Source organism: Streptomyces aureoversilis (assembly GCF_042657885.1).
Lineage (GTDB): Bacteria > Actinomycetota > Actinomycetes > Streptomycetales > Streptomycetaceae > Streptomyces > Streptomyces aureoversilis.
In genome coordinates, this window is sequence record NZ_JBHSKJ010000024.1 from 1 (window position 1) to 112022 (window position 112022).

General features: G+C 72.0%; 103 protein-coding genes, 5 tRNA genes and 1 riboswitch (1 of these 109 running past the window's edge). Of the genes, 24 read left to right on the forward strand and 84 right to left on the reverse strand.

Annotated features, from left to right (window positions below):
* From ACFPP6_RS31255 to ACFPP6_RS31290, 8 genes are all read right to left on the reverse strand, one after another.
* Positions 1-492, reverse strand: a 492-nt coding sequence (locus tag ACFPP6_RS31255; RefSeq protein ID WP_382049555.1) for a flavodoxin-dependent (E)-4-hydroxy-3-methylbut-2-enyl-diphosphate synthase, incomplete at its 3' end; no start/stop codon positions are given.
* A 174-nt stretch (positions 493-666) separates the two neighbouring features.
* Positions 667-1968, reverse strand: a complete 1302-nt coding sequence (locus tag ACFPP6_RS31260; RefSeq protein WP_382049557.1) for a M50 family metallopeptidase — start codon at positions 1966-1968, stop codon at positions 667-669.
* Positions 1965-3242: a 1-deoxy-D-xylulose-5-phosphate reductoisomerase gene (dxr, locus tag ACFPP6_RS31265; RefSeq protein WP_336012660.1), complete on the reverse strand. Its 1278-nt coding sequence runs from the start codon at positions 3240-3242 to the stop codon at positions 1965-1967. The genes ACFPP6_RS31260 and dxr overlap by 4 nt, the downstream gene beginning before the upstream one ends.
* A 212-nt stretch (positions 3243-3454) precedes the next feature.
* Positions 3455-5389: an acyl-CoA dehydrogenase family protein gene (locus tag ACFPP6_RS31270; protein ID WP_382049559.1), complete on the reverse strand. Its 1935-nt coding sequence runs from the start codon at positions 5387-5389 to the stop codon at positions 3455-3457.
* Between the two features lie 369 nt (positions 5390-5758).
* Positions 5759-6718 carry an NADP-dependent oxidoreductase gene (locus tag ACFPP6_RS31275; RefSeq protein WP_382049561.1) on the reverse strand — a complete coding sequence of 320 codons (960 nt, stop codon included), beginning with the start codon at positions 6716-6718 and terminating at the stop codon, positions 5759-5761.
* A gap of 336 nt (positions 6719-7054) precedes the next feature.
* On the reverse strand, positions 7055-8500 hold the full coding sequence (locus ACFPP6_RS31280) for an aldehyde dehydrogenase family protein (protein WP_382049563.1): 1446 nt from the start codon (positions 8498-8500) through the stop codon (positions 7055-7057).
* A gap of 378 nt (positions 8501-8878) precedes the next feature.
* The gene (locus ACFPP6_RS31285) at positions 8879-10534 is read right to left on the reverse strand and encodes a PucR family transcriptional regulator (protein ID WP_382049565.1); all 1656 of its coding nucleotides are present in this window, start codon (positions 10532-10534) and stop codon (positions 8879-8881) included.
* A gap of 100 nt (positions 10535-10634) precedes the next feature.
* Positions 10635-12758, reverse strand: a complete 2124-nt coding sequence (locus ACFPP6_RS31290; RefSeq protein WP_382049721.1) for an ATP-binding protein — start codon at positions 12756-12758, stop codon at positions 10635-10637.
* A 418-nt stretch (positions 12759-13176) separates the two neighbouring features.
* Between ACFPP6_RS31290 and gabT the strand changes: the two genes are divergently transcribed.
* Together gabT and ACFPP6_RS31300 are read left to right on the forward strand one after the other, a co-directional pair.
* Complete coding sequence (gene gabT, locus ACFPP6_RS31295; RefSeq protein WP_382049567.1) at positions 13177-14526, forward strand: 4-aminobutyrate--2-oxoglutarate transaminase; 1350 nt, start codon at positions 13177-13179, stop codon at positions 14524-14526.
* Positions 14527-14858: 332 nt separating this feature from the next.
* Positions 14859-15671 (forward strand): phosphatase PAP2 family protein, encoded by an 813-nt coding sequence (locus tag ACFPP6_RS31300; RefSeq protein WP_382049569.1) that lies wholly within the window; start codon positions 14859-14861, stop codon positions 15669-15671.
* Here ACFPP6_RS31300 and ACFPP6_RS31305 read toward each other — a convergent pair.
* From ACFPP6_RS31305 to ACFPP6_RS31330, 6 genes are all read right to left on the reverse strand, one after another.
* Positions 15598-16059: a bifunctional DNA primase/polymerase gene (locus ACFPP6_RS31305; protein ID WP_382049571.1), complete on the reverse strand. Its 462-nt coding sequence runs from the start codon at positions 16057-16059 to the stop codon at positions 15598-15600. The two genes, ACFPP6_RS31300 and ACFPP6_RS31305, sit on opposite strands and share 74 nt — an antisense overlap.
* A 251-nt stretch (positions 16060-16310) precedes the next feature.
* Positions 16311-17723: an NAD(P)/FAD-dependent oxidoreductase gene (locus tag ACFPP6_RS31310; protein ID WP_382049573.1), complete on the reverse strand. Its 1413-nt coding sequence runs from the start codon at positions 17721-17723 to the stop codon at positions 16311-16313.
* Positions 17724-17727: 4 nt separating this feature from the next.
* Entirely contained in the window at positions 17728-18558 is an 831-nt protein-coding gene (locus ACFPP6_RS31315) for an ABC transporter permease (RefSeq protein WP_382049575.1), read from the reverse strand.
* Positions 18558-19481, reverse strand: coding sequence for an ABC transporter permease (locus ACFPP6_RS31320; RefSeq protein WP_382049577.1), 924 nt, complete (start codon positions 19479-19481; stop codon positions 18558-18560). Before ACFPP6_RS31320 ends, ACFPP6_RS31315 begins: the two co-directional genes overlap by 1 nt.
* Entirely contained in the window at positions 19481-20644 is a 1164-nt protein-coding gene (locus ACFPP6_RS31325; protein WP_382049579.1) for an ABC transporter ATP-binding protein, read from the reverse strand. The genes ACFPP6_RS31320 and ACFPP6_RS31325 overlap by 1 nt, the downstream gene beginning before the upstream one ends.
* 110 nt (positions 20645-20754) lie before the next feature.
* A complete protein-coding gene (locus ACFPP6_RS31330; RefSeq protein WP_382049581.1) occupies positions 20755-21951 on the reverse strand; it encodes a polyamine ABC transporter substrate-binding protein in 1197 nt (398 codons plus the stop codon).
* 243 nt (positions 21952-22194) lie between these two features.
* Between ACFPP6_RS31330 and ACFPP6_RS31335 the strand changes: the two genes are divergently transcribed.
* A complete protein-coding gene (locus ACFPP6_RS31335) occupies positions 22195-22650 on the forward strand; it encodes a phospholipase (RefSeq protein ID WP_382049583.1) in 456 nt (151 codons plus the stop codon).
* Positions 22651-22769: 119 nt separating this feature from the next.
* Here the strand turns inward: ACFPP6_RS31335 and ACFPP6_RS31340 are convergent, their stop codons facing one another.
* Together ACFPP6_RS31340 and ACFPP6_RS31345 are read right to left on the reverse strand one after the other, a co-directional pair.
* Positions 22770-24293 (reverse strand): gamma-aminobutyraldehyde dehydrogenase, encoded by a 1524-nt coding sequence (locus tag ACFPP6_RS31340; RefSeq protein ID WP_382049585.1) that lies wholly within the window; start codon positions 24291-24293, stop codon positions 22770-22772.
* A gap of 211 nt (positions 24294-24504) precedes the next feature.
* Complete coding sequence (locus ACFPP6_RS31345; RefSeq protein WP_382049587.1) at positions 24505-24993, reverse strand: DUF4190 domain-containing protein; 489 nt, start codon at positions 24991-24993, stop codon at positions 24505-24507.
* Between the two features lie 104 nt (positions 24994-25097).
* Between ACFPP6_RS31345 and ACFPP6_RS31350 the strand changes: the two genes are divergently transcribed.
* On the forward strand, positions 25098-25730 hold the full coding sequence (locus ACFPP6_RS31350) for an NADAR family protein (protein ID WP_382049589.1): 633 nt from the start codon (positions 25098-25100) through the stop codon (positions 25728-25730).
* Here ACFPP6_RS31350 and ACFPP6_RS31355 read toward each other — a convergent pair.
* On the reverse strand, positions 25682-26263 hold the full coding sequence (locus tag ACFPP6_RS31355) for a DUF4190 domain-containing protein (RefSeq protein WP_382049591.1): 582 nt from the start codon (positions 26261-26263) through the stop codon (positions 25682-25684). The two genes, ACFPP6_RS31350 and ACFPP6_RS31355, sit on opposite strands and share 49 nt — an antisense overlap.
* A gap of 427 nt (positions 26264-26690) precedes the next feature.
* On the opposite strand from ACFPP6_RS31355, the gene ACFPP6_RS31360 reads away from it, so the two are divergent.
* On the forward strand, positions 26691-27713 hold the full coding sequence (locus ACFPP6_RS31360; protein WP_382049593.1) for an adenosine deaminase: 1023 nt from the start codon (positions 26691-26693) through the stop codon (positions 27711-27713).
* Between the two features lie 35 nt (positions 27714-27748).
* On the forward strand, positions 27749-28462 hold the full coding sequence (locus ACFPP6_RS31365; protein ID WP_382049595.1) for a glycerophosphodiester phosphodiesterase: 714 nt from the start codon (positions 27749-27751) through the stop codon (positions 28460-28462).
* 135 nt (positions 28463-28597) lie between these two features.
* On the opposite strand, the gene ACFPP6_RS31370 is transcribed toward ACFPP6_RS31365, so the two are convergent.
* Together ACFPP6_RS31370 and ACFPP6_RS31375 are read right to left on the reverse strand one after the other, a co-directional pair.
* Positions 28598-29785, reverse strand: a complete 1188-nt coding sequence (locus tag ACFPP6_RS31370; protein WP_382049597.1) for a polyamine ABC transporter substrate-binding protein — start codon at positions 29783-29785, stop codon at positions 28598-28600.
* 357 nt (positions 29786-30142) lie between these two features.
* Positions 30143-31594: a gamma-aminobutyraldehyde dehydrogenase gene (locus ACFPP6_RS31375; protein WP_382049599.1), complete on the reverse strand. Its 1452-nt coding sequence runs from the start codon at positions 31592-31594 to the stop codon at positions 30143-30145.
* Positions 31595-31758: 164 nt separating this feature from the next.
* Between ACFPP6_RS31375 and ACFPP6_RS31380 the strand changes: the two genes are divergently transcribed.
* From ACFPP6_RS31380 to ACFPP6_RS31400, 5 genes are all read left to right on the forward strand, one after another.
* A complete protein-coding gene (locus tag ACFPP6_RS31380) occupies positions 31759-32262 on the forward strand; it encodes an Lrp/AsnC family transcriptional regulator (protein ID WP_382049601.1) in 504 nt (167 codons plus the stop codon).
* On the forward strand, positions 32247-33626 hold the full coding sequence (locus tag ACFPP6_RS31385; RefSeq protein ID WP_382049603.1) for an aspartate aminotransferase family protein: 1380 nt from the start codon (positions 32247-32249) through the stop codon (positions 33624-33626). The genes ACFPP6_RS31380 and ACFPP6_RS31385 overlap by 16 nt, the downstream gene beginning before the upstream one ends.
* Before the next feature lie 425 nt (positions 33627-34051).
* Entirely contained in the window at positions 34052-34789 is a 738-nt protein-coding gene (locus ACFPP6_RS31390; protein WP_382049605.1) for an ABC transporter ATP-binding protein, read from the forward strand.
* Positions 34771-36042: a hypothetical protein gene (locus ACFPP6_RS31395; protein ID WP_382049607.1), complete on the forward strand. Its 1272-nt coding sequence runs from the start codon at positions 34771-34773 to the stop codon at positions 36040-36042. The genes ACFPP6_RS31390 and ACFPP6_RS31395 overlap by 19 nt, the downstream gene beginning before the upstream one ends.
* A gap of 145 nt (positions 36043-36187) precedes the next feature.
* On the forward strand, positions 36188-37111 hold the full coding sequence (locus ACFPP6_RS31400; protein WP_382049609.1) for a DMT family protein: 924 nt from the start codon (positions 36188-36190) through the stop codon (positions 37109-37111).
* A gap of 93 nt (positions 37112-37204) precedes the next feature.
* Here the strand turns inward: ACFPP6_RS31400 and ACFPP6_RS31405 are convergent, their stop codons facing one another.
* The 9 genes from ACFPP6_RS31405 to rpsB all read right to left on the reverse strand — a co-directional run bounded on the left by ACFPP6_RS31405 (position 37205) and on the right by rpsB (position 47046).
* Entirely contained in the window at positions 37205-38248 is a 1044-nt protein-coding gene (locus ACFPP6_RS31405; protein WP_382049611.1) for an ABC transporter ATP-binding protein, read from the reverse strand.
* Complete coding sequence (locus ACFPP6_RS31410; RefSeq protein WP_382049613.1) at positions 38248-39963, reverse strand: ABC transporter permease; 1716 nt, start codon at positions 39961-39963, stop codon at positions 38248-38250. Before ACFPP6_RS31410 ends, ACFPP6_RS31405 begins: the two co-directional genes overlap by 1 nt.
* On the reverse strand, positions 39939-41039 hold the full coding sequence (locus ACFPP6_RS31415) for a thiamine ABC transporter substrate-binding protein (protein WP_382049615.1): 1101 nt from the start codon (positions 41037-41039) through the stop codon (positions 39939-39941). Before ACFPP6_RS31415 ends, ACFPP6_RS31410 begins: the two co-directional genes overlap by 25 nt.
* Positions 41035-41142, reverse strand: a riboswitch (TPP riboswitch). (Overlaps the previous gene by 5 nt.)
* 66 nt (positions 41143-41208) lie before the next feature.
* A complete protein-coding gene (rlmN, locus tag ACFPP6_RS31420; RefSeq protein ID WP_382049617.1) occupies positions 41209-42318 on the reverse strand; it encodes a dual-specificity RNA methyltransferase RlmN in 1110 nt (369 codons plus the stop codon).
* Positions 42319-42482: 164 nt separating this feature from the next.
* Complete coding sequence (locus ACFPP6_RS31425) at positions 42483-43583, reverse strand: phosphatidate cytidylyltransferase (RefSeq protein ID WP_382049619.1); 1101 nt, start codon at positions 43581-43583, stop codon at positions 42483-42485.
* Complete coding sequence (gene frr, locus ACFPP6_RS31430) at positions 43583-44140, reverse strand: ribosome recycling factor (protein ID WP_168090838.1); 558 nt, start codon at positions 44138-44140, stop codon at positions 43583-43585. Before frr ends, ACFPP6_RS31425 begins: the two co-directional genes overlap by 1 nt.
* A 170-nt stretch (positions 44141-44310) precedes the next feature.
* Positions 44311-45090 carry a UMP kinase gene (gene pyrH, locus ACFPP6_RS31435; RefSeq protein ID WP_168090837.1) on the reverse strand — a complete coding sequence of 260 codons (780 nt, stop codon included), beginning with the start codon at positions 45088-45090 and terminating at the stop codon, positions 44311-44313.
* 163 nt (positions 45091-45253) lie between these two features.
* Entirely contained in the window at positions 45254-46090 is an 837-nt protein-coding gene (tsf, locus tag ACFPP6_RS31440) for a translation elongation factor Ts (RefSeq protein WP_382049622.1), read from the reverse strand.
* A 98-nt stretch (positions 46091-46188) separates the two neighbouring features.
* Positions 46189-47046: a 30S ribosomal protein S2 gene (rpsB, locus tag ACFPP6_RS31445; RefSeq protein ID WP_382049624.1), complete on the reverse strand. Its 858-nt coding sequence runs from the start codon at positions 47044-47046 to the stop codon at positions 46189-46191.
* Between the two features lie 313 nt (positions 47047-47359).
* On the opposite strand from rpsB, the gene ACFPP6_RS31450 reads away from it, so the two are divergent.
* On the forward strand, positions 47360-48115 hold the full coding sequence (locus ACFPP6_RS31450; RefSeq protein ID WP_382049626.1) for a M23 family metallopeptidase: 756 nt from the start codon (positions 47360-47362) through the stop codon (positions 48113-48115).
* Here ACFPP6_RS31450 and ACFPP6_RS31455 read toward each other — a convergent pair.
* The 18 genes from ACFPP6_RS31455 to proS all read right to left on the reverse strand — a co-directional run bounded on the left by ACFPP6_RS31455 (position 48105) and on the right by proS (position 62975).
* Positions 48105-48644: a TetR/AcrR family transcriptional regulator gene (locus ACFPP6_RS31455; protein WP_382049723.1), complete on the reverse strand. Its 540-nt coding sequence runs from the start codon at positions 48642-48644 to the stop codon at positions 48105-48107. The two genes, ACFPP6_RS31450 and ACFPP6_RS31455, sit on opposite strands and share 11 nt — an antisense overlap.
* Before the next feature lie 245 nt (positions 48645-48889).
* Positions 48890-49726 carry an RNA polymerase sigma factor WhiG gene (whiG, locus tag ACFPP6_RS31460; protein WP_058046485.1) on the reverse strand — a complete coding sequence of 279 codons (837 nt, stop codon included), beginning with the start codon at positions 49724-49726 and terminating at the stop codon, positions 48890-48892.
* A gap of 236 nt (positions 49727-49962) precedes the next feature.
* On the reverse strand, positions 49963-51144 hold the full coding sequence (dprA, locus tag ACFPP6_RS31465) for a DNA-processing protein DprA (protein WP_382049628.1): 1182 nt from the start codon (positions 51142-51144) through the stop codon (positions 49963-49965).
* Positions 51141-52745 carry a YifB family Mg chelatase-like AAA ATPase gene (locus ACFPP6_RS31470; protein ID WP_382049630.1) on the reverse strand — a complete coding sequence of 535 codons (1605 nt, stop codon included), beginning with the start codon at positions 52743-52745 and terminating at the stop codon, positions 51141-51143. The genes dprA and ACFPP6_RS31470 overlap by 4 nt, the downstream gene beginning before the upstream one ends.
* Positions 52745-53104, reverse strand: a complete 360-nt coding sequence (locus tag ACFPP6_RS31475) for a YraN family protein (RefSeq protein ID WP_382049632.1) — start codon at positions 53102-53104, stop codon at positions 52745-52747. The genes ACFPP6_RS31470 and ACFPP6_RS31475 overlap by 1 nt, the downstream gene beginning before the upstream one ends.
* An 82-nt stretch (positions 53105-53186) precedes the next feature.
* Complete coding sequence (locus ACFPP6_RS31480; protein WP_009714730.1) at positions 53187-53495, reverse strand: DUF2469 domain-containing protein; 309 nt, start codon at positions 53493-53495, stop codon at positions 53187-53189.
* A 39-nt stretch (positions 53496-53534) separates the two neighbouring features.
* Positions 53535-54068 carry an NUDIX hydrolase gene (locus tag ACFPP6_RS31485; RefSeq protein ID WP_382049634.1) on the reverse strand — a complete coding sequence of 178 codons (534 nt, stop codon included), beginning with the start codon at positions 54066-54068 and terminating at the stop codon, positions 53535-53537.
* Positions 54061-54804 (reverse strand): signal peptidase I, encoded by a 744-nt coding sequence (gene lepB / locus ACFPP6_RS31490; RefSeq protein ID WP_382049636.1) that lies wholly within the window; start codon positions 54802-54804, stop codon positions 54061-54063. The genes ACFPP6_RS31485 and lepB (ACFPP6_RS31490) overlap by 8 nt, the downstream gene beginning before the upstream one ends.
* A 112-nt stretch (positions 54805-54916) precedes the next feature.
* Positions 54917-55921: a signal peptidase I gene (gene lepB, locus ACFPP6_RS31495; protein ID WP_382049725.1), complete on the reverse strand. Its 1005-nt coding sequence runs from the start codon at positions 55919-55921 to the stop codon at positions 54917-54919.
* Positions 55863-56897 carry a signal peptidase I gene (lepB, locus tag ACFPP6_RS31500; RefSeq protein WP_382049638.1) on the reverse strand — a complete coding sequence of 345 codons (1035 nt, stop codon included), beginning with the start codon at positions 56895-56897 and terminating at the stop codon, positions 55863-55865. The genes lepB (ACFPP6_RS31495) and lepB (ACFPP6_RS31500) overlap by 59 nt, the downstream gene beginning before the upstream one ends.
* Positions 56890-57735 (reverse strand): signal peptidase I, encoded by an 846-nt coding sequence (lepB, locus tag ACFPP6_RS31505; protein WP_382049640.1) that lies wholly within the window; start codon positions 57733-57735, stop codon positions 56890-56892. The genes lepB (ACFPP6_RS31500) and lepB (ACFPP6_RS31505) overlap by 8 nt, the downstream gene beginning before the upstream one ends.
* 45 nt (positions 57736-57780) lie before the next feature.
* Positions 57781-58131, reverse strand: a complete 351-nt coding sequence (gene rplS / locus ACFPP6_RS31510) for a 50S ribosomal protein L19 (RefSeq protein ID WP_030369336.1) — start codon at positions 58129-58131, stop codon at positions 57781-57783.
* A gap of 130 nt (positions 58132-58261) precedes the next feature.
* Positions 58262-59071, reverse strand: coding sequence for a tRNA (guanosine(37)-N1)-methyltransferase TrmD (gene trmD, locus ACFPP6_RS31515; RefSeq protein WP_382049642.1), 810 nt, complete (start codon positions 59069-59071; stop codon positions 58262-58264).
* A complete protein-coding gene (rimM, locus tag ACFPP6_RS31520) occupies positions 59071-59748 on the reverse strand; it encodes a ribosome maturation factor RimM (protein ID WP_382049644.1) in 678 nt (225 codons plus the stop codon). Before rimM ends, trmD begins: the two co-directional genes overlap by 1 nt.
* 84 nt (positions 59749-59832) lie before the next feature.
* Positions 59833-60072 carry an RNA-binding protein gene (locus ACFPP6_RS31525; protein WP_020868149.1) on the reverse strand — a complete coding sequence of 80 codons (240 nt, stop codon included), beginning with the start codon at positions 60070-60072 and terminating at the stop codon, positions 59833-59835.
* Between the two features lie 2 nt (positions 60073-60074).
* Positions 60075-60509 carry a 30S ribosomal protein S16 gene (gene rpsP / locus ACFPP6_RS31530; protein WP_030369333.1) on the reverse strand — a complete coding sequence of 145 codons (435 nt, stop codon included), beginning with the start codon at positions 60507-60509 and terminating at the stop codon, positions 60075-60077.
* Between the two features lie 155 nt (positions 60510-60664).
* On the reverse strand, positions 60665-61255 hold the full coding sequence (locus tag ACFPP6_RS31535) for a hypothetical protein (RefSeq protein WP_190021954.1): 591 nt from the start codon (positions 61253-61255) through the stop codon (positions 60665-60667).
* 304 nt (positions 61256-61559) lie between these two features.
* Positions 61560-62975 carry a proline--tRNA ligase gene (gene proS, locus ACFPP6_RS31540; RefSeq protein WP_382049647.1) on the reverse strand — a complete coding sequence of 472 codons (1416 nt, stop codon included), beginning with the start codon at positions 62973-62975 and terminating at the stop codon, positions 61560-61562.
* A 297-nt stretch (positions 62976-63272) separates the two neighbouring features.
* Between proS and ACFPP6_RS31545 the strand changes: the two genes are divergently transcribed.
* Positions 63273-64094: a methyltransferase domain-containing protein gene (locus tag ACFPP6_RS31545; protein WP_382049649.1), complete on the forward strand. Its 822-nt coding sequence runs from the start codon at positions 63273-63275 to the stop codon at positions 64092-64094.
* A gap of 123 nt (positions 64095-64217) precedes the next feature.
* Here the strand turns inward: ACFPP6_RS31545 and ffh are convergent, their stop codons facing one another.
* From ffh to nsdA, 5 genes are all read right to left on the reverse strand, one after another.
* Positions 64218-65762, reverse strand: a complete 1545-nt coding sequence (gene ffh, locus ACFPP6_RS31550; RefSeq protein WP_382049651.1) for a signal recognition particle protein — start codon at positions 65760-65762, stop codon at positions 64218-64220.
* 76 nt (positions 65763-65838) lie between these two features.
* Positions 65839-68268 carry a [protein-PII] uridylyltransferase gene (locus ACFPP6_RS31555; RefSeq protein WP_382049653.1) on the reverse strand — a complete coding sequence of 810 codons (2430 nt, stop codon included), beginning with the start codon at positions 68266-68268 and terminating at the stop codon, positions 65839-65841.
* Between the two features lie 31 nt (positions 68269-68299).
* Positions 68300-68638 (reverse strand): P-II family nitrogen regulator, encoded by a 339-nt coding sequence (locus ACFPP6_RS31560; RefSeq protein ID WP_058046471.1) that lies wholly within the window; start codon positions 68636-68638, stop codon positions 68300-68302.
* Entirely contained in the window at positions 68635-69960 is a 1326-nt protein-coding gene (locus ACFPP6_RS31565; protein WP_382049655.1) for an ammonium transporter, read from the reverse strand. Before ACFPP6_RS31565 ends, ACFPP6_RS31560 begins: the two co-directional genes overlap by 4 nt.
* A gap of 302 nt (positions 69961-70262) precedes the next feature.
* Positions 70263-71753: a transcriptional repressor NsdA gene (gene nsdA / locus ACFPP6_RS31570; RefSeq protein ID WP_382049657.1), complete on the reverse strand. Its 1491-nt coding sequence runs from the start codon at positions 71751-71753 to the stop codon at positions 70263-70265.
* Between the two features lie 474 nt (positions 71754-72227).
* Between nsdA and ACFPP6_RS31575 the strand changes: the two genes are divergently transcribed.
* Positions 72228-72905 (forward strand): bifunctional DNA primase/polymerase, encoded by a 678-nt coding sequence (locus ACFPP6_RS31575; protein ID WP_382049659.1) that lies wholly within the window; start codon positions 72228-72230, stop codon positions 72903-72905.
* 161 nt (positions 72906-73066) lie between these two features.
* On the opposite strand, the gene ftsY is transcribed toward ACFPP6_RS31575, so the two are convergent.
* Positions 73067-74311: a signal recognition particle-docking protein FtsY gene (ftsY, locus tag ACFPP6_RS31580; RefSeq protein ID WP_168092840.1), complete on the reverse strand. Its 1245-nt coding sequence runs from the start codon at positions 74309-74311 to the stop codon at positions 73067-73069.
* A gap of 219 nt (positions 74312-74530) precedes the next feature.
* On the opposite strand from ftsY, the gene ACFPP6_RS31585 reads away from it, so the two are divergent.
* Complete coding sequence (locus ACFPP6_RS31585) at positions 74531-76015, forward strand: purine-cytosine permease family protein (RefSeq protein WP_382049661.1); 1485 nt, start codon at positions 74531-74533, stop codon at positions 76013-76015.
* 758 nt (positions 76016-76773) lie between these two features.
* On the opposite strand, the gene ACFPP6_RS31590 is transcribed toward ACFPP6_RS31585, so the two are convergent.
* The 4 genes from ACFPP6_RS31590 to ACFPP6_RS31605 form a co-directional block, all read right to left on the reverse strand.
* Positions 76774-78192: a sugar porter family MFS transporter gene (locus ACFPP6_RS31590; protein WP_382049663.1), complete on the reverse strand. Its 1419-nt coding sequence runs from the start codon at positions 78190-78192 to the stop codon at positions 76774-76776.
* Between the two features lie 226 nt (positions 78193-78418).
* Positions 78419-82030 carry a chromosome segregation protein SMC gene (smc, locus tag ACFPP6_RS31595; RefSeq protein WP_382049665.1) on the reverse strand — a complete coding sequence of 1204 codons (3612 nt, stop codon included), beginning with the start codon at positions 82028-82030 and terminating at the stop codon, positions 78419-78421.
* Between the two features lie 270 nt (positions 82031-82300).
* Positions 82301-82507: a hypothetical protein gene (locus tag ACFPP6_RS31600; RefSeq protein WP_030369319.1), complete on the reverse strand. Its 207-nt coding sequence runs from the start codon at positions 82505-82507 to the stop codon at positions 82301-82303.
* Between the two features lie 423 nt (positions 82508-82930).
* Positions 82931-83212 (reverse strand): acylphosphatase, encoded by a 282-nt coding sequence (locus tag ACFPP6_RS31605; RefSeq protein ID WP_382049668.1) that lies wholly within the window; start codon positions 83210-83212, stop codon positions 82931-82933.
* Positions 83213-83347: 135 nt separating this feature from the next.
* Between ACFPP6_RS31605 and ACFPP6_RS31610 the strand changes: the two genes are divergently transcribed.
* Positions 83348-84433, forward strand: a complete 1086-nt coding sequence (locus ACFPP6_RS31610) for a CAP domain-containing protein (RefSeq protein WP_382049670.1) — start codon at positions 83348-83350, stop codon at positions 84431-84433.
* A gap of 37 nt (positions 84434-84470) precedes the next feature.
* On the opposite strand, the gene ACFPP6_RS31615 is transcribed toward ACFPP6_RS31610, so the two are convergent.
* A complete protein-coding gene (locus ACFPP6_RS31615; protein WP_179082830.1) occupies positions 84471-85067 on the reverse strand; it encodes a flavodoxin family protein in 597 nt (198 codons plus the stop codon).
* 135 nt (positions 85068-85202) lie between these two features.
* On the opposite strand from ACFPP6_RS31615, the gene ACFPP6_RS31620 reads away from it, so the two are divergent.
* Entirely contained in the window at positions 85203-85577 is a 375-nt protein-coding gene (locus ACFPP6_RS31620) for a winged helix-turn-helix transcriptional regulator (protein WP_382049672.1), read from the forward strand.
* 50 nt (positions 85578-85627) lie between these two features.
* Here the strand turns inward: ACFPP6_RS31620 and mutM are convergent, their stop codons facing one another.
* The 9 genes from mutM to ACFPP6_RS31665 form a co-directional block, all read right to left on the reverse strand.
* A complete protein-coding gene (gene mutM, locus ACFPP6_RS31625) occupies positions 85628-86515 on the reverse strand; it encodes a bifunctional DNA-formamidopyrimidine glycosylase/DNA-(apurinic or apyrimidinic site) lyase (RefSeq protein ID WP_382049674.1) in 888 nt (295 codons plus the stop codon).
* Between the two features lie 187 nt (positions 86516-86702).
* Positions 86703-87563 (reverse strand): ribonuclease III, encoded by an 861-nt coding sequence (gene rnc, locus ACFPP6_RS31630; protein WP_382049676.1) that lies wholly within the window; start codon positions 87561-87563, stop codon positions 86703-86705.
* Between the two features lie 19 nt (positions 87564-87582).
* Positions 87583-87756: a 50S ribosomal protein L32 gene (gene rpmF / locus ACFPP6_RS31635; protein ID WP_015657589.1), complete on the reverse strand. Its 174-nt coding sequence runs from the start codon at positions 87754-87756 to the stop codon at positions 87583-87585.
* Positions 87757-87758: 2 nt separating this feature from the next.
* The gene (locus tag ACFPP6_RS31640; protein ID WP_382049678.1) at positions 87759-88445 is read right to left on the reverse strand and encodes a YceD family protein; all 687 of its coding nucleotides are present in this window, start codon (positions 88443-88445) and stop codon (positions 87759-87761) included.
* A gap of 98 nt (positions 88446-88543) precedes the next feature.
* A complete protein-coding gene (locus ACFPP6_RS31645; protein WP_382049680.1) occupies positions 88544-89710 on the reverse strand; it encodes an ATP synthase F0 subunit B in 1167 nt (388 codons plus the stop codon).
* A 96-nt stretch (positions 89711-89806) separates the two neighbouring features.
* Positions 89807-90286: a pantetheine-phosphate adenylyltransferase gene (coaD, locus tag ACFPP6_RS31650; protein WP_179082824.1), complete on the reverse strand. Its 480-nt coding sequence runs from the start codon at positions 90284-90286 to the stop codon at positions 89807-89809.
* A 26-nt stretch (positions 90287-90312) separates the two neighbouring features.
* On the reverse strand, positions 90313-90912 hold the full coding sequence (gene rsmD / locus ACFPP6_RS31655; protein WP_058046454.1) for a 16S rRNA (guanine(966)-N(2))-methyltransferase RsmD: 600 nt from the start codon (positions 90910-90912) through the stop codon (positions 90313-90315).
* A 183-nt stretch (positions 90913-91095) separates the two neighbouring features.
* Positions 91096-93363, reverse strand: coding sequence for an ATP-dependent DNA helicase RecG (recG, locus tag ACFPP6_RS31660; RefSeq protein ID WP_382049683.1), 2268 nt, complete (start codon positions 93361-93363; stop codon positions 91096-91098).
* Positions 93364-93502: 139 nt separating this feature from the next.
* Entirely contained in the window at positions 93503-95218 is a 1716-nt protein-coding gene (locus ACFPP6_RS31665) for a DAK2 domain-containing protein (protein ID WP_382049685.1), read from the reverse strand.
* 322 nt (positions 95219-95540) lie between these two features.
* On the opposite strand from ACFPP6_RS31665, the gene rpmB reads away from it, so the two are divergent.
* Positions 95541-95726, forward strand: a complete 186-nt coding sequence (rpmB, locus tag ACFPP6_RS31670; RefSeq protein ID WP_078660562.1) for a 50S ribosomal protein L28 — start codon at positions 95541-95543, stop codon at positions 95724-95726.
* 222 nt (positions 95727-95948) lie between these two features.
* Here rpmB and thiD read toward each other — a convergent pair whose 3' ends face one another.
* Entirely contained in the window at positions 95949-96740 is a 792-nt protein-coding gene (thiD, locus tag ACFPP6_RS31675) for a bifunctional hydroxymethylpyrimidine kinase/phosphomethylpyrimidine kinase (RefSeq protein ID WP_382049687.1), read from the reverse strand.
* 10 nt (positions 96741-96750) lie between these two features.
* A complete protein-coding gene (locus ACFPP6_RS31680; RefSeq protein ID WP_168091491.1) occupies positions 96751-97764 on the reverse strand; it encodes a thiamine-phosphate kinase in 1014 nt (337 codons plus the stop codon).
* A 137-nt stretch (positions 97765-97901) separates the two neighbouring features.
* On the opposite strand from ACFPP6_RS31680, the gene ACFPP6_RS31685 reads away from it, so the two are divergent.
* Together ACFPP6_RS31685 and ACFPP6_RS31690 are read left to right on the forward strand one after the other, a co-directional pair.
* Positions 97902-98135, forward strand: coding sequence for an Lrp/AsnC family transcriptional regulator (locus tag ACFPP6_RS31685; RefSeq protein WP_030369306.1), 234 nt, complete (start codon positions 97902-97904; stop codon positions 98133-98135).
* A 20-nt stretch (positions 98136-98155) separates the two neighbouring features.
* Positions 98156-98659: a DUF3515 domain-containing protein gene (locus tag ACFPP6_RS31690; RefSeq protein ID WP_382049690.1), complete on the forward strand. Its 504-nt coding sequence runs from the start codon at positions 98156-98158 to the stop codon at positions 98657-98659.
* On the opposite strand, the gene ACFPP6_RS31695 is transcribed toward ACFPP6_RS31690, so the two are convergent.
* From ACFPP6_RS31695 to ACFPP6_RS31705, 3 genes are read right to left on the reverse strand one after another with little or no spacing between them, the layout of a single operon-like run.
* On the reverse strand, positions 98656-99804 hold the full coding sequence (locus ACFPP6_RS31695) for a D-alanine--D-alanine ligase family protein (protein WP_382049692.1): 1149 nt from the start codon (positions 99802-99804) through the stop codon (positions 98656-98658). The genes ACFPP6_RS31690 and ACFPP6_RS31695 overlap by 4 nt on opposite strands.
* A 34-nt stretch (positions 99805-99838) precedes the next feature.
* Positions 99839-100840 carry an NAD(P)H-dependent glycerol-3-phosphate dehydrogenase gene (locus ACFPP6_RS31700; protein ID WP_382049694.1) on the reverse strand — a complete coding sequence of 334 codons (1002 nt, stop codon included), beginning with the start codon at positions 100838-100840 and terminating at the stop codon, positions 99839-99841.
* A complete protein-coding gene (locus ACFPP6_RS31705; protein ID WP_382049696.1) occupies positions 100837-101586 on the reverse strand; it encodes a lysophospholipid acyltransferase family protein in 750 nt (249 codons plus the stop codon). Before ACFPP6_RS31705 ends, ACFPP6_RS31700 begins: the two co-directional genes overlap by 4 nt.
* Positions 101587-101717: 131 nt before the next feature.
* Between ACFPP6_RS31705 and cofC the strand changes: the two genes are divergently transcribed.
* Together cofC and ACFPP6_RS31715 are read left to right on the forward strand one after the other, a co-directional pair.
* Positions 101718-102482 (forward strand): 2-phospho-L-lactate guanylyltransferase, encoded by a 765-nt coding sequence (cofC, locus tag ACFPP6_RS31710; protein ID WP_382049698.1) that lies wholly within the window; start codon positions 101718-101720, stop codon positions 102480-102482.
* A 9-nt stretch (positions 102483-102491) separates the two neighbouring features.
* Complete coding sequence (locus tag ACFPP6_RS31715; RefSeq protein WP_382049700.1) at positions 102492-102716, forward strand: hypothetical protein; 225 nt, start codon at positions 102492-102494, stop codon at positions 102714-102716.
* 73 nt (positions 102717-102789) lie between these two features.
* On the opposite strand, the gene ACFPP6_RS31720 is transcribed toward ACFPP6_RS31715, so the two are convergent.
* The 4 genes from ACFPP6_RS31720 to leuC form a co-directional block, all read right to left on the reverse strand.
* The gene (locus ACFPP6_RS31720) at positions 102790-103500 is read right to left on the reverse strand and encodes an HU family DNA-binding protein (RefSeq protein WP_382049702.1); all 711 of its coding nucleotides are present in this window, start codon (positions 103498-103500) and stop codon (positions 102790-102792) included.
* Positions 103501-103625: 125 nt separating this feature from the next.
* Positions 103626-103871 (reverse strand): SCO5555 family protein, encoded by a 246-nt coding sequence (locus tag ACFPP6_RS31725; protein WP_058046443.1) that lies wholly within the window; start codon positions 103869-103871, stop codon positions 103626-103628.
* A 169-nt stretch (positions 103872-104040) separates the two neighbouring features.
* A complete protein-coding gene (leuD, locus tag ACFPP6_RS31730) occupies positions 104041-104634 on the reverse strand; it encodes a 3-isopropylmalate dehydratase small subunit (protein ID WP_382049704.1) in 594 nt (197 codons plus the stop codon).
* A gap of 6 nt (positions 104635-104640) precedes the next feature.
* Positions 104641-106083 (reverse strand): 3-isopropylmalate dehydratase large subunit, encoded by a 1443-nt coding sequence (gene leuC, locus ACFPP6_RS31735; protein ID WP_382049706.1) that lies wholly within the window; start codon positions 106081-106083, stop codon positions 104641-104643.
* Positions 106084-106210: 127 nt separating this feature from the next.
* On the opposite strand from leuC, the gene ndgR reads away from it, so the two are divergent.
* The gene (gene ndgR, locus ACFPP6_RS31740; RefSeq protein ID WP_058046440.1) at positions 106211-106939 is read left to right on the forward strand and encodes an IclR family transcriptional regulator NdgR; all 729 of its coding nucleotides are present in this window, start codon (positions 106211-106213) and stop codon (positions 106937-106939) included.
* A 90-nt stretch (positions 106940-107029) separates the two neighbouring features.
* Here the strand turns inward: ndgR and ACFPP6_RS31745 are convergent, their stop codons facing one another.
* Positions 107030-107515 (reverse strand): DUF4188 domain-containing protein, encoded by a 486-nt coding sequence (locus tag ACFPP6_RS31745; RefSeq protein WP_382049708.1) that lies wholly within the window; start codon positions 107513-107515, stop codon positions 107030-107032.
* Between the two features lie 93 nt (positions 107516-107608).
* On the opposite strand from ACFPP6_RS31745, the gene ACFPP6_RS31750 reads away from it, so the two are divergent.
* The gene (locus tag ACFPP6_RS31750; protein ID WP_382049727.1) at positions 107609-108268 is read left to right on the forward strand and encodes a MerR family transcriptional regulator; all 660 of its coding nucleotides are present in this window, start codon (positions 107609-107611) and stop codon (positions 108266-108268) included.
* Positions 108269-108436: 168 nt separating this feature from the next.
* Here ACFPP6_RS31750 and ACFPP6_RS31755 read toward each other — a convergent pair whose 3' ends face one another.
* The 8 genes from ACFPP6_RS31755 to gltX form a co-directional block, all read right to left on the reverse strand.
* Positions 108437-109414: an anti-sigma factor RsbA family regulatory protein gene (locus ACFPP6_RS31755; RefSeq protein WP_382049710.1), complete on the reverse strand. Its 978-nt coding sequence runs from the start codon at positions 109412-109414 to the stop codon at positions 108437-108439.
* Positions 109404-109913 (reverse strand): STAS domain-containing protein, encoded by a 510-nt coding sequence (locus tag ACFPP6_RS31760; protein WP_079110741.1) that lies wholly within the window; start codon positions 109911-109913, stop codon positions 109404-109406. The genes ACFPP6_RS31755 and ACFPP6_RS31760 overlap by 11 nt, the downstream gene beginning before the upstream one ends.
* Positions 109914-109996: 83 nt before the next feature.
* Positions 109997-110072: transfer RNA gene (locus tag ACFPP6_RS31765), tRNA-Glu, on the reverse strand.
* 41 nt (positions 110073-110113) lie between these two features.
* Positions 110114-110185 (reverse strand) — tRNA-Gln (locus ACFPP6_RS31770).
* 18 nt (positions 110186-110203) lie between these two features.
* Positions 110204-110276, reverse strand: a tRNA-Glu gene (locus tag ACFPP6_RS31775).
* 39 nt (positions 110277-110315) lie between these two features.
* A tRNA-Glu gene (locus ACFPP6_RS31780) sits at positions 110316-110388 on the reverse strand.
* Positions 110389-110471: 83 nt separating this feature from the next.
* Positions 110472-110543: transfer RNA gene (locus ACFPP6_RS31785), tRNA-Gln, on the reverse strand.
* 194 nt (positions 110544-110737) lie between these two features.
* Positions 110738-112022 carry the 3' portion of a glutamate--tRNA ligase gene (gene gltX / locus ACFPP6_RS31790; protein WP_382049713.1) on the reverse strand. 188 nt of this gene lie beyond the right edge of the window, so the window shows 1285 of its 1473 coding nt (coding positions 189-1473); the start codon falls outside the window, past its right edge; it ends in the stop codon at positions 110738-110740.

Genomic DNA, 112022 nt, shown 5'->3' on the forward strand with positions numbered 1-112022 from the left:
GGGCGTCGCCTTCCCGTACTTCTGCAGCAGGCGCCGGTCCAGCGATCCGGCGTTCACGCCGATACGGATCGGGGTGCCCGCGTCGGAGGCCGCCTTGGCGATCTCCTTCACCTTGTCGTCGAACTGCTTGATGTTGCCCGGGTTCACACGGACCGCGGCGCAGCCGGCGTCGATCGCGGCGAAGACGTACTTCGGCTGGAAGTGGATGTCCGCGATGACGGGGATCTGCGACTTCTTCGCGATGACCGGGAGCGCGTCCGCGTCGTCCTGCGTGGGGCAGGCCACACGCACGATCTGGCAGCCCGACGCCGTCAGCTCCGCGATCTGCTGGAGCGTGGCGCCGATGTCCGACGTTCTGGTCGTGGTCATCGACTGCACCGAGACGGGTGCGTCGCCTCCGACGGCCACGGAGCCGACCTGGATCTTGCGGCTGACCCGGCGGTCGGCGAGCTTGATCGGAACGGAAGGCATTCCAAGCGAAATCGCAGTCATGTGGCGAGCAACCCCAAGGTGTGAATCAAGGTCCCGAGATCGGCGGGCTCCGCTTCGAGATTACGGCACCCGATCCGTTCGAAGCACATCCCACCGCGGAGACCCCTCAAACGCAGACGACCGGCCACACACTGCGGCCGGTCGCCACAAACGGGCGTTTGTCCACACATCGCGCTAAGTGAGCCGAACCGGATTCACCACGTCCGCGATGAGGACGAGAAGAGTGAAGCAGATGAAGATTCCCGCCACCACATAGGCGACCGGCATCAGCTTCGCCACGTCGAACGGACCGGGGTCGGGGCGGCGGAACACCTTCGCGAAGGCGCGCCGCACGGACTCCCACAGGGCCCCGGCGATGTGCCCGCCGTCCAGCGGCAGCAGGGGCAGCATGTTGAACAGGAACAGCGAGAGGTTGAAGCCCGCGACCAGGAACAGCATGGTGGCGATCTGCTGCGACGGCGGGATGTCGAGGTTGAACACCTCGCCGCCGACCCGCGCCGCGCCGACGACGCCCATCGGGGAGTCCGCCTTGCGCTCGCCGCCGTCGAAGGCGGCGTTCCACAGGTCCGGGACCTTGCTCGGCAGTGCGATCAGCGACTCGACGCCGGACTGCACCATGTCGCCCATACGGTCGACGGACTGGCCGAAGGTCTGCGGCACGACGCCCGTGGCGGGCGCGAAGCCGAGGAAGCCGGCGGTCACGTACTGCCCCTTGATGGGCGCGCCCTTGCCGTCGTACTTCTGGACCTGGTTGGAGATCAGGTTCGCGTTCAGGGTCTTGCGGACGCCGTCCCGCTCGACGGTGACCGTGGCGGGGCCGGTGGTCTTGCGGATCTCCTTCTGGAGCGTGGCCCAGTCGTCCGTACGGTGCCCGTTGAACGCCACGATCTTGTCGCGCGGCTTGAGGCCGGCGGCCTTGGCCGGGGAGTCCGGATTGCCCTTGCCGCACTTGTCCGTCTGGGCGCTGGCCGCGACGACGCAGTCGGAGACGGTGGAGACGGTCGTCGTCTGCGTGTTGATCCCGAAGGACATCATCACGCCGAGGAAGATCACGACGGCCAGGACGAGGTTCATGAACGGCCCGGCGAACATCACGATGACGCGCTTCCACGGCTTGCGCGTGTAGAAGAGCCGGGATTCGTCACCGGGCCGGAGCTCCTCGAAGGCGGCCGAGCGGGCGTCCTCGATCATGCCGCGCCACGGCGAGGTGGAGCGGGCGGAGATCCGTCCGTCCGCGCCGGGCGGGAACATTCCGATCATGCGGATGTAGCCGCCGAGCGGGATGGCCTTGATCCCGTACTCGGTCTCGCCCTTCTTCCGCGAGAAGATCGTCGGCCCGAAGCCGACCATGTACTGCGGCACGCGGATGCCGAAGAGCTTCGCGGTCGACAGGTGGCCGAGCTCGTGCCAGGCGATCGAGAAGAGCAGGCCCACCACGAAGACGACTATCCCGAGGACCGTCATCAGTGTCGTCATGCGCGGGCCTCCGAGGTCGCCTTCGCGGTACGGGCCGCCGGGGCCGTCCGCGCTGCCAGTTCACGGGCCCGGGCGCGTGCCCAGGCCTCCGCTTCCAAGACGTCCGCGACGGTGAGGCGGGTTCCCGTGGTGGGCGTGCCGTGTTCCGCCACCACCTCCGCGACCGTATCGACAATCCCGTTGAACGGCAGCCCGCCCGCGAGGAAGGCGTCGACGCACTCCTCGTTGGCCGCGTTGAAGACGGCGGGCGCGGTGCCCCCGAGCTCGCCGACGTGCCGGGCGAGGGCGACCGACGGGAAGGCCTCCTCGTCGAGCGGGAAGAACTCCCAGGTGGAGGCCGTGGACCAGTCGAAGGCCGGGGCCGCGTCCGGGATCCGCTCCGGCCAGCCCAGGCCGATGGCGATGGGGCCGCGCATGTCCGGCGGGGTGGCCTGGGCCAGCGTGGAGCCGTCCACGAACTCCACCATCGAGTGGACGTAGGACTGCGGGTGGACGACGACCTCGATGCGCTCGAACGGGATGTCGTACAGCAGGTGCGCCTCGATGACCTCCAGGCCCTTGTTGACCAGGGTCGCGGAGTTGATCGTGATCACCGGCCCCATGGACCAGGTCGGGTGCGCGAGGGCGTCCTCGCGGGTCACGGAGGCCAGCTCGGCCTTCGTACGGCCCCGGAAGGGCCCGCCCGAGGCCGTGACGACCAGCTTGCGGACCTCGGCGCGCGTGCCGCCCAGCAGCGCCTGGAAGAGCGCGGCGTGCTCGGAGTCCACGGGGATGATCTGGCCGGGCTTGGCGAGCGCCTTGACCAGCGGGCCGCCGACGATCAGCGACTCCTTGTTGGCCAGCGCGAGCGTCCGGCCGGCCTCCAGGGCCGCCAGGGTCGGCGCCAGGCCGATCGAGCCGGTGATGCCGTTCAGGACGGTGTGGCACTCGCTCCGCGCCAGCTCGGTGGCCGCCTCGGGCCCCGCCAGGATCTCGGGCAGCGGCTCCGCCCCGTACAGCGCCGCCAGCGCCTCGCGCAGCGCGGGCACCGTCTCCGCCCGGGCGACGGCGACGGTGCGCACCCGCAGCTGCCGCGCCTGCTCGGCGAGGAGCCCCACGCGGCCGCCGGCGGCCGACAGACCGGTCACCCGGAACCTGTCGGGGTTGCGGAGCACGAGGTCGATGGCCTGGGTCCCGATCGAGCCGGTGGAACCGAGGATCACGATCTCGCGCGGTTCGCCCGCGGCGGTGGGGGCGGAGTAGCGCAGATGCGGGTCAGCGAGGGAGTCCGTCATGGACTCATTGTTGCGTCTTCCGAGCGGAGAACGGACAGGGAGCCCCTGTCCGCCTCTCGGGGGGCCGGTGGGGGGCAGGGGCGGGGCTTGCCGCATGGGGGCGGGGGCGGGGCCGCATGAGGCGAGGCTTGCCGCATGGGGCAGGGACGTACTCGCATGGGGCGGCGAGCACCCCGCGCGGGGCGGACGGCGCCGCGCGCGGGGCGGCGGGCTCAGCGGATGGGGCGGTGGACGTTGTCCGTCTTGGCGGGGCCGGGGGTGGCGTCCGCGATCCAGGGGCCGTCGCCGCTGGGGTCGAGGATGCCGGCCTCGAGCCACTCGTACGCCCCGGACATCACTCCGGAGACGACCTTGCGGTCGAGGTCGTCGGTGTTCGTCCACAGCCGCCCGAAGAGCTCCTCCGTGCGGATCCTGGCCTGCCGGCAGAAGGCGTCGGCGAGCTCGTACGCCTCCGTACCGTGCTCGCCCTCGGCGCGCAGCCGCTCCGCACGGACGCACGCCGCGCTCATCGCGAAGAGCTCCGCGCCGATGTCGACGATGCGGCCGAGGAAGCCCTGCTTGGTCTCCATGCGGCCCTGCCAGCGCGACATGGCGTAGAAGGTGGAGCGGGCGAGTTTGCGCGAGGAACGCTCGACGTAGCGCAGGTGGGTGGCGAGGTCGCGGTGGCCCGCGGGGTGGAATTCCGCGTAGGTGCGCGGGAGCTGCCCGGGGCCGGTGACCAGCTTGGGCAGCCAGCGGGCGTAGAAGCCCCCTGCGCGGGCCCCTGCGCGGGCTTTGTCGCCCAGGGACTTGTCCGGGTCGATCAGGTCGCCCGCGACCGAGAGGTGGGCGTCCACGGCCTCGCGGGCGATCAGCAGGTGCATGATCTCCGTGGAGCCCTCGAAGATGCGGTTGATGCGCGCATCGCGCAGCATCTGCTCGGCGGGGACGGCGCGCTCGCCCCGTGCGGCGAGCGAGGCGGCGCTCTCGTAGCCCCGTCCGCCGCGGATCTGCACGAGTTCGTCGGTCATCAGCCAGGCCATCTCACTGGCGTACAGCTTGGCGAGGGCGGCCTCGATGCGGATGTCGTTGCGGTTCTCGTCAGCCATCTGGCCGGAGAGGTCGAGGACGGCCTCCAGGGCGAAGGTGGTCGCCGCGATGAAAGCGATCTTCGATCCGACCGCCTCGTGCTTGGCGATGGACTTGCCCCACTGCTCGCGCGCCGTGGACCACTCACGGGCGATCTTCAGCGCCCACTTGCCGCCGGCGACGCACATGGCGGGGATGGACAGCCGTCCGGTGTTGAGCGTCGTCAGAGCGATCTTGAGCCCTGAGCCCTCCGGGCCGATGCGGTTGGCGGCGGGGACGCGCACCTGGTGGAAGCGGGTGACACCGTTCTCGATGCCCCGCAGGCCCATGAAGGCGTTGCGGCGCTCGACGGTGACGCCCTCCGCCGCGGCCTCGACGACGAAGGCCGTGATGCCGCCCTTGTGGCCCTCGCTCCGGGGGACGCGCGCCATGACGACCAGCAGGTCCGCGACGACCCCGTTGGTCGTCCAGAGCTTGACCCCGTCGAGGATGTAGTCGTCGCCGTCGGGGACCGCGGAGGTGGCGAGGCGCGCGGGGTCGGAGCCGACGTCCGGCTCGGTGAGCAGGAACGCCGAAATGTCGGTGCGGGCGCACCGCGGCAGGAAGGTCTCCTTCTGCTGCTGGGTGCCGAAGAGCTTGAGCGGCTGGGGCACCCCGATGGACTGATGGGCGGAGAGCAGCGCTCCGACAGCGGGGCTGACGGAGCCCACGACGGCGAGAGCCTTGTTGTAGTAGACCGACGTGAGCCCGAGGCCCCCGTACTTGGTGTCGATCTTCATGCCGAGGGCGCCGAGCTCCTTGAGCCCGTTCACCGTCTCGTCCGGGATCCTCGCCTCGCACTCGATCCGGGCGGCATCGATGCGCGTCTCGCAGAAGTCGCGGAGTTTCGAAAGAAACTCCTCGCCGCGCCGTACGTCCTCCATGGCGGGCGTCGGATGCGGGTGGATCAGGTCGAGGCGGAACCGGCCGAGGAAGAGTTCCTTGGCAAAGCTCGGCTTCTTCCAGTCCTGCTCCCGGGCCGCTTCGGCGACCTGGCGTGCTTCGCGCTCGGAGACCTGTCGTACGGATGGTGCGGTCATGAGGCACCTCGCCGCTTCAGTCGGGGCCGTCCCGGTCGGCTACCGACCGGTACTACTGGACCGTATGTACCCGATCCTCCCGGCATCTACCAGACCTCGCGCAACGTTCCGGCCCGAGGAGCAGCGGGGGCCCCGTGCGGGGCGCGGGGCGGGCCTCATGCGGGAGGAGGTGGGGTGGGCGAGCACCCCGGGCAGCGCAAGCTCAGTGCGCTCCGCGCTCCGCGGCCCACGCCCGGGGGCGGGGGGCTACGGGGCTACGGAGCTACGGGGCGCACTGTGCAGGCATGAGGCCAGCCTCCAGCAGCCCCGCCCGTGTGCCGTGCGTACCGCATGGGGCCGCGGCATGGGGCTGGTGACGTGGGTGGGCGGTCAGTCGCCGACGGTGAGCACGATCTTCCCGGAGGTGCGGCCCGTCTCGCCGAGCTCGTGGGCCTTGCCGGCCTCGGCGAGCGGCAGGACGGCCGCGATCTCGGTGCGCAGCCGCCCGGTCTCGACGAGCTCACTGATGCTCCGCAGGCCCGCGAGGTCGGGCTCGACCATCATCCGGACGGCCCGGATGCCGCGCTCGCGCGCCTCGGCGAGGACCGGCTCCGTCAAAGGGAGCAGCGAGACGAGGATGCCGCCGGGGCGGAGGGTGCGCAGTGAGCGGGCCGGGTAGTCGCCGCTGATGGACTCCACGACCGCGTCGAGGTCGCCGAGCTCCTCGGCGAAATCCTGCTCGCGGTAGTCGATGAGTTCATCGGCTCCCAGGCCCCGCAGGAAGTCGTGCTTGCCGGCGCTGGCCGTGCCGATGACGTACGCGCCCCGCGCCTTGGCGATCTGGACGGCCAGGTGGCCCACGCCGCCCGCCGCCGCGTGGATCAGCACGCGCTGACCCTCGGTGACGCGGGCCGTGTCCACGACGGCCTGCCACGCGGTGAGCGCGGCGAGGGGCAGGCCGGCGGCCTGTACGTGGTCGAGCCCCTGCGGCTTGGGGGCGAAGTGCCGGGCAGGCGCGGCGACGTACTCGGCGTAGGCACCGGCGGGGTGCGGGAAGCGCGGCATGCCGTACACCTCGTCGCCCGGGGCGTACAGCGTCACGCCGTCACCGACCTCCTCGACCACGCCGGAGACGTCGAAGCCGAGGCCGAAGGGCGGGGTGTCCCCCGTGTAGTACGAGCCGCGCGCCCGGGTCTTCCAGTCCACCGGGTTGACCCCTGCCGCCCGTACCCGCACCAGGATCTCGGTGGCCCCCGGCACGGGGCGGTCGGTCTCGACCAGGCGCAGCACCTCGGGGCCGCCGGCGGACTCCTGGCGGATGGCGTGCATGCGGGCGGGTGCTGCGGTCATGGCGGTGCGCTCCTTGCGGTCGTGCCGTTTCGATGCCCCCAGACTTCCGGAGATCAAGGGTGGCCACGAGTGGCCTGACTGCCACGGTTCGGAAGGATCCGGCCAGCCGGGAGCGCGGGGTGGCGGGAGAGGGGGCGCTGCTGCTCTCTGCGGCCGGCCGCATGGGGCGGCGCACGGAGCCTCCGCATGGGGCCCTGGTCCCGCGCCCCATGCAGGCAGCCGGGCGGGGTGCGGGCAAACTCCGATGGCCGGGGCGCGCTCCGTGCGCGCCCCGGCCGTCGGACGGGACTTCTCTGCCTACGGGCAGGTGCCTGCAGGCGGTTCCGGCAGTTCCTGCTAGAGCGCCAGGCCCGTCAGGACGAGCACTCGCTCGTAGGTGTAGTCGTCCATCGCGTAGCGCACGCCCTCGCGCCCCACGCCGGACTGCTTGGCGCCGCCGTAGGGCATCTGGTCCGCACGGTAGGACGGCACGTCGCCGATGATGACGCCGCCGGTCTCCAGGGCGCGGTGCGCCCGGAACGCCGTCTGCAGGTCGTGCGTGAAGACGCCGGCCTGCAGGCCGTACGGCGAGTCGTTGACGGCGGCGAAAGCGGCCTCCTCGCCCTCGGCCTTGGTGATCGTCAGGACGGGGCCGAAGACCTCCTCGCAGGCGATGGTCACGTCGGCCGGCACGTCCGCGAGCACGGTCGGGGCGTAGGTCGCGCCGTCGCGCTTGCCGCCGGTGAGCAGAGCGGCGCCCTTCTCCACGGCCTCGTCCACCCAGGACTCGACGCGCTTGGCGGCGTCCTCGCTGACCAGCGGGCCGACGTCCGTCGCGGCGTCCGACGGGTCACCGGTGACCTGTGCCTCGACGGCGGCCACGACCTTGGGCACGAGGCGCTCGTACAGCGAGGCGTCGGCGATGACGCGCTGCACCGAGATGCAGGACTGGCCGCCCTGGTAGTTCGAGAACGTCGCGATGCGCTGTGCGGCCCAGTCGAGGTCCTCCTCGGAGGACCAGTCGGCCAGGACGACGGCCGCGCCGTTGCCGCCGAGCTCGAGGGTGACGTGCTTGCGGGGGGCGGAGTCGAGGATCGACCAGCCGACCGGCCCGGAGCCGGTGAAGGAGATGACCGGCAGGCGCTCGTCCTGGACGAGGGCGGGCATGCGGTCGTTCGGGACCGGCAGCACGCTCCAGGAGCCCGCCGGCAGGTCCGTCTCGGCCAGGATCTCGCCCAGCACGAGGGAGGAGATCGGGGTCGCCGGAGCGGGCTTGAGGATGATCGGCGCACCGACGGCGATCGCGGGGGCGACCTTGTGGGCGCTCAGGTTCAGCGGGAAGTTGAACGGGGCGATGCCCAGAACGGTGCCGCGCGGGAAGCGGCGGGTCAGCGCCAGGCGGCCGGTGCCGCCCGCGTCGGTGTCGAGGCGCTGCGCGTCGCCGGCGTTGAAGCGGCGAGCCTCCTCGGCGGCCCAGCGGAAGACGGAGACGGCGCGGCCGACCTCGCCGCGGGCCCACTTGATGGGCTTGCCGTTCTCGGCGGAGATGAGCTGGGCGATCTCCTCGGTGCGCTCGGTCAGCCGCTTCGCGACGTGGTCGAGGGCGGCGGTCCGCACGTGCGCGGGCGTCGCCGCGAACTCCTCTCGGACGGCGTACGCGGCGGCCACGGCCTCCTCGACCTGTGCCTCGGTGGGCACGCTCACGGTGCCGACGAGACGGCCGTCCCAGGAGTTCGTGACGTCGAAGGTCTCCTCGCCGGTGGCCTCGCGGCCGGCCAGCCAGAACGCGTGGGGAGCAGTCACAATCCCGGCCCTTCCCAAGTGGTGTGGATATTGCTCCCCCACGGTAGGTGCGGGGCGGCCGGGCGCCGATTGTCCGCGGTGGAGCAGTACCGGCGCAAGGGGCACCGCAATGGCGGAGTGGCGGCGCCTCGTACGCCTGCAGGGCTCAGGGCCGTGGGCCTTCGCAACGGCATGGGGCCGACGGTGGGGCGCGCCCCATGCGGCGCGCATGGGGCCGAGGGGGGCCACCCGCATGGGGCCGTGCCGCCCGCGCGCTCGCTCCCCGGCACGGCGCCGTGCCGGTCAGGCCGCGCCCCATGCAGCCCCCCATGCCGGACCGCGGCCCCCGAGGCTCCCAGGGCATACGAGCCCCTGCCGCCCCTCCGGCGTTCGAGGGTTCTACTCCTGTCCCGCAGCCGCAGTCGCCTTCAAGGCCAGCCACAGCTCCATACGGACGTCGGGATCGTCGAGGGAGCGGCCCAGGATCTCTTCCACCCGGCGCATGCGGTAGCGCAGCGTGTGGCGGTGGACGCCGAGGTCCGCCGCCGCCGCGTCCCACTGGCCGTGGCGGGAGAGCCAGGCGCGCAGGGAGGCGACGAGGTCGCCGCGGCCGGTCGCGTCGTGCTCGCGGAGGGCCCGCAGCATGCCGTCCGCGAAGGCGCGTACCGCGTCGTCCGCGAGGAGCGGCAGCACCGAGCCGGCGGCGACCTCTTCGTGCTCCACGAGGACCCTGCCGCGACGGCGTGCGACGGACAGGGCCTGCTCCGCCTGGCGGAAGGCGGCCGCGGCGGCGATGGGCCCCGCGGGGGCGGACAGGCCGATGACGAGGTCGCAGGCGGGGGTGGCGGCGCTGCGGTCCCGAGGCCGCGCCTTCGTCCCACGGCGGGCTTCTATGGCACGGGCGTGTTCCCCGCATGCCGCGGCGACCGCCCCGCCGTCGGGCGCAAGCACGACGAGCCGTTCGCCGTCCGGGACGACCAGCAGCGGCTCCGCCACCCGGCCCGCGGCGGTCTCCAGGGTGTCCGCGAGTACAGCCAGCGGCTCCACGGGGGGCTCGCCCTCTCCCTCCTGGCCGATGCTGTCGGCGTCGGCGGGGACCTCCACCGCCTCCGCGACGATCACCCGGAACGGAGCGTCCAGCAGGCTTCCGTAGAGGTCCCCGGCCACGGCCCGCGCATGGTCGGGTTCGCCTGCGAGGAGCATGCGCAGCAGCGCCGCGCCCAGTCGCTGCTCCGCCTCCTGCAGGGCCCGGGAGCGCTCGGTCGTGAGCGTGAGCAGGGCGATGGCGGAGTGCACGGCGTAGCGCTCGGCGGTTCCCAGGGGCGCGCCCGTGCCGACGGCGAGGACCCCCCGTGCGCGCCGCCCGGAGCCGAGGGACTGCAGCTCGACGCGGTCGGCTCCCTCCTCGGCGGGATCCGTGCCCACGACGGCGGTGGCGGGCGCGGGGCGCTCCCGCAGCCGCTCGACGTCCGCTCCGAGGCGCGCGGCCCGGCGCGCAGCCCATTCGGGCGCCGCCGCGACGACGGAGCCCGAGGCGTCGTACAGCGCCGCCCAGCCGTCGAGGTGCACGGCGAGCCGCGCGACGAGGGCCGCCGGCCCCTCCGGGCCCAGGGCGGCGCGGGTCAGTTCGCGCTGGGCCTCGAATCCGGCCGTCACCGCCCGGTACTGGTCGGCCGCGATGGCTGCCGATACCGCCTTCGTGATGGCGATGAAGGGCGTACGGCGGGGCACCTCCAGCAGCGGCAGGCCCTCGTCCCCCGCGGCGTCGACCAGTGCCTCCGGCACCCGCTCGTAATTGACGCCGACCGCGAAGCCGAGGCCGACGACGCCCGCGCGCACGAGGCGGCGGACGTACTGCCGCATGGCCTCGGGGTCCTCCGCGTCGATCTTCAGCGCGGTGATCAGCAGCAGCTCGCCGCCGTCCATCCACGGCACGGGATCGGCCAGCTCGCTGACGTGCGCCCAGCGGACGGGCCTGTCCAGCCGGTCCTCCCCCGCGAGGACGGTGAGTTTCAGCGCGGAGTGGTGGACGAGTGAGGCGAGCGTGAGGGGCATGGCACCTTCGGGAGGGGCGTCGTGGCAAAAGTGCCGTCGCGTATGAACATCTGCGACCGATTCTGCCTCAGTGGAGCAATCACCGGTAACACGAACCGGTTCACCGCTGCAGGTCGACGAGCACCGGCGGCGCGCTGTTCCCCCGCACGGAGGTCACCGACAGCACCGCATGCCCCGCCGGCACCCCGTGGGCCAGCTCGGAGGCGGACCAGCGCTCCCGCTCCACCTTGCGCACCGTCACCGACTGCGCGGTCACCGCCCGCCCCGTGACCAGCCTGCGCACCACATGCGTGACGCGGGTCAGAGGCTCGTGGGCGATGATCTGACGGTCGGTGACGTCGCGGGTCTCCACCCACTCCTTGCCCCACACTTCCGCGAAGCGCGCCCCGTCCCAGGTGGTGACGCCGGAGAACGCCATGCGGCAGCCGACCGAGCCCAGCAGCGCGCTGCGCAGGGAGTCGGGTACGTCGTCGAGCGTACGGAGGGTGAGCAGCGCTCCCGCATTGGCCGAGCGGAGCCGCGCCAGGCCCCGTACGGCCTCGGGGGTGACGGTGTGGGTGGCGTCGTCGAGGACGAGGCACGCGAAGAGGGAACGATCGCCCCGCGCAACAGCGCACTCCGTGAACTGGGCGAGGACGAGCCGGGCCAGCATCCGTGACGCTTCGGCGTGCCCGCGCTCGGGCAGGTCGATCCGGACGCGCAGCGGATGCTCCAGGGCGCGCAGGGAGAAGGTGCGCGAAGGGTCGGTGGTGTCGAAGAAGCGGGCGAAGGCGGGGCGGTCGAGCAGCGCGAGGCGGTCGGCGAGCATGGGGCCGGCGTCGCCGGGACGGTGCGCCTGCCGCTCGCGTGCGTCGAGCTCGCGGATGAGGGCCTCCTGCCCCGCGTCCGTGAGGGCGGCGCGCAGGGAGGCCACGGCGGCGGGCGAGCCGTCCAGGAGCTCGCGCAGTTCGGGGACGGACGGGAAGCGGCCGTGAGCTGCCCGGTAGGGACCGAGGATCTGGGCCAGCACGGTTGCGGCCCGTCGGCCGCCTTCGCCCGGCAGCGTGGCGGTGAGGTCGCCCACGAGGCCCTCGGCGAGGACGGCGGCGGCCTCGTCGGGGTCGTCGGTGCCGCCGTAGAGGTCGAGGTCGTACGCGGAGTCCGGCCGGCCGATGCGCACCACGACGTCGAACGCCTCGTCGGGCGCCAGGCCCGCCCCCGCCGCGCCGACCGCGACGACGGCCGCCCGGCCGGCGAGCGCCTGCAGGCACAGCGACTCCAGCACGGGGCGGATCAGCCGGTCGGTCTTGCCGCTGCCGGGTGGGCCGACGGCGAGCAGGGACGTGCCGAGCAGACGGGGGTCGAGGGCGAACCCGGCGCCCCGGTGCACGTAAGGGTTGCGCTCGTCGTCCACAGCGGTGCCGATGCGTACCTGCCGGGTGACGAGGTCGTGGCGCGCGGCGCGTACGGGCAGATCGCGTGCACCGGACGGGTGCGCGCAGGCGGCCGCCCCGTGCCGCAGAACGGTTTCGGTGAAGGCCGCGAGCCGCCCCGGCTGCACGCGTACGGTCTGCCAGGCCCGCTCGATACGGGCGTGGTCGACGTCGTTCATCAGCCCGGCGCGTGCTTCCGCGGCGAGGCGTTCCGCCGCCTCGTGCGCGCCCGCGCCGCGCAGCTGGGGCCAGTCGGCCGGGTCCTGGCGGTGGCCGCCTCCCACGGCGGCCGGAAGGGCTCCGCCGTCGTCCCACAGCCGCGACAGCAGCGGCGCGAAGTACCGCCGCCAGACCTGGGGCCACCGCCCCAGGCGGCCGAAAACGTAGATGAGCACACCCAGGCAGACGGCGTAATAGGTGTAGATGGTCCACACCGCCGCCATGCCGCTGTGCCACGAGTCGGGGGTCAGAACGGTCAGCGGCCACAGCCAGTAGGAGCCGAGGTAGCCGTTCCACAGCAGGGATCCCAGCAGCCAGCCGCACAGGAGGGCGATGACCGCCCCGCTGAGGAGCTGCCGGCCCGGGATGCGGTCCGGTTCCTCCGGCGGCTTGGGGCGGTAACCGTAAGCCCAGATGCCGGGGCCCGCGGCGACACGGGGCGTACGGAGCCAGGTGAGGAACGGGGACCGGCCCTGCGGAGCCGTTCCGGGCGCCCTGCCGGGCTGCGGCGGCACTGCATGGGGCGGGGGCGGCGCCTCCGCAGGCATGGCGGGGGGCGCCGCATGGGGCGCCACGGGGGCCGCATGGGGCATGGGCGGAGGCGCGGGCGGGCCTGCCGGCTGCCGGGGCCAGGCCTCGGCGCCGGCAGCCCTGGCTTGCGGTGCGTCGGCCGCCCCGGGCAGCCGGCCCCGTGCGCCCGGTGCGTCGTACGTGCCCTCGTGCTCCATCGCTGCCCCTCGCCCCCCGCCGGCCGGCTTCTGGCTGTCTCGTCTGAGTGCGCGCCGCCGCTCAATCTAGTGGTCGGCCGTGGCGAGTTCAGCGTCCCCGGCCATGCCGAGCGCATGATCACCCGGGGAACGCGCTGACGGACCCGTCACGCCCCGCCATGTCCGGTACGGACAACGCGACGCGCCCACTTCTCCCGAACGGAACATGCCCGACCCCCGCTCACACCCCTAGCCTGCGACTAAAAGTCCGATCGAAGCCCGTTCTCTCCCCCTGGAGCACCTCATGACCGAACTGACCGGAGGCCCGGCCCTCCCCCAGGAGCGCCGCATCGTCACCGCGATCCCCGGCCCGAAGTCGCAGGAGCTGCTGGCCCGGAAGAACGCTGCTGTCGCGGGTGGCGTGGGCCTGACGCTGCCGGTCTTCACCAAGCGCGCCGGCGGCGGCGTGATCGAGGACGTGGACGGCAACTCGCTGATCGACTTCGGCTCCGGCATCGCCGTGACCTCGGTCGGCAACTCCGCCGAGGCCGTGGTGCGCCGCGCCGCCGCGCAGCTCGCCGACTTCACCCACACCTGTTTCATGGTGACGCCCTACGAGGGCTACGTGGAGGTCTGCGAGAAGCTCGCCGAGCTGACGCCGGGTGACCACGCCAAGAAGTCCGCGCTGTTCAACTCGGGCGCCGAGGCCGTCGAGAACGCGGTGAAGATCGCCCGCTCGTACACCAAGCGCCAGGCCGTCGTCGTCTTCGACCACGGCTACCACGGCCGTACGAACCTGACGATGGCGCTCACCGCCAAGAACATGCCCTACAAGCACGGCTTCGGCCCGTTCGCCCCCGAGGTCTACCGCGTGCCGGTGGCCTACGGCTACCGGTGGCCCACCGGCCCGGAGAACTGCGCCGAGGAGGCCGCGGCCCAGGCCATCGACGCCATGACCAAGCAGGTCGGCGCCGACAACATCGCCGCGATCATCATCGAGCCGGTGCTGGGCGAGGGCGGCTTCATCGAGCCGGCCAAGGGCTTCCTGCCGCGCATCGCGCAGTTCGCGAAGGACAACGGCATCGTCTTCGTCGCGGACGAGATCCAGTCCGGCTTCTGCCGCACCGGTCAGTGGTTCGCGTGCGAGGACGAGGGCGTCGTCCCCGACCTGATCACCACGGCCAAGGGCATCGCGGGCGGCCTGCCGCTCGCCGCCGTCACCGGCCGCGCCGAGATCATGGACGCGGCGCACGCGGGCGGCCTGGGCGGCACCTACGGCGGCAACCCGGTGGCCTGTGCGGCGGCGCTCGGCGCGATCGAGACCATGCGCGAGCTGGACCTCAACGCGAAGGCCAAGCGCATCGAGGAGGTCATGAAGGGCCGCCTCTCCGCCATGCAGGAGAAGTTCGACATCATCGGCGACATCCGCGGCCGCGGCGCCATGATCGCGATCGAGCTGGTGAAGTCCGGCAGCAAGGACCCCAACCCGGAGGCCGCCGGCGCGCTCGCCAAGGCCTGCCACGCGGAGGGCCTGCTCGTGCTCACCTGCGGCACGTACGGCAACGTGCTGCGCTTCCTGCCGCCGCTGGTGATCGGCGAGGACCTGCTCAACGAGGGCCTGGACATCATCGAGGCCGCCTTCGCCCGCCTGTAGCCGCCGGTGAGGGGGATGCGGGTGAAGAACCTGTGCGGAGCGGGTGGTGGACGGGTGATCCGGCTGTCCGGACCGCCCGCCCTGCCGTACGGTTTCTGCAGATGAGAGAAACACCTCGTCCGCAGGGGATTGCGGACGGAGCCGAGCCGGTACTTCCCCAGTGCCGACCCGGCCGTGCCTTCGCGCACACCACTGGAGCCTTGCGCTCCGGACATCCTCACCGATCGGATGGCCGCCCGCCCCATACCCCCCGGGGCGCGCGGCACCCCGGTCCTCACGGCGGCCTCGGAACCTCCCCCCCTGTTCCGGGGCCGCCGGCACGGTCCCGCCTCGTGCGCGGGCTCTTCCCGGCGTTCTGTGCGCTGCTCTTCGCTCTGGTCACCTGGCAGGTCGCGGCGCGCGGCCCCGTGCGGACGCTGGACGAGGACCTCGGCCGTACGGTGGCGGACTCCTCGTTCCCCGGCGCAGTCGCGCAATTCCTCGCCGACCTCGGCAACGCATCGGTCGCGGTGCCCGTGATGGTCGTGGCCATGGCCGTGTCCGCGCTGCTGCGCCGCCGCCCCAGGCCGTGGCTGCCGCCGCTGTGGGCAGCCCTCACCATGGCGGCCGTGCCGGCCGTCGTCGTACCGGTGAAGTCCTGGATCGGCCGCACAGGGCCCCCGGCCATGGCCGCGACCGGGGCGCATGACGGCTTCTTTCCTTCCGGGCATACGGCCACCGCCGCCGTCGCGTACGGGGCGGCTGTGCTGCTGCTTCTGGCGCCCCGTGCCGACTCGTTCCGCACTCCGCCCCATGCCGGTGCCGGTGCCTCCGTGACGCCGCCCCATGCGGAGCCTGCCCGTGCGCTGCCCCATGCCGCCGCCCCTGCCGACGCGCCGCCCCATGCGGACCCTGACGGCATGAGGCCCCGCAGCCGGCACGCGCGCGCACGCGCGTGGGCGGCAGTGGCGTACGTCCTCCTGAACGCAGGCGTCGCGGTCGGCCTGGTGCGGTGCGGCTATCACTGGCCGCTGGACGTGGTGGGCGCGTGGTGCCTTTCCGGCGTGCTGTTGTGGGGGCTGGCACGGGCTCTCACCCGTCCTGTCCGCCGGCCAGGTCCGCGGCGGCCTCGTGCATCGACAGTTCCAGCAGCGCCGGGTCGGTGAGCGTGCCCTTGCCGTCGGGCGGCACCACCCAGCGGACGCCCGAAGCCGCCCGCCCCGGGTGAGGGACGACGACCCAGCTGCCGGCCCCGGCGGCCCGTACACCCGTGGCGAACCACCTCGCGGCAGTGCCCGGGGGGACGAAGAAGCCCATGCGGCAGTCACCGAAGTCGGCCAGGACGGGACCGACCCGTGCGGTGCAGCGGGTGAGGACCTCCAGCGTGGGGCGGCCCAGCTCGCTGGGAAGGATGAGAACGTCCCAGAGCCTGCCGGCGGGCAGCAGCGCCACCCCGAGGGGGTTGCGCTCCCACTCCCACCGGCAGGTCCCGGGGTCCGGTGCGGCCGTCGCCAGCCACTCCACGGCCCTCCGTTGCCCCGCGTCGTCACTCATGGCAGTGCCTCCGTTCCGTGTTCGCTCGTCCTGCGTTCACGGATGGAGAGGCCGCGGAGTGCGGATCATTACGCGGTTTTCCGGGTCCGACCGGAGGTGAAGGGTTCACTGTCCGCCGGACGGCGTGCCCCCGTGCGCCCTCGGGGCGCACGGGGCGGGGCCCGGCGCCTGCATGGGGCCAGGGGCGCGGAGCGCGGCATGGGGCCCGGCATGGGGCCGCCCGGCACCAGGCACGAGGCCCCCGCCCACCCTCAGCTGTCGAACCCCAGGCCCACCTTGTCCATGGCCTTCAGCCACAGGTTGCGGCGGCCGCCGTTCTCGTCGGCCTTCGTCATCGACCACTGGGTGATGCCGATGCCCATGGAGCGCACCGGCTCGGGCGGGAACGGCAGCGGTTTGCTGCGCACCATCTCCAGCTCGGTCCGCTCCGTGCGCTCCCCGGAGAGCAGGTCGAGCATGACGTCGGCGCCGAAGCGGGTGGCGCCGACGCCCAGGCCCGTGTAGCCGAGGGCGTAGGCGACCTTGCCGCCGTGCGCCGTGCCGAAGAAGGCGGAGAAGCGCGAGCAGGTGTCGATCGCGCCGCCCCAGGTGTGGGTGAAGCGCACGCCTTCGAGCTGGGGGAAGCAGCGGAAGAAGTGCTCGGCGAGCTTCTGGTACGTGGCCGGGTGGTGGTCGTACTCCGTCCGGACGCCGCCGCCGTAGTGGTAGACGATGTCGTAACCGCCCCACAGGATGCGGTGGTCGGGCGTGATGCGGAAGTAGTGGAAGTGGTTGGCGGCGTCTCCCAGTCCCTGCCGTCCCTTCCAGCCGACGGCGTCGAGCTGTTCGGCGTTCAGGGGCTCCGTCATGAGCGCGTAGTCGTAGACGGGGGCGATGTACGGGCGGACGCGCTTGACGAGCGAGGGGAAGGCGTTGGTGCCGAGCGCGGCGTGCCGGGCGTAGACGCGCCCGTAGGGGGTGCGTACGGCGATGCCGGCGGCGCGGGAGGACAGTTCGGTGCCCGGCGTGTGCTCGTAGATGCGCACGCCGAGCTCCGTGCAGGCGCGCTTGAGGCCCCATGCGAGCCGGGCGGGGTGCAGCATCGCCACCCCGTCGCGGTCCCAGAGTCCGGCGAGGAAGGTCGGGGAGTGGACCTCGGCGCCCAGGGCCTCCCGGCCGAGATACTCGTACCCGGTGATGCCGAGGGCCTCGAGCTCCTCCGCGGCCTCCTGCAACTCGTGCACCTGGTGCGGGGCGGTGGCGATGTCGATCTCGCCGGTGCGCTCGAAGTCGCAGTCGATGCCGTGGCGGGTGAGGGTGGCCTCGATGTCGTCGAGGTTCTGCAGGCCGAGCTTGTGCAGCGTGGTGAGTTCGTCCGGCCAGCGTGCCGCGCCGTTGGCCCAGCCGTGGGTGAGGGAGGCGGAGCAGAAGCCGCCGTTGCGGCCCGAGGCGGCCCAGCCGGTCTCCTGGGCCTCGATGAGGACGACGTCCCGGCCGGGGTCGCGCTCCTTGGCGAGGAGCGCGGTCCACAGTCCGGAGTATCCGCCGCCGACGACGAGCAGGTCGCAGTGCTCGTCGCCGACGAGCGCGGGGAGCGCCTCCGGCCGGGAGGGGTCGTCGAGCCAGTAGGGCCGGGGGGCGGCGTAGGAAAGTGCTTGGACAGGGTTCATGGCACGAGCGGCCATGTTCTCAGCTCCCTTTTCGGCGCCCGCCGATCAGCTGACCGGCGAGGACGCACAGCACGGCGACGGCGAACATCGCCGTTCCGATGACATTGATTTGAACGGGTGTGCCCCGTTGTGCGGATCCCCAGACGAACATGGGGAAGGTCACAGTCGAGCCGGCGTTGAAGTTGGTGATGATGAAGTCGTCGAAGGACAGGGCGAAGGAGAGCAGGGCGCCCGCCACGATGCCCGGGGCGGCGATCGGGAGGGTGACCCGCAGGAAGGTCTGCAGCGGGGTGGCGTAGAGGTCCTGGGCGGCTTGTTCGAGCCGGGGGTCCATGGACATCACCCGGGCCTTGACGGCCGTCACCACGAAGCTCAGGCAGAACGTGATGTGGGCGATCAGGATGGTCCAGAAGCCGAAGGTGACGCCCATGTTGAGGAAGAGGGTGGCCAGCGAGGCGGCCATGACGACCTCGGGCATGGCCATCGGCAGGAAGATCAGGGTGCTGACGGAGGACCGGGCGCGGAAGCGGTAGCGGGCGAGCGCGAAGGCGATCGCCGTGCCCAGGACGGTGGCGCCCACGGTCGCCCAGACGGCGATCTGCAGGCTGAGCGAGAGGGAGCCGCACAGGTCGGCGACGCCGCACGGGTCGGTCCAGGCGTCGGTGGAGAAGCGCTGCCACTCGTAGTTGAAGCGGCCGTTGGGCTTGTTGAACGAGAAGACGGTGACGACGACGTTGGGCAGCACGAGGTAGGCCAGTGTGGCCAGCCCCGCGAGCACGACGAGGTTGCGGCGGAGCCACCGCACGGGGCGGCTGGAGAGGATGGCCTGGCGGGCGGGCGCAGCAGTCATCAGACCAGGTCCTCCGTCCCGGACTTGCGGATGTAGACGGTGACCATGGCGAGGATGGCGGCCATGAGGATGAAGGACAGGGCGGCGGCGGTCGGGTAGTCCAGGACGCGCAGGAACTGGGACTGGATGACGTTGCCGATCATCTTCTGGTCGGTGGAGCCGAGCAGCTCGGCGTTGATGTAGTCGCCCGTGGCGGGGATGAAGGTGAGCAGCGTGCCGGCGACGACGCCGGGCATGGACAGCGGGAAGGTCACCTTGCGGAAGGTCGTCAGCGGGCGCGCGTAGAGGTCGCCGGCCGCCTCGTGCAGCCGCGCGTCGATGCGCTCCAGGGACGTGTACAGCGGCAGGATCATGAACGGCAGGAAGTTGTAGGTCAGGCCGCAGACGACGGCCAGGGGCGTGGCGAGCACGCGGTGCCCCTCGGTGACCCCGAGGGCGTCGGTGACGTCGAGGACGTGCAGGCTCGCGAGGGCGGAGACGACGGGGCCGCCGTCGGAGAGGATCGTCTTCCAGGCGAGGGTGCGGATCAGGAAGCTGGTGAAGAACGGCGCGATGACGAGGATCATCAGGAGGTTGCGCCACCGGCCTGCCTTGAAGGCGATGAGGTAGGCCAGCGGGTAGCCGAGGGCGAGGCAGAGCGCCGTGGCGGTCGCGGCGTAGGCGACGGAGCGCAGGAACTGGGGGTAGTACTCGGTCAGCGCGTCCCAGTACGTGGCGAAGTGCCAGGTGACGTCGAAGCCCTCTTCGAGCGATCCGGTCTGTACAGAGGTGGAGGCCTGGTAGACGAGCGGGGCGGCGAAGAAGACGAGCAGCCACAGGATGCCGGGGAGCAGGAGCCAGTACGGGGTGAGCTTCCTGCCCCGTGCGGCCGTGCGGAGGGGCGGCGTGGGGGCCGCAGGGGGCTGGTCGGTGACGAGTGCCATCAGGTGCCCTCCCCCGTGTCCGTGCCCGCCTCGATGCTCTGTGCGGCGTCCAGGCCGAAGCTGTGCCCGGGGTTCCAGTGCAGGACGACGTCGGCGCCCGGGGCGAGGCGGCTGTCGCGCTCGATGTTCTGCTCGTAGACGGACAGGCCCGTGGCCACGGGGCTGTCGACGAGGTACTGGGTGGAGACTCCGATGAAGCTGGACGCGGTGATGCGGCCGTGGACGCGGTTGCGCCCCTCGGGGACGGTGCCGGCGTCGTCGGCGTGCGTCAGGGTGATCTTCTCCGGCCGTATCCCGACGAGGAGCTTCCCACCCGCGCGGGGGGCGGTGGTACATCGCGCACGGGGCAGGGCGAGTTTGGTGTCCGCGGCGCGCAGGACGAGGGTCTCGCCGGAGGTGTCGAGGACCTCGGCGGTGATGAGGTTCGAGGTGCCGAGGAAGTTGGCGACGAAGGTGGTGCGGGGGGTCTCGTAGAGGTCGGCGGGGGCGCCGAGCTGTTCGACCCGTCCGGCGTTCATGACCGCGACCGTGTCGGCCATGGTCATGGCCTCCTCCTGGTCGTGGGTGACGTGGATGAAGGTGATGCCGACCTCGGTCTGGATGCGCTTGAGCTCCAGCTGCATCTGCCGGCGCAGCTTGAGGTCGAGGGCGCCGAGGGGCTCGTCGAGCAGCAGCACCTGGGGGTGGTTGATCAGGGCGCGGGCGACGGCGACGCGCTGCTGCTGGCCACCGGAGAGCTGGTGGGGCCTGCGGCGGGCGTAGTCGCCGAGCTGGACGAGGTCGAGCATGTCGCCGACCTGCTTCTTGACGGACTTGATGCCGCGGCGGCGCAGGCCGAAGGCGACGTTCTCGTAGATGTCGAGGTGCGGGAAGAGCGCGTAGCTCTGGAAGACGGTGTTGACGGGGCGCTTGTGCGGGGGGAGGGCGGTGACGTCCTGGCCGGCGAGCTCGACGGTGCCGGCGGTGGGCTGCTCCAGGCCGGCGATCATGCGCAGGGTGGTGGTCTTGCCGCAGCCTGAGGCGCCGAGCAGGGCGAAGAAGGAGCCGGCGGGGACGCTCAGGTCGAGCGGGTGGACGGCGGTGAAGGCGCCGTAGCTCTTGCTGATGGCGGTGAGGCGGACGTCCGTGCCGCTGCTGCTGTCGGTCGGGGCGGTTGTTGTCATGGGTCTCGGGTCCAGGGGTCTCGGGGGCGTGAGCACGTGCGGCACGTACAGCCGCGTACGTTCTCATATGTCCGGGGCCGGGCGCCGCGCCGGTGGCCCGTTTCGGCGGATCAGGCGCCGGTGAGCTCGGAGAAGGCGGCCTCGAACGCCTTCTCCTCGGCGGCGGTCAGGGAGCGGAAGGCGTGGGCCTTCGCCAGCATCGCCTCGCTGGGGATGATCAGGCTGTTCTCGGCCAGCTTCTTGTCGATCTTCGCGAGCTCGTCCCGCAGCCCGGCGACCGGGCTGACGTAGTTGATGGCGGCGGCGAGGCGCGCGGCGACCTTGGGCTGGTAGTAGTAATCGATGAGGCGCTCGGCGTTCCTCTGGTGGCGGGCGGTGCTGGGGACCAGAAGATTGTCGCTGGAAAGCATGTAGCCCGCGTCCGGGATCGCGTACTGGATGTCGCTGTTGTCGGCCTGGAGCTGGACCAGGTCTCCCGCCCAGGCGATGCAGGCGGCGATGTCGCCCTTGTTGAGGTCGCCCGTGTAGTCGTTGCCGGTGAAGCGGCGGATCTGTCCGCGGTCGCGGGCCCGGCGCAGGCGGGTGACGGCGGCGTCGTATTCCTCGGTGGTGACCGCTTCGGGCCTCGTGCCCATGTCGAGAAGCGTGAGGCCGACCGTGTCGCGCATTTCGGAGAGGAGCCCGACGCGGCCCTTGAGCCGCGGATCGTCCAGGAGCTGGGACACGGAGTCGACCTTGCGGCCGCCGGTGGCCTTGCGGTTGTAGGCGATGACGGCGGGAATTCCGGTCCACGGATAGGAGTGGACGCGCCCGGGGTCCCAGTCGGGGGCACGGAATCCCGGGGCGAGATTGGCGTACGCGTTGGGCAGGTGAGCCGCGTCGAGCCGCCGGGCCCAGCCGAGCCTGATCATGCGGCCGGCCATCCAGTCGGTGACGCAGATCAGATCCCGGCCTATGTCCTGGCCGGCGGCGAGCTGTTTGCCGACCTTGCCGAAGAATTCGACGTTGTCGTTGATGTCCTCGGTGTACGTCACCGCGACGCCGGTCGAGCGCCTGAAGTCGTCGAGCGTGGGGCGGCTCGTGCCGTCCGCGCCGGTGTCGATGTACTCGGTCCAGCTGGAGAAGGCGAGGGTCCGCTCGTGCGCGGAGCGGTCCTCGGAGGCGCCCAGAGCGCCCTCAGGACGCCCGGCGGGCGGGATGCCGCAGCCGGCCAGGGATGCGAGCGCGCCGAAGGCGAGTGCACCTGCTCCGCCGGCCCGCAGCAGACTCCGCCGGTTCACGGTGGTCCGTGGCTGGTAGCGCTCCATGCAAGGTGCCCTTTCCGTAGCTCCAACGGACTTTGAGCGAGGATCCTGGCAGAGCAACTCGACCTGAACAAGGGATTCCGTTGTTGCCTTTTGGTTACGCAACAGTGCCACGATCCCCATGGACCCCTCAGGCATGAACCTGCCAACCTGATGCCTGCTCACAGGGGAGCGAGCGAGCAGCGCAAATCCGCTCGCGGCACGGAACACGGAAAACGGGGAAAACCGTTGGCTTACAGAAAAAGAGTGACAGCGATCGCGGCACTGGGCGCCGCACTGCTCATGGGGGCCGCAGCCGAACCGGCAATCGCCCAACCGTCACCGAAGCCTCCCCTCCAGACCTACACCGACAAACTGCTCTTCGACTATTCGATGGACCGGTTCCAGTCCGTACGCGACGACTCCGTACGCGACGACAAGAGCCGCAGCGACAAGCTCGACTGGTCGTCGGACGGCTGTTCCCAGGCGCCCAACCGGCCCATGGGCTTCAACTTCCTTCCGTCCTGCCAGCGGCACGACTTCGGCTACCGGAACTACAAGAAGCAAGGCCGGTTCGACCACACCACGCGTCTCGCCGTGGACAAGAATTTCAAGGCGGACATGTACGCCTACTGCCGGACCTTGCCCAAGGCGAAAACCGGCAGTTGCAAATACTGGGCCGGGGTCTACTACGGCGAGGTCCGCAAGCACGGCGGCCCGTGATTCCCGGCCGGCACGAGGACCGGCCTGAAAACGAGGAGGACCGGCCTGAAAACGAGTTCGAGGAGCGGGACAAGAACCGGCAGGAGGCCTGAAGGAGAACCGGCGCGGGAAACAGGACGTCAGCCCAGGGAGAAAACGGTCCGGTGCCAGGGCTTGCGGGCCACCGCGGTGTTGTCGGACATGACGTGTTTGATCTGGGTGTATTCCTCGAAGGAATACGCTGACATGTCCTTTCCGTGGCCTGATGCCCGGTAACCGCCGTGCGGCATCTCGCTGATGATCGGAATGTGGTCGTTGACCCACACGCAGCCCGCCTTGATCTCCCTGGTGGCCCGCCCCGTGCGGTAGACGTCCCGGCTCCACGCGGAGGCCGCCAGCCCGTACGGCGTGTCGTTGGCGAGCGCGATGCCCTCGTCGTCACTGTCGAAGGGCAGTACGACGAGCACGGGGCCGAAGACCTCGTCCTGGACGATCTCGCTGGACTGAGCGGCTCCTGTGACGAGCGTGGGGCGGTAGTACGCGCCCTTGACCAGCTCGCCCGCGGGCGCCGTGCCGCCGGTGACCACGGTGGCGTACGAACGCGCCCGGTCCACGAAGCCGGCGACGCGGTCCCGCTGGGCGTACGAGACGAGCGGGCCGAGGTCGGTGGCGGGGTCGAAGGGGTCGCCGAGGCGCACGGACGCCATCAGGTCGGCGACCCCGGAGACGAACGCGTCGTACAGGGGGCGCTGGACGTAGGCGCGGGTGGCCGCGGTGCAGTCCTGCCCGGTGTTGATGAGGGCGCCGGCGACCGCCCCGTGCACGGCCGCCTCGAGGTCGGCGTCGTCGAAGACGACGAACGGGGCCTTGCCGCCGAGTTCGAGGTGGAGCCGCTTGACCGTCCGCGTGGCGATCTCGGCGACGCGCCTGCCGACCGCCGTCGATCCGGTGAACGACGTCATGGCGACGTCCGGGTGGCCCACGAGGCGCTCCCCCGCGTCCGCGCCGGCCCCGCAGACCACGTTCACGACGCCGTCGGGGATGCCGGCCTCGGTGGCGGCCTGGGCGAACATCAACGACGTCAGGGGCGTCAGCTCGGCGGGTTTGAGCACGATCGTGTTGCCCGCAGCGATCGCCGGGAGGACCTTCCACGCGGCCATCTGCAGGGGGTAGTTCCAGGGCGCAATGGAACCCACCACACCGATCGGCTCGCGGCGCACGTAGGAGGTGTGGTCACCGCTGTACTCGCCGGCGGACCGGCCCTCCAAGTGGCGCGCCGCGCCCGCGAAGAAGGCGGTGTTGTCCACGGTGCCCGGCACGTCGAACTCGGTGGTGAGGCGGATCGGCTTGCCGCACTGGGCGGACTCCGCACGGGCGAACTCCTCCGCGCGGTCCGCAAGCACGCCCGCGAACCGGTGCAGTGCGCCGGAGCGCTCCCCCGGGGTCGCTCCCGCCCACGCGGGAAGGGCCCCCGCAGCGGCCGTGACGGCGGCGTCCACGTCCTCGGGACCGGCCGGCTCGTACCGGAGGATCTCTTCGCCCGTGGCGGGGTCCACGACCCCGTGCGTGCGGCCCGAGGTGCCGGGGCGCAACCGGCCACCGACGTACTGGGCTCCACCGGCGAACCGCCCCGCCGCATCGAACCGTTGATCCGTCGCGCCCATCAACACACTCCTCCGGCCGGCTGCGCCACTTCTGCGCTGCACCGCGCAGGGGGCCGAAGCCGATCCTGGCAGAGGAGGACGCAACCAACAAGGGATTCCGTCGCAGTCCGCATGCCCTGCGACGGAATCAGTTAGAGGCGAGCCTCCGAGTGCCGCACGGGGCCCCGCAAACGGGCGGCCGGGGACCGGGGCCCGTGCGGGCTCGGTACGACTACAAGCCGGCGCCGATGCCGAGGAGGCTCGCGAAGAAGGCGAACCACAGGACGGGGAGCACCAGGGCCACGATGCCGAGGACGATGCCGGTGGTGGCGGCGCCCCGGTTGGTCGCCTCGCCCTTCGTGACCTTGGAGCGGCCGACAGCACCGAAGATGATGCCGAGGATGCCCAGGATCAGCCCGAAGAACCACAGGAAGACCAGGAGGCTGCAGACGGCGCTGATGATGCCGCAGACGAGGCCGGCGGTGCCCATGCCGTTGCTGGGCTGCACGCCGCCCACGTAGCCGGCTACGGGGTAGGGCTGGACCGGCGGTGCGGAGGGGTAGCCGCCCTGCGCCGGGTAGGCACTCTGTGCCGGTGCGGGATACCCGCTCTGCCCGGGGTAGCCGCCCTGCGCCGGCTGGGCCTGGTTCGGGTAGCCGTAACCGGGCTGCTGGGGCGGCGGCTGCGGCGCCCCATAAGGATTCTGGTTGGAGTCAGACATAAAGAATGTCCCCTCCGTTGAACTGCGTCGGGCAATGCTATGGGGAACGGTCATGCCCGGTCAGCCCAGTTCCACTGCCCGGGGCGGGTGCGAGAATGCCCGACATGAAGATCAACGGGGACCAGCACGGATTCGCGCACGCGGGGCAGCATGCGGACGGCCCGCGTTCGGTGGCGGACCTGACGGCCGCCGTCGCCCGCGGCGAGCATTTCAAGTACGTCTATTTCTGGGGCCACCAGGCGCGTCGGGACGGCGCCATCGGGGCGAGCTGCTTCAGCCAGTGGTGGCCTTCGCCGTTCACCGTGGACGGCACCGTCTACGCCACGGCCGAGCACTGGATGATGGCCGGCAAGGCGCGGCTCTTCGCCGACGCGGAGGCCGGGGCGGAGGCGATCGCCGCCTCGCACCCCAAGCAGGCGAAGGACGCGGGCCGCAAGGTGCGCGGCTTCGACGAGGAGACGTGGCGGCAGCACCGCTTCGAGCTGGTGGTGGAGGGCAGCGTCCACAAGTTCGCGCAGGACGCGGCGCTGAGCGCCTACCTGCTGGGCACCGGCGAGCGGGTGCTGGTCGAAGCCAGCCCGCTCGACCGGGTCTGGGGCATCGGCCTGGCGGCCGACGACGAGCGCTGCCAGGACCCCGCTCGCTGGCAGGGCGACAACCTCCTGGGCTTCGCTCTGATGGAGGCGCGTCAGCGGCTGGCGTCGCGGTCCACGAGCAGCACCGGCGCCGACAAGTAGGCGCCGTACGTCGCGCCGGGCTCCTCGTCGGGCACGGGGCCGTCGCTGTCGTCGACATCGATGTTGATGTAGACGATGACCATAAGGACGGTGGCGACGAGCGCCGCGCAACCGAGGATCAGCCCGGCGAGGGCCTGTCCGGGGTTCGTGGCCTCGCCGCCGCGCACCTTGGCGCGGCCCACGGCGCCGAAGATGACGGCGAGGATGCCGAGCACCGCCCCGAGCACGACGGTGGGCGAGAACACGGTGCCGACGATGCCCAGCACCAGGGCCGCCAGCCCCAGGCCGTTGCTGGGTACGGGCTGCTGCGCGTAGAGCAGTGACGCCGGATAGCCGTACGCGCCCGGCTGGTAGGAGCCCGGGCCGTAGGCGCTTTGACCGTAGGGGCCCTGGCCGTACGGCGCCTGCAGGCCGTAGGGGGCGGCCGAGCCCGGGGACACGGCGGAGCCGCCGGGCATGCCGTACGGCGCCTGGTCGTACGGGCTGCTCCGGTACGCGCTGGGCGTGCCGGGGCCGGTCGGCGCGAGGGGCACGGGCGGCACGGTGCCGGGGGCCGGGGCATGGGGCGGGTGCGGAGCCGCATGGGGCGGGGACGCGGCATGGGGCGGCGCCGACAGTGCATGGGGCCCGGAGGACGGCACGGCGGCATGGGGCCCCGGCTGCGCAGGAGGCTGAGGTGGTGTCACGGCGGCGGCATGGGGCGCCGGGGCGGGCTCGGCATGCTGCCCGGGCGCCGGCTGCCGGCCGGGCTTGTCGAGTGCGACCCGCCGCTTCGGCGGAGCCCAGGGATCGGGGTCCCGCGGCTCGGAGTGCCCATCGGCCCCGGCTGCCTTGTCAGACATAGCCCTCCCCAGTCGATACCCGTCATGCTAAGGCCTGAGGACAACCGTCGCGTACGTCCCGCATACGATGAACGGCACCCGTCGACAGGCTCCGGCCGACCGCGCCATGGAGGCATGCATGTCCGTACTCGACTCGTTCATCGCCGGGCTCCCCAAGGCGGAGCTCCATGTGCACCACGTCGGGTCGGCGTCCCCGCGCATCGTGGCCGAGCTGGCCGCCCGCCACCCGGATTCGCCCGTGCCCACCGACCCCGAGGCGCTGGCCGACTTCTTCACCTTCCGCGACTTCGCCCACTTCATCGAGGTCTACCTCTCGGTCGTCGACCTGATCCGCGACGCCGAGGACGTACGGCTGCTGACGTACGAGGTCGCGCGCGACATGGCGCGGCAGAACATCCGCTACGCCGAACTGACCGTCACCCCCTTCAGCTCGACCAGGCGCGGCATCCCGGACGCCGCCTTCGTGGAGGCCATCGAGGACGCCCGCAAGGCGGCCGAGACGGAGCTGGGCGTCGTTCTGCGCTGGTGCTTCGACATCCCGGGCGAGGCGGGGCTGGAAGCCGCGGAGGAGACCGCACGGATCGCCTGCAAGCTCAAGCCCGAGGGGCTGGTCTCCTTCGGGCTGGGCGGACCGGAGATCGGCGTGCCCCGGCCCCAGTTCAAGCCATACTTCGACCGGGCCATCGCCGAGGGGCTGCACAGCGTGCCCCATGCCGGTGAGACGACGGGCCCGCAGACCATCTGGGACGCCCTGGTCGACCTGCGCGCCGAGCGCATCGGTCACGGCACCAGCGCCCCGCAGGACCCGGCCCTGCTGGCCCACCTGGCGGAGCACCGCATCCCGCTGGAGGTCTGCCCGACGTCCAACCTCGCCACCCGCGCCGTGACCGACCTGGACCGCCACCCCATCAAGGAGATGGTGGCCGCGGGCGTCCTGGTGACCGTCAACAGCGACGACCCGCCCATGTTCGGCACGGACCTCAACCGGGAGTACGGCGTCGCCGCGCGCCTCCTGGAGCTCGACGCGGCAGGCGTCGCCGGCCTCGCCAAGAACGCCGTGGACGCGTCGTTCATGGACGAGACGGGCAAGAAGGCGCTCCGGGCGGAGATCGACGCCTACGCCGCGGCCTGGCGGGGCTGAGCCCGGCGGGCGCACGCCGCGGCCACAATGGGTCCATGACCGGCCCGAACTCCCCTGCTGCAAAAGCCCGCACCGTCACCGCCGTCGCCCACCGCGGCGATCCGTACCTGTTCCGGGAGAACACTCTCGCCTCGATCCGTTCGGCCCTGGGTGCCGGGGCCGGGGCGGTGGAGGTCGACGTCCGGCTGACGCGCGACGGCGTGCCCGTGCTGCTGCACGATGCGACGCTCGAGCGCCTGTGGGGTCACACGCGGGTCCTGGACTCACTCACGGCGGACGAACTGCGGGAGCTGACCGGCGGCGGCGTGCCCACCCTGCGCGAGGCCCTGCATCTCGGCGCGGAGCGGTCCGGACCACGGCTGTTCATCGACCTGCCGGACGCGTCGGCTGCCGAGGCCGCCGTCGCCGAGGTGCACGCGAGCGGAGCCGCGGACCGCGTGTACTACTGCGGTGGTGTGACATCGATGCTCGCGGTACGCCGCGCGGACCCGGTCGCGGAGACCGCCCTGACGTGGACGACGCTGATGCCGCCGCGCAGCGCCCTGCTCAGCTCCGTGGCCCCGCGCTGGCTGAACTACCGCTTCGGGCTGGTGAGCCCCGAACTCGTCGCCCGCAACCACTCCGACGGGCTCCTGGTCTCCGCCTGGACGGCGGACACCCGCTTCACGATGCGCCGTCTGCTGGCAGCAGGCGTCGACGCGATCACCACCAACCGGGTCGGCACGTTGCGGTCGCTGCTGCGGGACTGAACGGGGTCCGGGCGACGCGGCGGGCGCAGGCATGAGGCGGCGGGGCGCACGCCGCCGCCTGGAGCGGCCTGAGGCGGCCGCATGGGGCGGCGCACCTGGGGCCGCGTGCATGGGGCGGCACCACGGCGGGCGCGATCAGAGCCCGACGATCTCGTTCCACTCCTTGGTGAAGCCGGGCCGCTCCTTCGCGGTCATGTCGCGTGCCGTCGCGAGGCGTTTGCGCATGTCGTCGCTCGGGAAGATGAGCGGGTTCCCGGCGAGCTCCGCGAGTTCCTTGTCGGAGGACGAGGCGAGAACGTCCCGGGCGGCCGGCACGGGGCAGACGTAGTTGACCGACGCGGCGAGCTCGGCGGCCACCTCCGGCCGGTAGTAGTAGTCGACGAGTGCCTCGGCGTTGCGCTTGTGGCGGGCGAGGTTGGGCACCATGAGGCTCTCGGCCCACAGCTCGGCGCCCTCCTCCGGGACGACGAACTCGATGTCGGGGTTGTCGGCCTGGAGCTGGATGACGTCGCCGGAGTACGCCTGGCAGGCGAGCACGTCGCCGGACGACAGGTCCTTGATGTAGTCGTTGCCGGTGAAGCGGCGGATGTGCCGCTTGCGCACGAGGCCGCGCAGCTGGTCGGTCATGGTGTGGAAGTCGTCGGCGGTCCAGCGGGTGACGTCGGCGCCGTTGCCCTGCATGAGCAGCGAGTACGCCTCGTCCAGGCCGGCCAGCAGCGTGACCCGGCCGCGCAGGTCGTCCTTCCACAGGTCGGAGGTGTGCCGGATCTCCCGGCCGAGCTTCTTGCGGTTGTACGCGATGCCCGTGATGCCGGACTGCCAGGGGACGGTGTGCAGCCGGCCGGGGTCGAAGGAGGGCTTGCGCAGCAGCAGGTCGAGGTTGCGGGCGACGTTCGGCTGGCGGGAGCGGTCCATCTCCTGGACCCAGCCCAGGCGCACGTAGCGGGAGGCCATCCAGTCGCTGACGACGATGAGGTCCCTCCCGGTCTCCTGATGGTTCATCAGGGCGGGGCTGACCTTGCCGAAGAACTCGTCGTTGTCGTTGATCTCTTCGGTGTACTTCACCGATATGCCGCTGCGCTTCTCGAACGCGTCGAGCGTGGGGCGCTTCTGCGGGTCGTCCTCGTCGACGTCGATGTAGAGGGGCCAGTTGGCGAAGACAAGGCTCTTGTCGCGGCTGGAGCGGTCCTCGGCGGCCCGGTCGGCCCGCTCGACGTACGCGGCAGGCACTCCGCACCCGGCGAGCGCGGCGGCCCCGGCGCCGGCGCCCAGCGCGCGCAGCAGGGTCCGGCGGGACAGGGGCTTCACGGGCTTCTCTCGCATTCCGGCAGCATGGCGGGGTCGGATCTTCGCGGACAATGTACGGCCTGTCCGGGAGGCGACCGCACTTCCCGACACCCTGACGGCCCGGGAACGGCCGGCCGTCGATGATACCGGGGCACGACGCGCAGTGGTCCGTGCCGGAAACACCCGGTACGGACCACTGCGGGGCATCTGCGTCCGCCCCATGCCACGGGACGGCATGGGGCACCGCCTCACCGCATGGGGCGGGGGCGGGCCGCCCTCACCGCATGGGGCGGGATTCCCCGCCGCATGGGGCGGCTCCCAGCCCCATCGCACGAGGCGGCCCAAGCCTCACCGCATGAGGCAGGCCCGCCCGCACGAAGCGGCCCGGCTCCGTCAGTCCAGCGACGTCATGACGTGCTTGACGCGCGTGTAGTCCTCGAAGCCGTAGGCGGACAGGTCCTTGCCGTAGCCGGACTTCTTGAAGCCGCCGTGGGGCATCTCGGCGACCAGCGGGATGTGGGTGTTGATCCACACGCAGCCGAAGTCGAGCTTCTTGGACATCCGCATGGCGCGGCCGTGGTCCTTGGTCCACACGGAGGAGGCCAGGGCGTACTCGACGCCGTTGGCGTAGGCGACGGCCTGGTCCTCGTCCGCGAAGGACTGGACCGTGATGACGGGGCCGAAGACCTCGTGCTGGATGATCTCGTCGTCCTGCTCGAGGCCGGAGACGACGGTCGGGGCGAAGAAGTAGCCCTTCTCCCCCACCCGGTGCCCGCCCGCCTCGAGCTTGGCGTGGCCGGGCAGACGCTCGATGAAGCCGGCGACCTGCTTGAGCTGGTTGGCGTTGTTGAGCGGGCCGTAGAGGACGTCCTCGTCGTCCGGCTGCCCGGTCTTCGTCTCGGCGGCGGCCTTGGCGAGCGCGGTGACGAACTCGTCGTGGATCGACTCGTGGACGAGGACGCGGGTGGCGGCCGTACAGTCCTGGCCGGCGTTGAAGTAGCCGGCGACCGAGATGTCCTCGACGGCCTTGGCGATGTCGGCGTCGTCGAAGACGACGACGGGGGCCTTGCCGCCGAGCTCCAGGTGGACGCGCTTGAGGTCCTTGGAGGCGGATTCGGCGACCTGCATACCGGCCCGCACGGAGCCGGTGATCGAGGCCATCGCCGGCACCGGGTGCTCGACCATGAGGCGGCCGGTCTCCCGGTCGCCGCAGATGACGTTGAAGACGCCCTTCGGGTGCCCGAGCTCCTCCAGCACGCCGCCGATGATCTCGGCGATGAGGACGGTGGAGGCGGGGGTGGTGTCGGAGGGCTTGAGGACGACGGTGTTGCCCGCCGCGAGCGCCGGGGCGAACTTCCACACCGCCATCATCATCGGGTAGTTCCACGGGGCGACCTGGGCGCAGACGCCGATCGGCTCGCGCCGGATGATCGAGGTCAGGCCCTCCATGTACTCGCCCGCGGAGCGGCCCTCGAGCATGCGCGCGGCGCCCGCGAAGAAGCGGATCTGGTCCACCATCGGGGGGACCTCTTCGCTGCGGGTGAGAGCGACGGGCTTGCCGGTGTTCTCGGACTCCGCGGCGATCAGTTCCTCGGCGCGCGCCTCGAAGGCGTCGGCGATCTTGAGGAGGACCTTCTGGCGCTCTCCGGGCACGAGGTCGCGCCAGGCCGGGAAGGCGGCCTCGGCCGCGGCCATGGCGGCGTCCACGTCCGCGGCGCCCGACAGCGGGGCGGTGGCGTAGGCCTCGCCTGTGGCCGGATTGACCACCTCGGTGGTACGCCCGTCGGCGGCGTCCCGGAACTCCCCGTCGATGAAATTGCGAAGACGACGCAGCTCGGTGGTCATGGCTGCCACCCCTCCTGTCAGATGTCCACTGGGTGAGACCGTCAGCCTAGTCAGTAGGGCCACGCTTTCGACATACCTCACACCCATGAACGACGGAATCAGTTATTCCTAAGCACCTGGACAACGAATTTCATCGCCTCAGGGTTGCCACACGGGCGAGACGCATGCACAGTGGAACCGTGGCCACTCGTAGTCCAGACCCGAAGAGCGTGCACGGCACGCCACCGATCGACGCTGTCTCCCTGGCGATCATCGAGCAGCTCCAGGAGGACGGCCGCCGCCCCTACGCGGCGATCGGCAAAGCCGTGGGGCTGTCGGAGGCAGCCGTGCGGCAGCGTGTCCAGAAGCTGCTCGACCAGGGCGTCATGCAGATCGTCGCCGTCACCGACCCGCTCACCGTGGGGCTGCGGCGGCAGGCGATGGTCGGGATCAACGTCGAGGGCGACCTCGATCCGGTCGCCGACGCCCTGACCGCGATGGACGAGGTCGAGTACGTCGTCGTGACCGCAGGCTCCTTCGACCTCCTCATCGAGATCGTCTGCGAGGACGACGACCATCTCCTCGAAACGATCAACAAGCGCATCCGGACCCTGCCGGGCGTGCGCTCCACCGAGAGCTTCGTCTACCTGAAGCTGCGCAAGCAGACCTACACATGGGGAACCCGATAGCCGTGAGCAAGGACCTCTCCCAGACTGCATACGACCACCTGTGGATGCACTTCACCCGCATGTCGTCGTACGAGAACGCCCCCGTGCCGACCATCGTGCGCGGCGAGGGCACCTACATCTTCGACGACAAGGGCAAGCGCTACCTGGACGGCCTCGCGGGGCTGTTCGTGGTCCAGGCGGGCCACGGGCGGGCCGAGCTGGCCGAGGCGGCCGCCAAGCAGGCTCAGGAGCTGGCCTTCTTCCCGGTGTGGAGTTACGCGCACCCCAAGGCGATCGAGCTCGCCGAGCGGCTCGCCCACCACGCCCCGGGCGACCTCAACAAGGTCTTCTTCACCACCGGCGGCGGCGAGGCCGTGGAGACCGCCTGGAAGCTCGCGAAGCAGTACCACAAGCTCACCGGCAACCCCACCAAGTACAAGGTGATATCCCGGGCCGTCGCCTACCACGGCACGCCCCAGGGCGCCCTGGCCATCACCGGCCTGCCGGCCCTCAAGGCGCCCTTCGAGCCGCTGGTCCCCGGCGCCTACAAGGTGCCCAACACCAACATCTACCGGGCCCCGATCCACGGCGACGACCCCGAGGCGTTCGGCCGCTGGGCCGCCGACCAGATCGAACAGCAGATCCTCTTCGAAGGCCCCGACACGGTCGCCGCCGTCTTCCTGGAGCCGGTCCAGAACGCGGGCGGCTGCTTCCCGCCCCCGCCCGGCTACTTCCAGCGGGTACGCGAGATCTGTGATACGTACAACGTGCTGCTCGTCTCGGACGAGGTCATCTGCGCCTTCGGCCGCCTCGGCACGATGTTCGCATGCGACAAGTTCGGCTACGTGCCCGACATCATCACCTGCGCCAAGGGCATGACGTCCGGCTACTCCCCCATCGGCGCGGCCGTCATCTCCGACCGGATCGCCGAGCCGTTCTTCAAGGGCAGCAACACCTTCCTGCACGGCTACACCTTCGGCGGCCACCCCGTCTCGGCGGCGGTCGCCCTCACCAATCTCGACATCTTCGAGCGCGAGGGCCTCAACCAGCACGTGCTGGACAACGAGGCCGCGTTCCACGCGACGCTCTCCAAGCTGCACGACCTGCCGATCGTGGGCGACGTGCGCGGCAACGGCTTCTTCTACGGCATCGAGCTGGTCAAGGACAAGGCCACCAAGGAGTCGTTCACGCCGGAGGAGTGCGAGCGGCTGCTCTACGGCTTCGTGTCCAAGAAGCTGTTCGAGAACGGCCTGTACTGCCGGGCCGACGACCGTGGCGACCCGGTCATCCAGGTCGCCCCGCCGCTGATCTCGGACCAGTCGACGTTCGACGAGATCGAGCAGATCGTCCGCGGCGTGCTCACGGAGGCCTGGACCAGGATCTGACCGGACCTCACGACCGGACCAGGGCGAGCCGCCGGCAGCACTCGCGGCTCGCCCCGCCCGCCGTGGCCCCGCGCGACCCCCCACTGGTCACGCGCGCGTGGGCCACGGCTTCGCTGCTTTGCAGCACGCGCGCGTGGGCCCGCCCGCCCGGCGCACGTACCGCGCACCCCTCGCACGCAAGACGCACGCCCGTCGCACGCACACCACGCCCCACCGCACACCCGGTCGCACGTTCCGTCGCATTTGCGCTCCGACTCATATGCGACCCCTGGGGCATGAGGCCGACCGGAGGAAAGTCGGCGGTCCAGCGCCGAGCCTGGGCAAAGGCTAGGATCCCGGTTCCGTACGGTGCCAGTGACCCAATGGCCTCCGGTTCGTTCCCCCGGACAGGGGAACGGACCCTACAGCGACCCGAGGTGCTCGATATGGTGGCCCCGCCGGACAACGACGTGCTCTGGGCACGCGGCTTGCATTACGCCCACAGTGGTTCCCCCGCGCTCGCAGGGGTCTCCATCGGCGTACGCGAGGGAGAGATTCTCGCCATCACCGGGCCACGCGGCTCCGGCAAGTCCACGCTCCTCAAATGCCTGTCCGGACAGCTCCTTCCCGACCCCGGAGAGGTGTGGTTCAACAGCGCCCCCGTCCATACGCTTTCGCGCGCCGCCCGCGAACGGCTGCGGCGGGAGCGCTTCGGCTGGATCGACAGCGAACCGCACCTCGTGCCGGAGCTGAGCGCCTGGGAGAACGCCGCCCTGCCGCTGTTGCTGCGCGGCGTAGGGCACCGGGCCGCCAAGCGCACGGCAAGTGAGTGGCTGGAGCGCCTCGACGTGGGCGACTGCCATCGCAAACGGCCGGCCGCCCTGCTCCAGGCGCAGCGCCAGCGGGTCGCCATCGCGCGGGCGCTCGCCAGCGAGCCCACCGTCCTGTTCGCCGACGAGCCGACGGCGCCGCTGCACAACGCGGACCGCGCGCAGGTGCTGCGCACGCTGACCACGGCCGCCCGCTCGCACCACATCACGGTCGTCATCGCCACGCTGGACGACGAGATCGCCACCCTGGCGGACCGTACGGTCTCCCTGGTCGACGGCCGCCGGGGCACCGCCATCCCGGTACCCGACGCGTCCGAGGGAGAGGGCAGGGCGGCGTGCTCAGTCTCCGCCTAGCGCGCGGCGCGCACCCGCTGGTCCTGCTCCGGAGGCTGCTGGTGGCGGCCGCCGCGGCGGGCGTGGGTTTCCTGCTGCTGTGCACCCTGGGGTACGCGGCGGCCCATCCGAAGTCGACGGGGCAGTCGCTCGTGCGGCTGGTCTGGTGCGCGGTGCCGCTGGCGGCGGTCGTGCAGTTCGCCGTCGCCGTGGCCCGTACGGACCCCGCCACGCGCCCTCGTGACGGCCTGGACGCCGCGGGGCTCGGCCCCGTGCGGCTCTCGGTCCTCGCGGCGGCGTCGACGGCGATCTCGTGCACGCTCGGCAGCGGTTTCGCCCTGCTGCTCTACAAGGTGCTCCGCGGTGACATCGGCGGCCCGCTGAGCGGTTCGGCGAGACGGCTGCTGGACGGGCAGGTGCACCTGCCGTGGGGCGCGGCGCTGACCCTGCTCGGCCTCCTGCCCGCCCTCGCGGCGGGCGCCTGCGTCCTCGCTCTGCACCCGCGGCGGGAGGCCGCTGCCCGGGTGCAGCAGCCCGCCGTGGAGCCTTCGGAAGGCGCAGAGGAGGTGGAGGGCGCCGAGGCGCCGTCGGAGGGGCCCCAGGCGCCGTCGCCCGCCCCTGCTCCGGGCCCCGTGCAGCCCAGACCCGTCTACGCCGGCCTCCCGTGGGGCATCGCGATCATCGCGGTCGGGCTCGCCCTGGAGGCGTACGTGGGGCACGGCCCCGCGCCCGACCCCGACAGGCTGATCTCCTTGCCCGGCGGGACGGACGGCACCTCCCCCGGCGTGCTGGGCGGGTGGCTCCTGGCCTCTCTCGGGCTCGTGCTGGCCGGCCCCGGGCTGACCCACTGGTGCGGCGTCCTGCTCGCCGCCGGGCGGCCCGGCGCGGTGCGGCTGCTGGCCGGCCGGATACTGCAGGACGCCGCCACCCGTATCGGTCGTCCGCTGGGCGTGCTGTGCGCGGTCGCCTCGGGCGCCCTGGCCGCCGCCGAACTCTACGGCGCGGCATGGGACTCCTCCGGGCCGCGCCCCTTCGGCCCCCTCACCGGTCTCGGCGCGGCGCTCGTCATGGCGTGCGTCACGGCCACGGCCATCACCGCGGCCCTGGACAGCCGGCAGAACCGGACCGGCACCACGGCGGCCCTGCAGCGTCTCGGCATTCCCGCCTCCATGCTGCGCGGGGCGGCCATCCTGCGCACCGGCGTGCTGCTGGCCGTTCTGACGCCTCTGACATGGGCGATCGCGGAGCTCGTCACGCTGCCCATGTCGCGGTGAGCACGCCGGGCGGGCCCGGGTCCGGGGCCCGCCGAGCGGCTGCAACACAACAGTTCTTGACCAGTTCTTGACTCAAGGCAACTTCGTCGCCGAATTGCGCGTCTGCTTGAGGAGCACGACGGATATCCGGCGAACGGAGCTATTGGTGATCATCGGCCTTGTTACGGCTGTCGCGGCATCGGCCTGTTATGGCACAGGTTCGGTCCTGCAAGCCGTGGGCTCGCGGAAGTCTGCCCGGCGGGAGGCCGAAAAGGCCTCCTCGACGGGCACCACCCAGCACGGTGGACCGAGCCTGTCCTCCACCGCGAAGGCCGCGGTGACGTGGGAGTTCATGGTCGGTACGTTCCTCGACTTCCTCGGCTTCGGGCTCGGCGCCCTCGCCGCCCGCATGCTGCCGCTCTTCCTCTCCCAGACGGTCATCAGCGCCAACCTCGTCGTGACCGCACTGCTGAGCATCAAGCTCCTGGGCATCCGGCTGACCAAGCCCGAGTGGGCGTCGATCGGTGTCGTCTGTTCGGCGCTGGTGCTGCTGGCGACGGCGGCGGGCCACGAGGGCGGCGGCGATACGCCGATGTCCACCCACTGGTGGCTGCTGATCATCTCCGTGGTGCTGATGGGCGGCGGCACCGTGGCCGTCCGCCTGCTCGGCGGGCGGGCCGCAATCCTGGCCGGTCTGCTGTCCGGTCTGGGCTTCGGTGCGATCGGTGTCGGCGTGCGCATCCTGGACGGCATCGACCCGTTCGACCTGCCGAAGCTGATCGCCGACCCGGCGCTCTACGCGATCCTCATATCGGGTGCAGTCGGCATGTACCTGCACACGGTGGCGCTGCAGATCGGTTCGGTCAACGGTGCCACGGCCGCGCTGGTGGTCGGCGAAACCATTCTCCCGGGCATGATCGGCGTCCTGCTGCTCGGCGACAACTCGCGCCCCGGCTTCGCCTGGGTCGCCGTTCTCGGCTTCGTCCTGGCGGTGGCAGGCGCCGTCGCGGTCGCCTGGTTCGGCGAGCCGGACACCCCCGTGGAGGCCGAACCCGAACCCCAGGAACTCCACCCGTCGGCAGTCCGCTGACCACCGCCTGAGCCCCGGCCGCCGCACCGGCAGCCGGGGCTCAGGCGTGTCCGCCCGGAGGGGTTCGGCGAGGCGGCAGAGGTCCTGCTCAGCTCAGCTGTTCGCGATACCGGCGTCGTCCAGCACGACGACATCCGCGACGTCGAAGGCGACACCTACTCGGTCGCCGACTGCGGGGGCCCCGTGCAGCCCGCACGCCGCCTCCAGCACGGGGCCGTCCGCGGGGCGCAGCATCAGCACGACGTGGTCGCCCCGGAACGTCCGCCCGGTGACCGTGCACGGGAGCCCCTCCGTCTCCGGCACGAGGCGCACTCCGGCAGGCCGCACGAGCAGCCGGCCCGCGCCCTGCCGCGACCCGGGCGGCACCGGGACCTTCCCCCACACGGTGTCCGCGCTCTCGCCGCCGACCGTCGCCTCGACGACGTTGTCGAAGCCGAGGAAGCGGGCCACGAACTCGGAGGCCGGGCGGCGCCAGACCTCCAGCGGCGTGCCGGCCTGAGCGATCCGTCCGTCACGCATCACGACCACGCGGTCGGCGAGGGCGAACGCCTCGCCCTGGTCGTGGGTGACGGCCAGCACCGTGGTGCCCAGCCGGCCGAAGAGGTCGCGCAGTTCGACGACCAGGCGCTCCCGCAGGCCGCGGTCCAGCTGCCCGAGCGGCTCGTCGAGCATCAGCAGCCGGGGCTGCGGCGCGAGGGCCCGCGCGAGGGCCACCCGCTGCTGCTCGCCGCCGGACAGGGCGGCGATGGAGCGGCGCTGCGCACCGGGCAGCCCCACCAGCTCCAGCAGCTCGGCGACCGTCCGTGCCGTCTCGGCCCGCCCCATGCCGCGCATGCGCAGCCCGAAGGCGACGTTGCCCGCCACGTCCCGCTGCGGGAACAGCTGGTGGTCCTGGAACATGAGGCCCACCCCGCGCCTGTGCGTGGGAACGCCGCTCTGGTCGCGCCCCGCCAGGAGCACGTGCCCGGCATCCGCACGCTGAAGGCCGGCCACCACGCGCAGCAGCGTGGACTTGCCGCTGCCGCTGGGGCCCAGCACGCAGACGATCTCGTGCTCGGCGACCTCCAGGTCCACCGCGTCGAGCGCCGCGCGCTCCCCGAAGCGGACGTCGACCTTCTCCAGTCGCAGCAGGGCCATCAGAACTCCCCCGTACGGTCGGTGCGGATACGTTCCAGCACCAGCAGCGCCGCGGCGCACACCAGCATCAGGATCGTGCTCAGGGCCATCGCCTGCCCATAGGTGAGCTCCCCGGGGCGGCCCAGGAGCCGGGCCACCGCCACCGGCAGCGTGGGGCTGTCGGGGCGGGCGATGAAGACCGTGGCCCCGAACTCGCCCAGCGACACGGCGAACGCGAAGCCGGCCGCTACCCCCAGGGCACGGCCGACCAGGGGCAGGTCCACCTCCCGCCACGCCCGCACGGGCGAGGCCCCCAGCACGGCGGCGGCCTCGCGCAGCCGCACGTCCACGGCGCGCAGGACCGGCAGCACGGTCCGTACGACGAACGGCACGCCCACGAGGGCCTGTGCGAGCGGCACCAGGATCCAGGACGCCCTCAGGTCCAGCGGCGGCTCGTCCAGGCTGATGAGGAAGCCGAAACCGACCGTCACGGCGGACGTGCCGAGGGGCAGCATCAGCAGGGCGTCGAAGCCGCGCACGAGCCGCCCCTCGCGCCGGGTCAGCGCCGCAGCCGCGAGCCCGCCGATGACGACCGCGATGGCCGTGGCCGCCAAGCCGTACGCGAGCGAGTTGCCGATTGCCTCGAGCGGGGCGACGACGAACGTGCCGCTGTTGCCGTCCGCCGAGGCCAGGGCGCGGTAGAAGGCCAACCCGAAGCCGTCCGGGCCGTCGAAGGAGCGCAGCACGAGGACCACGAGCGGGGCGAGGATGAGCACGGCGACGACCGCCAGGACGGACGCCAGGAACGCCCACTCGGCCGCGCCCCGCGGGCGCCGCGCCGTGCGCGCCGGGTCGACCAGCTTCAGGGTCGCCTCACGCCGCCGCACCGTCCATGCGTGCACGGCCAGCAGCGCGGCGACGGCCACGAACTGCAGCAGCGTCAGGACGGCTGCCGTCGGCAGGTCGAGCATCTGGGCGGTCTGCTGGTAGATCTCCACTTCCAGCGTGGCGTAGCGGGGACCGCCGAGGATCTGCACGACGCCGAAGGAGGTGAAGGTGAAGAGGAAGACCATGAGGGCCGCGGCGGCCACCGCCGGCGCCAGCGCCGGCAGTGTGACCCGCCTCCAGGCCGTGAAGCGCCCCGCGCCCAGGACTCTGGCCGCCTCCTCCTGGCGCGGGTCGAGCTGGGCCCACAGGCCGCCCACGGTGCGGACGACCACGGCGTAGTTGAAGAACACGTGGGCGAGCAGAATCGCCCAGACGGTCGTGTCGAGGCGCACCCCCCACCACTCGTCCAGCAGCCCCCCGCGCCCGAGCAGCGCCAGGAAGGCCGAGCCGGCGACGACGGTCGGCAGGACGAACGGCACGGTCACCACGGCGCGCAGCGTGCGCTTGCCGGGAAAGTCGAACCGGGCGAAGACGTACGCCCCGGGCAGGGCGAGGGCGAGGGTCAGGGCGGTGGAGGCGGCCGCCTGCCAGGTGGTGAACCACAGCACGTGGCCGATCGCCGGGTCGGTCACGACCTCGCCGATGCGGCCGAACTGCCACTGCCCGCCGTCCTTCAGCCCCCGGGAGACGATCGAGGCGACGGGGTAGGCGAAGAAGACCGCGAAGAAGGCGAGCGGCAGGGCCATGAGGCCGAGCCGCACCGCTGTCCCCCGAACGCCCCGGCCGGGGCCTCGTGCGGGGCCCCGTGCCGGGGCCCCCGGCCCTACTTCAGGACGAGCGAGGACCATGCCTTGACCCACTGGTCGCGGTTCTTGGCGATCTTCTCGGGGGCCATGGTGCCGGGCTCGTTCACCTGCGCGCCGTACTTGGTGAACACCTCGGGCAGCTTGGCGTCCTGGTTGGCGGGCTTCACGAACATCTGCAGCGGCATGTCCTCCTGGAACGTACGGCTCAGCAGGAAGTCGATCAGGGCCTTGCCGCCCTCGGTGTTCTTCGCACCCTTCAGCAGCCCGGCGAACTCCGTCTGCTGGAAGCAGGTGCCCGTGGCGACGCCGGTCGGGCCCTCCGCGGGCTGCGGCTTCACGCCCAGGACCTCGGCGGGCGGGCTGGAGGCGTAGGAGACGACGAGGGGCTTGTCGCCCTTGGCCTTCTTGCCTCCCGCGGAGCCGGAGAAGCGCTCGTTGTAGGCCTGCTCCCAGCCGTCGACGACCTCGACGCCGTTGTCCTTGAGCTTCTTCCAGTAGTCCTGCCACCCGTCGTCGCCGTACTTGGCGACCGTGGCGAGCTGGAAGGCGAGCCCCGGGGAGGACGTGGCGACGTTCTCGGTGACGAGCAGGTTCTTGTACTCGGGCTTGATCAGGTCGTCGAGGGACGTCGGCGGGGCCAGCTTGTGACCGGCGAAGTACGCGCGGTCGTAGTTGACGCAGATGTCGCCGGTGTCGATGGGCGTGACCCGGTGCCGGCCGGCGTCGGCCTGGAGCTTCCTCGGGACGCGGTCCAGGCCCTTGGCCTCGTACGGCGCGAAGATGCCGTTGTCGAGCGCACGGGAGAGCAGGGTGTTGTCGACGCCGAAGAAGACGTCGCCCTGCGGGTGGCTCTTGGACAGGATGGCCTGGTTGACGGCCTGGCCGGCGTCGCCGCCCTTGAGGACCTTCACCTTGTACCCGGTCTGCCGGGTGAACTGCTTGAGCACCTCTTCGGACGCCGCGAAGGAGTTGTGCGAGACCAGGGTGACGGTCTTGTCCTTGCCTTCGGACGTGCCGGAGCCCCCGGAGCCGTCCGAGCCGCCGCACGCGGCCAGGGCCGGAAGGGCGAGCACGCCGACGGCGACTGCGCCGGCGGCACGCCGCAGGTTGGTGTTCATGATCGAGCTGACTCCCTACGCCGGTATGACCCGGATCAGGTCCGAGGGTCTGCGGGCCGTGCCGCACTCTCAGCGCCCCGTGGGCGCTCCCCTGTCGGATTGTTCATTTGTGCGAGGGCACCGTATCAGTGCCCTCCCCATGGAACTGTGTCTGACCTGCGGACCAGGCTCAGCGCTCGGCTGCTGCCAGCTGCCCGCAGGCGCCGTCGATCTCCTGACCGCGGGTGTCGCGGACGGTCACCGGCACCCCGTGCGAGGCGATCGCCGCGACGAAGGCCCGCTCGTCCTCGGGGCGCGAGGCCGTCCACTTCGACCCCGGGGTGGGGTTGAGCGGAATGAGGTTGACGTGCACGCGCTTGCCCTTGAGGAGCCGGCCCAGGAGGTCGCCGCGCCATGCCTGGTCGTTGATGTCACGGATCAGGGCGTACTCGATGGAGACCCGGCGGCCGGACTTCTCCGCGTACTCCCACGCGGCGTCGAGGACCTCGCGGACCTTCCAGCGCGTGTTGACCGGCACCAGGGTGTCGCGCAGCTCGTCGTCCGGTGCGTGCAGGGAGACGGCCAGACGGCACTTGAAGCCCTCGTCGGCGAAGCGCAGCATCGCCGGGACCAGGCCCACCGTGGAGACCGTGATGCCGCGCTGGGAGAGCCCCAGGCCGTCCGGCTCGGGGTCCGTGAGGCGGCGGATGGCGCCGACGACCCGCTTGTAGTTGGCCAGCGGCTCGCCCATGCCCATGAAGACGATGTTGGACAGCCGCGCGGGGCCGCCGGGGACCTCGCCGTCACGCAGCGCGCGCATGCCGTCCACGATCTGGTGGACGATCTCGGCCGTCGACAGGTTCCGGTCCAGACCGGCCTGGCCGGTGGCGCAGAACGGGCAGTTCATGCCGCAGCCGGCCTGCGAGCTGATGCACATGGTGACCCGGTCGGGGTAGCGCATCAGCACGGACTCCACCAGCTTGCCGTCGTGCAGCCGCCAGAGGGTCTTGCGGGTGGTGTCGTCGTCGCACGAGATGTGACGCACGACGCTCATGAGCTCCGGCAGCAGCTCGGCGGCGAGCTTCTCGCGCGCCGCCGCCGGGATGTCGGTCCATGCGGCCGGGTCGTGCGCGTACCGGGCGAAGTAGTGCTGCGAGAGCTGCTTGGCGCGGAACGGCTTCTCACCGATCGCGGAGACGGCCTCGCGGCGCTCGGCGGGCGAGAGGTCGGCAAGGTGCCGCGGGGGCAGCTTGGCCCCACGGGGGGCGACGAACGTCAGTTCTCCAGGCGCGGGGGCCATGAGCAAAAACACCTCATTGACGACGGCGGATGACCTCCGCAATCGCGGAGCCAGCGGCAGGACGAGCCGGAACCCGGAGATCTCACAGGGGCACCCCCGCAGGCGCGGGGCCGGAAAAGGGCCCGCCGCACAGCGGCGAGCCCTTCCAGGGTACCCGGCTCCGCTCAGGAGCCGACGAAGACGACCATGAGGAGCCACACCACGGGCGCGGTCGGCAGGAGCGAGTCCAGCCGGTCCATGATGCCGCCGTGCCCCGGCAGCAGGGCGCCCATGTCCTTGATCCCGAGATCCCTCTTGATCATGGACTCGCCGAGGTCCCCCAGCGTGGCGCTGACGGCCACGGCGAGGCCGAGGAGCAGCCCCTCCCACCACACGCCGCCGTCGATCAGGAACTGCATGCACAGAGCACCGGCGACCATCGCGAAGGCGACCGCCCCGAGCAGCCCCTCGCGCGTCTTGCCGGGGCTGATGCGCGGCGCCAGCTTGCGCTTGCCGAACTTCCAGCCCACCGCATACGCACCCGTGTCGCTGACCACGGTCAGGATCAGGAACGTGAGCACCCGCCACGCGCCGTCCCCGGCGGAGAGCATGAGGGCCACGAAAGTGGCCAGGAACGGCACGTAGAAGGCCGCGAAGATGCCCGCCGTGACGTCCTTGAGGTAGTCGTCCGGCGACTCCGTCATCCGCCACACGAGGACGGCCAGGGCCGTGAAGGCCACGGCCACCCACGCCCCCTCGGCGCCGCTCGCGTAGCCGGCGATGACCATGGCGGCTCCGCCGACCGCGAGCGGCACCAGCGGGGCACGGATCCCCTTGCGCTCGGCGAGGCGGGAGGTCAGCTCCCACAGCCCGACCACGACGGCGATCACGATCACGCCGAGGAAGACCGGCTTGTAGATGAACAGGGAGGCGAGGATGACGGCACCGAGGCCCACGCCGACCCCTATCGCCGCCCGCAGGTCACGGCCGGCGCTCTTCTTTCCTGCCTTCGGCGACTCGGGGGAGGCAGGCACCGGGGCGGGGTCCTGGGGCCTGATGTCGGGCTCCTGTTCATCGCGGAACAGGGGGCCGCGAAGATGAGCGGCCCCCTGGTCACGGTCGTCCTGATCTCCGCCTGAGGGGGGCACGATGGGCATGGGCCGAGTCTGCGCCGCGATGCCCGCCTCGTGCACAGGACCCGCCGAACGGGCCGCAGAGGACGGCCCCCGGTCGGTGGACCCCCGGTATCCGGCGCTCGGCGGGGCCCCCCAGGATGTCTCGTTCATCAGACCTCGAGGAGCTCGGCTTCCTTGTGCTTGAGCAGCTCGTCCACCTGCGCGACGTACTTCGCGGTGGTGTCGTCGAGCTCCTTCTCCGCGCGGCGCACCTCGTCCTCGCCGGACTCCTTGTCCTTGACGAGCTTGTCGAGGGCGTCCTTGGCCTTGCGGCGGATGGAGCGGATCGAGACCTTGGCGTCCTCGCCCTTGGTCTTGGCGACCTTGACGAACTCCTTGCGGCGCTGCTCGGTCAGCTCCGGGAAGGTCACCCGGATGATGTTGCCGTCGTTGCTCGGGTTGACACCGAGGTCGGAGTCGCGGATCGCCTGCTCGATGTTGCGCAGCGCGCTCTTGTCGAACGGGGTGACCACGGCCATGCGCGGCTCGGGCACCGAGAAGGACGCCAGCTGGTTGATGGGCGTCAGCGCACCGTAGTAGTCCGCCACGATCTTGTTGAACATCGCCGGGTGCGCACGCCCGGTGCGGATCGCCGCGAAGTCCTCCTTGGCGACCACAACGGCCTTCTCCATCTTCTCCTCGGCCTCGAGGAGGATCTCTTCGATCACCACTTGCTCCTGGTGTTATCAGTAAGCAGAGCCTCGTCGCCCCTGCGCGCGTCTTCTCCTGCACGGTGTCCGACCGGCAGGCGGTTGTCCATCCCCGTGCCGAGGTCTTCCCACGGCACGGAGTTGCCGTCCGTATCGGGCCAGGCCGCTACGGACGGCTGTGCGGGTCGTCAGTCCCGCGTGCTCCGGTCGCTCACGAGCGTGCCGATCTTCTCACCCTTGACCGCACGGCCGATGTTGCCCTCGGCGAGCAGCTCGAAGACCAGGATCGGCAGCTTGTTGTCCATGCACAGGCTGATGGCGGTGGCGTCGGCGACCTTCAGGCCCCGTGCGAGCACCTCGCTGAACTCGAGGGCGTCGAACTTGACCGCGTCGGGGTTCTTCTTCGGGTCGGAGTCGTAGACCCCGTCGACGCCGTTCTTGCCCATCAGGATCGCCTCGGCGTGGATCTCCAGGGCGCGCTGGGCGGCAGTGGTGTCGGTGGAGAAGTAGGGCATGCCCATACCCGCGCCGAAGATCACGACACGGCCCTTCTCCAGGTGGCGCACGGCGCGCAGCGGGATGAACGGCTCCGCGACCTGCCCCATGGTGATGCCCGTCTGGACGCGGGTCTCAATGCCTTCCTTGACCAGGAAGTCCTGGAGGGCGAGCGAGTTCATCACGGTGCCGAGCATGCCCATGTAGTCCGAGCGGGCCCGGTCCATGCCGCGCTGCTGCAGCTCCGCGCCGCGGAAGAAGTTGCCGCCGCCGATGACGACGGCGATCTCGTGGCCCTCGCGGACGACGGCCGCGATCTCACGGGCGATGGCGTGCACGACATCGGGGTCGACGCCGAGGCCGCCCCCGCCGGCGAACGCCTCGCCGGACAGTTTGAGCAAGAACCGGCGGCGTGGGCCGTGGTCAGCAATGGTGTCGTCGGCGGCCTGCCGGGCGTCCGCACCCTGATTCATTGGAGCTCTCCTCGTGCACATACGAAGAAGGCCATTGCCGGATGGGTCCTTTCGGTTCCCTGTACGGCAATGGCCTCCTCGTCACATCAGCGGCCGACCGGTGAGGGATCGGCTGCGTACGACCCTAGCGGGTCGCAGGTCAATCGCTGCCCTGCTGACGGGCTCAGGCGCCGACGCGGATGCGCGCGAAGCGCTTCAGCGTGACACCGGCCTCGTCCAGGACCTTCTGGACGGTCTTCTTGTTGTCCTTGGCGAACGCCTGCTCGAGAACGGAGTTCTCCTTGACGAAGCCGGTGACGCGACCCTCGATGATCTTCGGCAGGGCGGCCTCGGGCTTGCCCTCCTCGCGGGCGGTGGCCTCGGCGACGCGGCGCTCGTTCTCCAGGACGTCGGCCGGGATGTCCTCACGGGAGAGGAACTTCGGCGCGAACGCGGCGATGTGCTGCGCGATGTCCTTGGCGACCTCGGCGTTGGCCTTGTCCAGCTCGACCAGGACGCCGACCTGCGGGGGCAGGTCCGCGGCGGTGCGGTGCATGTAGGCGTAGACCAGGCCGTCGGCGAAGTACGCGAAGCGGTCCACGACGATCTTCTCGCCGAGGGTGGCGTTGGCCTCGTCCACGAACGCCTGGACGGTCTTGCCGGCCTCGATCTCGGAAGCCATCAGGGCCTCGACGTCGGCCGGGGCGCTCTTGGCGACGTGGGCGGCCAGAGCCTCGGCGACGGCCACGAACTTCTCGCCCTTGGCGACGAAGTCGGTCTCGCACTTCAGCTCGACGATGACACCGGAGGTGTTGTCGTCGGCGATGGCGGAGACGACGGCACCGTTCTCGGTGGTGCGGCTCTCGCGCTTGGCCACGCCCTTGAGGCCCTTGACGCGCACGATCTCGACGGCCTTCTCGAGGTTGCCCTCGGCCTCGTCCAGCGCCTTCTTGCAGTCCATCATGCCGGCGCCGGTGAGCTCACGGAGCTTCTTGACGTCAGCGGCGGTGAAGTTCGCCATGGTCTGTGAATCTCTCTCGAAAGTCGTTGGTGACTACGGGTGCACGACGGGGGCGGCGCGTGTCGCGCCGTCCCCCGCCGTATCTACCGACTGAGTTGTCAGGCCTGCTCGGCGTCCGCGGCCGGAGCCTCGGCAGCGGCCTCGGCCGGCTTCTCGGCCTCGGCGTCGGCGTCAGCCTTCTTCTCGCCCTCGAGCAGGTCGCGCTCCCACTCGGCGAGGGGCTCGCCGGCGGCCTTGTCGGCCTTCGCGTCACCGGTGGCGGCACCGGAGCGGGCGATGAGGCCCTCGGCGACGGCGTCGGCGATCACACGGGTGAGCAGCGTGACGGAGCGGATCGCGTCGTCGTTGCCCGGGATCTTGTAGTCGACCTCGTCGGGGTCGCAGTTGGTGTCGAGGATCGCGACGACCGGGATGCGGAGCTTGCGCGCCTCACCGACGGCGATGTGCTCCTTCTTGGTGTCCACGATCCAGACGGCGCTCGGCACCTTCTGCATCTCGCGGATACCGCCGAGGGTCTTCTCCAGCTTGGCCTTCTCGCGGGAGAGGACCAGGAGCTCCTTCTTGGTGAGGCCGGAGGCGGCCACGTCCTCGAAGTCGATGAGCTCGAGCTCCTTCAGGCGCTGCAGGCGCTTGTAGACGGTCGAGAAGTTGGTGAGCATGCCGCCCAGCCAGCGCTGGTTGACGTACGGCATGCCGACGCGGGTCGCCTGCTCGGCGATGGCCTCCTGGGCCTGCTTCTTCGTACCGACGAACATGATGGAGCCGCCGTGCGCGACGGTCTCCTTGACGAACTCGTAGGCGCGGTCGATGTACGACAGCGACTGGAGCAGGTCGATGATGTAGATGCCGTTGCGCTCCGTGAAGATGAAACGCTTCATCTTCGGGTTCCAACGACGGGTCTGGTGACCGAAGTGGACGCCGCTCTCCAGCAGCTCCCGCATCGTGACGACGGCCATGGCCGCGCTCCTTGAAATACTCGGTTCCACGACGGCCGGGCGGCCGCCGCTCCTGACGCCCCGACGTGCCTGCCGTGGACGATGCCCTTGCGAGAACCGTTCCGCGGACCGAGAGACACGGCCACCGGGCTGCCCGAAAGGGACTGACGCGCCGGTAGCGGGGCGTGCGAAGTCGATCCGGTGACCCGGATCGCCATGAGAAGTGTACGGGACCCGGGAAGGCGCGGGTGACGACGTTGTGCACAACCCGCGAGTAGTCCACAGATCTCCGTCAAGATCCCCGCGAATGCCCGGGGTCCGCCACCGTACGGGCATGACTCTCATCGGATCTTTCACCCGACGCCTGCTCGCCGCGGCCGGCGTGGTCACGCTCTGTGTTCTCGCGGGCGCGGTGGCCAGTGGTACGGCCGCGGGCGCGGGGGCCGCGAGGACGGCCGCTCCCGCCCCCGCCCCTGAAGCCCGGGGTGCCCAAGCCCCGCCGGGGGCGCCCCCGGCATCCACGGCCGCGGGCCCCGAGCCGCCGGAACCGCCCGGGGTCCCTGAGCGGCGCGCACCATCCCAACCGTCCGGGCCGGGCGGCGGCGCGGGGCAGGGCGAGCGGGCCTGGCCCGTCAGCGGGTCGCGAGGGGGCCGGCCCCTGCTCGTACGGGCCTGGCGGCCGCCGCCGGTGCCCTGGGCGGCCGGGCACCGCGGGGTGGATCTCGTCGCCCGTGCGGGTCAGCCGGTACGGGCCGCCGCGCCCGGCACCGTCTCCTTCGCGGGCACCGTCGCGGGACGGGGCGTGGTGTCGGTGCAGCACCCTGGGACGGGCGAGCCGCCGCTGCGGACCACGTACGAGCCGGTACAGGCGGCGGTGAAGGAAGGGGACCAGGTGGCGGCGGGGCAGGTGATCGGCACGCTGCAGGCGGGTCCGTTCCACTGCTCCGGGGGCTGCCTCCACTGGGGGCTGCTCCGCGGACGGGTCTACCTCGATCCCTTGTCCCTGCTGCCGCCGTGGATGCTGCGCAGACCGCCGTCGCGGCTGCTGCCCCTGTCGGGCGGGCCCGGCGCGGCGGTGGTCAGCCCCTGACGCCGCGCAGCGCCATGGACACGGCCGCCTCGATGATGCTGTCGGGCTCCTCCGCCGCGCCCAGCTCGATCCGGCGCACAGCGGCGTCGACCACGCCCTGCAGCAGCATGGCGGCCAGGCGCGGCTGCGCGTGGCCCAGGGCGACGAGCGCCTCCACGACCATGGCGATGAGCCCGCCGTGGGCGGCCCGGATCTTCTCGCGCGCGCCCGCGTCCAGCTCGCCGGCGGAGATCGCGACCACGGCGCGGTGACGGCGGTCGCCGACCAGGGCCAGCTGCCGGCGCACATACGCCTCGATCTTCGCCTCGGGCGTGTCCGCGCCCTGCATGGCGGCTTCGACCTCCGCAGCCCAGACGGGGAAGTCGACCGCGCAGAGCTCCTCGACCACGGCTGCCCGCGAGCGGAAGTACTCGTAGACCGAGGAACGCGCCAGGCCGGTGCGCTCGGCCAGGGCGGGGAACGTCAACGCCTCCGTGCCGCCCTCGGACAGCAGGGAACGGGCGGCATCCAGCAAGGCGCCGCGCTGCATCGTCCGGTGCTCGGCCACCGAGGCCGCTCGAATCCTGGGCACGTCCCCACTTTACGGATTACCGGTGGCCGGGACGACGCCGAGGGAGGATTCGCGCCCCTTGCCGGCCCGCCAGGCCCTACCGGTCCGCCGGCTCCCCGTGCCTCCTCGCGGGACCCCTGCCGACCGTCCGAGCCCTCGCCGACGCTCCGACTTCTCGCCCGCCTCCCGGGACTCGCCGGCCTCACCGGCCCCACGCCGCCCCGTCAGCGGCCGACGTCCGCCAGCTTCGCCCTCAGCTGGAGCACCGACTTCGTGTGGATCTGGCTGACCCTGCTCTCCGTGACGCCGAGCACGTGCCCGATCTCGGCGAGGGTCAGGCCCTCGTAGTAGTAGAGGGTGACCACGGTCTTCTCGCGCTCGGGGAGGGTGTTGATCGCGCGGGCGAGGAGGCGGCGCAGCTCGCGGTCCTCGGCGACCTCGACGGGGTCGTCGGCGGCGGTGTCCTCGAGGGTGTCCATCAGGCTCAGCCGCTCGCCGCCTTCGGCGCCGGCGTGCAGCAGGTCCTCCAGGGCGACCACGTTGGTCAGCGACAACTGGCTGAAAACACCATGCAGTTCCTCGATGGCGATGCCCATCTCGGCGGCGACCTCGGCCTCCGAGGGCGTGCGCCGCAGCTCGGCCTCCAGCGTGGCGTACGCGCGCTCGACCGCGCGCGCCTTCTGCCGGACGGAACGCGGGATCCAGTCGAGCGCACGCAGCTCGTCGATCATCGCGCCGCGGATGCGGGTGATGGCGTACGTCTCGAACTTGATCTCCCGGGCGGGGTCGAACTTCTCGATGGCGTCGATGAGTCCGAAGATCCCCGAGGAGACGAAGTCGGCCTGCTCGACGTTGGGCGGCAGGCCGACACTGACGCGCCCCGCCACGTACTTCACCAGGGGCGAGTAGTGGAGGATCAGCTGCTCCCGCAGCCGGTCGTCGCCCGATGCCTTGTACGACCGCCACAGCTCATCGAGCGTCGAGGGTGCGGGAGGGCGCTCGGGGCCGCGCGCCGCGGGCGGCACCGCCGCGCGGTCCGAACCGGAGGTGTGCTGGGGCATTCGTCGTCTTGAGCCGTTCTGCTGTGACGTGGATCGAGTGGTACGAATGGCTGGAATCCCGTGAGCGTAGCGTGACTGCTGCGTTGCGGTATGCGATGAGTCCTCTTCGTCGGTGTGCGGATACGTTCCCCTGCCGGAGGCGTCGGCATGCGGCGCCGGGGGCCGGCGTCGGTACGGGCCTCGCCGTATCGGCGGCCGCGGTCGTCCCCTTAACCTTTTCACCCGATCGCCCCAGGTCAAGAACCGCCTCGCCGCGCGGACGGGCGCCGTCCGGGGGGCTTGGAGGTGCCGGATGTTGACGGTGGGGCGGCCAACTGCCAGTGATCACCCCGGCGTTCCACGAAGCCGAGGGACTGCAGCTCGTACAGTCTGGCAAGCGTCTGATCCCTGCTCAGGCCCGCGTTTCGCGCGATGAGCTCCCCGCCCCCGCCGTCTCCACCGGGCACGGCCTCCAGCACCACGGCCGCCGCCGGGGCCAGCAGATCGCGCGCTACGACGGGGCCGCGCCGCTCGGGGGCGAGGTCCCCGATCCCGCCGACCAGCTCGGCGATCTCGTCCGCGTCGGTGACCAGGGCGGCGTCCTCGCGGAGGAGTTCGTGCACGCCCGCCGACAGGCCCGACGTCACCGGCCCGGGCACGCCCATCGTCTGGCGGCCCAGCAGCCGCGCGCGACGGGCCGTCACCAGTGAACCGCTGCGGTACTCGGCCTCCACGACCACGGTTCCCCTCGTCAATGCGGCGATGACGCGGTTGCGCAGGACGAAGCGGCTGCGAGTGGGGTGCCCGCCCGGGGGCAACTCGGCGAGCACCAGACCACGTTCCACGATGCGGTCGATCAGGTCCGCATGGCCCCTCGGGTAGGGCACGTCGACCCCGCAGGCGAGCACGGCGACGGTCGCACCGCCCGCTGCGAGCGCTCCCCTGTGCGCGGCACCGTCGACGCCGTACGCGGCGCCGGAGACGACGACCCAGCCGCGGCGCGCCAGCCCGGAGCCGAGGAGGGAGGCGACGTGCGAGCCGTAGTCGGTGCAGGCGCGCGCCCCGACCACGGCGACGGAGCGCAGCGCCCACAGCCGCAGGTCGGCCCCGCCGCGCACCCAGAGGCCGATCGGGCGGGCATCACCGAGGTCGTCCAATTGCCGAGGCCACTCCCGGTCTCCGGGGCAGAGGAAGCGGCCGCCCAGCCGGGCGACGGCGTCGAGGTCGCCGTGGGGGTCGAGGGCGGCGGCGCGCTCCCGGCACCCGGCGAGCCGCTCGCGGCCGGCCCCTTGCGGCGCCGGGCCCGCCCCCGTGAGCCCCCGAACCAGCCCCACGGCGCCCATCTCCCTGATCCACCGGCCCACCCGCTCGTCCCCGGGCTCGGTCAGGCGGGTGAGGGCGGCGCGGGCCAGCCGGTCCTCGGGGGCGGGGGCCGTCACGGATGGCCTCCGGCCGCGACCGTGCCACGGTGGACGCCCGTGCGCAGTTCGAGCGCGCAGTTGACGTCCGAGGCGTCGGGGAGGTCGTGGCCGGCGAGGTCCGCCACCGTCCAGGCGACGCGCAGCACACGGTCGAGGCCACGTGCCGTCAGCATGCCCCGCTCCATGTCGCGTTCGGCCTCGTCGAGGGCGCCGGGGGCGACGCGCCAGCGCGTCCGCAGTTCGTGGCCGGGAACTTCGCTGTTGGTCCGCCAGGGCATGTCCGCGAGGCGGGCCGCGGCACGCTCCCGGGCGGCGCGGACCCTGTCGGCCACCTCGGCGGTCGTCTCCGCCGCCCCGGGGCCCGTCAGCTCGGAACGGGCCACCGCTTCGACCGTCACCCGCAGGTCGACCCGGTCCAGGAGAGGGCCGGACAGGCGCGCGCGGTAGCGCCTGACGGCCTGTGGCGTGCATTCGCATCCCTCCCCCAGCATGCCGTGCCGTCCGCACGGGCAAGGGTTGGCGGCGAGGACGAGGAGGAACCTGGCGGGCAGCCGCAGGACACCGCCGGAGCGGGCCACGATGACGTGACCCGACTCAAGCGGCTGCCTCAGGGCGTCCAGCACCCGTCCGGAGAACTCGGGCGCCTCGTCCATGAAGAGCACGCCTCGATGGGCCAGGGAAACGGCTCCCGGGCGCGGCAGCCCGCTGCCGCCGCCGACGAGCGAGGGCATGGACGCCGAGTGGTGCGGAGCGCAGTACGGGGCCCGGTCGAGGAGGGGCTGGCCCGCGGGAAGAGTGCCCGCTACGGAGTGCACCGCGGTGACCTCGAGGGACTCCTGCGAGGTGAGGGGCGGCAGCAGGCCGGGCAGCCGCTCCGCGAGCATGGTCTTGCCTGCTCCGGGCGGGCCCTGGAGGAGGAGGTGGTGCCGCCCGGCGGCGGCCACTTCGAGGGCCGTCCGGGCCCTGGCCTGCCCCGCGACCTCGGCGAGGTCGGGCCGGCGCTCCCCGTGCACGACCCCCGTACCCAGCCCCGCCCCGGGCACCGAGAGGCCGGCGAGCATCGGATCCGGGCTGCCCTCCTGCAGCGGCTCCTCCTCGGGCACCGGCTCGTCGGTCAGGACGGCGATCAGCTGGCGCAGGCTGCGGATACCGAGGACCGAGACGCCGGGCACGAGGGATGCCTCGGCGGCCGTGCGCTCGGGGACGACCACCTGCCGGTAGCCCGCGTCGGCCGCGGCCAGAACCGCCGGGAGGACGCCCTGCACCGGGCGGACGCGGCCGTCGAGGCCGAGCTCCCCGATGAGCACCAGGTCGGCGATCTCCCGGGGGTCGAGACGCTCGGAGGCGGCCAGGACGGCGCAGGCGACGGCGAGGTCGAAGCCGCTGCCGCCCTTGGGCACGGCCGCAGGGCTCAGGCCCACGGTCAGCTTCTTCTGCGGCCATTCGGCGCCGGAGTTCACGACGGCCGCGCGGACGCGGTCCTTGCTCTCCACGAGGCTCTTGTCGGGCAGGCCGACGAGGGTGAAGGCGGCGACTCCGGGCTCCAGGTCGGCCTGGACCTCGACCACCACTCCCTCGACCCCGACCAGCGCCACCGAGCACGTACGGGCGAAGCCCATCACGCCACCCCCTTGGCGTGCTCCACGGCGGGAGCTCCCCGCTCAGGAACGATCACGCCCACCAGGTCGATCCGCACGCCGCCCGCGGGCGGTCCGCCGTGCCGCGCCAGCCAGCGCTCGGCGAGCCGGCGCAACCGGTCGGCCTTCGCCGGGGTGACGGCGGCCATCGGGTGTTCGTAGGCACCGGTGCGGCGGGTCTTGACCTCGCACACCACCAGGGTGTCGGCCTCCATGGCCACGATGTCGATCTCGCCCTCGCGGCATCTCCAGTTCCGTTCGAGGACGACGATGCCGGCCTGGGCCAGCCGGCGGACGGCAAGATTCTCGCCGTAGCGACCGAGTGCTTCTCGGGCGTTCACGGGCACCACCTCCGGCGCCCACAGTGCAGCCGGCACCCGGAATTGTTGGATCTTGGTGGATTACCCGTCGGTTGTGGAGAACTCAGCCACCCGGAAGGTCGAGGTCGCTCTTGTTCAGCTCCTCGATGTTCACGTCCTTGAACGTGAGGACACGCACCTGTTTCACGAACCGGGCCGGGCGGTACATGTCCCAGACCCAGGCGTCGGCCATCGATACCTCGAAGAAGACCTCGCCCTGGACGGAGTGCACCTGCATCTCGTAGTCGTTGGTGAGGTAGAAACGGCGCTCGGTCTCGATCACGTATTTGAACAGACCGACGACATCGCGGTACTCCCGGTAGAGCTTCAGCTCCATCTCGGTCTCGTACTTCTCGAGGTCCTCGGCGCTCATGGCATGTTCCCCTTCAGCCGTGCGTCCCCCCATTGTGCGTCAGGCGCGCTCCGTCTCCAGGAGCACCGGCGTACGCGGGGGTCCCTCGTCGAGCAGCGTACGCAGCAGCCCGGCGAGCCTGGTCGGATACACCGTCTCACGGGTCGCGAGAAGTTCCTCGCAGGTCCACCAGCGCAGCCCCGTGACGCTGCGCCGCTCCAGTTCCGTCCCGCCGCCGGTCCACTTCCCGGGCTGCGCGGTGCGGGCCAGGAAGTAGCGCTCGTCCTGGTCCCAGCGGCGGCCGTCGAAGGGAAAGGAGCAGGTGCGGCACCACAGGACGGGGCCCAGGTCGACCTCTGTGATCCCGGTCTCCTCGGCCAGCTCCCGGCGCGCCGCCTGCTCCCAGCTCTCGGCGCCCTCCAGGCCACCGCCCGGGGTGAACCACCAGGTCGTCGTGGGGTCACCCGGTTCGAAGCCGTGCATCAGCAGGATGCGGTCGTCCGGGTCGAGCAGGACGACCCGTGACGCCCTGCGCGGTTCGCCCGCTGCGGTGGGCGCCGCCCCCGCCGTGCGGCCGGGGCCTTCCTCAGCCATGGGCGGGCACCTCCTCCCTGCGCCTCGGCGTGACGATGCGCGCCACGGGCCCGTACGCCGCGCCGCCCAGGATGAGCACCGCGCCGACGACCACGGCTGTCAGCACCAGCGGCAGCGGGCCGGGCTGCGAGGTGCCGCCCGGGAGGGCGGCGAAGGACTCGGGTCTGTCCATCATGCCCCAGCCGCCCACGGGCCAGGCAGTGGCGTCCACGCGCGCCTTCACGGCACCGCGCGGCACGGAGCCGTGGGAGGTGTCGGTGAGGTGGCCGCGGGAGTCCACGGAGTCGTTGCGGTGGTCCCCGAGCAGGAAGAGCTGCCCCTCGGGGACGGTGGCGGAGAAGGCGGTGGGCGACGCCGGGCCGGTGGCCTGCAGATACGGTTCCTCGATCGGTTTGCCGTCGACCGTGAGGCGCCCTTTCCCGTCGCAGCAGGCCACGGTGTCGCCGCCCGTGCCGACGACCCGCTTGACCATCGGGGAGTCGCCCCAGACCTTGTCCTTGAAGACGACTATGTCCCCGCGCCGCACGTCGCCGCCGTCGATGCGCTGGGCGAGGACCCGGTCGCCCCGCCCGATGGTCGGCGCCATCGAGTCGGTGGGGACGGTGTAGGGCTGGTAGAGCAGGGCGCCCCAGACGAAGCCGCCGAGGAAGAGCACACAGCCGACGGCCACGGCCAGCCCGGACAGCATCCTGCCCGCGCGGCCGTGGCCGTCGTCCGTACGTCCCGCTCCGCTCATCCCAGTGCTCCCGCCCTGCGTAGAAGATCGGACTCCGCATGCCCAGGGGCACGGGAACCGCACACTACCGGGCGGTATGCAGGCGAGTCAGCCCTTCGGGAGGCTCCGCCGGTCAGTCCCTGGGGGCGCTCCGGAGGGTGAGCCCCTCGGTGCCGCTCCGTGCGGTGAGCTTGCGCCGGCGCCACAGGACGAGCGGCACCGCTCCGGCGAGCCCGAGCGCGGAGGGCGCTGCCGCGGCAGCGGCGTTCAGCCCCCGCTGGTCGAAGGTGCCGGGAACGCCGAGGAAGGACCAGCGGTTGATCGGCCAGGCGACCACGAAGGCGCGGCCCACGACCTCGGACACCGGGACGAAGCCGTGGTCCTGGTTGGGGTGGTAGCGCGAGTCCAGGGAGTTCTGGCGGTGGTCGCCCATCACCCAGAGCTTGCCCTTGGGCACCTTGATCGGGCCGAAGGGCTGGTCGTCGCAGGGGGTGTTGTCGGGGAAGAGGTAGTCCTTCTCCGACAGGGCCTTGCCGTTGACCTTGACCGGGCCGCCCTTCTGGCACTCCACGGTGTCCCCGCCGACCGCGATGACCCGCTTGATGAGGTCCTTCTCCTCGGCCGAGGGCATGAGGCCGATGAAGCTGAGGACCTTCTGCACGCCGCCGCCCAGCGGGCCGGGCTGGGGCGTCTGGGTCTCGTCCCCGAGCCAGTTGTCCGGGTCGTGGAAGACCACCACCTCGCCGCGCTCGGGCTCGGCGCCGAACCACGGGGTGAGCTTGTCCACCAGCACGCGGTCACCGCGCTGGAGGGTGTTCTGCATCGAATCCGACGGGATCGAGAACGCCTGCACCAGGAACGTCTTGATCAGCAGCGCGAGGACCAGGGCGATGCCGATCAGTATCGGCAGCTCTTTCCAGAAGGACCGCTGCTTCTTGGGCGCCGCACTGCGCGGGCCCTCCCCGTCCGCTTCCGCCTCCGGGCTCACGTCTTCACCGTCCGCCCGCGCCGGTCCGCCCGCAGCCTCCTGGGATGCCTGGGACATGGCCTCCGCCGGCACGCCCACCCCTGGCGACCCGTCAGCCTCCCCGGGCCGCTTCTCGGGCTCTTCGTGACCGGACCGTGCGCCGACCGCCAAGTCCCCCACATCCACTCCTCTCGCTCCGCTCTCCACGCTGCGGGCCGCCGTACACACGACGCAGGCCCACCACTCCCATAACGAGCGGGAGTTCCGCAGGGGTCGGGAGTTGGATCAATCCTTGCTGATCCATGAAGGACACACTATGCGCCGGGCCGCGTGCTCGCGCCTCCGCCGGCGGCGCGTCATCGACCGTTGCGAAAGTGTCTCTTTCGGACAGCTGTCGCCAGTGGCCCAGCGGCCACGCGATCACGACCGCACGGCCGACGACCAGCTCCTGCGGCACGGTGCCCTGTCCGGGATCGTCCAGGTGGAAGCGGGAATCAGCCGAGTTGGAGCGGTGGTCGCCCATCACGAAGTAGCGGCCCTGAGGCACCCGCACCGTGAAGTCGAGCTTCGAGGGGGCGTTGTCGGGGTGCAGGTAGGGCTCGTCGACCGGCGTTCCGTTGACCGTGATTTTGCCGTTCGTGTCGCAGCACTTGACCGTGTCACCGCCGATGCCGATCACACGCTTGATCAGATCCTGCTCGTTCGCGGACGGAAGCAGGCCGATGAAAGTCAGCAGTTGTTTGGCCTGTTTGACGCCCACCGGGTCGGGCCCGGTCGTCAGCTGCTCCCCGTCCAGCCAGCCTCCGGGGTCCTTGAAGACGATGACGTCACCGCGCTGGGGCCGGGAGCCGAACCAGGGGGTCAGCTTGTCCACCAGGACGCGGTCGCCGATCCGGATGGTCTGCTCCATGGAGCCGGAGGGGATGACGAACGCCTGCACCAGGAACGTCTTGAACACCAGGGCGATCAGGAGCGCGACCGCTATGAGGATCGGCACCTCTTTGACCGCGGAGCGGCGCCGGCGCCGTTTGACCCGCCGCGCCGCCTTCCGCCGCGCGGCGCGGCCGCCCGTGGCCGCGCCCGCCCCCAGTGCTCCCGCCTCCGCCGGGCCCGCGGGGCCCGGCAGCGTACGCCCCCTGCTACCCACCCGGCCTCCCGCTCCGTCCGGCGGGTTTCCCCGTGTGCCCGGCGGAGGCGTCGGCTTCCGGCACGCGCGCGTAGACGTCGGGACGCTTCAGTTCGGTCATCCGCCCGAACGGCCAGCCGATCCAGTCGGCCCGCCCGACGACCCTGCTCACCGGCACCATGCCGCCACCGGGCTCCCCCAGGTGGTCACGGGAGTCGCGGGAGTCGCTCCGGTGGTCGCCCATCACCCACAGCTTGCCCTCGGGGACCACGACGTCGAAGGGCACGCGTGAGGGCGCGTCGCCCGGGTAGAGGAATCCCTCGTCCACCGCACGACCGTTGATCTGCAGCCGGCCGCGCGCGTCGCAGCAGGTGATCCTGTCACCCCCGACGCCCACCACGCGCTTGATGTAGACGGTCGCCGCGGGCCCCATGAGGCCGACGGACGAGGCTCCCTTGCGGATCAGCGCCGCCACCGGGTTCTCCGTCGGCACGTCGTGGACGAAGGAGTCGGTGCCGTCGAAGACCACCACGTCGCCCCGCTCCGGCTTGCTCCCGAAGCTGTAGGCGAGCTTGTTGACGAGCACGCGGTCGCCCACCCGGAGCGTGTTCTCCATCGACCCGCTGGGGATCAGGAAGGGCTGCACCACGTAGCTGCTGAGGAGCAGCAGGAAGACCAGGCAGAGCGTCAGCAGCACGCCCGCACGGCGCAGCGGGCCACCGCCCCGCAGCCACGCCCGGGCGGCCTTGGCCCAGGCGGCCGGGGAGGCGGGAAAACGCGAGGAGCGCGACCCCTGCTCCGCGCCCTCTGCAGGGCGGGGAGAGCGGTCGCGCTCCGAAAGCTGTACGTCGGTGTCCATCGAGCCGAAAGCCTATCCGGCCAGGCGCGGACGCCGGACGGAAGCTCAGTTGTCGCGCTTCTCCTTGATCTTCGCGGCCTTGCCGCGGAGCTCACGGAGGTAGTACAGCTTGGCGCGACGGACGTCACCGCGGGTGACGAGCTCGACCTTCTCGAAGATCGGGCTGTGCACCGGGAAGGTGCGCTCGACGCCGACGGAGAACGAGACCTTGCGGACCGTGAAGGTCTCGCTGATGCCCGCGCCCTGGCGGCGGATGACGACACCCTTGAACTGCTGGATGCGGGAGCGGTTGCCCTCGATGACGCGGACGTGGACGTTCACGGTGTCGCCGGGGCGGAAGGCCGGGACGTCGGTGCGCAGCGACGCGGCGTTGACGTTGTCGAGCAGGGAGGACATGTTCGTCTGCTTCCTCGCCGATGCCACAGGTCATCAGCGGAATCCGTACTGAAGTGGGAATGGTGCCGGAACACCGGGCGAGCGTCGTTCCCCCTGTGGCAGGGGCGCACGCCGGGCGCAAGGCAACGGCTTATTCTTCCACGTCCGGGGCCACTCGCCCAAATCGGCCGTCGGGGCCGGGGCCCCAGCCCAGGATCGAGAGGATCTCGCGGTCCTTCTTGTCGAAGGCGGCGGGGTCCGCGCGCTCGATCAGATCGGGGCGGTTGCGCACCGTGCGCCGGAACGCCTCGTCGCGGCGCCACCGGGCGATCTTGCCGTGGTGGCCGCTGAGCAGGACGTCGGGGATGCCGCGGCCGCGCCACTCCGGGGGCTTGGTGTAGACGGGGCCCTCGAGGAGGTCGGCCATGGCGCCCGGGGCGAAGGAGTCGTCGCGGTGCGACTCGGCGTTGCCGAGCACGCCGGGAAGCAGCCGGGCGATGGCCTCGACCATGACGAGGACCGGGGCCTCGCCGCCGGCCAGGACGTAGTCGCCGATGGACACCTCGCGGACGTCGAGGCGGTCGCCGTACTCCTCGATGACCCGGCGGTCGATGCCCTCGTAGCGGGCGGGGGTGAAGACCAGCCACGGCTTCTCGGAGAGCTCGACCGCGAGCTCCTGGGTGAAGGGCCGGCCGCTGGGCGTCGGGACGACGATCACGGGCCGCCCCTCGCCCGACTCGATGATCGAGTCGAGGGCCTCGCCCCAGGGCTCAGGCTTCATGACCATGCCGGGGCCGCCGCCGTACGGGGTGTCGTCGACGGTGTTGTGCTTGTCGTGCGCCCACGCGCGCAGGTCGTGCACGCGGACGTCGAGCCTGCCCCGTGCCCGCGCCTTGCCGACGAGCGAGACGTTCAGCGGCTCGAGGTACTCGGGGAAGATCGTGACGACGTCGAGGCGCATCAGGCGTCGCCCCGCTCGGAGCCGCTCTCGCTGCCCTTCTCGCCGCCGTTCACGGAGCCGTCCTCGGAATCGTCTTCGGAACCGGCCGGGGAGCCCTGCCCCGCCTCGTGCTCCGCCTCAGGCCCCGCCCCATGCCCCGCCTCACGCGACGAAGCGATCTCCGCCTCGTCGGTGTCGATCAGGCCACGCGGCGGATCGATGACGGCGCGCTGCTCGTCGAGGTCGATCTCCGTGACGATCTCGGAGACGAAGGGGACCATCACCTCGGTCCCGTCGGGCCGCTCCACGATGAAGAGGTCCTGCGAGGGCAGGTGGGAGATCTCGGTGATCCGGCCGACGACGGTGCCGTCGACCGTGACGACCTCCAGGTCCATCAGCTGGTGGTCGTAGAACTCCTCCGGGTCCTCCGGGGTCTCCTCCGGGTCCACCTCGGCGATGAGGAGGGTGTTGCGGAGCGCCTCCGCGGCAGTGCGGTCGCCCACGCCCGCGAAGCGCAGCAGGAGCCGCCCGCTGTGCACGCGGCCGGACTCGATGGTCAGCGGCCCCGCGGCGGCGGGGTCCGTGGCCAGGACGGCGCCGGGGCCGAGCCGGAGCTCGGGCTCGTCCGTGCGCACCTCAACCGTGACCTCGCCCCGGATGCCGTGGGCGCGGCCGATCCTGCCGACTACGAGCTGCATGTTTCCTTCTCTGCTCTCCGTACGCGACAACGGGCCGGGAAGGGCCCAAGCCCTTCCCGGCCCGTGCCGGTGCTCAACCGCTTCTCAGCGGACCTGATCCACGTCGACGAGGTCGACGCGGATGCCACGGCCGCCGATGGCGCCCACGACGGTGCGCAGGGCACGCGCGGTGCGACCGTTGCGGCCGATCACCTTGCCGAGGTCGTCCGGGTGAACCCGGACCTCCAGCACGCGCCCACGGCGCAGGTTGCGCGAAGCGACCTGCACCTCGTCGGGGTTGTCGACGATGCCCTTCACGAGGTGCTCAAGGGCCTCCTCGAGCATCCTCAGGCCTCGGTCGACTCAGCGGACTCGGCCTCAGCGGCCTCGTCCTTCTTCTCCGACTTCTTCGCCTTCGGGGTGATGGCCTCACCCTTCGCCTCGCCCGCGGCGCTCACGACGGCGTCGAAGAGACCGCTGTGGTCCTTCTTCGGCTCGGCGACGAGCATCGGGGCCGGGGCCGGCAGGCCCTTGAACTTCTGCCAGTCGCCGGTGACCTTGAGGATGGCCATGACGGGCTCGGTCGGCTGCGCGCCGACACCCAGCCAGTACTGGACACGCTCGGAGTCGACCTCGATGCGCGAGGGGTTCTGCACCGGGTGGTACAGACCGATCTCCTCGATGGCCCGGCCGTCACGGCGGGTACGGGAGTCGGCGATGACGATGCGGTAGTGAGGCGAACGGATCTTGCCCAGACGCTTCAGCTTGATCTTGACTGCCACGGGAGTGGTGTCTCCTGGTCTTGACGTGGTTGGGCACAACGAGATGCCACGTGGGGTTGCGGTACTCGGGTGCCCGATGGACGCGCCAGCCGGAGGAGAGAGGGGTCCTATGCGACTGTCGAGTACAGCGTCCCATTGTGCCACACCCCTCCAGGTCAGCCGACCGTGACCGCCTCCGGAATCCGGAAGGGCTGCCCGCAGCCGCCGCACATGATCGGCGCCTGGGCGAGCACGGAGGGCACGACCCGAACGTTCCGGCCGCAGTCGCACACCGCCTTGACCCGTACCCCGCCGCCGGACGAGCCGTGCCGCGCCGCCGGCCCGCGGAACGTCCGCGAGGTGTCGGCGGTGGTGGCGACCGTGTGCGCCTTGAGGGCGCGCTGCAGTCTCTCGATGGTGGGGCGGTAGCGCTTGCGCGCCTCCGGGTTGAGCACGACCAGGGAGAAGCCGCTGCTGGGATGCGGATCCTCGCTGTGGTCGAGTCCGAGCTCCTCGGCGATCGCCAGGAACCGGCGATTGTGGTAGCGGCCCGCACGGGAGGTGTCACGGACACCGCGGGCGGCCGCGATGCCGTGCACTGCCTCGTGCAGCAGCCGTTCGAAGGAGAGCTCGGCGCCGCATGCGGACGACGACTCCCCGATCAGCGATTCGGGCGCGGCTAGATCCGGCAGCTCGGGGTGGTGCCGCTGAATGTCGGCCCACGCCTGCGCCAGCTCTGCGGCGAGAACAGGTGGTGTCGTGCTCACGTCGTGACAACGAGCAGGGACGGCCCGGTGTTCCGATACCGGGCCATCCCAAATAATTTGCACGTACCAGTCAGTTTCACGCTCATGCGTCCCGACGAGGGCGGGTGCGCAGATCTATGGAGAAGCCGCGCACCCGTTCGCAACCCGGGACGTACTGACTCATCAGTAAGCGCGCACCGGGGGGCGTGCGCCCCTACGGACAGCGGGGCGCCCGAAGGCGCCCCGCGGAGCGTGAACGACAGCGGCACCGCGGTGGGGCTCGCCGCCCCCGCGGTGCCGCACGGGGCCGGAGCCCCAAGCACGCCTAGTAGGCGCGCGCCACGATCGCGATCGTGCCCGGGGCGTCGTCCGCCTCCGGCACCGAGCCGTCCTCGGCCACCAGGCAGCGCACGGACACGGCCTGCTCGGCCAGCTTGGCCTCGCCCTCCGGGCCCAGGTCGGCCCAGCGGATCCGCGCCCAGCCGCCGGCCACGGCGGCCTCGGCGGCCTCCTCGATGGTCTTCACGTCGCTCGTACGGGCCTCGCGGCGCTCGCGCGACTGGCTCAGCAGCAGCGCCTGGTCCTCCTCGAGGACCTTCGGCAGCAGCGCGACGAGCTCCTCGAGACGGACCGGCTCCTTGCCGCCGGGGATGCGGCGGGCCAGCATCGCGGTGCCGTTCTCCAGGTCGCGCGGGCCGACCTCGATGCGCACCGGGACGCCCTTGAGCTCCCAGTCCACGGCGCGGCGGCCGAACGGCGTGTCGGTGCGGTCGTCGACCTGCACCCGGATCCCGGCGGCCTTCAGCTGGTCGCCGATCTCGCGCACCTTGGCGATGACGGCGTCGTCGCCCTTGATCGCGAGGACGACGACCTGGACCGGCGCCAGGCGCGGCGGCACGCGCAGGCCGCTGTCGTCGCCGTGCGACATGATCAGACCGCCCACCATGCGGGTGGAGACGCCCCAGGACGTCTGCCACACCAGCTCCTGGTGGCCGTCCTTGGACAGGTACGAGGTGTTGAAGGCTTTGGCGAAGTTCTGGCCCAGCTCGTGGCTGGTGCCCATCTGCAGCGCCTTGCCGTCGCCCATCATGCCCTCGAGGGTGAGGGTGTTGATCGCGCCCGCGAAGCGCTCCTTGGCCGTCTTGCGGCCGAGGACGACGTCGATGCCCAGGACGTTGACCATGAAGTCGTAGTAGACGTCGCGGTGGATGCGGGCGGCGTAGTCGCGCGCGTCCTCGTACGTGGCGTGCGCCGTGTGGCCCTCCTGCCAGAGGAACTCGCTCGTGCGCAGGAAGACGCGCGGGCGCATCTCCCAACGGACCACGTTGGCCCACTGGTTGATCAGCAGGGGCAGGTCGCGGTAGCTCTGCACCCACTTGGAGAAGTACTCGTTGATGATCGTCTCGGAGGTGGGCCGGACGACGACCGGCTCCTCCAGCTCCTTGCCGCCGCCGTGCGTGACGACCGCGAGCTCGGGGGCGAAGCCCTCGACGTGCTCGGCCTCGCGGGTCAGGTACGACTGCGGGATGAAGAGGGGGAAGTACGCGTTGGAGGCGCCCGCGTCCTTGATGCGCGCGTCCATCTCCTGCTGCATGCGCTCCCAGAGCCCGTACCCGTACGGTCGGATGACCATGGTGCCGCGCACCGGGCCGTTGTCGGCCAGCTCGGCCTTGTTGATCAAGTCCTGGTACCAGCGCGGGAAGTCGTCCGCCTGGGGGGTGAGAATGGGAGCCTTTGCCATGGTGCGAATGGTACGGGGCCGATCCGTCGGAGCGTGAATCCGCTCCCCTCGCCCCGCCCCGCGCCCTTCGTACGCCGCCCCCGGCGGGTCCGCGCCCCCTTGCGGCGCCCGTGCGGATGCGCCCGGCACATGCCATCGTGGGCGTACGGGAACGTGCCGGCGCCTTCCACTGGACTCGGGAACCGATGAGCAGTTCCCTGGCACAAGGGGGTGCTTTCTCCAGCAGTGCGCACGGCAGTACACGGGGGGCGGCGGATCGGGCATGCACACGTCTCTCGGCGGATTGGGGCGCTTTCCATGACACCTACGCTCGTACGGCGGCACCGGCCGTCCTCTTCGTCGCCCGAGTCGCGGGCCCGCGACTGGGCGGAAATCCAGGAACGGATGCTGGTGCCGCTCTACGAAGCGGTCTACGAACGCCTGGAGGTCGGCTCCGGCACCAGGCTGCTCAGCCTGGGCTGCGGCTCCGGCCTGGCCCTGCTCATGGCGGCGTCCCGCGGCGCCGCGGTCTCCGGCGTGGACCCGGACGGGCGCCGGCTCGCCCTCGCCCGCGAGCGGCTGCTGCCCGAGGGCGCCGGCGCCGCACGCCTGGGGCACGGGGCCCCCGAGAGCGTCATGGACGCCGGCGCCCCGGCTTTCAACCTCGTCACCGCCTTCGACCCGCTGTACTGCGCGGGCGGCAGCGCTCAGGGCATGACCACGGCGCTGGCCCGGGCCGCCTCGTGCGCGGAGCGGGGCGCCCCCGTGGTGCTGGCCGGCTGGGGCCCCCAGGAGCGCTGCGCGGCGTCGGGGGCGCTTCGAGTCGCGGCCCGGCTCGCGGACCCCATGTGCGCGCCGGCGCGCTGGCGGCCGTGCGGCCGCGACGACCTGGAGAACCTGGCCCAGCAGGCCGGGCTCCGGCCGGACGGCTCCGGGCGCGTGGCGTGCCCCTACGGCTATGCCGACATGGGCAGCGCGGTACGCGGCATGCTCTCCACCGGCGCCTTCGACGCGGCCGTCCGCGCCACCGACGAGGAGCAGGTCGTCAAGGAGCTCTCCGAGGCGCTCCACCCTTACCTGCGCCGTGACGGCACGGTGTGGATGCCCAATGTCTTCCGCTATCTGATAGCCCGCGCCTAGCGCAGCGCGCATGCGACAGCCCCCCGCGGCCTGCTCGGCCGCGGGGGGCTGTGACGTACTGCGGGGCGGGCGCCGCGGGGCACCACGCGGAGGCGCCGTGCGGGGCCTTCCGGGACCGTTGGGTCAGCCCATGAACTTCTTGAACTCGTCCGGCAGTTCGAAGTCCTTCGCGTCCTGGCCCGCGGGCAGGCCCAGGGCGCCGGCCCCCTGCTGCTCGCGGCGCGCGGCCGCGGCCTGCTCCTCGGCCTTGCGCTTCATCGGGTTGCCGCTCTGGCGCTTGCCCTTCGCCTGCTTCTGCTGCTTCTTCTTGCGGCCTGCGCCGCCGCCCATGCCCGGCAGACCCGGCATGCCCGGCATGCCGCCGCCCTGCGCCATGCGCGACATCATCTTGCGGGCGTCGAAGAACCGCTCCACCAGGTTCTTGACGGCGCTGACGTCCACACCCGAACCCTTGGCGATGCGGGCCCGGCGCGAGCCGTTGATGATCGTCGGGTCCTGGCGCTCCGCCGGGGTCATCGACTTGATGATCGCGGCGGTGCGGTCGACGTCGCGCTCGTCCAGGTTGTTGATCTGGTCCTTGATCTGCCCCATGCCCGGCAGCATGCCGAGGAGCTTGCTGATGGAGCCCATCTTGCGGACCTGCTCCATCTGCGACAGGAAGTCGTCGAGCGTGAACTCCTTGGGGCCCTTCGCCAGCTTGGCCGCCATCTTCTCGGCCTCGTCCTGGCTGAAGGTCTGCTCGGCCTTCTCGATCAGGCTGAGCATGTCGCCCATGCCCAGGATGCGGGACGCCATGCGGTCCGGGTGGAACGCGTCGAAGTCGTCCAGCTTCTCGCCGTTGGAGGCGAACATGATCTGCTTGCCGGTCACGTGCGCGACCGACAGGGCGGCACCGCCGCGGGCGTCGCCGTCGAGCTTGGAGAGCACCACGCCGTCGAAGCCGACGCCGTCGCGGAAGGCTTCGGCGGTGTTGACCGCGTCCTGACCGATCATGGCGTCGACGACGAAGAGGGTCTCGTCCGGCGAGACCGCGTCGCGGATGTCGGCGGCCTGCTGCATCATCTCGGCGTCGATGCCGAGGCGGCCGGCGGTGTCGACGATGACGATGTCGTACTGCTTGGTGCGGGCGAACTCGATCGAGTCCTTGGCGACCTGGACGGGGTCGCCCACGCCGTTGCCCGGCTGCGGCGCGTAGACGCCGACGCCGGCGCGCTCGGCGACGACGCTGAGCTGGTTCACGGCGTTGGGGCGCTGGAGGTCACAGGCGACGAGCAGCGGGCTGTGGCCCTGGGCCTTCAGCCAGCGGCCGAGCTTGCCGGCGAGCGTCGTCTTACCGGCACCCTGGAGACCGGCGAGCATGATGACGGTCGGCGCGGTCTTGGCGAAGCGCAGGCGCCGGGTCTCGCCGCCGAGGATGCCGATGAGCTCCTCGTTGACGATCTTGATGACCTGCTGGGCGGGGTTGAGGGCCTGCGAGACCTCGGCGCCGAGCGCCCGCTCCTTGACCTGCTTGATGAACGAACGGACGACGGGCAGGGCCACGTCCGCCTCGAGCAGGGCGATACGGATCTCGCGCGCGGTGGCGTCGATGTCCGCCTCGGAGAGGCGGCCCTTGCCCCGGAGGTTCTTGAAAGTCGCTGCGAGGCGGTCGGAGAGGGTATCGAACACGGTGGTCGCGGATCCTTCTTGTTGAGTGTCAAGTCGGCGGCTGACCCCCAAGGGTATCCGCACCCTCCCGGTCCGGTCAGCCGCCCAGCGCCTCCTCCGTCGCGCGGGCGACCGCGGAGGCCGCACGGGGCGTGAGCGCGGCCCCGTCCGGGGCGGTCACGTAGAACGCATCCACCGCACTCGCCCCGAGCGTGCTCACGCGGGCACTGCGCACCCACACCCCCGCCTCCTCCAGGGCCCGCCCGATGCGGTGCAGGAGGCCGGGCTCGTCCTGGGCGCGCACCTCCAGGACCGTGGCCCCGTGCGAGGCCGCCGCGGCGACGGTCACGCTCGGCGGGGCGTGCACCACGCCCCGCCGGCGCCTGCTGTACGCGGCCTCGCGCTCGGCCAGGCGGCCCGGGACGTCGAGGGAGCCGTCCAGGGCGCGCACGAGGTCGTTGCGCAGGCGGGCGGCCTCGGGCGGGGCACCGTACTCGGCCGCCACCCGCCAGCTCAGCAGCAGCGCCCCGTCCACGGCGCGCAGGTCCGCGGCCCGCACCGTCAGCCGGTGCAGCGCCAGGACGCCGGCGGCCGCGGGCAGCACGCCGGGCTGGTCGGGGACGGCGATCCGCAGCTCCATGCCGACGGAGGGCACGGTGCCGTCGTCCGACGGCACCGTGCCCTCCGGGCGGGGCTCCAGGGTCAGCGCCGGTCCGCCCGTACGGAGGGCCTCGCGGGCCAGCCGGTGCGCCTCCGGGTCGGGCGGGCACGGCGCACGGGGCCCCTCCTCCGCACCGCCCGCGAGGGCCGCCGCGGCACGGCGGACGAGGTCCGCGACGAGCGATGCCCGCCACGCGCTCCATGCGGCGGGCCCCGTCGCGAGGGCGTCGGCCTCGGTGAGGGCGTGCAGGAGCTCCAGTGTGGCCGTGTCCGTCACGGCGTCGGTGACCGTCCGGACAGTGGCCGGGTCGGTGAGGTCGCGCCGGGTGGCGGTGTCGATGAGCAGCAGGTGGTGCCGGACGAGCGTGGCCAGGACGTCGGTGTCGGCGGGGCCGAAGCCGATGCGGCGGGCGATGTCGCGCGCGAGGGCCTCGCCCGTGACGGAGTGGTCGCCGGGCAGGCCCTTGCCGATGTCGTGCAGCAGGGCGGCGACGAGGAGGAGGTCCGGGCGCCCCACGCGGCGCGTGAGGGCGGCGGCCCGTACGGCCGTTTCGACGAGGTGCCGGTCGACGGTCCAGCGGTGGACGGCGTTGCGCTGGGGGCGGCAGCGCACGTGCTCCCATTCGGGCAGCAGCCGGGAGACCAGTCCCTCGGCTTCGAGGGCCTCCCAGACGGGCACGGTGGGCGGCCCCGCGCCCAGGAGGATCACGAGCTGCTCGCGGGCGTCGGCCGGCCAGGGCTGCGGCATGGGGCCCGCGGAGGCCGCGAGGCGGCGCACCGCATGGGGCGACAGCGGCAGGCCGGCCTGGGCCGCCGCCGCGGCCGCGCGCAGCGCCAGCACGGGGTCGCGCTCGGGCCGCGCGGTGCGGGCCAGCACGGCCTCGCCCTCCTGTTCCACGACACCGTCGGCGAGGGAGAGCCGCTCGACCTCGACGAAGCCGCCGCGCCCCCCGCGGCCGCCCAGGATGCGGCGCAGCCGCGGCCGTGCGGAGCGGGCGCGCAGGACCCGGCCGACCTCGCGCCAGGTGACGTCCGCGGCGTAGGAGACCGTACGGGCGGCCTCGTACACCCCGTGCAGGAGGCGGTCGGCGTCGGTGAGGCCGAGGGCCGCGGCGACCTGGTCCTGCTCCTGGAGGGCGAGCCGGTCGGTGGCGCGCCCGGTGGTGAGGTGGAGGGCGTCGCGGACGTCGAGGAGGTGCGTGCGGGCGCGTTCGAGCCCCGCACGGGGCGCGTCGGCGAGCCATGAAGCGGCGACGGCCCGCAGGGCGGTGGCGTCGCGGAGGCCGCCCCGTGCCTCTTTGAGGTCGGGTTCGAGGAGGAAGCGGAGTTCGCCCTGATGCCGGGTGCGCTCCTCGCCGAGTTCGCGCAGTTCGGCGAGGCGGGCGGGGGCCTGGGCGCGCCAGTCGGCGTAGGCGGTGGTGCGCAGTGCGGCGGTGAGCTCTTCGTCGCCGGCGAGGTGGCGGGCGTCGAGGAGGCCGAGATGGACCTTGAGGTCGCCGGCGGCGGTGCGGCGGGCCTCGGCGGGGGTGCGTACGGAGTGGTCGAGGGCCAGCCCCATGTCCCAGACGGGGTACCAGACGCGGTCGGCGATGGCCGCGATCTTGGAGATGTCCGCGGCACCGTCGTGCAGGAGGAGGACGTCGAGGTCGCTGCGGGGCGACAGTTCGCCCCGCCCGTAGCCGCCGACGGCGACGAGGGCGACGCCCCGCGTCTCGCCCAGCAGGGCGCCGAGCCACTGGTCGGTGAGGCGGGCGAGGGCGGCGCGGCGCGGCGGCCCGGTGAGCGCCCCCTGGTGCAGGAGGCGCAGCCGGGCAGCCGCGTAGCCGCTGGGTTCCGAGTCGGCGGGGCAGGTCTGCGGGTCGGTCAACTCGGCTCCCTTCACGACGGGCCGGCGGGGGTCAGAGGGCGTCGGGGCCGCGCTCGCCGGTGCGCACGCGGACGACGGTCTCGACGGGGACGACCCAGACCTTGCCGTCGCCGATCTTGCCGGTGTGGGCCTTCTTGAGGATGACGTCGATGACGTCCTCGGCGTCGTCGTCCTCGACGAGGACCTCGATACGGGCCTTGGGGAGGAGGTCGACGCGGTACTCGGCGCCGCGGTAGACCTCGGTGTGGCCGCGCTGGCGGCCGTAGCCGCTGGCCTCGCTGACGGTCAGGCCCTGGACCCCGAAGGTCTGGAGGGCCTCCCTGATCTCGTCGACGCGGAAGGGCTTGACGATCGCGGTGATGAGCTTCATGCGTCCACCTTCTTGTTCTTCGGAGCGGCGGCCTGCTCCTGGTCGGCCTGCTCCCGGTCATCCTGCTCGGGGGTTGCGGCCGGCCGGTGAAGGGCGGGCGCGGCGGTGCGGGTGACGGCGCCGACGCCGGTGTGGTCGTAGGCGGTCTCGGCGTGGAAGGCCTGGTCGATGCCGCTGATCTCGTCGTCCTCGGCGGCCCGGAAGCCGATGGTCTTGTCCACGAGCTTGGCCAGCAGCCAGGAGACGGTGAACGAGTAGGCCATGACGGAGAAGGCTCCGGCGGCCTGGCGGCCGAGCTGCGTGAGGCCGCCGACGCCGTCGGTGGCGAGGAGGCCGACGAGGAGGGTGCCGATGACGCCGCCCACGAGGTGGACGCCGACGACGTCGAGGGAGTCGTCGAAGCCGAGCTTGAACTTCAGGCCGACGGCCCAGGAGCAGACCGCGCCGGCGACGACGCCGATGAGGAGGGCTCCGAAGGCGTTGACCGCGGCACCGGCGGGCGTGATGGCGACGAGGCCCGCGACGGCGCCGGAGGCGGCGCCCAGGGTGGTGAAGGCGCCGTGCCGGATGCGCTCGTAGGCGAGCCAGCCGAGCATGGCGGCGGCGGTGGCGACCTGGGTGTTCATGGCCATGTTGGCGGCGGTGCCGTTGGCGGCGAGCGCGGAGCCGGCGTTGAAGCCGAACCAGCCGAACCACAGCAGGCCCGTCCCGAGCACCACCAGGGGCAGGCTGTGCGGGCGCATGGGGTCCTTCTTGAAGCCGATGCGCTTGCCGACGACGAGGACCGCGGCGAGGGCGCCGATGCCCGCGTTGATGTGGACGGCGGTGCCGCCCGCGAAGTCGATCACCTTCAGCTTGAACAGCCAGCCGTCGGCCTGCCAGACCCAGTGGGCGACGGGGAAGTAGACGACCGAGACCCAGAGGGTGATGAACAGGGCCCAGGCACTGAACTTCACGCGGTCGGCGAGCGCCCCGCTCATCAGCGCCGGGGTGATCACGGCGAACATCAGCTGGAAGAGGGCGAAGGCGAAGACGGGAATGCCTTCCTTGCCTCCGGTCAGGGTCTCGGGGCCGATGCCCTTGAAGCCGATGTGGCCGAGATCGCCGAGCAGTCCTGCGCCGACGTCGTCGCCGAAGGCGAGCGAATAGCCGAAGAGCACCCACAGGACGGTGACGATGCCGAGGGAGATGAACGACATCATCAGCATGTTCAGGGCGCCCTTGACCCGCACCATGCCGCCGTAGAAGAAGGCCAGCCCCGGTGTCATCAGCATCACGAGTGCGGCACTGATCAATACGAATGCGGTATCCGCGCCATTCATGGTCGGTGTCTCCTCGAAGCGGCGGCCCGAGCGGGCCGGTTTTCGCCATGAGGTTGGCGCAGCGGGATTTCAGCCGATGCCGCTGGTTGTTTCGCCGCAGTGACGAAGACGGCAGGAGTGTTACGCCCGGGTGAATCGGCCGGGGCGGGCGGGTGATCGCCGCTAACCTTCGCCGCCCCTGCGCCGCTCGCGCCGGCGCACGAGGCCGGCCGCGACGTCCGCCCGGTGTGACCTGGCGTGGGGGAGCCGAGTCGGGCTGTTCGGGGGGAGCGCCGCGGCCGGGTACGGGGGCCGGGTGATGGTCAGACCGCTTGGACGGCTTCCACCGATTCCGGCAGGTGGACGGTGATCTGCTCGGTGAGGGCGACGACTTCGGCGACGTCCCCGAAATCCCGCGCGGCATTGTCGACGGTCTTGCGGAGCCGGTTGTTGACCCGCTCCGAACGCACCTGCTTGGCGATCTTGAGGGCCTTGCCGGCGAGGACCGTGGACTGCTCGGGCTCGCCCTCCATCAGGTGGACGGTGGCCATGCCGATGAGGTTGAGCGCATACGAACGGTGGTGCTCGGTGTCCTGCGCGAAGAGCTCGACGGCACGCTCCATCTTGGGGCGGGCGAGGGAGGCGTACGTGGGGCTGCGGCCGGCCACATAGGCGAGGTCGCGGTAGGAGTGGGCGTTCTCCGCGTTGAGCTCGGCCTCGGAGAAGAAGCGGATCCAGTCGGGATCGCCGTCGCCCGAGGAGCAGTCGGAGAAGCAGTCCTCCGCCATGTTGACCGCGCGCTTGCACTTGGAGGGCTGCCCCATGTTGGCGTACGCACGGGCCTCCACGGCGTACAGCATCGCCTGGGTGCGCGCGGTGGCCGTCTCGCGGGAGCCGTACTGGCCGAGGTGGATGAGCTCCAGGGCGTCGTCCGGCCGGCCGAGATGGATCATCTGACGGCCCATGCTGGAGAGGATGTACGCGCCCAGGGGGCGGTCGCCCGCTTCCTTGGCGGCGTGGAGCGCCAGGACGAAGTACTTCTGGGCGGTGGGGTGCAGGCCGATGTCGTAGCTCATCCAGCCTGCGAGCTCCGCCAGTTCGGCAGCGGCCCGGAACAGTCTCTTGGAGGTGGCCTCGGGCTGGGGCTCCTGGAGGAGGTCGGTGACCTCGTGGAGCTGGCCGACGACGGCCTTGCGGCGCAGACCGCCGCCGCACTGGGCGTCCCACTGGCGGAACATCATGGTGGTCGACTCGAGGAGGTCGAGCTCGGGGCCGGAGAGGCGGCCCGCGCGCGGGGAGCGGTCCTGCGCGCCGCCGGAGCCGTCCCTGCCGGCGGGGCCGGGGGCCAGCCAGCGCTGCATGGGCTCGATGAGGGCGGGGCCGGCGGACAGGGCGAGCGAGGCGCCGAGGAAGCCGCGCCGCGCGAGCATCAGGTCGCTGCGGGAGAACTCGCTGATCAGCTCGACGGTCTGCGGGCCCGCCCAGGGCAGGTCGACGCCGGAGACGGACGGGGACTGGTGGGCGGAGCGCAGGCCGATGTCCTCGATGCCGACGACGCAGCCGAAGCGCTCGGAGAACAGCTCGGAGAGGATCTTCGGGATGGGCTCGCGCGGCTGCTCGCCGTCGAGCCAGCGGCGCACGCGCGAGGTGTCCGTGCTGATGTGGTGGGCCCCCAACTGCCGGGCCCTGCGGTTGACCTGCCGCGCGAGCTCGCCCTTGGACCATCCGCTGCGCAGGAACCAGGAGCCCAACTGCTCGTTGGGGCGCTTGTCAGCCTTCTCGGCACCGCCGGTGCCGCTGCCGTTGCCGCCCACTTGGAAGCCCCCATCCCGAACTCTGCTGTCTGTGCGTGAACCGTGTGAACCACGCACAGCTTGCCGCCTTTTGCGGCGGCCCGTGCGGCGATGCGCCCCCGGGCCGCGAGGAATTTCGGCCGGGCGACGAGATGGTTCATGCCTCCGGCATACCCACCGGCGGGGCGCATCTCCCATGGGTTCGTGCACCGAAAGTAATCCTACGATCACGGCTGACGCGAGAGCAGTCCAGTAAACGCCACCATTCGCCACCCCAAGGAATGAACTCAACCGCACCTCCGCGCGATTGACTTGACACGGGACGATCAGGGAGGGCCCAGGGACAGAGTGGATCGATGCACGCCCCGGCGCATGGTCGGCACCGCACCACCCGTTACACACCGTCGCGCCGCCCCCGGAAGGGATTCGGCAACGGTCCGTGTCCGAGACACTCCGACTCGTAACCATCCGCGAGCACGACCCGTTGGAGGGGGCATGGGCTTCACAATCGGCGGCATCCGGGACCTGCGCTCGAGCTCTCGGCGCCGCGGACGCGCGTACGAGTGCGTCACGACGGTGGCGGAGTACACCGGCCTGTGGGGGTGGGATGTGGTGCCCGGTGCCCGCGCCTCCCGCGGCGGTCGCCCGGCCGGCGCGGTCTGCTCGTGCGGTGCCGACGACTGCCCCTCCCCCGGCGCACACCCGCTCTCCTTCGCCCCACGCGTGCCCGCGGGCGCCACGTTGGACGCGGCGGCGGCCGCATGGGCCGAGGTGCCGGGCGCGGCCGTGCTGCTGCCGGTGGGGCGCTCCTTCGACGTCCTGGAGGTCGCCGAGGCGGCCGGGCGGCACGCCCTGGCCCGGCTGGAGCGCATGGGGCTTCCGCTCGGCCCCGTGGCCCTCACGCCGCACGGCCGGGCGCTGTTCTTCGTCGCCCCCGGTGCCGCCGGCGAGCTCCCCCAGCTGCTCTACCGGATGGGCTGGGACGACGCCCGGCTCGACCTGCGCTGCCTGGGTCCCGGGGAGCACGTCACCGCGCCTCCCTCGGACCACGCCGGCCTCGGCCCCATGCGCTGGCTCCGCCCGCCCACGCTGGACACCGCGGGCCGCCCCCCGCACGCCCGGCTGCTCCTCGGCACCCTCGCGTATGTGTGCCACCGGTCGGCGGCGTCCTGAGCCCCGGCGGTCTTCCGGCCGGGCCCCATGCGAAAGGGCCCCTTCCGCAGCTGCACCTGCGGAGGGGGCCCTTTCTCGCGCCCGGACGCCGCGCGCCCGGCCTGCGGAGCGCCCTGGGGCGCTCCGGCGGGGCCGGCCGTTGCGGACGGGCGTACGGCGCGTCAGTCGCCGATGAGTGCGTCGACGAACGCCTCGGGCTCGAACGGCGCGAGGTCGTCCGCCCCCTCGCCCAGGCCGACGAGCTTCACGGGCACGCCCAGCTCGCGCTGGACGGCCACGACGATGCCGCCCTTGGCGGTGCCGTCGAGCTTGGTGAGGACGATGCCGGTGATATTGACGACCTCGGCGAAGACGCGCGCCTGCACGAGGCCGTTCTGACCGGTGGTGGCGTCCAGGACGAGCAGCACCTCGTCGACGGAGCCGTGCTTCTCGACGACCCGCTTGACCTTGCCGAGCTCGTCCATGAGGCCGGTCTTGGTGTGCAGGCGGCCGGCGGTGTCGACCAGGACGACGTCGGCGTTCTCGGCGATGCCCTCCTTGACGGCGTCGAAGGCGATCGACGCCGGGTCGCCGCCCTCGGGCCCGCGGACCGTGCGGGCGCCGACGCGCTCGCCCCAGGTCTGCAGCTGGTCCGCCGCAGCCGCGCGGAAGGTGTCGGCGGCGCCGAGGACGACGGACTTGCCGTCGGCGACGAGCACGCGCGCGAGCTTGCCCGTGGTGGTGGTCTTACCGGTGCCGTTGACGCCGACGACCATGACGACGCCGGGCTTCTCCTCGCCGTTCACGCCCACGCCGGGCTCGGTGTGGACGCTGCGGTCGGCGTCGGTGCCGATCAGGGCCAGCAGCTCCTCGCGGAGCAGGGCGCGCAGCTCTTCGGGGGTGCGGGTGCCGAGCACCTTCACGCGCTCGCGCAGGCGCTCGACGAGCTCCTGCGTGGGGGCGACGCCGACGTCGGCGGTCAGCAGGGTGTCCTCGATCTCCTCCCACGTGTCCTCGTCGAGGTGCTCGCGGGACAGCAGGGTCAGCAGACCCTTGCCGAGGGAGTTCTGGGAACGCGAGAGGCGGGTGCGCAGCCGCACGAGGCGGCCGGCGGTGGGCTCGGGCACCTCGACCGCGGGCGCGGCGGGCGCCTCGGGCTCGGCCGGGGCGGCGGGCGCCTCGGCGGGGGCTTCGGCGGCCGGTGCCTCGGGGGCCGGGAGCTCGACCTCCTCCACGGTCCGGCGCGGCTCGGCGCTGGGGGTCTCGGCCTCCTCGCCGACGTGGGGCTCGGCGGGCGGCGCGGTGACGGACGGGCTGCTCGGCGGGGCCGGGGGCAGCTGCTTCTTCTTACGGCTGCTGACCACGAGCCCGCTGATCGCGCCGAGCGCGACCACAGCGATGACTACAGCAAGGATGACGATTTCCATAACGCCCCCAGTATCGGACACCGCGGCGCCGAGAGGCGGCCTCGCCGGTGACGTCGCCGGTGACGTGCGCCTTTGGAGATTACGACAAGGACCAATGGCACTAAAAGCCTAAACTTGGAGCAAAGTACGATGGCGTGGGGCTGTGCGACGCGCGTAGAGTCCCCAAAGACCTTTTCTGCCCGGCTTCCCGCCCCGCTTCACCCGCACGGAGCCCCCCACATGGACAACGCGTCCAACCTGTCCACCGCCGAATCCGGCGGCGCGATAGAAACCCGCGGCATCGAGCCCGTTCCGGATCACGAGCGACACGGCCGGGTCCGTGAGCTCATCCCGACCTGGGTCGCCGCCAACATCAGCGTGCTGCTGCTCACCATGGGCGCGGCCCTGGTGGTCTTCAACGAACTGAACTTCTGGCAGGTCCTGATCGTCGCCGCCTGCGCCGCGCTCGCGTCGTTCGGCATGGTGGGCGTCCTGTCGGTCTCCGGAAAGTGGGGCGGCGCGCCCGGAGCGATGCTCTCCCGTGCGACGTTCGGCGTCCGCGGCAACCTCTTCCCCGGTGCGATCCTCTGGGTCGCCCGCTTCGGCTGGGAGACGATCAACGCGGTCACCGGCGCCTACGCGGTGCTGACCGTTCTCGACCTGCTCCTCGGCGTCAAGAGCAACACCGCGCTGATCGTCATCACGCTCTTCGCCTTCGTCGCCTGCACGTTCCTCGTGAGCGGCATGGGGCGCAAGGCGCTGAACGTGTGCAACAAGTGGTCGACGTACCTCTTCGGCGTCTTCAGCGTCCTGGTGCTGGGCTACCTGATCGCCAACATCAAGTGGGACGAGGTCTTCTCGAAGCCGGCCGGCACCACCGCGATGATGATCGCCGGCATCGGCACCATCGCCGCCGGCGGCATCAGCTGGGTCCCCACCGGCCCCGACTTCGCGCGCTACCTGCCGCACGCCGCGTCCGGCAAGAAGATCGTCACCGCCACGGTCTCCGGTGCGGGCGTCGTGATGGTCCCCATGGTCCTGATGGGCGCCGTCATGGCCGTCGCCACCCCGGGCCTGGCCGACGCGCCGGACCCGGTCTCCTTCCTCGGCGACATCCTGCCGACCTGGCTGGCCGTGCCGTACCTGATCACCGCCATCGTCGGCATGCTGCTGATCAACAGCCTCTCGATGTACTCGGCCGGCTTCACCGCCCAGACCATGGGCGTGAAGCTGCCCCGCGCCATGGCCGTCAGCATCAACGCCATCATCTCGCTGGTCGGCGGCCTGCTGCTGATGCTGGTCGCGAAGAGCTTCCTCAGCTCCTTCATCACCTTCCTGATCCTGCTCGCGGTCTCCTTCTCCGCCTGGATCGGCGTCTACACGGTCGACATGGCGCGCCGTAAGTCCCGCGCCGTGCGCTACGACGCGGAGGCGCTGATGGACACCGGCCGCACCAGCCGCTACTGGTACGTGGGCGGGTTCTGCTGGCAGGCGATGACGGCCTGGACCGTCGCGCTGATCGCGGGCATCTGCTTCACCAAGTGCGACTGGTTCACCGGTCCGCTGGCCTCGACGTTCGTCGGCAAGTACGGGCTGGGCTGGGCCGCCACGATCGCCATCTCGGCGCTGATCATGGCCGTGCTGCCGGTGCCGCGCGAGGCTGCCGCGGCGGACGCCGCGGGTGCCGCCGCCGGCGACGAGGAGCGCGTGAAGGTCGGCGCCTGACGCGCCGCCGCCGCTTGCCGAACGCGGGTGCCCCCACCGTCCTGACGGTGGGGGTACCCGCGTTTTCGCCTCGCGGCGAGCGGTGCGCCGCCGGGCGCGTGGGGCCGCCGGGCGCGTGGGGCCGCGGGGCGGGGCGGGGCCGCGCGGGGCAGGCGGTCCTCGCTGCTACGGGCCTGCTGCGGGGTGGTGGTACGGCACCGCCGGGCCTCGGCGCTGTGGCTGAGCGCCGCGGCGGCGGAAGACAGCGGCGCGTGAGGCCTGCCGGAAACCGACGGGGAAGCACGCGGCAGCACCCGACGCGGCAGGCCGGTACGGCGCCGCCGGGTCTGCTGAGCACCGCGGCGGTGGGAAGGAGTGTGCGGCGGCCCGGGAATCGACGGGACGCCGCGTGCAAAGGGTCGGCTTCGGTACGGCCCTGCTTGAGGTCGGTCCAGCGCCGCCCGGCACGTGCGCTGCGGCTGCGCGCCGCGGGGGCAGGAGGGAGTGCGCGCCGCGAACCCGCGGGACGCCCCGCAGCAACGGTTCGGCTTCGTGCATGGGGCGCGCCCCGCGGTGACGGCGCGGCGCCGTAGGCCCGGCCCCACACGGGGCCGCCGGTTCCCGCCTTGCGGCTCGGCGTCCCGCGCCCGGGGCGCGGGGCGCGGGGCCATGCCCCCACCGCGCCGGCGCCCCGCTCGTCGCCGTACGCAAACAGGACGCTGCCCCGGCTCGTCGGTGAGCCGGGGCAGCGTCCTGTTGAGGAGAGGGCGGCGGGGGGGTTAGCCCATCTCCTCCAACGCCTTGCCCTTCGTCTCCTTGACGTACTTGAGCACGAAGGGGATCGAGAGCACGGCGAAGACCGCGTAGATGACGTACGTACCGGAGAGGTTCCAGTCCGACAGGCTCGGGAAGCTCGCGGTGATGACCCAGTTGGCCACCCACTGGGCGGAGGCGGCGACGCCGAGTGCCGCGGCGCGGATGCGGTTGGGGAACATCTCGCCGAGGAAGACCCAGACCACGACGCCCCACGAGAGCGCGAAGAAGAGCACGAAGGCGTGCGCCGCGACGAGGGCGACCGTGCCCTGTGCGGTCGGCAGGGAGCCGTCGGCGGCCTGCGCGGAGAAGGCCCAGGCCTCGAGGGCCAGGGAGACGGCCATACCGGCCGAACCGACGATGGCGAGCGGCTTGCGGCCGACGCGGTCGACGAAGATCATCGCGATCACGGTGCCGACGATGTTGATGATCGACGTCGTGAAGGAGTACAGGAAGGAGTCGCTCGGGTCGATGCCGACGGACTGCCAGAGGGTGGCCGAGTAGTAGAAGGCCACGTTGATGCCGACGAGTTGCTGGAAGACCGACAGGCCGATGCCGACCCAGACGATGGGCAGGAAGCCCGCCTTGCCGCCGAGGAGGTCCTTGAAGGTGGACTTCTCCTCGCTGTGCATCGCGAGCTCGATCTCGGCGACGCGCTTGTCGAGGTCGACGGTGCGGCCCTCGACGCCGGCCAGCACGCTCTTCGCCTTGTCGATCTTGCCGACGGAGATCAGGAAGCGGGGCGACTCGGGGATCGCGAAGGAGAGCAGGCCGTAGAGGACGGCCGGGACGACCATGACGCCGAGCATCAGCTGCCAGGCCTCGATGCCCATGAGGTGACCGCGCTGGTCGCCGTCGGCGAGGTTGAGGATGCCCCAGTTGACGAGCTGCGAGACGGCGATGCCGACGACGATCGCGGCCTGCTGGAAGGAGCCGAGGCGGCCGCGGTAGGCGGGCGGCGAGACCTCGGCGATGTACGCCGGGCCGATGACCGAGGCCATGCCGATGGCGATGCCGCCGAGGATGCGCCAGAACGCCAGGTCCCACAGGGCGAACGGCAGGGCCGAGCCGACGGCGCTGATCGTGAAGAGCGTCGCGGAGATCTGCATGACGCGGATCCGGCCTATGCGGTCCGCGAGCCGGCCCGCGGTGGCGGCGCCGATGGCGCAGCCGATGAGGGCGATGGCGATGACCTGGGCCAGGGCTGCGGAGCCGATGTCGTACTTCCCGCGAATGCCCTCGACCGCACCGTTGATCACGGAGCTGTCGTAGCCGAAGAGAAAGCCACCCATGGCCGCGGCCGCGGTGATGAAGATGACATGGCCGAGGTGGTCCGGCTGGGCCTTGCGGCCCTCGGACCCCTGCGCCGTCGCAGTGCTGGTCAACGTGTACTCCTGAGGCCCGGCGGCACTGCCGGGCGTGGGGGGGCTGGCACTTCAAGTGGGGCACAGGACTTGGGGGCCCACCACTTGAAGGTATTAGCAACGCTGCAGACCCTATGTCTTCATTTTCTTAAGTCAATAGGTCGTAACCAAGAAGTTTCCAGGAGGCTTCTCACGCGTTGAGTTCAACACTTGAAGAAGTGAAGCCCGTTACCGCGCGATTACAAGATCAACGCAGTCGCTGGCTGATCACCTTCGAGACGCCGTCGCCCTGCATCGAGACGCCGTAGAGCGCGTCGGCGACCTCCATCGTCCGCTTCTGGTGCGTGATCACGATCAGCTGCGAACTCTCCTGGAGCTCCTTCATGATCCCGATCAGCCGCTGGAGGTTGGTGTCGTCCAGCGCCGCCTCGACCTCGTCCATCACGTAGAACGGGCTCGGCCGCGCCTTGAAGATCGCGACCAGCAGCGCCACCGCCGTCAGCGAGCGCTCCCCGCCCGACAGCAGCGACAGGCGCTTGACCTTCTTGCCCGGCGGCCGCGCCTCGACGTCCACGCCGGTGGCCAGCATGTCGTCCGGGTCGGTGAGGACGAGCCGCCCCTCGCCGCCGGGGAAGAGGCGCGAGAAGACGCCCTCGAACTCCCGGGCCGTGTCCCGGTACGCCTCCGTGAAGACCTCCTCGACGCGCTTGTCGACGTCCTTGACGACCTGGAGCAGGTCGCTGCGGGTCTTCTTGAGGTCCTCCAGCTGCTCGGAGAGGAACTTGTGCCGCTCCTCCAGCGCCGCGAACTCCTCCAGCGCCAGCGGGTTGACCTTGCCCAGCTGCTGATAGGCGCGCTCGGCGGCACGGAGCCGCTTCTCCTGCTCCGCCCGTACGTACCGCACGGGGCGGTTCCTGGGGTGGTCCGGGTCCTCCGGCAGCTCCTCGCCCTCGGCCGGCGGGGACGGCGGTACGGGCTGGTCCGGCCCGTACTCCGCGACCAGGCCCGCGGGTTCGACGCCGAGCTCCTCCAGGGCCCTGGCCTCCAGCTGCTCGATGCGCAGCCGCTTCTCCGCGCCGAGCACCTCGCCCTTGTGCACCGTGTCGGTGAGCTTGTCCAGCTCGCTCTTCAGCTCGCGGCCCCGGTTGCGTTCGGCCACCAGCTCGCGCTCACGGGCGCCCTTCGCCTCCTCGGCGCTCCGCTTCTCCTCGTCGGCGCGCACGAGGGAGACCTCGACGTGCGCGAGGAGCTGGCGGGCCCCCGCCGCGACGGCCGTGGCGACGCGGGCCTCGTGCTGCAGCCTGGCGCGGCGCCGCTCCGCGCGGGCCCGCGCCTCGCGCTCGGCACGGGCCGCCCGGTCCAGGCCGTCCGCCCGTCCCGCGAGGGCCTTGACGCGCTCCTCGTGCGTACGGACCTGGAGGCGCGCCTCCATCTCGGTCTGCCGGGCGTTGGCGCCGTCCGCGGCGAGCCGGTCCCGTACGGAGGTGTCGGGCTCGCCCTCGCCCTCGGCCGGGGCGGACTCCTCGGCGACGGCCAGCCGCTCGGCCAGCTCCTCGGCCTCCTCGCCGGCCCGCGCGAGGGCTTCCTCGGCACGGGCCACGGCCGCGGCCGTCCGCCCGGCCTCGTCGGCCGCCGCGCGCGCCTGCCCGGCGAGCCGCCCGAGGGCCTGGGCGACCTGGGACTTCTCCCGGTCGGCCGTGCTGCGCAGGGTCGCCAGTTCCTCCACGCGGGCGGCGCACTCCGCGCGCCGTGCGGCCGCGGCGTGCTGGGCCGCCTGCAGGCTCTCGCACCGTGCGTCCAGGTCGGCCAGTTCGGCGGTGGCCTCGTCAACGGCGGCCTGTACCTCCAGGAGGCTCGGCGCGCCCCCGGAGCCTCCTTGCGCGAAGTGGGCCCCGAGCAGGTCGCCCTCGGCGGTGACGGCGACGGCTCCGGGCCGTTCGCCGACCAGTTCCTCGGCGTCCTCCAGGGTCGGAACGACCACGACGTCGCGCAGGAGCGCGCGCACGGCGCCGAGGACGGGGGCGGGGCCGTCGACGAGTTCGAGGGCGGGGCGGGGGCCGCACGGGGCAGTGTTCCCTCCGCCCCGTGCGGGCGGCTGCACGGGGCCCGGCGCAAAGGCCGCTGCCGCGCCGCGCTCCAGGCCCCGTGCCACGACGAGCGCCGCCCGCCCCGCGTCCTGCTTGCGCAGCAGCCGCAGTGCTTCGGCCGCCGTGGCGGTGTCGGTGACGGCGAGTGCGTCCGCCGCGACGCCCAGGGCCGCCGCGACGGGCAGTTCGTAGCCGGGGGCGACGGTCAGCAGCCCGGCCGCCGGGCCCAGCAGTCCGGACAAACGATCCTGCGCCGCCAGCAGCGCCCCCGTGCCGTCCTTGCGGCGCAGGCCCAGGGCGAGCGCGTCGCGGCGGGCGCCTGTTGCCGCGCGGCGGCGTTCGGTGGCGGTGGCCTCCTCGCGCGCCTCGGTCAGCGCGGCCTCCGCGGCGGCGAGTTCCCGCTTGGCGGCCTCGTGCCGGCCGGCCAGCTCGGCGTCCCCCGCGTCGAGCCCCTCGACCTCGGCCTGCTGCCGCTCGTACTCCTCCTGGGCGGCGGCCGCCCGCTCCCGGGCCTCGTCACGGGCGGCGGCCAGCCGGTCGATCTCGGCCTGCGCGGAGGCCGCCCGGCCGCGGGCGGCGGTGACGCGGCCCTGGAGCCGGGCGAGCTCCTCGCGATGGTCGGCGATGGCGCGGGCGGCGTCGCGCAGGCGGCGCTCCTCGTCCGCCAGCTGCCGTTCCAGGGCCGCACGGTGCTCGGTGGTGTCCTCCAGGGCCCGGCTCGCCGCCTCCAGGGCGGCCTCCAGCTCGGCCTCCTGCTCGCGGACGCGGGCCGCCTCGCGCTCCAGGTCCTCCGGTTCGCGGCCGCGCCGCTCCTCGGCGGGGGCGGAGGTGGCGCTGGTCACGCGCGCGTCGGCGAGTCCGATCGTGCCGCGCACGCGCTCGGCGAGCCGCGAGAGCTCGTACCAGGTCTGCTGGGCGGCGGCCAGGCGCGGGGCGAGCGTGCGCACCTGCTCCTCCAGGGCCGCCTCGCGCTGCAGGGCGGTCTTCAGCTCGGCCTCGGCGCCGTCCTTGCGGGCCTTGAGGGCGGCCTCGTCGGCGAGCTCGGCCCGCAGCGCCTCCCGGAGGGTGACGAGGTCGTCGGCGAGGAGCCGCAGGCGGGCGTCGCGCAGATCGGCCTGGATGACGGCGGCACGGCGCGCGACGGCCGCCTGCCGGCCGAGCGGCTTGAGCTGCCGGCGGAGCTCGTCGGTGAGGTCCTGGACGCGGGCGAGGTTCGCGCGCATCGCGTCGAGCTTCCGCAGCGCCTTCTCCTTGCGCTTGCGGTGCTTGAGGACGCCCGCCGCCTCCTCGATGAAGGCGCGGCGGCCTGCGGGGTCGGCGTGCAGCACGGAGTCGAGCTGGCCCTGGCCGACGATGACGTGCATCTCGCGGCCGATGCCGGAGTCCGAGAGCAGTTCCTGGATGTCGAGCAGCCGGCAGGTGTCGCCGTTGAGCTGGTACTCGCTGCCGCCGTTGCGGAACATGATCCGCGTGATGGTGACCTCGGAGTAGTCGATCGGCAGGGCCCCGTCGGAGTTGTCGATCGTGAGGGAGACCTCGGCGCGGCCCAGCGGCGGGCGGCCGGTCGTCCCGGCGAAGATCACGTCTTCCATCTTGCCGCCGCGCAGGGACTTGGCCCCCTGCTCCCCCATGACCCAGGACAGGGCGTCGACGACATTGGACTTGCCGGAGCCGTTGGGCCCCACGACGCAGGTGATCCCGGGCTCGAAGCGCAGGGTCGTCGCGGAGGCGAAGGATTTGAACCCCCGCAGGGTCAGGCTCTTGAGGTGCACGCGGTAGGACTCTACCGGCCGGGCCTCCACGGGAGCCGCCCCGGACGTCATGCCGGGCGTGCCGCGCCCTTCAATTGGTTTCACCTGGGAAGGGGCAGGGCACATCAGTCGTTAAGAGCGCACCGAAAAGTGGGAAAAAATAGCCGCAACCGCTGGGAAACACCACGACGATACGATGATCGGAAATGACGAAGGGACGCCGAAGCGTCCCTTGCAACTCTCAAGCGGCTGACAGTGCAGCCCGACCGGCCCCCGGGGCAGGGCCTCTGGTCAGGCGAGCGCAGGCTCCGCCTTGGAAACGTCGATGCTGTCGAGCAGCGAGTCGCCGTGGTGAGCGGCGGCAGACAGCGCGTCATTCTCGGCCTGCATCCGGATGAGCTCGGATTCGAGGTCCTGGACACGCTGCTGAAGCCGTCGCATCTCGGCGAGGACTCGGGGGTCGGAGCCGCCGACGTAACCGAGAAGCGCCTTTGCCATGATGGATGGTCCTCCACACTGAGTGACCGACCGAAGCGGTGTGGGTCGTGAGGGATTCGCACCCGCGGTGTCTGCCATCGCTACTGCAGTCTTCAATGCCAAACAGCTAAGGTGCGCGGGGCTTCCAGAGTCTCACCAAAAAGTTTGACGGTCAACACGATCACACCCCGTATCCGCGGGCGTCCCGGGGGGCGCGGCGGTCAATGCGCGGCGCCGGCACGGCCGGGGCCCGGAGGGGCGTGGAGATCATCCGTTGCCTCGCAGCCTTCCACGCCGGGGCCGTCTTGGCAACCATCAGGGAATTTCTCTCCCACGCATATGCCAAAGGCATATCACTGAGGTCATCGTGACCCTCGGCCCCCGTACTTCACGGCCCCCGCGCGCACCCTCCCGGACGATTTCCCGTTTTCCGAACCGTTATGGTCAGCGGATCTCGAATCCGTCATAACCGCCCCGCGGGTCACCCCAGATCTCGGTGACCCCTTCCACCTGCCCGGGCGTGTCGCCCGCCCGCAGCCAATCGAGCAGAAGTTCGCACCCCTCGCGCGGGCCCTCCGCGACGACCTGGACCCTGCCGTCGGCCAGATTCGACGCGAAGCCGGCGAGTGCTCCGATGCGCAAAGCGTTCTCCCGCGTGAACCACCGGAAGCCGACACCTTGCACATGTCCACGGACCCACGCCGTGAGACGGACATTCTCGTTCATGTCTGCACGCTAACCGGCCAATTGCATAATCAGCACTTCGACCCCGCGTCTATTGCCGTACAGTCGCCGCTCGACAGGTCTCCCCTCCCCGTACGAGTGACGCACGCCGAGCCGAACACGTAAGGAAGGCAGCGGATGGGTCGCCACCGACGCTCTGCCCCCAGGACCGCAGGCAGCCCCGTCCCCGCTCCCCCGCACGCCGGGAGGACGAGCGGTGCCTCCGCCCCCGACCCCTCCGACGATCCCGGCGCCACGGCCGGGGAACGGCCCCCCGGCGCCCGGCGCCCGCGTGCCCGGCCGAAGGCCCCGGTGCGTACGGGGCTGCTGGGCGCGTCCGCCGCCATGGCCATGGGCGTGGTCGCGATGACCTCCGGCCTGTTCTCCGGCGGGGGCACCCTCCAGCTCGGGAACGACGGCCACGGCGGCGGGCAGGTGCGGGCCGAAGAGCCGCCCGTAACCGAGTTCACGAGGCCCGACGCAGGGCCTTCCGGCCGCGGCCAGTCGCATGTGAGCCGCAACGCCGAACGGCCTCCCGCACCGCACGGGGACACCGCGGTGCCCGTCGGCTCCGCCTCCCCGTCCGGCCCGTCGGCAGCACCTGCCGACGCGGCTCCGGGGCCGCAGGGGGCGGGCAACGACCCGGGCGGCGAAGGGCGTACGGGGCCGGACGGCGGCTCCGGCGATGCGCGGGCCGCCGACGCTCCGGGCCGGGAAGGTGCGGCCCCGGCGCCCGACGCCCAAGCCCAGGCACAAGCCCAGGCCCAGGCCCAGGGGCGGACCCGGGTCGCGGACCACGCACAGCCCGCCGGACAGGAACAACAGACGGCCGATCAGACCGCGCTGTACCCGTCGGTGGCACGGCAGTTGCTCGCCCTGGTCAATCAGGAGCGGGCGAAGGCGGGCCTGCGGCCGCTGAAGGCCAGCGCCCGGCTTTCGGGGCTCGCCCAGGCGTTCAGCGACGACATGGCGCGGCGCGGATTCTTCAACCACACGGACCCGGACGGCCGCACGCCCTGGGACCGGGCCGCCAAGCACGGCATCCGGAACCTCGGCGGGGAGAACATCGCCCGCGGCCACCCGGACGCCCGCGCCGTGATGGACGCCTGGATGCGCAGCGCAGGCCACCGGGCGAACATCCTCAACCGCGACTACCGCACCCTGGGCATCGGGCTGAACACCAGCGCGAGCGGCCCGTGGTGGACGCAGGACTTCGGTTACTGACAGCCGCCGGACAGCCGGACAGCCGGACGGTGCGCGATCAGAGTGCGGCGCGGCCGGCGACCGCGACCCGGGCGGCCTCGGCCACCCGCGCGCCGAGGTGCTCGGCGGTCAGGATGTCCGCCTTGTGGACGCCCTCGGTGCCCTGGTCGGCGTTGCTCTGCGCCGCCGCGCCGAGGAAGAAGCCGAGTCGGTTGAGGTCGTTCTCGGAGGCCACGGAGCTGTTCCAGCCGGGCAGCAGGCCGAGGCCCACCCAGTGCATGCCGTGCTGCGCGCCCAGGAGCGAGAGGTACTGCAGGGTGGCCAGCTTGTCGCCGCTCTTGGAGGCGGAGTTGGTGAACCCTGCGGCGATCTTGTCCTGCCAGGCGCGGTCGGCCCAGCGGCCGGAGGTCTGCTGGGCGAAGGCGTGGAAGGCGGCGCTGGCGGTGCCCATGTAGGTGGGCGAGCCGAAGACGATCGCGTCGGAGGCGTCGAGCTGTGCCCACTCGGCGTCCGTCATCTCGTCGACCTTGACCAGGTGGACGGTCGCGCCGGTGTCGGCGGCGCCGTCGCGGACGGCTTCGGCGAGGACGGCGGTGTGACCGAAGCCGGAGTGGTAGGCGACGGAGACGACGGGCTGGGGCAGGGCGGCGGTCATGGGGTCCTCCAATGGACGGGTGCATGCCGGGCGGCGCACGGCGGCGTGTGCCGAGCGGCACGACCAGAAGGAAAGCACTAACTTTTCGAAAGCGCAATCCTGAAGTTAGCGCTGTGCGGGAGTATGCTTGCGGCCATGGACCCGGACCTGCCCTTCGACGTGTTCGCCCGTTCCTGCCCCTCGCGCGGCACTCTGGAGCACGTCACGGGGCGATGGGGCGCGCTGACGGTCGTGGCCCTGTACGAGTGCACGCTGCGCTTCAACGAGCTGCGCCGCCGGGTCGACGGCGTGAGCGAGAAGATGCTGTCCCAGACGCTGCACGCGCTGGAGCGCGACGGCCTGGTGCACCGGGAGGCGCAGCCGACCAACCCGCCCCGCGTGGACTACGCGCTCACGCCGCTGGGGCAGGACGTCGCCGACCGCCTCATGGGGCTGATCGGGCTGCTGGAGGAGCGCATGCCGGAGATCCTCGCGGCGCAGGAGAAGTACGACGCGGAGCGCGGGGCATAGGAAGCGGGGCGCAGCAAGGCGTCCCGGGCGCTGACCGGCGCAGGGAACGGCTACGCGGCGCGCGGGCGCGGAGGGCGCTGGCAGCGCGGGCAGAAGTAGCTCGAGCGGTTCATCCAGGGGCGGCGGCGCATGGCCGTACCGCAGCGGCGGCACGGCTCGTCCTCACGCCCGTACGCGTCCAGCGAGCGGTCGAAGTAGCCGGACTCGCCGTTCACGTTGACGTAGAGGCTGTCGAAGCTGGTGCCGCCGACGGCGAGGGCCTCGTTCATGACCTCGCGGATGTGCGTGAGCAGCTCGGCGCTGCGCGGCCGGGTCAGGGTCGCGGTGGGCCGGTCGTAGTGCAGCCGGGAGCGCCACAGCGCCTCGTCGGCGTAGATGTTGCCGACCCCGCTGATGAGCGACTGGTCGAGCAGGGCGCGCTTGAGCGTCGTGCGGCGTCGGCGCAGCGCGGCGTGGAAGGCCTCGTCGTCGAAGGCGGGGTCGAGCGGATCGCGTGCGATGTGCGCGATGACGTCGGGGAGCCCCTCGGGGTCGCCGGGCACCGTGTCGTGCAGGGAGAGCCCGCCGAAGGTGCGCTGGTCGACGAAGCGCAGCTCCGTGCCGGCGGTGTCGGCGAACCGGATGCGGATGCGCAGGTGCTTCTCGTCGGGGGCCTCGTACGGCTGGACGAGGAGCTGGCCGCTCATGCCGAGGTGGGCGAGGACCGCCCGGTCGGGGGGCGTGGGGCCTTCCGTCTCCAGCGGCAGCCAGAGGTACTTGCCGCGCCGCCGGGCCACGCCGAGGCGGCGGCCGGCCAGCTGGGCGGCGAAGTCCTCGGGGCCGGCGAGGTGGCGCCGGATCGCCCGGGGGTGCAGCACCTGGACCTCGGCCACGGTGCGGCCGCAGGCCCACTGCGCCAGCCCGCGCCGGACGACCTCGACCTCGGGCAGTTCGGGCACGGTGCTCCTCCGGGAAGGGCTCGCGGGCGCCGTCCGGACACGGCGGATCCCGCGAATGCTGCGGTCGGTGCTTCGGTACTGCGACGCCTCGGCACCATGCACTGCGCAGTGCGTGGTGCGGCGGCACGGTCGCCGAACGCCGGGCGGCCCTGGAGTCAGGGGCGCCCGGCGTTCGGGGACGTGTGCGTCAGGATGCGGCGTCGGCCTCGGTCGTCGCGACCCCGGCCTGCTCCGCGGCTTCGGCCTTGACGGCCTCCGCCTTGTCCACGGCTTCGGCCTTCTTCTGCGCGGCCTCGGCCTTTTCGGCGGCGGCTGCGCGAGCCTCTGCCGCCTGGTGGATGGCGCGCCAGGCGGCTTCCGCCGCCTGCTGCTCCGCTTCCTTCTTGCTGCGGCCGGTGCCGGTGCCGTACGCGACACCACCGACGCGGGCAGCAGCCGTGAAGGTCTTCTCGTGGTCGGGACCGGTCTCGGAGACCAGGTACTCGGGCACGCCGAGCCCCTCCGTCGCGGTCAGCTCCTGGAGGCTGGTCTTCCAGTCCAGGCCGGCGCCGAGGTTCGAGGACTTCTCGATCAGCGGATCGAAGAGCCGGTGAACCAGCTCGGCAGCAGCCTCGAGACCCTGGTCGAGATAGACCGCACCGATGACCGCTTCCAGGGTGTCCGCGAGGATGGACGCCTTGTTGCGGCCGCCCGTGCCCTCTTCACCGCGGCCGAGCCGGATGAAGGAGCCGAGGTCGAGCCCACGGCCCACCTCCGCCAGTGCACGGGAGTTGACCACCGCGGCCCGCAGCTTGGCCAGCTGGCCCTCGGGCAGGTCGGGGTGGATGCGGTAGAGCGTGTCCGTGACCACGAGGCCCAGGACGGAGTCCCCGAGGAACTCCAGGCGCTCGTTGGTCGGCAGACCGCCGTTCTCGTACGCGTAGGAACGGTGGGTCAGCGCACGCACCAGAAGGGCGGTCTCGAGTTTGTACCCGAGCCGCCCTTCCAGAAGCGTGTGAGACGAGGCCGTGTCCGCCGGCGCCCTCTTCGGCGTAGTGGCGTCTGACATGGAGCCTGTCACCCGCCGATCAGACCTCGAGGACCTGGCGCTTGTTGTAGGTGCCGCAGCTCGGGCACGCGATGTGCTGCTGCTTCGGCTCGTGGCAGCGCTCGCACGCCACCAGGGGGGTGACCGCAGCCTTCCACTGCGACCGGCGGTGGCGCGTGTTGCTGCGCGACATCTTCCGCTTCGGAACAGCCACGGCTACTTCTCCTGTGAGTCATCCCCGACGGAGCGGGGTGCGTTGTCCTTCTCGCCGTCCTGGTCGGAACCGGCGAGTCCCTGCAGTGCCGCCCAACGAATGTCGACGGTCTCGTGGTGGTGGTCCAGGTCGTCCGCCAGCCGCGCTCCGCACTCGGAGCACAGGCCGGGGCAGTCGTCCTGGCACACCGGCTGCAGCGGCAGTGCGAGCACCACCGCGTCGCGCAGCACGGGTTCGAGGTCGAGCAAGTCGGCCTCGAGAAAGAGCATGTCCTCTTCGTCTTCCTCGGCGTCGTCGCCGGTATCCGCGGGGCGGCTCCGGTCATCGGCGTCGGGGTAGGAGTACATCTCCTGGAAGTCCACTTCGAGCTCACGCTCGAGCGGCTCCAGACACCTTACGCACTCCCCGGTGAGCGGTGCACGGGCGGTGCCTGTGACAAGCACCCCTTCCATGACCGACTCCAGTCGGAGGTCGAGCTCGACGGTCGCGCCCTCGGCCACGGAGATGACCTCGATACCGAGGTGATCGGGGGCCGGGACGGAGCGGGAGACCCTCTTCAGCGCACCGGGACGCCGGCCCAGCTCGCGTGTGTCGAACACGAGAGGGGAACGGTGATCGAGGCGGGCGTTCAGGGCTTCCTGCTTTCTACGCTGCGGTGACGGCGGCCCGGACCGTATGCGGTGACGCATGCGATGAGGGCAGCCGAGATCGCGAATGCACACGCGACCGAAGAGCCAGGATACTGGACGGGTCGCCGTAGACCCAATCGGCCGTCGTACGGCGCCGGTCAGCGGCCCTGTTCGTAACGGCGGAGCTGCTCCAGGTCGATCATCGACGTGTCGAACAGGCTCGTCTCGTCCAGCGCCCCGCCCGCCGCCTGGGGCCGGTCCTGGGCGGGCTGATGCTGGGCGGACTGGTGCTGAGCGGGCTGGTGCTGAGCGGGCTGGTGCTGAGCGGGCTGGTGCTGCTGGGGCACGTAGCCGCTCTGGGCGCCGCCGTAGCCGTCGCCCGGGGCCGGGGAGGACCAGGCGTACGGGTCGGCCTGGTGGTAGCCGCCCTGGACCGCGTAGGGGTCCGCCTGCTGCCCTTGGGAGCCGTCCGCCTCGTACTGCTGCTGGTAGACGTACGGGTCGGCTCCGTAGCCCTGCGGCTCGTAGTAGCCGTCGTAGCCCGCGTGGGGCGCCGCATGGGGCGCGGCTGCGGGCTCCGGGGACGTCTGCGCGTGGGGCGCGGCCAGTCCCGCGAGGAAGTCGGCGTCGCTGGTGGGGCGGGCGGCGTGGAAGCCGTCCTGGGCGGCCATGTGGGCACCCAGCTCGTCCGCCGGGCGGGCGCCGAGGAGCTTCTCCCGGCCGCGGCCGACCGCCTCCAGCGTCTTGCTCAGGACCGCCGAGACGGCACCGAGCTTCGCGTCGACGTAGGCGTCGGCCTGCTGCCGCTGGACACGGGGGTCGGAGCTGGGCTCCGGGGCGTCCGCGTCTCCGTCCGGCTCCCCGTGGCCCCCGTTCCCGTCCGCGCGGCCCAGCAGCTTCTCGCGGCCCCGGTCGACGGAGCCGATGGTCTTGGTGAGGACGACCTCGAAGTTGGCGAGCTTGCTGTCGACGTAGTCGTCGGCCTCGGCGCGGACCTCCTCGGCCTGCCGGCGGGCCTCGGCAAGGATCCGGTCGGCCTCCTCCTGGGACTGCCGGGCGACCTCGGTGTCGGAGATCAGCGATCCGCGGTGGGCGCGCGCGGACTCGATGATCCGCTCGGCCTCCTCACGGGCCTCGGCGACCAGCTGCTCGCGGTCGCCGATGAGCTCCTGCGCGCGGGCGAGCGAGCCGGGCAGTCCGGCGCGGAGCTCCTCGAGCAGGGCGAGCAGCTCGGCGCGGTTGACCACGCAGGAGGCGGACATCGGCATGGACCGGGCGCCGGTGACGGTCGTGACGATCTCGTCGAGCTTCTTCTGGACGTCCACCTGGCGCTCGCCACTTTCTTCTGCCGGACGACACGAACGGGGTCGACTGTACGGGCAGTCGGCCTCCGCCCGACAGCTGCCGGGAGGGGCGGGGTGTCAGCGCTCGCCGAGCCGTTCGGTGAGCGCCTCCAGCACCAGCGGCGGGACCAGGTGGGAGACGTCTCCGCCCCAGGCCGCGACCTCCTTGACCAGGCTGGACGACAGGAAGCTGTACGTCGGGTTGGTCGGGACGAACAGGGTCTCGACGCCCGAGAGCCCGTTGTTCATCTGGGCCATCTGCAGCTCGTAGTCGAAGTCGCTGACCGCCCGCAGGCCCTTGACGATGGCGGGGATGTCGCGCTGCTTGCAGAAGTCGACGAGGAGGCCGTGGAAGGACTCCACCTGCACGTTGCCGTACTCGGCGGTGACCTGGCGGAGCAGGTCTATCCGCTCGTCGACCGTGAACAGGCCCTTCTTCGACTGGTTGATCATCACTGCGACGTGGACGACGTCGTACAGCCTGGAAGCGCGGGCGATGATGTCGAGGTGTCCATTGGTGACGGGGTCGAACGACCCCGGACAGACGGCGCGGCGCAACGGTGTCTCCTCGCTCTCCGGTCCATTCATGACGCGCGGGGAGAAGTCTCTTCGGCGCACGTCGAGGCGGCGCGACCGTACCAAAGCGTCCCCTCGCCGTAGCGACGGGCCCTCAGTGCCTCGAAACCGTCCGGCCAGGGGAATTCTCCGCCTCTGGTGCTGCGCTCCACGGTGGCCAGCGCCTCGTCCGCAAGCCACCCCCCGGCACGGAGTGTGAGGAGAATCTCGCGGAGCGCCTCGTCGGTGACGGCGTAGGGCGGGTCGAGGAAGACCACGTCGTAGGGGGCCGCGGGGGGCGGGCCCGCGACGATCTGCTCGGCCTTGCCGGAGCGGACCTCGGCTCCGGGCAGCCCGAGCGTGCGGACGTTCTCGCGGATGGTGCGCGTCGCGCGGGCGTCGGCCTCCACCAGCAGGACGTGCGCGGCGCCGCGCGAGAGCGCCTCCAGGCCGACCGCGCCCGAGCCCCCGTACAGGTCCAGGACGCGGGTGCCGTGGAGGGTGCCCAGCAGGGACTCCAGGGTGGAGAACAGGCCCTCGCGCGCCCGGTCGGAGGTCGGGCGGGTGCCGGTGCCGGGCGGCACGGCCAGGCGGCGTCCGCCGGCGATGCCGGCGATCACGCGGGTCATGGGGTCCTCGGTCCTTCGCGACGGTGTGGCGGTGTGGAGGTCTGTCGGTGCGGCGGGGCCGCGGCGGAGCCTGACGGCCGGCCGACCGGGGTGCCGCCCCTTCAGCCTAGGGCGTCGGAGCACGCCGGGCGCCTCCGCGGGGCTGCCGGCGGGGGCGCGGGCCCCGTGGCGGGACGGGCGTGCTCAGCCCTTGTCCAGGTACTGCTCCCGCTCCTCGTCCAGCAGGGCGTCCAGCGCGGTGCGCAGGTCGGGCAGCGCCTCCAGCTCCGGGTCGGCGGCGACGACGGCCGCGGCCTCCTCCCGGGCGGCGGCGATGACCTCCTCGTCGTCGATGACGGTGAGCATGCGCAGGGACGAGCGGACGCCGGACTGGGCCTGGCCGAGGACGTCGCCCTCGCGGCGCTGTTCGAGGTCGATGCGGGAGAGCTCGAAGCCGTCCAGGGTGCCGGCGACGGCGGCGAGGCGGGCGCGGGACGGGCTCGCCTCCGGGGCGTCGGTGACCAGCAGGCACAGGCCCGGGGCCGAGCCGCGGCCCACGCGGCCGCGCAGCTGGTGGAGCTGGGAGACGCCGAAGCGGTCCGCGTCCATGATCACCATGACGGTGGAGTTGGGCACGTTCACGCCGACCTCGATGACGGTCGTGGCCACCAGGACGTCCACCTCGCCGGCGGCGAAGCGGCGCATCACGTCGTCCTTGGAGTCGGGCTGCATGCGGCCGTGCAGCACCTCCACGCGCAGCCCGCTCAGGGGGCCCTTGGCGAGCTGCGCGGCGACGTCCAGGACGGCGAGGGGCGGGCGCCGCTCGCCGTCGCCCTCCGCCGCGGCCTGCCCGGCCCCGTCCCCCGCCCCGCCCTTGGAGGCGCTCTGCGCGGCGCCCTTCGCGGGCGTCCTGGCGTCGCCCTCCTCCCCCAGGTCGTCGCCGATGCGGGGGCAGACCACGTAGGCCTGGTGACCTCCCTCGATCTCCTCGCGCACGCGCTCCCAGGTGCGCGCCAGGAAGTGGGGCTTGTCCTTGGCGGGCACCACGTGGGTGGCGATGGGCGAGCGGCCGGCCGGCAGCTGGTCCAGGACGGAGGTCTCCAGGTCGCCGAAGACGGTCATGGCGACGGTCCGCGGGATCGGGGTCGCGGTCATCACCAGGAGGTGCGGCGGCTGCTTCCCCTTGGAGCGCAGGGCGTCGCGCTGCTCGACGCCGAAGCGGTGCTGCTCGTCGACCACGACCAGGCCGAGGTCGTGGAACTGCACCTTGTCCTCGATGAGGGCGTGGGTGCCGATGACGATCCCGGCCTCGCCCGTGACGAGGTCGAGCAGCGCCTGCCGCCGGGCGGCCGTCCCCATGGAGCCGGTGAGCAGCACGACCTTGGTGCCGTGCTCGGCGCCGCCGAGCATGCCGCCCTCGGCCAGCTCGCCCATCATCTCGGTGACCGACCGGTGGTGCTGCTGGGCGAGCACTTCGGTGGGGGCGAGCATCGCGGCCTGGCCGCCGGCGTCGACGACGCCGAGCATGGCGCGCAGGGCCACCATGGTCTTGCCCGAGCCGACCTCTCCCTGCAGGAGGCGGTGCATGGGGTGCTCGGTGGCCAGGTCGTCGAAGATCTCCGCGGAGACGGTGCGCTGGCCCTCGGTGAGGGTGAAGGGCAGCTTGGCGTCGAAGGCGTCGAGGATGCCGCCGGCCACGGGCTTGCGGGCCACGGCCGGCAGCTGGGAGTCGGCGTGCCGGCGGCGGGCGAGGGCGACCTGGAGGACGAAGGCCTCGTCCCACTTCAGGCGGGCCCGGGCGTCCTCGATGTCGGCCTTGGTGCGCGGCCGGTGGACCTTGCGGAAGGCGTCGGGGAGCGCGGCCAGGCCGCGGCCGTCGCGCAGCGAGGGGGGCAGCGGGTCGGTGAGGCCCTCCCACTGCTCGGCCTCGAACAGGTCCAGCAGGGTGTCGACGGCCTTGGTGAGCTTCCAGGACTGGAACTGCTTGCAGGCGGGGTAGATCGGCAGCAGGCGGCCGGCGAAGGCCTCGGCGGCGTCGGCCCCGCTGTCGCGGTCCAGGAGCTCGTAGTCGGGGTGGAGGAGCTGGCGGGTGCGGTTGAAGACCGAGACCTTGCCGGCGAACATGCCGCGGCGGCCGGGGATCAGCTCCTTCTCCCGCGCGTAGGCGCCGCGGCCGAAGAAGACGAGGGTCAGGGAGCCGCTGCCGTCGGTGACGACGACCTCCAGGCGGACGCCCTTGCCGTGGTTGAACGTCTTCATGGCGGCCTTGGCGACCTGGGCGACGACGGTGACGTGCTCGTCCAGCGGCAGGTCGGCCAGGCGCGTGAGCTCACCGCGCTCGGCGTAGCGGCGCGGGTAGTGGTGCAGCAGATCGCCGGCCGTGTGCAGGTCGAGGTGCTCGGCCATCACCTTCGCGGTGCTGCCGCCGAGGATCTTCTTCAGGGGTTCGTGAAGCGCTGGCACGCGTCCCATTGCACACCACGGCACTGACAGACGGTGTCATTCGGCGCCTGGCCCGATGTCTCGTCTGCCGTACTGTCTGCCGTCCCTGCTGTTGCCCGTCCGTTGTTCCGTCTGTCGTCCCGTGCCTCGTCCGGCGTCCCGTCCGGCGTCACTCGATGCCGATGAGCAGCGGTGGCGCCTGCTGCCCGCCCCGGTAGACCACCGTGTCGACGGCGAGGTGACCGCCCCGTACGTGCCGCTCCAGGCGGTCGGCCACGGCGTCGGGGACGTCCGCGCCGAGGACGAGGGTGACCATTTCGCCGCCCGCGGCCAGCATGCGGTCCAGGACGGTCGCGGCGGTGGCGGCGAGGTCGGAGCCGATGACGGCCACGTCGCCGTCGATGAGGCCGAGCACGTCGCCCGCCTGGCAGACGCCGGCCATGGTCCAGGCCTGCCGTTCGGCTACGGCGAGCTCGGCGTAGCGGGTGGCTCCGGCGGCGGAGGTCATCGCGACGACGTCCTCGTCGAAGCGGCGTGCGGGCTCGTGGACGGCGAGCGCGGCGATGCCCTGGACGGCGGCGCGGGTCGGGATGAGGGCGACGCGGACGCCCGCGGCGCGGGCCTGTTCGGCCGCGGCGGCCGCGGTGTGCTGCAGCTCGGGGTCGTTGGGGAGCAGGACGACCTCGCGGGCGTTGGCGCGGCGGATGGCGTCGACGAGCTCCCCGCTGGCGGGGGGCTCCCCGGGGCGGGCCGCGACGACGGTGGCGCCGGCGTCCGCGCACAGCCCGGCGAGGCCTTCGCCGGGGACGACCGCCACGACGGCGCGCTGGGCGGGCTCGCGGGTGCGGCCGGGGTCGCCTGCCGGGGCTGCGGCGGCTCCGGCGGCTCCCGCGAAGTGGGTGATGCGGATGCGGTGGGGGCGCCCCGCCTCGATGCCGGCCTCGACGGCGGCTCCGGCGTCGTCCACGTGGACGTGGACGTTCCACAGGCCGTCGCCGCCGACGACGACGAGGGAGTCGCCCAGGGCGTCGAGCCGGGTGCGCAGGCGGGGGACGGCGGTGTCGTCGGCGTCCAGGAGGTAGATGACCTCGAAGGCGGGCGAGGTGCCGCCCGGGGCGGTGGCGGGGCAGGGCACGGGGCCCTGCGCCGGGGCGGCGGGCTGCGGCGGTACGGGGACGGGCCGCGTCCACGCGCGCGTGCCGCGCGGGAGGGCCTCCCCGGACAGGGCCCTGGCGAGCGCTCCGATCACCTCCACGAGGCCGAGGCCGCCGGCGTCGACGACTCCGGCCCGGCCGAGGGCGTCGAGCTGGCCGGGGGTCATCGCGAGGGCGGAGCGGGCCGCCTCGTCCGCGGCGCGGGCCACCGCGGCGGCGTCGCCCTGCGCGTCGGCCGCCGCGTCGGCGGCGGCCGAGGCGACGGTGAGGATCGTGCCCTCGACGGGGCGGGCGACGCCTTCGTACGCGGATTCCACGGCCCGCCGCAGGGCGCGGCGCAGCAGTTCGGCGTCGGCGGCGGGGCGCCCCGTGCGGGAGGGCGCGGGGCGCGGCTCCCCGCCTCCCGCCAGGACCTCCGCCATGCCGCGCAGCAGCTGGGCCAGGATCGTGCCCGAGTTGCCGCGGGCGCCTATGAGGGCGCCGTGGGCCATGGCGCGGACGGCGTCGGGGAGCGTGGGGCGGGAGGCGGGGCCGGTGGTGGCGTGGCCGTCGAAGACGGCGTCGACGGCCCTGGCGGCGGATTCGGCGGTCAGGTACAGGTTCGTGCCGGTGTCGCCGTCCGGTACGGGATAGACGTTGATGGCGTCGATCTCCTCGCGGGCCCGCCCCAGCGCGTCGAGAGCCAGTGCGCACCAGGTGCGTACCGCGGAGGCGTCCAGCGGGTGCGGCACGTGTGTGTCCTCCTCGGACTCCCGGGGGCGGTGGAGCGGTGATCGCAGACTAGTCCCGGGGCGCGGCCCGGAGGGAGGGCGGGCGGCGGGCCGGGGGAACGGGGGGACGGGACAGGTCAGACAGGTCGGACAGGTCACAGCCCGGGCAGCCATGGTAGTTTCGTCGAACGGGAGCGGCCGTTGTATGCTGCTCCGGTTGCCTGATGAGAATCAGGCCATCCCCCTGGTAATGCCGGTCACTACAGATTTCGGCACGCAGGGATTTTCCGTACGTGCCTGTCGTCTCCGCGTAAGCGGGGGTGACCCGTCTTTGGAGTAACCCGTGGCTGCCAACTGCGACGTCTGCGGCAAGGGGCCGGGCTTCGGCAACGCTATTTCGCACTCGCACCGCCGTACCCCCCGTCGTTGGAACCCCAACATCCAGCGGGTGCGTGCTGTGGTCGGTGGGACGCCGAAGCGGCTCAACGTCTGCACCTCGTGCATCAAGGCCGACAAGGTCTCGCGCTAAGCGAGTGCTGTCCCCCGCGCGAGCGGGGGCGAGCCGGTCTCGCTGTGACGTCTCACGTCGTGGCGCTGCCCATCTGGTTGCCTTGAAAGCCGGTCCACCTAGCGGTGGGCCGGCTTCTTGCCGTGCCCGCTCACGGCCTGGGCCGGATCCGTTCACGCCTGATCCGTTCACCGCCGTGAGGCCGGGCCTCCCCCGCCCCATGCGCTGAGCCCGCCCCATGCGCTAAGAACGCCACCGCCACGCGTGGTCGACCGGCCCGATGCCGTCCCCCAGGGGGAAGCCGGCCGCGATGGCGCCGGTGACGTAGTCCTTGGCGGCCGCCACCGCCTCCGGCACCGTGTGCCCCTTGGCGAGCCCGGAGGCGATGGCGCTCGCCAGCGTGCACCCCGTCCCGTGCGTGTGGCGGTTGTCGTGGCGCGGGGCCCGCAGCCAGTGCTCCTCGGCGCCGTCCGTGAGGAGGTCCAGCGCGTCCCCCTCCAGGTGCCCGCCCTTGATGAGCGCCCACCGGGGCCCGTACGCGAGCACGGCGTCCGCCGCACGGCGCATGCCGGCCTCCGAGACGACCCGCAGGCCCGTGAGCCACGCGACCTCGTCGAGGTTGGGGGTGGCGACGGTGGCCGCCGGCAGCAGCTTCGTGCGGACCGCGTCCAGGGCGGAGGCGGCGAGCAGGGCGTCGCCGTGCTTGGAGATGCCCACCGGGTCCACGACCACGGGGGCGGCGGTGCCCGCCAGGAGCTCGGCGACGGTGCGAACGAGCTCCTCCGAGGCGAGCATGCCCGTCTTCACGGCCTGGACGCCGATGTCGTCGACGACGCTGCGGTACTGGGCCCGTACGGCCTCCGCGGGCAGCTCCCAGGCCCCCTGCACGCCGCGGGAATTCTGTGCGGTCACGGCCGTCACCACGCTCATGCCGTGCACGCCGAGGGCGAGCATGGTCTTGAGGTCGGCCTGGATGCCCGCACCGCCGCCGGAGTCGGATCCGGCGACGGTCAGCACGCGTGGGGGTATCGGCATGGGGCCGAATCTACAGCGCCGCCCCGTGCGGCCCGTGGGGCCCCGCACCGTGCTGGTCCCCCGGCTCCAGCTCCCCGAAGTGGTCCCAGCCGCCGGCCTTGTCCCACGGGGCCCCGTCCACGGTGACCTGGGGCAGGGCGGAGGGGCTGACGACCTCGCCGATGACCTTCCAGCGGGCGGGCAGCTTCACGTCCGGCGGGAACGTCGCGACGATCGCGTGGTCCTCTCCCCCGGTCAGCACCCACTGCAGCGGGTCGACGCCGACGGCCTGGCCGATGTCGGACATCTGGGTGGGCACGTCGATGGCCGCGGTGTGCAGGTCGATGCGGACCTTGCTGGCCTCCGCGATGTGGCCGAGGTCGGCGATGAGGCCGTCGCTGACGTCCGTCATCGCGGTGGCGCCGAGGCCCGCCGCGGCGGGGCCCGCGTGGTACGGCGGTTCGGGGCGCCGGTGGGCCTCCACGAAGGCGCGGGGCGAGCGGAAACCGCGGGCGAGCACCGCGAGTCCGGCCGCGGACCAGCCGAGCCACCCGGTGACGGCGACGATGTCGCCGGGCTGTGCGCCGGAGCGGGTGACCGGCTCGTGGTTGCGCAGGTCGCCGAGGGCCGTGATGGCGACGGTGATGGTCTCGCCGCGCACCACGTCGCCGCCGACGACCGCCGCACCGGCGACCTGGCACTCGTCGCGGATGCCGTCCATCAGCTCGGTCGGCCAGGTGGCGGGGAGTTCGGCGGGGACGACCAGGCCGAGCAGGATCGCGGTCGGCACCGCGCCCATCGCTGCGATGTCGGCGAGGTTCTGCGCGGCGGCCTTGCGCCCGACGTCGTAGGCGGTCGACCAGTCACGGCGGAAGTGCCGCCCCTCCAGAAGCACATCCGTACTGGCCACGACCCTCCGGTCGGGCGCAGCCACCACCGCGGCGTCGTCACCCGGCCCGAGCCGGACCGCAGGGGTGGTGGTGAGCCGGGAAGTAAGCTCTCTGATGAGCCCGAACTCCCCCAACTCGCCCACGGTGCCTTTCACTGAGCTCCTCCTAGGAGTATCGGTTGTGACATACGCCGCGCCGCGCAGGCAGCGCGGGTCTCCCCGCGCCGTGCGGCGACGCGGTACCGTGGCGTCTCTTCTCCCCACATGATCCTCGTAGCCGCCCTGGAGGTTCCGTGGTACAGGCGTACATCCTGATCCAGACCGAGGTCGGCAAGGCGTCGACCGTGGCCGAAGTCATCTCGAAGATCTCGGGGGTGATCCAGGCCGAGGACGTGACCGGCCCGTACGACGTGATCGTGCGCGCGCAGGCCGAGACCGTGGACGAGCTCGGCCGCATGGTGGTGGCCAGGATCCAGGCAGTGGAGGGCATCACCCGCACACTGACCTGCCCGGTCGTCCATCTCTAGGTCCCCCGTATGCTCGCCCGGTGAAGTCTTCCCTCCGCCGGCCCTTCGGCCTGTCCGCTGTCGTCGTGCTGTGCGCGGCCGCCGGCTGCTCGTCGTCGGGCGGCGCGGAGGGTCCCGCGGTCCCCACGCCGTCGGCGCGGGCGGCCGGGCTCTGCCGGGCCCTGCACAAGGAGCTGCCGAAGACCGTGGACGGGAAGCAGCGGCGCACCGCCGCTCCCGTCTCGGACTTCACCGCCGTGTGGGGTGATCCTGCGATCGCCCTGCGCTGCGGGGTGGAGCGTCCCGAGATCATCAAGCCCGGTTCCGAACACTACAACCCCGCCGCGGACTCGGTGGAGATCGACGGTGTGGACTGGCTGCCGGAGCGGCAGCCGGACGGCAGCGTCCGCTGCACGACCACCCTGCGGGAGGCGTTCGTGGAGGTGACGCTGCCGAGGAAGGTCGTCGGCGAGGCCGGCGATCTCGGTGCGCTCACCGATCTCGCCGGCGCCGTCGCGAGGACGATCCCGGTGGGGGTCGTCTAGCGCAGGCCCGTGGGCCGGCGCAGGGCCGCCTGGATGAGGCGGTCGATCAGCTCGGTGTAGCCGACGCCGCTCTCCTGCCACATGCGGGGGTACATGGAGATCGGCGTGAAGCCCGGCAGGGTGTTGATCTCGTTGATGACGAACTCCCCGTCCTCGGTGAGGAAGAAGTCCGCGCGCACGAGGCCCTCGCACGAGGCGGCGTCGAAGGCCTGCACGGCGAGCTCCTGCACCTTCGCCGTCTCCTCCGGCGTCAGCGGCGCGGGGACGAGACCGGTGGCGGAGTCGATGTACTTCGCCTCGAAGTCGTAGAAGTCGTGGGCGGTGACCGGGGGGATCTCGGCGGGGACGCTGGCGCGCGGCCCGTCCTCGAACTCCAGGACGCCGCACTCGATCTCCCGGCCCCGCAGCAGCGACTCGACCAGGATCTTCGGGTCGTGGCGGCGGGCCTCGGCCACGGCCTCGTCCAGGCCGGAGACGTCGTCGACCTTGGTGATGCCCATGGAGGAGCCGGCGCGGGCGGGCTTGATGAAGACGGGCCAGCCGTGCTCGCCGGCGAAGTCGACGATCTTCTTCCGGGCGGCGGCCGGGTCGGTGTCCCACTCGCGGGGGCGGACGACCTCGTACGGGCCGACGGGCAGGCCGAAGGAGATGAAGACGCGCTTCATGTACTCCTTGTCCTGGCCGACGGCCGAGGCGAGCACGCCGGCACCCACGTAGGGGATGCCGGAGAGCTCCAGCATGCCCTGGAGGGTGCCGTCCTCCCCGTAGGGGCCGTGCAGGACGGGGAAGACCACGTCGACCTCGCCCAGCGCCTTGGGCATCGTGCCCGGCTCCGTGTAGACGAGCTCGCGGTCGGAGGGGTCGACCGGCAGGACGACGGAGCCGTCGGGCGACTGGGCGAGCTGCGCGACGCTCGGCAGCGCGCGGTCGGCGATGGCCATCCGCTCGGGGTCGTCGGCGGTGAGGGCCCAACGGCCGTCCGTGGTGATGCCGATCGGCAGCACGTCGTACTTCGTGCGGTCGATGGCGCGCAGCACGGCGCCGGCGGTGACCACGGAAATGGCGTGCTCGGAACTGCGGCCGCCGAAGACGACCGCCACACGCGGTTTCCGGCCAGGGCTCTGGGGGGTGATCTCGCTGCTCATATCGCGACGAGAGTACCTCGTGGTGCGGGCGGCGTCAGTGCCGCTCGGCCTTGGCGCTGCGCGACATCAGCTCCTTGAGGGCCACCAGCGGCGGCTTGCCCTCGTGCACGATCTCCACCACGGTCTCCGTGATCGGCATGTCGACTCCGTGGCGCCGCGCCAGATCCAGCACCGACTCGCAGGACTTGACGCCCTCGGCGGTCTGCTTGGTGACCGCGATGGTCTCCGAGAGGGTCATGCCGCGGCCGAGGCTCGCGCCGAAGGTGCGGTTGCGGGAGAGCGGGGAGGCGCAGGTGGCGACGAGGTCCCCCATGCCGGCGAGGCCGGCGAAGGTGTGCGCGTCGGCGCCCATGGCGAGGCCCAGCCGGGTGGTCTCGGCCAGGCCGCGGGTGATGAGGGAGGCCTTGGCGTTGTCGCCGAGCCCCATGCCGTCGGCGATGCCCACGGCGAGGGCGATGACGTTCTTGACGGCGCCGCCGAGCTCGCAGCCGACCACGTCGGTGTTGGTGTACGGGCGGAAGTAGGCGGTGTGGCAGGCGGCCTGGAGGCGCTTGGCCACGGACTCGTCGCGGCAGGCGACGACGGCGGCGGCGGGCTGCCGCGCGGCGATCTCCTTGGCGAGGTTGGGGCCGGTCAGGACGGCCACCTGGTCGGCGGAGACCTTGGCGACCTCCTCGATGACCTCGCTCATGCGCTTGGCGGTGCCCAGCTCGACACCCTTCATCAGGGAGACGAGGACGGTGTCCGCGGGCAGCAGGGGCGCCCACTCGGCGAGGTTGCCGCGCAGCGTCTGGGAGGGCACGGCGAGGACGGTGAATTCGGCGCCCCGTGCGGCTTCGGCGGGGTCGGTGGTGGCCCGCACGGAGCGCGGGAGCTCGACGCCCGGGAGGTAGTCGGGGTTGATGCGGGTGGTGTTGACGGCCTCCACGAGGGCGGCGCGCCGCCCCCACATGGTGACCTCGCAGCCGGCGTCCGCGAGGACCATCGCGAAGGCGGTCCCCCAGGATCCGGTGCCGTAGACGGCGCAGCGCGTCACTTCTCGTCCTCCTGGGCCTTGCGGCGGGCCGCGGCGCGGGCCTTCTTGGGGTTGTACGGCTCGGCGGGGGCCGGCTCGCCGCGCAGCTCGGCGAGGAGGGCGGTGATGGCGGCCATGATGTCGTCGGTCGCGGCGCGCAGGACGTCCGCGGTGGGCTCCTTGCCGTAGTACGCGGAGAGGTCGACGGGCGGGCCGGCCAGCACCTTGAGCGTCTTGCGGGGCAGGAGCCGGAGCTTGTTCTCCTTGGCGTACGGCGGCATGGCCTCGTTGGCGCCCCACTGGGCGACCGGGATGACCGGTGCGCGGGTGAGGAGCGCGACGCGGGCGGCGCCGGTCTTGCCCTCCATGGGCCACATGTCGGGATCGCGGGTGAGGGTGCCCTCGGGGTAGAAGGCCACGCACTCGCCCTTGTTGATGGCCTCTACCGCGGCCTTGAAGGCGGCCGCGGCGTCGGCCGACTCCCGGTAGACGGGGATCTGCCCCGTGCCGCGCAGGACGGCGCCGACGAAGCTGCCCTTGAACAGGGCGGCCTTGGCCAGGAAGCGGGGGACGCGCCCGGTGTTGTACTGGTAGTGGGCGTAGGAGAGCGGGTCGAGATACGAGTTGTGGTTGACGGCGGTAATAAAACCGCCGTCGGCCGGAATGTTCTCCATTCCCCGCCAGTCCCGCTTGAACAGAACCACGAGCGGCGGTTTAGCCAACACCGCCGTAAAGCGGTACCAGAAGCCGATTCTGTGGCGGGACACTCGGACACCCTTCTCTTGGGACCTTGGAGCTGTGCTGAACCCGGAGGCCGCACAAGTGTCGCCCCAGGTCCCCGGTCTGTCGAGAACACCGTAACCCCGCGCTCCGCGGGCGGCTGCGGCAGCGGGTGACAATGAGGCGGATGCGAAGAGAGGGGGCGGATGTGGTCTGGACGCTGGTGGTGCCGGTGAAGCCGCTGGCCCTGGCCAAGAGCCGTCTCGGCACCGGGGCCGGGGAGGGGCCCCGTGCCGCGCTCGCGCTGGCGTTCGCCGTGGACACCGTGGCCGCGGCACTGGCCTGTGCGGCGGTACGGGATGTGGTGGTCGTCACGGACGATCCGCTGGCCGGGGCCGAGCTCACCGCCCTCGGGGCGCGCGTCCTGGCCGAACCCGGGGGGCCGGGCGGCCTGAACGGCGCCCTTGCGCACGGGGCGCGGACCGTACGCGCCGGACGGGCCGGCGCCGCCGTGGCGACCCTCAACGCGGACCTTCCCGCCCTGCGCCCGGCGGAACTGGGCCGGGTCCTCGATTCCGCCACGGAATTCCCCCGCGCATTTCTCGCGGACGCGGCGGGAATCGGAACGACGCTGCTGGCGGCGGCACCGGGAATGGAATTGGCGCCGGCGTTCGAAGGACATTCGCGCGCCCGGCACCGGGACTCGGGGGCCCGGGAGATCGGGCTGACCGGGGTGGATTCCGTGCGCCGGGACGTGGATACGGAGGCGGATTTGCGGGCCGCCCTGGCCCTGGGCGTGGGGCCCCGTACGGCCGCCCTCGTGGGCGCCCCCGCGGAGCCGGGCGGCGGAGGCCGCAGGAGCACGGTGCGGCCGCCCCGTGCGGGCACTGCGCAGCGGCACGGGGAGTCCGCCGCGGAACGCTCCGCCCCGCGCGCCGACTAGGCTGCTGACATGCAGGCCACCGCTTACACCTTCGACCCTCAGACGCGCTCCGGGAGCGTGCTCCTGGACGACGGCACCCCGCTGTCCTTCGACGCAGCGGCCTTCGACGCGGGAGGCCTGCGCCTGCTGCGGCCGGGCCAGCGCGTGCGCATCGAGTGCACGGAGGGCGCCGCGGGCGCGGAGGGTGCCCCGGAGGGCCGCCGCGTGACGCTGGTGACGCTGCAGACGCTCTGACCGGGGCGCGGACACACCGCGGGCCGGGCTCCCCGAGGGGAGCCCGGCCCGGCGCGTGACGCCGTTCGCCGCCTTACTTCTTGGCGGCGGTCTTCTTGGCGGTGGTCTTGCGCGCGGTGGTGGTCTTGCGCGTCGTGGCCTTGGTCGCCGTGGCCTTCTTGGCGGGCGCGGTCTTCTTCGCGGCGGCCTTCTTGGCGGTGGCGGTGGTGGCCTTCTTCGCCGGGGCGGCCTTCTTGGCGACGGTCTTCTTGGCGGTGGCGGCCGTGGTGGCCTTCTTCGCCGTCGTCTTCTTCGCCGTCGTCTTCTTGGCGGCGGCCGTGGTGGCCTTCTTCGCCGTGGTGGTCTTCTTCGCGGCGGCCTTCTTGGCGGTGGCGGCCGCGGTGGCCTTCTTCGCCGTCGTCTTCTTGGCGGTGGCCTTCTTGGCCGCGGCCTTGGCGGTGACCTTGCCGCCCGAAAGGCTGCCCTTGGGCGCCTTCTTGACGGCGACCTCGCCACCCTTCGGCAGCTTCTTCGAGCCGCTCACCAGGTCCTTGAAGCCCTGGCCCGCGCGGAAGCGCGGCACCGAGGTCTTCTTGACCCGCACGCGCTCACCCGTCTGCGGGTTGCGGGCGTAACGGGCCGGGCGGTCGACCTTCTCGAACGAACCGAAGCCGGTGACCGAGACCCGGTCACCCGCGACGACTGCACGGACGATCGCGTCGAGCACCGCGTCGACGGCGTCTGCGGCCTGCTGACGGCCGCCGAGCTTGTCGGCAATCGCTTCAACGAGCTGCGCCTTGTTCACGTCTTCCCCTTCGGAGACATTGCTGGAACGAATGCGCTCCAGCCTTTTCGCACGTTAGGCAGATATATACCGCAAATCAAACACGAAACGGTCTAATCACCCTTGTGCCGCAACGAACTCGACCATCACGGAGTTCCGTCACGGTCGGGCTCTTCGGGGAAACGGCCCTCGTCGAGGTCGTTCATCAGCCGGTCCAGACGCATTGCGGCGCCTGAGAGATCGTGCTTCGCCGCGGCCGTGATGGCCAGCAGCTTCCGGGACAGCGCCATCCGTACGCCCTCCGGGACTTGCAGTGCGCGCACCCGGGAGTGCGCTTCCTTGAGTCGGTCCGCGACGAGCCGGTATAGCTCGAGTTGGCTGTCGCGTTCCATGCACCGATTGTGCCATCTGAGGCGAGTTGTCGCTTCACAGGGCCTCAACAGAGCGATGCGCCCCCTGTCCGAAGACAGGGGGCGCATCATGCCAAACCCTTGGTGAGCAGCGAAAATCCGGGGTCCCCCGAGCATCGCTCCGGGCGCCCGAAGGGGCGCGAAATCCGTGTCAGATCCGGGCCGTGGAGGGCTTGAAAGAAGGCCTTCCGGCCTCGAAGGCGGCGACGTCGGGCTCGTGCCGCAGGGTCAGGCCGATGTCGTCGAGCCCCTCCAGCAGGCGCCACCGGGCGTTCTCGTCAAGGTCGAAATCAGCCGTGATCGAGCCGGCCCGGACCTGGCGCGCCACGAGGTCGACGGTCACCTCGGCGGCCGGGTCGGCCTCGGTCAGCTCCCAGAGGGCGTCGACGGTCTCCTGCGGCAGGACGACGGTCAGCAGTCCGTTCTTGAGCGAGTTACCACGGAAGATGTCGGCGAAACGCGAGGAGACGACCGCTTTGAACCCGTAGTTCTGCAGTGCCCAGACCGCGTGCTCACGGGAGGAGCCGGTGCCGAAGTCCGGACCGGCCACCAGGACGCTGGCCCCCCGTCGCTCGGGACGGTTCAGCACGAACTCGGGGTCCTTGCGCCAGGCCTCGAACAGCCCGTCCTCGAAGCCGTCGCGGGTGACCTTCTTGAGCCAGTGCGCGGGGATGATCTGGTCCGTGTCGACATTGCTGCGGCGCAGCGGTACGGCGCGGCCGGTGTGCGTGGTGAAAGCTTCCATGGCTGTTCAGGCCCCCAGGGGAGTGCGGACGTCGGACGCGCCGGCCGGGCCGGGCAGGTCGGCCGGGGAGGCCAGACGGCCCACCACGGCGGTGGCGGCGGCCACCTGGGGCGAGACCAGGTGGGTGCGGCCGCCCTTGCCCTGCCTGCCCTCGAAGTTGCGGTTGGAGGTCGACGCGGACCTCTCGCCCGGCGCCAGTTGGTCGGGGTTCATACCGAGGCACATCGAACAGCCCGCGTGGCGCCACTCGGCACCGGCAGCCGTGAAGACCTTGTCGAGCCCCTCGTCGACGGCCTGCAGGGCCACCCGGACGGAGCCGGGCACGACCAGCATGCGGATGCCGTCGGCGATCCGGCGGCCCTCCAGGACGGCCGCGGCGGAGCGCAGGTCCTCGATCCGGCCGTTGGTGCACGAGCCCACGAACACGGTGTCCACGCGGATGTCGCGCAGCGGCTGACCCGCCGTCAACCCCATGTACTCCAGGGCCTTTTCGGCGGCGAGACGGTCGGAGGGGTCGGAGTAGGAGGCCGGGTCGGGAACGTGCGCCGACAGGGGCGCTCCCTGCCCCGGATTGGTGCCCCAGGTGACGAACGGGGAGAGCTCGGAGGCGTCGATGACGACCTCGTGGTCGAAGACGGCGTCGTCGTCGGTGCGCAGGGTGCGCCAGTACGCGACGGCCTCGTCCCAGTCGGCCCCGCGGGGGGCGTGGGGCCGGCCTTCGAGGTAGGCGAACGTGGTCTCGTCGGGCGCGATCATGCCGGCCCGGGCGCCCGCCTCGATGGACATGTTGCACACGGTCATGCGGGCCTCCATCGAGAGCTGCTCGATGGCCGTGCCGCGGTACTCGATGACGTAGCCCTGGCCGCCGCCGGTGCCGATGCGGGCGATGACGGCGAGGATCAGGTCCTTGGCGGTGACGCCCTCGGGCAGCTCGCCGTCGACGGTCACCGCCATGGTGCGGAACGGGGCCAGCGGGAGCGTCTGGGTGGCGAGGACGTGCTCGACCTGGCTGGTGCCGATGCCGAACGCCAGCGCGCCGAACGCGCCGTGGGTGGAGGTGTGGCTGTCGCCGCAGACCACGGTGGTGCCGGGCTGGGTCAGCCCCAGCTGCGGTCCCACCACGTGGACGACGCCCTGCTCCACGTCGCCCAGCGGGTGCAGCCGGACGCCGAATTCGGCGCAGTTCTTGCGCAGCGTCTCCAGCTGGGTGCGCGAGACCGGGTCGGCGATGGGCTTGTCGATGTCGAGGGTCGGGGTGTTGTGGTCCTCGGTGGCGATGGTGAGGTCCAGGCGCCGCACGGGGCGGCCGGCCTTGCGGAGACCGTCGAAGGCCTGCGGGCTGGTGACCTCGTGCAGCAGGTGCAGGTCGATGTAGAGGAGGTCGGGCTCGCCCTCGGCGCGCCTGACGACATGGTCGTCCCAGACCTTCTCCGCGAGTGTGCGTCCCATCGCTGTCCCTCCGGCCGGCGTCCTCGCCGGTCACATTCGTGTGCCTGTGGGTGCTCTCCGTCCAGGTTGGCGCGTCTCCGGGAAATTTGAACTTGCGTTTCACAGTGTGAGACGCAAGTATCGTTGCATGGACAACACCGGTAGCGCCTCGAGCGGCGTGGGAGTACTCGACAAGGCGGCTCTGGTGCTGAGCGCGCTGGAGTCCGGGCCGGCGACCCTGGCCGGGCTCGTCACGGCCACGGGCCTGGCGCGTCCGACGGCGCACCGGCTCGCGGTGGCCCTGGAGCACCACCGCATGGTGGCGCGGGACATGCAGGGCCGGTTCATCCTCGGACCGCGGCTGAGCGAGCTGGCGGCGGCGGCCGGCGAGGACAGGCTCCTGGCCACGGCGGGCCCCGTGCTCACCCACCTGCGGGACGTCACGGGCGAGAGCGCGCAGCTCTACCGCCGCCAGGGCGACATGCGCATCTGCGTGGCCGCGGCGGAGCGCCTGTCCGGCCTGCGGGACACGGTGCCGGTGGGCTCCACGCTGCCCATGAAGGCCGGCTCGGCCGCCCAGGTGCTGATGGCCTGGGAGGAGCCGGAGCGGCTGCACCGCGGTCTGCAGGGGGCCCGCTTCACGGCGACGGCGCTCTCGGGCGTGCGGCGCCGGGGCTGGGCCCAGTCGATCGGCGAGCGGGAGCCGGGCGTCGCCTCGGTCTCCGCCCCCGTGCGCGGACCCTCCAACCGCGTGGTCGCCGCCGTCTCGGTCTCCGGACCGATCGAGCGCCTGACGCGCCACCCGGGCCGCATGCACGCCCAGGCGGTGCTGGACGCCGCGGTGCGCCTGACGGAGGCGCTGCGCCGCAACGGCTGAGCAGGCAAGACGACACGAGCGGGTAAGACACGACAGGACGACGGAGCGGCGCATGGGGCCCGGGCCCCATGCGCCGCTCCATGCAGTTCCCTAGGCGCTCGCGAACCGCTGCGCCGCGCGCTCCCCGCGGCGCGCCACCGGCTCCGTGCCGTAAGCCGCACCGAGCCCGCGCGCCGGCATGCCGACGTAGATCGACTCGTACGAACCGGCGGGCACCACGTACGTCTCGTGCCAGATGCCGACGCTTCCCCCGCCGGCCCGCGCACGGCGGTTGAACGCCGCCCAGGCGGGGCGGTGCTCCTTGCTCCGGTCGGCGGCGTAGGCGAGCAGCTTTTCGCGCGATTCCCAGTACTGGACGACGGCCAGGTCCCCGAAGCCACTCGCCAGCGGCCGGTAGCCGAGCAGGCCGCTGTCCGGGTCGCGCGAGAGCTCCTTGAGCATCCGCGGCATCGCGCCGAGGGTGGGCAGCCAGTGGCGCACCGCCCGCCACTTGTTGATCCGCATGCCGATCATGAAGACGACCACGTCCCCCTCGGCCGCGGCGGTGACCCGCCCCGGAATCGGTTGTGCACTCATGAGAGCTCCCCCAGTCACTGTGAACAGCGCATTGGATAGCACTGCTATCCATGCTTGGATAGTGCCGCTCTCCAAGGAAGGGTGCAAGTGGCCATGCGACTGGCGGAACTGAGCGAACGCAGCGGTGTGTCCACCGCGACGATCAAGTACTACTTGCGCGAGGGGCTGCTCCAGCCCGGCCGCAGGATCTCCGCCACCCAGGCCGAGTACGGCGACGAGCACCTGCGCCGGCTGCGCCTGGTGCGGGCCCTGATCCAGCTGGGCAAGATGCCCGTGGCCACCGCGCGCGAGGTGATCGCCGCCGCCGAGGACGACTCCCTGGGGCACCACCGGAGGCTCGGCGCGGCCACGCAGGCACTGTCGCAGGGCCGGGAGGTCGCCGCGGACGACGATCCGGCGGCCGAAGCCGCGGGCCGCACCGTGAACGCGCTCCTGGAGCACCTGGGCTGGCGGCACGACCAGGAGCTCGCGGAGCTCTCCCCCGCCTACCGCACGCTGGTCGCGGCGGTCGCCGCGCTGAGGCGCCTCGGGTACCCGTGCGGCGTCGCCCAGCTGCTGCCGTACGGACGGCTCGCGGCCGAGCTGGCGGTCACGGACCTGGACCTGGTCGAGGAGGAGCCCACGCCGACCGCCCAGATCGAGGCGGCCGTCGCGCTGACGGTCCTCTACGAGCCCGTGCTGCTGAGCCTGCGCCGCATGGCGCACGCCGAGGAGTCCGCCCGGCGCTTCACCGGCGGCGAAAAGCCCGCCTGAGGCGCGGGGCCCCGGCCCGTCGCCCCTCCCCGCCGCATGGGGCGCGGCCGCACGGACCCATGAGGCAGAGCACGAGGCGGGGCATGAGGCGGGGCATGAGGCGCCGGCGCCTCGCGCCCCACGCCCTCAGGCCACGGCGCCCCACGCCCCGCCACGCCCCGCCGCCCCTCACAGCCGCTCCGCGTCCCCCGGGCCCGCCATGCGCAAGGTCAGGACGGTCTCCGACCCACGCGTGGTCACTTCCACGAAGTCGGCGAGGCTGCGGGCGAGCCACAGGCCGTCCTCGGCCCCCTGCGCGTCGCCGGGCGGTGCGGGCGGGCGGTATCCCGCGAACGGCGGCACGGCGGCGCCGTCGGGCCCCGTGCGCCGCAGCTCGTACACCACGGCGCCCGGCTCCTCCCAGGACCGCAGTGTGAGACGGGCGCCCTCGGGGGCCAGGAGGTACACGGCGGCCTCGTGCACGGCAAGCTCGGCGAGGGCGAGCCGGTTGCCGGTCAGGCCTGCGCCGGCGGCCCGTTCGTGGCCGAGGCGGCGCAGCTCCGGGACGTCGGCCGTGGGCTCCGTGCCGCGCGCCGAGGAGGGCGCGCACGGGGCGGGGCCCTGCACCGCGGCGGCGTAGGCCGCGGGATCGGCGTAGGCGTCGCAGGGCGTCTGCCGCTCGCCGTCCAGGCGCACGGGGTGGGTGGCCACGGCGGCCTCGGCCACGTCCCCGGGGACGACGCGGGTGTCGTACGGGCAGATCATCCACACCGGCAGGTCCGCGAGGAGCACGTTGAGCCCGGACTCCATGCGCTTCCACTCGGCGGTCTGGCGGGCGGAGCGGCCGCCCCACACCGGCTCGGCGATGATCCGCGTCCGCCGCCCGGGGCGGGCGCGGCGCCCGTGGTAGCGCAGGAACGCGGACACCCGCTCGACGGGGCGGCGCCCGAAGTAGGCGGTCTCGGCGGTGTCGAGGTGGTGGGCGCCCTCCCCCAGGGCCTCCCGGAGCAGCTCGATGTTGGCGGGCGTCGTGGCGGCGAGGACGGGCTCCCCGGCGGCGAAGCCGTCCTCCACGAAGGGCACCGCCATCGCCAGGAACTCCGCGTCGGAGCCGTACAGGCAGGCGTGGTGGACGAACCCGGTCAGGCCGGCGCGGTCAGCAGCCATGCGCGGCCCCCAGCCGCAGGCCGGGCGTGGTGTCCCATCCGATGAGGGTGATGACCTGCAGCAGGTGGGGCGGCACCCCGGCCAGCTCCACGGTGCAGTGGCGGGCGGCTCGGGCCCGGGCGAAGGTCATGAGCAGCCGCAGCCCCGCGAGGTCCAGGAACTCCACCCGGGACATCTCCAGGCACAGGTCGCCGCGGACGGAGGCCACCGACTGCAGGGCGTCCCTGAGGTGGCGGTGCGAGTCGGCGTCGACCACCCCTACGATCCGCAGGCCCGGCGGGCTGACGGTGGGGACGACGGTCAGTTCGGCCGTGCGGACGAGAGGATCCACTTCGACGCTCCTGGAATGGGCCGCTGCGAGGGCGTCCAGTGCGGCGGGCTCGCGGCGACGGATGTCGTGCTGACGCAACTCCGGCGCCCCGCCGGTGCCCGAACTCCGCGGCGGGCAGGGCTTCGTGGCGCGGCGGAGCCGGCAGCGGCCGCCGCGGGGATGGGCCATGAGGGGATTATCGGGCCGGGCCGGGGCGCATGGAAGGCCGCATGAAAAAATGCCCCCCGCCTATGCGGGAGGCATTCTCTCTGTGGTACCCCCGACCGGATTCGAACCGGCGCTACCGCCTTGAGAGGGCGGCGTGCTAGGCCGCTACACAACGGGGGCTTGCTTTTGTTTTGCTCTGCAGACTCAAAAAGCAATCTGCGCTGGGCTACCAGGACTCGAACCTAGACTAAATGAACCAGAATCACTCGTGCTGCCAATTACACCATAGCCCATGGTGGTTTTATAACCAGTACCCCCGACCGGATTCGAACCGGCGCTACCGCCTTGAGAGGGCGGCGTGCTAGGCCGCTACACAACGGGGGCCCTAGCGATCTCCTCCAGGTCCCCCTGAGTGGAAATCTGTACCCCCGACCGGATTCGAACCGGCGCTACCGCCTTGAGAGGGCGGCGTGCTAGGCCGCTACACAACGGGGGCTTGCACTTCGCTTTTTGCGCTTTCGCGCGCTTCCTACTTTATCAGTAGTTTTGCGAGAGAATTTCAGCGAAGAATTTCTCTTGCTGGGGTACCAGGACTCGAACCTAGACTAAGTGAACCAGAATCACTCGTGCTGCCAATTACACCATACCCCACCGTAACTCCACCCCCCTCAGGGGGGCTTGTCCGGCTTGCGCCCTCCGCTCCGGCCTCTCGGCCCTCTCGGGCGGCGCAGGAAGAACATTACCCGAAGGAGGACGGGGGGCCAAAATCGATAGACGCCCCTGTGCGGACGCAACGGGGCCCGGCGGCCCCGGGAGAGGCTGCCGGGCCCCGTGAGGGCCTTGTGTCAGGCGGTGAGCTTCGCCAGCGCCGCGTCCACGCGGGCGAGCGTGCGCTCGCGCCCGAGGACCTCCAGCGACTCGAACAGCGGCAGGCCGACCGTACGGCCGGTGACCGCGACCCGGACCGGGGCCTGGGCCTTGCCGAGCTTCAGCCCGTGCTCCTCGCCCGCCGCGACGACGGCGGCCTTGATGGCGTCGGCGTTCCACTCGGCGTCCGCGAGCTTGGCGCGGGCCGTGCGCAGCAGGGCGTCCGAGCCCTCCTTCATCGCCTTGGCCCAGGACGCCTCGTCCTCGGCCGGCTCGTCGAGGAAGAGGAAGTCGACGTTGGCGGTGATGTCGGAGAGGACCGTGAGGCGGGTCTGGGCGTGCGGGGCGATGGCCTCCCACGCGGCCCGGTCGAAGGCCTCGGGCGCCCACGGGGCGTGCGGGGCCTGCAGCCAGGGCTCGCAGGCCTCGGCGAACGCCTTCACGTCCAGGCGGCGGATGTGGTCGGCGTTGATCGCCTCGGCCTTCTTGAGGTCGAAGCGGGCCGGGTTGGCGTTGACGTCCTTGATGTCGAACGCCGCGACCATCTCGTCCATCGAGAAGATGTCCTGGTCGGCGGAGAGCGACCAGCCGAGCAGCGACAGGTAGTTCAGCAGGCCCGCCGGGAGGAAGCCGCGCTCCCGGTAGAGGTTCAGGGAGGCCTGCGGGTCGCGCTTGGAGAGCTTCTTGTTGCCCTCGCCCATCACGTACGGCAGGTGGCCGAACTCGGGGACGGCCTTGGCGACGCCCAGCTCGATCAGCGCCTTGTACAGGGCGATCTGCCGCGGGGTGGAGGAGAGCAGGTCCTCGCCGCGCAGGACGTGGGTGATCTCCATCAGGGCGTCGTCGACCGGGTTGACGAGCGTGTACAGGGGCGCGCCGTTGGCCCGGACGATGCCGTAGTCAGGCACGTTCTCCGGGGTGAAGGTCAGCTCGCCGCGGACGATGTCCGTGAAGGTGATCGCCTCGTCGGGCATCCGGAAGCGGACGATGGAGGCGCGGCCCTCGGCCTCGTACGCCGTCTGCTGCTCGGGGGTGACGACGCGGCACTTGCCGTCGTAGCCGGAGGGGCGGCCGGCGGCGCGGGCGGCCTCGCGGCGCTCGTCGAGCTCCTCGGCGGTGCAGTAGCAGCGGTAGGCGTAGCCGCCGTCCAGGAGCTTCTGCGCGACGTCCTTGTAGATGTCCATGCGCTGCGACTGGCGGTACGGCGCGTGGGGGCCGCCGATCTCGGGGCCCTCGTCCCAGTCGAAGCCCAGCCAGCGCATC

Bases quoted from the DNA above. Each gene is read 5' to 3' on its own strand.
- ACFPP6_RS31260 (WP_382049557.1), bottom strand. From the start codon at position 1,968: ATGACGACACTGATGACGGTCCTCGGGATAGTCGTCTTCGTGGTGGGC.
- dxr (WP_336012660.1), bottom strand. From the start codon at position 3,242: ATGACGGACTCCCTCGCTGACCCGCATCTGCGCTACTCCGCCCCCACC.
- ACFPP6_RS31270 (WP_382049559.1), bottom strand. From the start codon at position 5,389: ATGACCGCACCATCCGTACGACAGGTCTCCGAGCGCGAAGCACGCCAG.
- ACFPP6_RS31275 (WP_382049561.1), bottom strand. From the start codon at position 6,718: ATGACCGCAGCACCCGCCCGCATGCACGCCATCCGCCAGGAGTCCGCC.
- ACFPP6_RS31285 (WP_382049565.1), bottom strand. From the start codon at position 10,534: ATGCCCCTCACGCTCGCCTCACTCGTCCACCACTCCGCGCTGAAACTC.
- ACFPP6_RS31290 (WP_382049721.1), bottom strand. From the start codon at position 12,758: ATGCCCCATGCGGCCCCCGTGGCGCCCCATGCGGCGCCCCCCGCCATG.
- gabT (WP_382049567.1), top strand. From the start codon at position 13,177: ATGACCGAACTGACCGGAGGCCCGGCCCTCCCCCAGGAGCGCCGCATC.
- ACFPP6_RS31305 (WP_382049571.1), bottom strand. From the start codon at position 16,059: ATGAGTGACGACGCGGGGCAACGGAGGGCCGTGGAGTGGCTGGCGACG.
- ACFPP6_RS31310 (WP_382049573.1), bottom strand. From the start codon at position 17,723: ATGGCCGCTCGTGCCATGAACCCTGTCCAAGCACTTTCCTACGCCGCC.
- ACFPP6_RS31315 (WP_382049575.1), bottom strand. From the start codon at position 18,558: ATGACTGCTGCGCCCGCCCGCCAGGCCATCCTCTCCAGCCGCCCCGTG.
- ACFPP6_RS31320 (WP_382049577.1), bottom strand. From the start codon at position 19,481: ATGGCACTCGTCACCGACCAGCCCCCTGCGGCCCCCACGCCGCCCCTC.
- ACFPP6_RS31325 (WP_382049579.1), bottom strand. From the start codon at position 20,644: ATGACAACAACCGCCCCGACCGACAGCAGCAGCGGCACGGACGTCCGC.
- ACFPP6_RS31330 (WP_382049581.1), bottom strand. From the start codon at position 21,951: ATGGAGCGCTACCAGCCACGGACCACCGTGAACCGGCGGAGTCTGCTG.
- ACFPP6_RS31340 (WP_382049585.1), bottom strand. From the start codon at position 24,293: ATGGGCGCGACGGATCAACGGTTCGATGCGGCGGGGCGGTTCGCCGGT.
- ACFPP6_RS31345 (WP_382049587.1), bottom strand. From the start codon at position 24,993: ATGTCTGACTCCAACCAGAATCCTTATGGGGCGCCGCAGCCGCCGCCC.
- ACFPP6_RS31350 (WP_382049589.1), top strand. From the start codon at position 25,098: ATGAAGATCAACGGGGACCAGCACGGATTCGCGCACGCGGGGCAGCAT.
- ACFPP6_RS31360 (WP_382049593.1), top strand. From the start codon at position 26,691: ATGTCCGTACTCGACTCGTTCATCGCCGGGCTCCCCAAGGCGGAGCTC.
- ACFPP6_RS31365 (WP_382049595.1), top strand. From the start codon at position 27,749: ATGACCGGCCCGAACTCCCCTGCTGCAAAAGCCCGCACCGTCACCGCC.
- ACFPP6_RS31370 (WP_382049597.1), bottom strand. From the start codon at position 29,785: ATGCGAGAGAAGCCCGTGAAGCCCCTGTCCCGCCGGACCCTGCTGCGC.
- ACFPP6_RS31375 (WP_382049599.1), bottom strand. From the start codon at position 31,594: ATGACCACCGAGCTGCGTCGTCTTCGCAATTTCATCGACGGGGAGTTC.
- ACFPP6_RS31380 (WP_382049601.1), top strand. From the start codon at position 31,759: ATGCACAGTGGAACCGTGGCCACTCGTAGTCCAGACCCGAAGAGCGTG.
- ACFPP6_RS31385 (WP_382049603.1), top strand. From the start codon at position 32,247: ATGGGGAACCCGATAGCCGTGAGCAAGGACCTCTCCCAGACTGCATAC.
- ACFPP6_RS31390 (WP_382049605.1), top strand. From the start codon at position 34,052: ATGGTGGCCCCGCCGGACAACGACGTGCTCTGGGCACGCGGCTTGCAT.
- ACFPP6_RS31405 (WP_382049611.1), bottom strand. From the start codon at position 38,248: ATGGCCCTGCTGCGACTGGAGAAGGTCGACGTCCGCTTCGGGGAGCGC.
- ACFPP6_RS31410 (WP_382049613.1), bottom strand. From the start codon at position 39,963: ATGGTCCTCGCTCGTCCTGAAGTAGGGCCGGGGGCCCCGGCACGGGGC.
- ACFPP6_RS31415 (WP_382049615.1), bottom strand. From the start codon at position 41,039: ATGAACACCAACCTGCGGCGTGCCGCCGGCGCAGTCGCCGTCGGCGTG.
- rlmN (WP_382049617.1), bottom strand. From the start codon at position 42,318: ATGGCCCCCGCGCCTGGAGAACTGACGTTCGTCGCCCCCCGTGGGGCC.
- ACFPP6_RS31425 (WP_382049619.1), bottom strand. From the start codon at position 43,583: ATGAACGAGACATCCTGGGGGGCCCCGCCGAGCGCCGGATACCGGGGG.
- pyrH (WP_168090837.1), bottom strand. From the start codon at position 45,090: ATGAATCAGGGTGCGGACGCCCGGCAGGCCGCCGACGACACCATTGCT.
- tsf (WP_382049622.1), bottom strand. From the start codon at position 46,090: ATGGCGAACTTCACCGCCGCTGACGTCAAGAAGCTCCGTGAGCTCACC.
- rpsB (WP_382049624.1), bottom strand. From the start codon at position 47,046: ATGGCCGTCGTCACGATGCGGGAGCTGCTGGAGAGCGGCGTCCACTTC.
- ACFPP6_RS31450 (WP_382049626.1), top strand. From the start codon at position 47,360: ATGACTCTCATCGGATCTTTCACCCGACGCCTGCTCGCCGCGGCCGGC.
- ACFPP6_RS31455 (WP_382049723.1), bottom strand. From the start codon at position 48,644: ATGCAGCGCGGCGCCTTGCTGGATGCCGCCCGTTCCCTGCTGTCCGAG.
- whiG (WP_058046485.1), bottom strand. From the start codon at position 49,726: ATGCCCCAGCACACCTCCGGTTCGGACCGCGCGGCGGTGCCGCCCGCG.
- ACFPP6_RS31470 (WP_382049630.1), bottom strand. From the start codon at position 52,745: ATGGGCTTCGCCCGTACGTGCTCGGTGGCGCTGGTCGGGGTCGAGGGA.
- ACFPP6_RS31480 (WP_009714730.1), bottom strand. From the start codon at position 53,495: ATGAGCGCCGAGGACCTCGAGAAGTACGAGACCGAGATGGAGCTGAAG.
- ACFPP6_RS31485 (WP_382049634.1), bottom strand. From the start codon at position 54,068: ATGGCTGAGGAAGGCCCCGGCCGCACGGCGGGGGCGGCGCCCACCGCA.
- lepB (WP_382049636.1), bottom strand. From the start codon at position 54,804: ATGAGCGGAGCGGGACGTACGGACGACGGCCACGGCCGCGCGGGCAGG.
- lepB (WP_382049640.1), bottom strand. From the start codon at position 57,735: ATGGACACCGACGTACAGCTTTCGGAGCGCGACCGCTCTCCCCGCCCT.
- rplS (WP_030369336.1), bottom strand. From the start codon at position 58,131: ATGTCCTCCCTGCTCGACAACGTCAACGCCGCGTCGCTGCGCACCGAC.
- trmD (WP_382049642.1), bottom strand. From the start codon at position 59,071: ATGCGCCTCGACGTCGTCACGATCTTCCCCGAGTACCTCGAGCCGCTG.
- rimM (WP_382049644.1), bottom strand. From the start codon at position 59,748: ATGCAGCTCGTAGTCGGCAGGATCGGCCGCGCCCACGGCATCCGGGGC.
- ACFPP6_RS31525 (WP_020868149.1), bottom strand. From the start codon at position 60,072: ATGCTCGAGGAGGCCCTTGAGCACCTCGTGAAGGGCATCGTCGACAAC.
- proS (WP_382049647.1), bottom strand. From the start codon at position 62,975: ATGGCAAAGGCTCCCATTCTCACCCCCCAGGCGGACGACTTCCCGCGC.
- ACFPP6_RS31545 (WP_382049649.1), top strand. From the start codon at position 63,273: ATGACACCTACGCTCGTACGGCGGCACCGGCCGTCCTCTTCGTCGCCC.
- ACFPP6_RS31560 (WP_058046471.1), bottom strand. From the start codon at position 68,638: ATGAAGCTCATCACCGCGATCGTCAAGCCCTTCCGCGTCGACGAGATC.
- ACFPP6_RS31565 (WP_382049655.1), bottom strand. From the start codon at position 69,960: ATGAATGGCGCGGATACCGCATTCGTATTGATCAGTGCCGCACTCGTG.
- ACFPP6_RS31575 (WP_382049659.1), top strand. From the start codon at position 72,228: ATGGGCTTCACAATCGGCGGCATCCGGGACCTGCGCTCGAGCTCTCGG.
- ftsY (WP_168092840.1), bottom strand. From the start codon at position 74,311: ATGGAAATCGTCATCCTTGCTGTAGTCATCGCTGTGGTCGCGCTCGGC.
- ACFPP6_RS31585 (WP_382049661.1), top strand. From the start codon at position 74,531: ATGGACAACGCGTCCAACCTGTCCACCGCCGAATCCGGCGGCGCGATA.
- ACFPP6_RS31600 (WP_030369319.1), bottom strand. From the start codon at position 82,507: ATGGCAAAGGCGCTTCTCGGTTACGTCGGCGGCTCCGACCCCCGAGTC.
- ACFPP6_RS31605 (WP_382049668.1), bottom strand. From the start codon at position 83,212: ATGAACGAGAATGTCCGTCTCACGGCGTGGGTCCGTGGACATGTGCAA.
- ACFPP6_RS31610 (WP_382049670.1), top strand. From the start codon at position 83,348: ATGGGTCGCCACCGACGCTCTGCCCCCAGGACCGCAGGCAGCCCCGTC.
- ACFPP6_RS31615 (WP_179082830.1), bottom strand. From the start codon at position 85,067: ATGACCGCCGCCCTGCCCCAGCCCGTCGTCTCCGTCGCCTACCACTCC.
- ACFPP6_RS31620 (WP_382049672.1), top strand. From the start codon at position 85,203: ATGGACCCGGACCTGCCCTTCGACGTGTTCGCCCGTTCCTGCCCCTCG.
- rnc (WP_382049676.1), bottom strand. From the start codon at position 87,563: ATGTCAGACGCCACTACGCCGAAGAGGGCGCCGGCGGACACGGCCTCG.
- ACFPP6_RS31640 (WP_382049678.1), bottom strand. From the start codon at position 88,445: ATGCGTCACCGCATACGGTCCGGGCCGCCGTCACCGCAGCGTAGAAAG.
- rsmD (WP_058046454.1), bottom strand. From the start codon at position 90,912: ATGACCCGCGTGATCGCCGGCATCGCCGGCGGACGCCGCCTGGCCGTG.
- recG (WP_382049683.1), bottom strand. From the start codon at position 93,363: ATGGGACGCGTGCCAGCGCTTCACGAACCCCTGAAGAAGATCCTCGGC.
- thiD (WP_382049687.1), bottom strand. From the start codon at position 96,740: ATGCCGATACCCCCACGCGTGCTGACCGTCGCCGGATCCGACTCCGGC.
- ACFPP6_RS31695 (WP_382049692.1), bottom strand. From the start codon at position 99,804: ATGAGCAGCGAGATCACCCCCCAGAGCCCTGGCCGGAAACCGCGTGTG.
- cofC (WP_382049698.1), top strand. From the start codon at position 101,718: ATGAGGCGGATGCGAAGAGAGGGGGCGGATGTGGTCTGGACGCTGGTG.
- ACFPP6_RS31715 (WP_382049700.1), top strand. From the start codon at position 102,492: ATGCAGGCCACCGCTTACACCTTCGACCCTCAGACGCGCTCCGGGAGC.
- ACFPP6_RS31725 (WP_058046443.1), bottom strand. From the start codon at position 103,871: ATGGAACGCGACAGCCAACTCGAGCTATACCGGCTCGTCGCGGACCGA.
- leuD (WP_382049704.1), bottom strand. From the start codon at position 104,634: ATGGAAGCTTTCACCACGCACACCGGCCGCGCCGTACCGCTGCGCCGC.
- leuC (WP_382049706.1), bottom strand. From the start codon at position 106,083: ATGGGACGCACACTCGCGGAGAAGGTCTGGGACGACCATGTCGTCAGG.
- ndgR (WP_058046440.1), top strand. From the start codon at position 106,211: ATGGACAACACCGGTAGCGCCTCGAGCGGCGTGGGAGTACTCGACAAG.
- ACFPP6_RS31745 (WP_382049708.1), bottom strand. From the start codon at position 107,515: ATGAGTGCACAACCGATTCCGGGGCGGGTCACCGCCGCGGCCGAGGGG.
- ACFPP6_RS31750 (WP_382049727.1), top strand. From the start codon at position 107,609: ATGCGACTGGCGGAACTGAGCGAACGCAGCGGTGTGTCCACCGCGACG.
- ACFPP6_RS31755 (WP_382049710.1), bottom strand. From the start codon at position 109,414: ATGGCTGCTGACCGCGCCGGCCTGACCGGGTTCGTCCACCACGCCTGC.
- ACFPP6_RS31760 (WP_079110741.1), bottom strand. From the start codon at position 109,913: ATGGCCCATCCCCGCGGCGGCCGCTGCCGGCTCCGCCGCGCCACGAAG.